Annotated in this window: 90 protein-coding genes, 1 tRNA gene and 2 pseudogenes (2 of these 93 only partly in view); 45 read left to right on the forward strand and 48 right to left on the reverse strand. The window is 58.8% G+C overall.

The features are described 5' to 3' along the window. The 4 genes from IB254_RS09040 to edd all read right to left on the reverse strand — a co-directional run. Positions 1-944, reverse strand: the 5' portion of a protein-coding gene (locus IB254_RS09040; RefSeq protein WP_192229115.1) for an ATP-binding protein. Its footprint begins 526 nt before the window's first position; only the first 944 of its 1,470 coding nucleotides appear in the window; it begins with the start codon at positions 942-944; the stop codon falls past the left edge of the window. After that, entirely contained in the window at positions 934-1,665 is a 732-nt protein-coding gene (locus IB254_RS09045) for a response regulator (protein ID WP_008031015.1), read from the reverse strand. The genes IB254_RS09040 and IB254_RS09045 overlap by 11 nt, the downstream gene beginning before the upstream one ends. A 177-nt stretch (positions 1,666-1,842) precedes the next feature. Beyond that, a complete protein-coding gene (locus IB254_RS09050) occupies positions 1,843-2,802 on the reverse strand; it encodes a glucokinase (RefSeq protein WP_192417073.1) in 960 nt (319 codons plus the stop codon). Then, positions 2,799-4,625 (reverse strand): phosphogluconate dehydratase, encoded by a 1,827-nt coding sequence (edd, locus tag IB254_RS09055; RefSeq protein ID WP_192417074.1) that lies wholly within the window; start codon positions 4,623-4,625, stop codon positions 2,799-2,801. Before edd ends, IB254_RS09050 begins: the two co-directional genes overlap by 4 nt. Positions 4,626-4,845: 220 nt before the next feature. On the opposite strand from edd, the gene gap reads away from it, so the two are divergent. From gap to IB254_RS09100, 10 genes and pseudogenes are all read left to right on the forward strand, one after another. Further along, entirely contained in the window at positions 4,846-5,847 is a 1,002-nt protein-coding gene (gene gap, locus IB254_RS09060; protein ID WP_008031008.1) for a type I glyceraldehyde-3-phosphate dehydrogenase, read from the forward strand. Between the two features lie 228 nt (positions 5,848-6,075). Beyond that, a complete protein-coding gene (locus IB254_RS09065; RefSeq protein ID WP_192417163.1) occupies positions 6,076-6,540 on the forward strand; it encodes a methylglyoxal synthase in 465 nt (154 codons plus the stop codon). A gap of 77 nt (positions 6,541-6,617) precedes the next feature. Continuing rightward, complete coding sequence (locus IB254_RS09070) at positions 6,618-7,136, forward strand: RNA polymerase sigma factor (RefSeq protein ID WP_008038635.1); 519 nt, start codon at positions 6,618-6,620, stop codon at positions 7,134-7,136. 82 nt (positions 7,137-7,218) lie between these two features. Continuing rightward, the gene (locus IB254_RS09075) at positions 7,219-8,184 is read left to right on the forward strand and encodes a FecR family protein (protein ID WP_192417075.1); all 966 of its coding nucleotides are present in this window, start codon (positions 7,219-7,221) and stop codon (positions 8,182-8,184) included. Positions 8,185-8,306: 122 nt separating this feature from the next. Next, positions 8,307-10,898, forward strand: coding sequence for a TonB-dependent receptor (locus IB254_RS09080; RefSeq protein WP_192417076.1), 2,592 nt, complete (start codon positions 8,307-8,309; stop codon positions 10,896-10,898). A gap of 114 nt (positions 10,899-11,012) precedes the next feature. Next, positions 11,013-11,621 (forward strand): biliverdin-producing heme oxygenase, encoded by a 609-nt coding sequence (locus IB254_RS09085; RefSeq protein ID WP_192417077.1) that lies wholly within the window; start codon positions 11,013-11,015, stop codon positions 11,619-11,621. A 95-nt stretch (positions 11,622-11,716) separates the two neighbouring features. Beyond that, positions 11,717-12,109: a YbaN family protein gene (locus IB254_RS09090; protein ID WP_192417078.1), complete on the forward strand. Its 393-nt coding sequence runs from the start codon at positions 11,717-11,719 to the stop codon at positions 12,107-12,109. A gap of 465 nt (positions 12,110-12,574) precedes the next feature. Next, positions 12,575-13,543: pseudogene (locus tag IB254_RS29815) on the forward strand (chemotaxis protein); the annotation flags it as partial. Between the two features lie 378 nt (positions 13,544-13,921). After that, positions 13,922-14,449 (forward strand): annotated as a pseudogene (locus IB254_RS29820) (methyl-accepting chemotaxis protein); the annotation flags it as partial. A gap of 195 nt (positions 14,450-14,644) precedes the next feature. After that, positions 14,645-15,976, forward strand: a complete 1,332-nt coding sequence (locus IB254_RS09100) for a CoA transferase (protein ID WP_192417080.1) — start codon at positions 14,645-14,647, stop codon at positions 15,974-15,976. A 135-nt stretch (positions 15,977-16,111) separates the two neighbouring features. On the opposite strand, the gene IB254_RS09105 is transcribed toward IB254_RS09100, so the two are convergent. After that, a complete protein-coding gene (locus tag IB254_RS09105; protein WP_192417081.1) occupies positions 16,112-16,975 on the reverse strand; it encodes a DNA-3-methyladenine glycosylase family protein in 864 nt (287 codons plus the stop codon). Then, positions 16,972-18,399 (reverse strand): arginine-ornithine antiporter, encoded by a 1,428-nt coding sequence (arcD, locus tag IB254_RS09110; RefSeq protein ID WP_008027826.1) that lies wholly within the window; start codon positions 18,397-18,399, stop codon positions 16,972-16,974. The genes IB254_RS09105 and arcD (IB254_RS09110) overlap by 4 nt, the downstream gene beginning before the upstream one ends. 458 nt (positions 18,400-18,857) lie before the next feature. Between arcD (IB254_RS09110) and arcD (IB254_RS09115) the strand changes: the two genes are divergently transcribed. The 12 genes from arcD (IB254_RS09115) (at position 18,858) to IB254_RS09170 (ending at position 33,445) form a co-directional block, all read left to right on the forward strand. Then, positions 18,858-20,285 carry an arginine-ornithine antiporter gene (gene arcD / locus IB254_RS09115; protein WP_008038651.1) on the forward strand — a complete coding sequence of 476 codons (1,428 nt, stop codon included), beginning with the start codon at positions 18,858-18,860 and terminating at the stop codon, positions 20,283-20,285. 35 nt (positions 20,286-20,320) lie between these two features. Then, positions 20,321-21,577: an arginine deiminase gene (arcA, locus tag IB254_RS09120; RefSeq protein ID WP_008027822.1), complete on the forward strand. Its 1,257-nt coding sequence runs from the start codon at positions 20,321-20,323 to the stop codon at positions 21,575-21,577. 69 nt (positions 21,578-21,646) lie between these two features. Beyond that, positions 21,647-22,657, forward strand: coding sequence for an ornithine carbamoyltransferase (locus tag IB254_RS09125; RefSeq protein ID WP_008027820.1), 1,011 nt, complete (start codon positions 21,647-21,649; stop codon positions 22,655-22,657). Positions 22,658-22,835: 178 nt separating this feature from the next. Then, complete coding sequence (gene arcC / locus IB254_RS09130) at positions 22,836-23,765, forward strand: carbamate kinase (protein WP_192417082.1); 930 nt, start codon at positions 22,836-22,838, stop codon at positions 23,763-23,765. 12 nt (positions 23,766-23,777) lie between these two features. Continuing rightward, a complete protein-coding gene (locus tag IB254_RS09135) occupies positions 23,778-24,140 on the forward strand; it encodes a DUF5064 family protein (protein ID WP_192417083.1) in 363 nt (120 codons plus the stop codon). A gap of 189 nt (positions 24,141-24,329) precedes the next feature. Next, positions 24,330-25,838, forward strand: a complete 1,509-nt coding sequence (locus IB254_RS09140) for a sigma-54-dependent transcriptional regulator (protein WP_192417084.1) — start codon at positions 24,330-24,332, stop codon at positions 25,836-25,838. Positions 25,839-26,271: 433 nt separating this feature from the next. Further along, positions 26,272-26,655 (forward strand): glycine cleavage system protein GcvH, encoded by a 384-nt coding sequence (gene gcvH / locus IB254_RS09145; RefSeq protein ID WP_008027813.1) that lies wholly within the window; start codon positions 26,272-26,274, stop codon positions 26,653-26,655. Positions 26,656-26,666: 11 nt separating this feature from the next. Beyond that, the gene (gcvP, locus tag IB254_RS09150; RefSeq protein WP_192417085.1) at positions 26,667-29,519 is read left to right on the forward strand and encodes an aminomethyl-transferring glycine dehydrogenase; all 2,853 of its coding nucleotides are present in this window, start codon (positions 26,667-26,669) and stop codon (positions 29,517-29,519) included. A 193-nt stretch (positions 29,520-29,712) separates the two neighbouring features. Continuing rightward, positions 29,713-31,089 (forward strand): L-serine ammonia-lyase, encoded by a 1,377-nt coding sequence (locus IB254_RS09155; RefSeq protein WP_084318985.1) that lies wholly within the window; start codon positions 29,713-29,715, stop codon positions 31,087-31,089. A 41-nt stretch (positions 31,090-31,130) separates the two neighbouring features. After that, positions 31,131-32,255, forward strand: coding sequence for a glycine cleavage system aminomethyltransferase GcvT (gene gcvT / locus IB254_RS09160; RefSeq protein ID WP_008038659.1), 1,125 nt, complete (start codon positions 31,131-31,133; stop codon positions 32,253-32,255). A 392-nt stretch (positions 32,256-32,647) separates the two neighbouring features. Next, positions 32,648-32,860: a cold-shock protein gene (locus IB254_RS09165; RefSeq protein WP_007977299.1), complete on the forward strand. Its 213-nt coding sequence runs from the start codon at positions 32,648-32,650 to the stop codon at positions 32,858-32,860. A gap of 96 nt (positions 32,861-32,956) precedes the next feature. Then, a complete protein-coding gene (locus IB254_RS09170) occupies positions 32,957-33,445 on the forward strand; it encodes an RDD family protein (RefSeq protein WP_192417086.1) in 489 nt (162 codons plus the stop codon). Positions 33,446-33,579: 134 nt separating this feature from the next. Here the strand turns inward: IB254_RS09170 and nadA are convergent, their stop codons facing one another. The 21 genes from nadA to IB254_RS09275 form a co-directional block, all read right to left on the reverse strand. Then, on the reverse strand, positions 33,580-34,638 hold the full coding sequence (gene nadA / locus IB254_RS09175; protein ID WP_008027802.1) for a quinolinate synthase NadA: 1,059 nt from the start codon (positions 34,636-34,638) through the stop codon (positions 33,580-33,582). A 285-nt stretch (positions 34,639-34,923) separates the two neighbouring features. Continuing rightward, entirely contained in the window at positions 34,924-36,522 is a 1,599-nt protein-coding gene (locus tag IB254_RS09180; protein ID WP_192417087.1) for a hypothetical protein, read from the reverse strand. Between the two features lie 142 nt (positions 36,523-36,664). After that, a complete protein-coding gene (rffA, locus tag IB254_RS09185; protein ID WP_192417088.1) occupies positions 36,665-37,804 on the reverse strand; it encodes a dTDP-4-amino-4,6-dideoxygalactose transaminase in 1,140 nt (379 codons plus the stop codon). Between the two features lie 358 nt (positions 37,805-38,162). Then, positions 38,163-38,238, reverse strand: a tRNA-Lys gene (locus IB254_RS09190). A gap of 63 nt (positions 38,239-38,301) precedes the next feature. After that, entirely contained in the window at positions 38,302-38,994 is a 693-nt protein-coding gene (queC, locus tag IB254_RS09195; protein ID WP_192417089.1) for a 7-cyano-7-deazaguanine synthase QueC, read from the reverse strand. Position 38,995: 1 nt separating this feature from the next. Further along, complete coding sequence (gene queE, locus IB254_RS09200) at positions 38,996-39,643, reverse strand: 7-carboxy-7-deazaguanine synthase QueE (protein ID WP_192229105.1); 648 nt, start codon at positions 39,641-39,643, stop codon at positions 38,996-38,998. 165 nt (positions 39,644-39,808) lie between these two features. Beyond that, entirely contained in the window at positions 39,809-40,642 is an 834-nt protein-coding gene (gene ybgF, locus IB254_RS09205) for a tol-pal system protein YbgF (protein WP_192417090.1), read from the reverse strand. A gap of 6 nt (positions 40,643-40,648) precedes the next feature. After that, entirely contained in the window at positions 40,649-41,146 is a 498-nt protein-coding gene (pal, locus tag IB254_RS09210; protein ID WP_008027793.1) for a peptidoglycan-associated lipoprotein Pal, read from the reverse strand. 52 nt (positions 41,147-41,198) lie between these two features. Continuing rightward, positions 41,199-42,500, reverse strand: a complete 1,302-nt coding sequence (gene tolB, locus IB254_RS09215; RefSeq protein ID WP_412548220.1) for a Tol-Pal system beta propeller repeat protein TolB — start codon at positions 42,498-42,500, stop codon at positions 41,199-41,201. Next, entirely contained in the window at positions 42,497-43,576 is a 1,080-nt protein-coding gene (gene tolA, locus IB254_RS09220; RefSeq protein WP_008038679.1) for a cell envelope integrity protein TolA, read from the reverse strand. The genes tolB and tolA overlap by 4 nt, the downstream gene beginning before the upstream one ends. Further along, positions 43,576-44,028, reverse strand: coding sequence for a protein TolR (gene tolR, locus IB254_RS09225; RefSeq protein ID WP_161806672.1), 453 nt, complete (start codon positions 44,026-44,028; stop codon positions 43,576-43,578). Before tolR ends, tolA begins: the two co-directional genes overlap by 1 nt. Positions 44,029-44,051: 23 nt before the next feature. Then, the gene (gene tolQ / locus IB254_RS09230; RefSeq protein ID WP_008027789.1) at positions 44,052-44,747 is read right to left on the reverse strand and encodes a protein TolQ; all 696 of its coding nucleotides are present in this window, start codon (positions 44,745-44,747) and stop codon (positions 44,052-44,054) included. Beyond that, entirely contained in the window at positions 44,737-45,204 is a 468-nt protein-coding gene (gene ybgC / locus IB254_RS09235) for a tol-pal system-associated acyl-CoA thioesterase (RefSeq protein WP_008027788.1), read from the reverse strand. Before ybgC ends, tolQ begins: the two co-directional genes overlap by 11 nt. A gap of 127 nt (positions 45,205-45,331) precedes the next feature. Then, positions 45,332-46,393, reverse strand: coding sequence for a Holliday junction branch migration DNA helicase RuvB (gene ruvB, locus IB254_RS09240; RefSeq protein WP_008027785.1), 1,062 nt, complete (start codon positions 46,391-46,393; stop codon positions 45,332-45,334). Then, positions 46,394-47,008: a Holliday junction branch migration protein RuvA gene (ruvA, locus tag IB254_RS09245; protein WP_008027783.1), complete on the reverse strand. Its 615-nt coding sequence runs from the start codon at positions 47,006-47,008 to the stop codon at positions 46,394-46,396. Positions 47,009-47,123: 115 nt separating this feature from the next. Further along, complete coding sequence (ruvC, locus tag IB254_RS09250; RefSeq protein WP_019693260.1) at positions 47,124-47,648, reverse strand: crossover junction endodeoxyribonuclease RuvC; 525 nt, start codon at positions 47,646-47,648, stop codon at positions 47,124-47,126. Between the two features lie 155 nt (positions 47,649-47,803). Next, a complete protein-coding gene (locus IB254_RS09255) occupies positions 47,804-48,550 on the reverse strand; it encodes a YebC/PmpR family DNA-binding transcriptional regulator (protein ID WP_192417091.1) in 747 nt (248 codons plus the stop codon). A gap of 120 nt (positions 48,551-48,670) precedes the next feature. After that, entirely contained in the window at positions 48,671-50,446 is a 1,776-nt protein-coding gene (gene aspS, locus IB254_RS09260) for an aspartate--tRNA ligase (RefSeq protein ID WP_008029229.1), read from the reverse strand. Between the two features lie 100 nt (positions 50,447-50,546). Further along, positions 50,547-50,768 carry an FmdB family zinc ribbon protein gene (locus IB254_RS09265; protein ID WP_010457489.1) on the reverse strand — a complete coding sequence of 74 codons (222 nt, stop codon included), beginning with the start codon at positions 50,766-50,768 and terminating at the stop codon, positions 50,547-50,549. A 136-nt stretch (positions 50,769-50,904) separates the two neighbouring features. Beyond that, entirely contained in the window at positions 50,905-51,243 is a 339-nt protein-coding gene (locus IB254_RS09270; protein WP_008029232.1) for a ribbon-helix-helix domain-containing protein, read from the reverse strand. Between the two features lie 259 nt (positions 51,244-51,502). Then, positions 51,503-51,973, reverse strand: coding sequence for a Dps family protein (locus IB254_RS09275; protein ID WP_008029233.1), 471 nt, complete (start codon positions 51,971-51,973; stop codon positions 51,503-51,505). Between the two features lie 309 nt (positions 51,974-52,282). Here IB254_RS09275 and IB254_RS29735 point away from each other — a divergent pair, with 309 nt between their 5' ends. Continuing rightward, the gene (locus IB254_RS29735) at positions 52,283-52,885 is read left to right on the forward strand and encodes a cold-shock protein (RefSeq protein WP_008029235.1); all 603 of its coding nucleotides are present in this window, start codon (positions 52,283-52,285) and stop codon (positions 52,883-52,885) included. Between the two features lie 61 nt (positions 52,886-52,946). On the opposite strand, the gene IB254_RS09285 is transcribed toward IB254_RS29735, so the two are convergent. After that, positions 52,947-53,153: a SlyX family protein gene (locus IB254_RS09285; protein WP_008029236.1), complete on the reverse strand. Its 207-nt coding sequence runs from the start codon at positions 53,151-53,153 to the stop codon at positions 52,947-52,949. Positions 53,154-53,156: 3 nt separating this feature from the next. Next, on the reverse strand, positions 53,157-53,582 hold the full coding sequence (locus tag IB254_RS09290) for an HIT domain-containing protein (protein WP_192417092.1): 426 nt from the start codon (positions 53,580-53,582) through the stop codon (positions 53,157-53,159). 916 nt (positions 53,583-54,498) lie between these two features. On the opposite strand from IB254_RS09290, the gene IB254_RS09295 reads away from it, so the two are divergent. Further along, positions 54,499-55,845 carry an OprD family porin gene (locus IB254_RS09295; RefSeq protein WP_192417093.1) on the forward strand — a complete coding sequence of 449 codons (1,347 nt, stop codon included), beginning with the start codon at positions 54,499-54,501 and terminating at the stop codon, positions 55,843-55,845. Positions 55,846-55,920: 75 nt separating this feature from the next. Here the strand turns inward: IB254_RS09295 and IB254_RS09300 are convergent, their stop codons facing one another. Together IB254_RS09300 and IB254_RS09305 are read right to left on the reverse strand one after the other, a co-directional pair. Next, positions 55,921-56,763 (reverse strand): mechanosensitive ion channel family protein, encoded by an 843-nt coding sequence (locus IB254_RS09300; protein WP_192417094.1) that lies wholly within the window; start codon positions 56,761-56,763, stop codon positions 55,921-55,923. Between the two features lie 139 nt (positions 56,764-56,902). After that, positions 56,903-57,388 (reverse strand): YajQ family cyclic di-GMP-binding protein, encoded by a 486-nt coding sequence (locus IB254_RS09305; RefSeq protein ID WP_007906601.1) that lies wholly within the window; start codon positions 57,386-57,388, stop codon positions 56,903-56,905. Positions 57,389-57,528: 140 nt separating this feature from the next. Here IB254_RS09305 and IB254_RS09310 point away from each other — a divergent pair, with 140 nt between their 5' ends. From IB254_RS09310 to IB254_RS09320, 3 genes are read left to right on the forward strand one after another with little or no spacing between them, the layout of a single operon-like run. Next, positions 57,529-58,446 carry a putative 2-dehydropantoate 2-reductase gene (locus IB254_RS09310; RefSeq protein WP_192417095.1) on the forward strand — a complete coding sequence of 306 codons (918 nt, stop codon included), beginning with the start codon at positions 57,529-57,531 and terminating at the stop codon, positions 58,444-58,446. 45 nt (positions 58,447-58,491) lie between these two features. Continuing rightward, complete coding sequence (locus IB254_RS09315; RefSeq protein WP_008029248.1) at positions 58,492-60,528, forward strand: sensor histidine kinase; 2,037 nt, start codon at positions 58,492-58,494, stop codon at positions 60,526-60,528. A 2-nt stretch (positions 60,529-60,530) separates the two neighbouring features. Next, entirely contained in the window at positions 60,531-61,112 is a 582-nt protein-coding gene (locus tag IB254_RS09320; RefSeq protein ID WP_008029250.1) for a cob(I)yrinic acid a,c-diamide adenosyltransferase, read from the forward strand. A 96-nt stretch (positions 61,113-61,208) separates the two neighbouring features. Here IB254_RS09320 and IB254_RS09325 read toward each other — a convergent pair whose 3' ends face one another. The 4 genes from IB254_RS09325 to secA form a co-directional block, all read right to left on the reverse strand. Then, positions 61,209-62,159, reverse strand: coding sequence for a Nudix family hydrolase (locus IB254_RS09325; RefSeq protein ID WP_192417096.1), 951 nt, complete (start codon positions 62,157-62,159; stop codon positions 61,209-61,211). After that, the gene (locus IB254_RS09330) at positions 62,156-62,788 is read right to left on the reverse strand and encodes a glutathione S-transferase family protein (RefSeq protein WP_192417097.1); all 633 of its coding nucleotides are present in this window, start codon (positions 62,786-62,788) and stop codon (positions 62,156-62,158) included. Before IB254_RS09330 ends, IB254_RS09325 begins: the two co-directional genes overlap by 4 nt. 221 nt (positions 62,789-63,009) lie before the next feature. Next, positions 63,010-64,227: a bifunctional glutamate N-acetyltransferase/amino-acid acetyltransferase ArgJ gene (gene argJ, locus IB254_RS09335; protein WP_192417098.1), complete on the reverse strand. Its 1,218-nt coding sequence runs from the start codon at positions 64,225-64,227 to the stop codon at positions 63,010-63,012. A gap of 122 nt (positions 64,228-64,349) precedes the next feature. Then, positions 64,350-67,085, reverse strand: coding sequence for a preprotein translocase subunit SecA (gene secA, locus IB254_RS09340; protein WP_032832795.1), 2,736 nt, complete (start codon positions 67,083-67,085; stop codon positions 64,350-64,352). 307 nt (positions 67,086-67,392) lie between these two features. Between secA and IB254_RS09345 the strand changes: the two genes are divergently transcribed. Beyond that, complete coding sequence (locus IB254_RS09345; RefSeq protein ID WP_008029261.1) at positions 67,393-67,848, forward strand: DUF721 domain-containing protein; 456 nt, start codon at positions 67,393-67,395, stop codon at positions 67,846-67,848. Between the two features lie 120 nt (positions 67,849-67,968). Here the strand turns inward: IB254_RS09345 and IB254_RS09350 are convergent, their stop codons facing one another. After that, positions 67,969-69,456, reverse strand: a complete 1,488-nt coding sequence (locus IB254_RS09350; RefSeq protein WP_192417099.1) for a helicase HerA-like domain-containing protein — start codon at positions 69,454-69,456, stop codon at positions 67,969-67,971. A 174-nt stretch (positions 69,457-69,630) separates the two neighbouring features. On the opposite strand from IB254_RS09350, the gene IB254_RS09355 reads away from it, so the two are divergent. From IB254_RS09355 to IB254_RS09370, 4 genes are all read left to right on the forward strand, one after another. Continuing rightward, complete coding sequence (locus IB254_RS09355) at positions 69,631-71,520, forward strand: methyl-accepting chemotaxis protein (RefSeq protein WP_192417100.1); 1,890 nt, start codon at positions 69,631-69,633, stop codon at positions 71,518-71,520. Between the two features lie 176 nt (positions 71,521-71,696). Next, entirely contained in the window at positions 71,697-72,818 is a 1,122-nt protein-coding gene (locus IB254_RS09360) for a glycosyltransferase family 4 protein (protein ID WP_192417101.1), read from the forward strand. Next, positions 72,811-73,587, forward strand: coding sequence for a DUF2334 domain-containing protein (locus IB254_RS09365; protein WP_192417102.1), 777 nt, complete (start codon positions 72,811-72,813; stop codon positions 73,585-73,587). The genes IB254_RS09360 and IB254_RS09365 overlap by 8 nt, the downstream gene beginning before the upstream one ends. Continuing rightward, positions 73,584-74,579 carry a lysylphosphatidylglycerol synthase transmembrane domain-containing protein gene (locus IB254_RS09370; RefSeq protein ID WP_192417103.1) on the forward strand — a complete coding sequence of 332 codons (996 nt, stop codon included), beginning with the start codon at positions 73,584-73,586 and terminating at the stop codon, positions 74,577-74,579. The genes IB254_RS09365 and IB254_RS09370 overlap by 4 nt, the downstream gene beginning before the upstream one ends. An 831-nt stretch (positions 74,580-75,410) precedes the next feature. Here the strand turns inward: IB254_RS09370 and IB254_RS29475 are convergent. After that, positions 75,411-75,602 (reverse strand): hypothetical protein, encoded by a 192-nt coding sequence (locus IB254_RS29475; RefSeq protein WP_225602298.1) that lies wholly within the window; start codon positions 75,600-75,602, stop codon positions 75,411-75,413. Between the two features lie 86 nt (positions 75,603-75,688). Beyond that, complete coding sequence (gene purU / locus IB254_RS09375) at positions 75,689-76,537, reverse strand: formyltetrahydrofolate deformylase (protein ID WP_008031689.1); 849 nt, start codon at positions 76,535-76,537, stop codon at positions 75,689-75,691. Between the two features lie 339 nt (positions 76,538-76,876). On the opposite strand from purU, the gene mvaT reads away from it, so the two are divergent. Then, positions 76,877-77,254: a histone-like nucleoid-structuring protein MvaT gene (gene mvaT, locus IB254_RS09380; RefSeq protein ID WP_007933316.1), complete on the forward strand. Its 378-nt coding sequence runs from the start codon at positions 76,877-76,879 to the stop codon at positions 77,252-77,254. Positions 77,255-77,353: 99 nt separating this feature from the next. Here mvaT and sbcB read toward each other — a convergent pair whose 3' ends face one another. Next, positions 77,354-78,784, reverse strand: coding sequence for an exodeoxyribonuclease I (gene sbcB, locus IB254_RS09385; RefSeq protein WP_192417104.1), 1,431 nt, complete (start codon positions 78,782-78,784; stop codon positions 77,354-77,356). Positions 78,785-78,968: 184 nt separating this feature from the next. Between sbcB and IB254_RS09390 the strand changes: the two genes are divergently transcribed. Genes IB254_RS09390 through IB254_RS09415 form a run of 6 tightly spaced genes read left to right on the forward strand, consistent with a single transcriptional unit; the run spans position 78,969 to position 85,688 of the window. Continuing rightward, a complete protein-coding gene (locus IB254_RS09390; protein ID WP_192417105.1) occupies positions 78,969-79,694 on the forward strand; it encodes an RDD family protein in 726 nt (241 codons plus the stop codon). Continuing rightward, positions 79,691-80,668 carry a stage II sporulation protein M gene (locus IB254_RS09395; protein WP_192417106.1) on the forward strand — a complete coding sequence of 326 codons (978 nt, stop codon included), beginning with the start codon at positions 79,691-79,693 and terminating at the stop codon, positions 80,666-80,668. The genes IB254_RS09390 and IB254_RS09395 overlap by 4 nt, the downstream gene beginning before the upstream one ends. After that, complete coding sequence (locus IB254_RS09400) at positions 80,655-82,202, forward strand: DUF4129 domain-containing protein (RefSeq protein WP_192417107.1); 1,548 nt, start codon at positions 80,655-80,657, stop codon at positions 82,200-82,202. Before IB254_RS09395 ends, IB254_RS09400 begins: the two co-directional genes overlap by 14 nt. Then, positions 82,199-83,362, forward strand: a complete 1,164-nt coding sequence (locus IB254_RS09405; protein WP_192417108.1) for a DUF4350 domain-containing protein — start codon at positions 82,199-82,201, stop codon at positions 83,360-83,362. Before IB254_RS09400 ends, IB254_RS09405 begins: the two co-directional genes overlap by 4 nt. Then, positions 83,359-84,360: an AAA family ATPase gene (locus IB254_RS09410; RefSeq protein WP_008041951.1), complete on the forward strand. Its 1,002-nt coding sequence runs from the start codon at positions 83,359-83,361 to the stop codon at positions 84,358-84,360. Before IB254_RS09405 ends, IB254_RS09410 begins: the two co-directional genes overlap by 4 nt. Further along, positions 84,357-85,688 (forward strand): DUF58 domain-containing protein, encoded by a 1,332-nt coding sequence (locus tag IB254_RS09415; protein WP_192417109.1) that lies wholly within the window; start codon positions 84,357-84,359, stop codon positions 85,686-85,688. Before IB254_RS09410 ends, IB254_RS09415 begins: the two co-directional genes overlap by 4 nt. Here IB254_RS09415 and IB254_RS09420 read toward each other — a convergent pair. The 6 genes from IB254_RS09420 to IB254_RS09445 all read right to left on the reverse strand — a co-directional run bounded on the left by IB254_RS09420 (position 85,683) and on the right by IB254_RS09445 (position 97,956). Next, the gene (locus IB254_RS09420) at positions 85,683-86,255 is read right to left on the reverse strand and encodes a hypothetical protein (RefSeq protein ID WP_192417110.1); all 573 of its coding nucleotides are present in this window, start codon (positions 86,253-86,255) and stop codon (positions 85,683-85,685) included. The genes IB254_RS09415 and IB254_RS09420 overlap by 6 nt on opposite strands. A gap of 41 nt (positions 86,256-86,296) precedes the next feature. Then, entirely contained in the window at positions 86,297-90,925 is a 4,629-nt protein-coding gene (locus tag IB254_RS09425; RefSeq protein ID WP_192417111.1) for a neuraminidase-like domain-containing protein, read from the reverse strand. Positions 90,926-91,030: 105 nt separating this feature from the next. Then, complete coding sequence (locus tag IB254_RS09430) at positions 91,031-96,241, reverse strand: Tc toxin subunit A (protein WP_192417112.1); 5,211 nt, start codon at positions 96,239-96,241, stop codon at positions 91,031-91,033. A 204-nt stretch (positions 96,242-96,445) separates the two neighbouring features. Further along, positions 96,446-96,817, reverse strand: coding sequence for a hypothetical protein (locus IB254_RS09435; RefSeq protein ID WP_192417113.1), 372 nt, complete (start codon positions 96,815-96,817; stop codon positions 96,446-96,448). A gap of 152 nt (positions 96,818-96,969) precedes the next feature. Continuing rightward, a complete protein-coding gene (locus IB254_RS09440; RefSeq protein WP_032828936.1) occupies positions 96,970-97,329 on the reverse strand; it encodes a PilZ domain-containing protein in 360 nt (119 codons plus the stop codon). Between the two features lie 252 nt (positions 97,330-97,581). Then, positions 97,582-97,956 (reverse strand): tetratricopeptide repeat protein, encoded by a 375-nt coding sequence (locus IB254_RS09445; protein WP_008031709.1) that lies wholly within the window; start codon positions 97,954-97,956, stop codon positions 97,582-97,584. Positions 97,957-98,113: 157 nt separating this feature from the next. Here IB254_RS09445 and pyk point away from each other — a divergent pair, with 157 nt between their 5' ends. Beyond that, positions 98,114-99,565, forward strand: a complete 1,452-nt coding sequence (gene pyk / locus IB254_RS09450; protein ID WP_192228617.1) for a pyruvate kinase — start codon at positions 98,114-98,116, stop codon at positions 99,563-99,565. 218 nt (positions 99,566-99,783) lie between these two features. Continuing rightward, complete coding sequence (locus IB254_RS09455; protein WP_192417114.1) at positions 99,784-101,103, forward strand: hypothetical protein; 1,320 nt, start codon at positions 99,784-99,786, stop codon at positions 101,101-101,103. A gap of 56 nt (positions 101,104-101,159) precedes the next feature. Here the strand turns inward: IB254_RS09455 and IB254_RS09460 are convergent, their stop codons facing one another. Genes IB254_RS09460 through IB254_RS09470 form a run of 3 tightly spaced genes read right to left on the reverse strand, consistent with a single transcriptional unit; the run spans position 101,160 to position 103,969 of the window. Then, positions 101,160-101,906, reverse strand: a complete 747-nt coding sequence (locus IB254_RS09460; RefSeq protein WP_192417115.1) for an enoyl-CoA hydratase-related protein — start codon at positions 101,904-101,906, stop codon at positions 101,160-101,162. 28 nt (positions 101,907-101,934) lie between these two features. After that, a complete protein-coding gene (locus tag IB254_RS09465) occupies positions 101,935-102,870 on the reverse strand; it encodes an iron-sulfur-binding ferredoxin reductase (protein ID WP_192417116.1) in 936 nt (311 codons plus the stop codon). Next, positions 102,863-103,969, reverse strand: a complete 1,107-nt coding sequence (locus IB254_RS09470; protein ID WP_192417117.1) for a GGDEF domain-containing protein — start codon at positions 103,967-103,969, stop codon at positions 102,863-102,865. The genes IB254_RS09465 and IB254_RS09470 overlap by 8 nt, the downstream gene beginning before the upstream one ends. 471 nt (positions 103,970-104,440) lie before the next feature. Between IB254_RS09470 and IB254_RS09475 the strand changes: the two genes are divergently transcribed. The 4 genes from IB254_RS09475 to IB254_RS09490 all read left to right on the forward strand — a co-directional run. Next, positions 104,441-105,964 (forward strand): fumarate hydratase, encoded by a 1,524-nt coding sequence (locus IB254_RS09475; protein WP_150633235.1) that lies wholly within the window; start codon positions 104,441-104,443, stop codon positions 105,962-105,964. Positions 105,965-106,149: 185 nt separating this feature from the next. Then, positions 106,150-110,796 (forward strand): SpvB/TcaC N-terminal domain-containing protein, encoded by a 4,647-nt coding sequence (locus IB254_RS09480; protein WP_192417118.1) that lies wholly within the window; start codon positions 106,150-106,152, stop codon positions 110,794-110,796. Continuing rightward, complete coding sequence (locus tag IB254_RS09485; RefSeq protein ID WP_225602299.1) at positions 110,793-113,570, forward strand: RHS repeat domain-containing protein; 2,778 nt, start codon at positions 110,793-110,795, stop codon at positions 113,568-113,570. The genes IB254_RS09480 and IB254_RS09485 overlap by 4 nt, the downstream gene beginning before the upstream one ends. A gap of 75 nt (positions 113,571-113,645) precedes the next feature. Beyond that, on the forward strand, positions 113,646-115,343 hold the 5' portion of the coding sequence (locus IB254_RS09490) for a sensor histidine kinase (RefSeq protein ID WP_192417119.1). The gene runs 69 nt beyond the window's last position; 1,698 of the gene's 1,767 nt are visible here — the first part of the coding sequence; it begins with the start codon at positions 113,646-113,648; its stop codon lies beyond the right edge, outside the window.

Consider the following 115,343-nt stretch of genomic DNA (forward strand, 5'->3'; position numbering starts at 1 on the left):
AGCTTTTCGTCTTCCAGCAGTTCGACACGCAGGCGCAAGCGGGTAATCGGCGTGCGCAAATCGTGGGAAATCGCGCTGAACAACTGGCTGCGTTCAGTCAGGTAACGGCTGATACGTTCGCGCATCGCGTTGAAGGCGCGACCCACTTCGACCACTTCACTGCCGCCGCCTTCGGCCACCGGTTCGACTTCCGCCCCGAGGGACATGTCCCGCGCCGCCCGTGCCAAACGCTTGAGCGGCCGGCTCTGCCAGTGCACCAGCAGGCCGATGAACAACAGCAAAAAGCCGCTGGTGAGGACGATGAACCAGACTTGCTGCGCGGGCAGGCCTTGCTCTTCAAGACTGGTGTACGGCTCGGGCAACAGCGAGGCGATGTACAGCCACTCGCCCGGTGCCATCTGGATTTGCGTAACCAGCACCGGTGGATTCACCGGTTCAAGGGTCAGTGCGTAATGCGCCCAGGAACGCGGCAGCTCATCCAGTTTCAGGCCACCGTTGAAGATCCGCAGGTCTTCGGGGCTGACAAAGGTCACCGAGATATCGGTGTCCTGGCCAAGCGACTGGCGCAGCACTTCGTCCACCGCTTTGAGCACCGCTGCTTTGCGCGGGGTGATCGGCAGCACTTCCATGCCCAGCGGTTTGTCGTTGAGGGTCACCACGAAACGGGTGCCGCCCATGCTGCGCAACTGGTCGAGCACCAGCGGCCTGAACGCCACCGGCAACGAGCGAAAGTAACTGACACTGGCGGTCATCGAATGGGCAAGGCTGCGGGCGCTGGTGACCAGGCCTTCCAACTGCGTGGCGCGCAATTGCGAGACCCAGATCACGCTCGACAACGTCTGCGCGAACAACACCGCCAGCAAGGTCAGCAGCAACATCCGCCCGAGCAGCGAACGCGGGACCGGAACCTTTGCCGCGAGCTTGCGCAACACCTCAGTGACCATTGCTGGCAACCACATTGGCCGCCAACTGATAACCGCTGCCGCGCACGGTGCGAATCAGTCGCGGCGGTTTTTCGGTATCGCGCAGGCGTTGGCGCAAACGGCTGACGGCCATGTCGACGATCCGGTCCAGCGGCATCAGGTCGCGGCCACGGGTGGCGTTGCCGATGGTGTCGCGGTCGAGGATTTCCTGGGGGTGATCGAGGAATAGTTTCAGCAGGGCGAAATCGGCGCCGGAGAGAATCACTTCTTCGCCATCGATGTGGAACAGCCGATGGCTGACCATGTCCAGTCGCCAGTCATCAAAGGCCAGCACTTCACTGCCGGAACGTTCCTGGCCGAATTGCGCACGACGCAACAAGGCTTTGATCCGCGCCTGCAATTCACGGGGGCTGAAGGGTTTGCCAAGGTAGTCGTCGGCGCCCAGTTCCAGGCCGATGACGCGGTCGGCTTCGTCGGAGCTGGCGGTGAGCATGATGATCGGTACTTGCGCCTGACGCGGGTGCTGGCGGATCCAGCGGCAGAGGCTGAAGCCGTCTTCGTCGGGCAGCATCACGTCGAGGATCACCAGATCGCTCGGCGCATCGTTCAACGCCTGGCGAAAACCGGCGCCGTCGGGCGTGGTACGTACCTGGAAACCCGCGCGGGTCAGGTAGGTGTCCAGCAACTCGCGTATCTCTTGATCGTCATCGACCAACAAAATCGACTTGTTGACTGAGCTCACGGGGCGGCGTCCTTGTTGTTTGAATTGGGCGGATTATGCCTTAAGCACCGATTTTACAAACACCACAAAACCACTGTAGGAGTGAGCCTGCTCGCGATTGCGGTTTCACATTCAACATTTCTGTCGATTGATACGCCGTCATCGCGAGCAGGCTCACTCCTACATTTTGATTGCATTTCAAGCGGGGATTGATTGATCGAGCGCCACACCCGCCCCCATCAGCCCGGAATACGGCGCCGTCACCAGCCACACCGGAATCCCCTTGAAGTAATCGCTCATGCAACCCTTGTCGGCGAAGCACCGTGCAAAACCGCTTTCGAGAAAGAAATCGGCAAACCGTGGAATCACCCCACCGACGATAAACACACCACCGCGCGCGCCCGTGGTGAGCACGTTGTTGCCCGCCACGCGACCGAGCCAGCAACAGAACTGTTCCAGCACTTCCAGCGCAATCGGATCACCCGCCAGGCCGGCGGCGGTAATCGCTTCCGGCGTTTCGAGCACAGGCGTGTGCCCGTCCACCGCGCAAATCGCCCGATAGACGCGCGGCAAGCCGCTGCCACTCAACGCCGTTTCCGCGCTGACATGCCCGATCTCGTTGAAGATGTGCTGCCACAACTGAGTTTCACGCGGACTGCTCAACGGCAAATCGACGTGGCCACCCTCGCCCGGCAATGCAGCAAAACGCCCTTCGCCGAGATCGAGCAAAGTACCGACGCCCAACCCCGTGCCCGGACCAATCACCACCGCCGGGCGCAACGGTTCCGGCGTGCCTTCGCAAACCACGCGGAATTCGCCTGGCTGCAAACGGGTCATGCCCAGCGCCATCGCCGAGAAGTCGTTGACCAGCAGCAGTTGCTCCACTTGCAAGGTCTGGCAGAACGCCTTGCGGCTGAGGCGCCAGTGATTGTTGGTGAACTTGAATTCATCACCGCTTACCGGGCCGGCCACTGACAGACACACGGAACCAATCGAGCCCGGCGCCAGCTCCTGCCCGTTCAGATAGACGCTGATCGCCTCTTCCGGGCTGGGAAAATCTGCCGTTGCCAGCACCTGGACCGATTCCAGCTGCTGGTTTTTCCACAACGCGAAACGTGCGTTGGTCCCACCGATGTCACCGACCAAAGCCAGTTTCAATTAAGCGTCTCCAGGGCAGAAGTAAAGGCGCTGGCGCCCTGCTCTGCGGAGCTGAAGGCCATGCGCATGAAACCAAACAGTTCGCGACCGGTGCCAATGTTGTTGCCCAACAGGCCTTTGGCAGGTTCGCGCGCAGCAAATTCGGCGGCGTCCACCTTAAGCTCCAGGGTGCCTTTGACGCCATCGACGCGGATGATATCGCCCTCTTGGACTCGCGCCAAAGCGCCGCCCACATAAGCTTCGGGGCTGACGTGAATCGCCGCCGGGATTTTCCCCGAGGCGCCGGACATGCGTCCGTCGGTGACCAGCGCGACTTTGAAGCCGCGATCCTGCAGCACGCCAAGGAACGGCGTCATCTTGTGCAGTTCCGGCATGCCGTTGGAGCGCGGGCCCTGGAAGCGCATCACCGCGACAAAGTCCTTCTCCAGTAAACCGGCCTTGAACGCATCGGCCAGATCCTGCTGATCCTGGAACACCATCGCCGGTGCTTCGACGATCTGGTTTTCCAAGGCGACTGCCGAGACTTTCATCACGCCACGGCCGAGGTTGCCTTCCATCACGCGCAAGCCGCCCTCGGGCGAGAACGCTCGAGCGACTGGACGCAGGATGGTTTCATCGAGGCTGTCGGTGACGCCTTCGCGCCATACCAGCTCACCGTTATCGAGGAACGGTTCCTTGGTGTAGCGGCTCAGGCCGTGGCCCAGAACCGTGTTGACGTTTTCGTGGAGCAGGCCGGCTTCCAGCAGTTCGCGGATCAGGAACGACATGCCGCCCGCCGCCTGGAAGTGGTTGATGTCGGCTTTGCCGTTCGGGTAGACGTGGCTCAGGGTCGGCACGACTTCGGAGAGGTCGGCCATGTCCTGCCAGGTCAGTTGAATGCCCGCCGCCATGGCAATCGCCGGCATGTGCAACGTGTGGTTGGTCGAACCGCCGGTGGCGTGCAGCGCCACGATGGAGTTGACCAGCGAACGCTCATCGACGATTTCGCCGATCGGCATGAAGTTGCCATTCTGCTTGGTCAGGCGCGTGACCTGATGCGCCGCTTCGCGGGTCAGGGCATCGCGCAACGGCGTGTTCGGGTTGACGAAAGAGGCGCCCGGCAAGTGCAGCCCCATGACTTCCATCAGCAACTGGTTGGTGTTGGCGGTGCCGTAGAAGGTGCAGGTGCCGGGGCTGTGGTAGGAGTTCATTTCCGATTCCAGCAGCTCTTCGCGCGAGGCCTTGCCTTCGGCATAGCGCTGACGCACATCGGCTTTCTGCTTGTTGGAAATGCCCGAGACCATCGGCCCGCCTGGTACGAAAATCATCGGCAGATGACCGAAGCGCAACGCGCCCATCATCAGGCCCGGCACGATCTTGTCGCAGATGCCGAGCATCAGCGCGCCATCGAACATGTTGTGGGAAAGGGCAACAGCGGTGGACAGCGCGATCACTTCACGGCTTGGCAGGCTCAGTTCCATGCCCGGCTCGCCTTGGGTCACGCCATCGCACATCGCCGGGGTGCCGCCGGCGAACTGGCCGACGGAGCCGATTTCGCGCAGGGATTTTTTGATCAGTTCAGGAAAGACTTCGTACGGCTGATGCGCCGAGAGCATGTCGTTATATGACGAAACAATCGCGATGTTCGCGGAGTTCATCATTCGCAGGCTGTTCTTGTCTTCGGTGCCGCAACCGGCCACGCCATGGGCGAAGTTGGCGCATTGCAGCTTGCCGCGCATCGGACCGTCGCTGGCCGCACCGCGAATGAGCGCAAGGTAAGCCTCGCGGGTTGCGCGGCTGCGGGCGATAAGCCGTTCGGTGACCTCAAGGACGCGGGGATGCATGTGTAGAACTCCAGGCTAACGGATGTGGCGACCTGATTGTCTATGCTGATCAAGAGCCGTTGTCGATGGGATGACAAACGGCTTTCTTGATCATTCGGACCAGTTGATTCAGGTCACTCGTTGTAGATTGAACAAAATATTGCCACTAAAAAGGCTTGTTTTCTATTTTTATGCGAATAATCTTGTAATTCCAACAACAAAACGACGGCGGCCCTGTTAAATGACTCTTCGAATCGCAATCAATGGTTTTGGCCGTATCGGCCGCAACGTCCTTCGCGCACTGTATACCCAAGGCTACCGTCAGGATTTGCAGATCGTTGCAATCAATGATCTGGGCGACAGCGCGATGAACGCTCATCTGCTCAAGTACGACACTGTTCACGGCACGTTCGACGCCGATGTCCAGCATGATCAGGAAAGCCTGACCGTCAACGGCGACCGGATTTCCGTCAGCGCCATTCGTAACCCGGCCGAGCTGCCCTGGGCCGCGGAAAAGATTGATGTCGTGTTCGAATGCACCGGTTTGTTCACCGACCGGGCCAAAGCCGCCGCGCATATTACGGCCGGCGCGCGCAAAGTGATCATCTCCGCACCGGCCAAAGGCGCCGACGCCACCGTGGTGTATGGGGTGAACCACGACATTCTGCGCCAATCGCACCAGATTATTTCCAACGCGTCGTGCACCACCAACTGCCTGGCCCCGGTGGCCCAGGTGCTGCACCGCGAGCTGGGCATCGAAAGTGGTTTGATGACCACCATCCACGCCTACACCAACGATCAAAACCTGACCGACGTCTACCACACCGACCCGTACCGCGCCCGTTCGGCCACCCAGAACATGATCCCGAGCAAGACCGGTGCGGCCGAAGCGGTCGGCCTGGTGTTGCCGGAACTGGCGGGCAAGCTGACCGGCATGGCCGTGCGTGTGCCGGTGATCAACGTGTCGCTGGTGGACCTGACCGTGCAACTGAAGCGCGAGGCGTCGGCCGATGAAGTGAATGCGCTGCTCAAGGAAGCCAGCCAGCATTCGAAGATTCTGGGCTACAACACGTTGCCGCTGGTCTCGAGCGACTTCAACCACAACCCGCTGTCGTCGATCTTTGACGCCAACCACACCAAGTCCAGCGGCAAGCTGCTGAAGGTGCTGGCCTGGTACGACAACGAATGGGGCTTCTCCAACCGCATGCTCGATAACTGCCTGGCGCTTTGCAACGCCGAGTAAGTTGGCGTCCGTGACACCGCTATCGCCAGCAAGCCGGCTCCTACAAAGTCGCGTCGCACCCGATCCCTGTAGGAGCCGGCTTGCTGGCGATGGCGGCCTCGAGATCGCTATCGCCGGCAAGCCTGGCTCCTACAAGGTTGCGGCGTACCCGATCCCTGTAGGAGCCGGCTTGCCGGCGATGGCGGCCTCATGAACACCATCGTCGGTAACCTGCCTACGGAATACCCCATGATCGGTATCAGCTTCACGCAAAAAACCGTCGCCGCGCGCAAACGCATCGCCCTGGTCGCCCATGACCACTGCAAGGTGTTCCTGCTGGACTGGGCCGAGCGGCACAAAGACAAGCTCGCGCAACATGAACTGGTCGCCACCGGCACCACGGGTTTGTTATTGCAACAACGCCTCGACCTGCCCGTGGAAAGCATGATCAGCGGCCCATTGGGCGGCGACCAACAACTCGGCGCGCGAATCGCCGAACAGCGCGTCGACATGCTGGTGTTCTTCTGGGACCCGTTCGAACCGCAACCCCATGACCCGGACATCAAGGCATTGCTGCGGGTCGCGGCAGTCTGGAACATTCCCGTCGCCTGCAATGAATGCAGCGCCGACTACCTGCTCAGCAGCCCGTTGATGGATCAGGCACACGCACATCGCATTCCCGATTACGCGACCTATTTGCTGGGCCGCGCATAAACCTTCACAAATCAGGACTTGACCACTGCAGCGGATGATAAGCATTATCATTTGATCGAAATGGATCAGGTCCTCCCGTGAGTCAATCGCGCTTCAATCACGTCTTCATCGCCCAGCGCGTCTCTCTGCTGCGCACGCTGGAGCGGATGGTCAACAATCACAGCACCGCCGAAGACCTCTTGCAGGAGACCTACCTGCGCGTGACCCGTGCGCTCAGCGAACGGGCCATCGACCACCTTGAACCCTTTGTTTTCCAGACCGCACGCAACCTGGCGCTGGACCATTTGCGTGCGCGGCGCATTCAGTCCCGGACGATGCTCGACGACGTGCCGATGGACGTGGTGGAAAGCATTGCCGCGCCGGCCAGCAGTGCCGAGGACGCCGCCCATGCCAAACAATTGCTGGAGCGTTTGAACGTGAGCCTCAGTGAACTCAGCGCCCGTCAGCAGCAGATTTTCATTCTCAGCCGTTTGCATGGGCACAGCTATCTGGAGATTTCCGAGAAGCTCGGCGTGTCATTGAGCACGGTGCAAAAGGAGTTGAAGCTGATCATGGCTATCTGCATCGGTGTCGCCGAACGGTTAAACGGCGACTGAGCAAGCAAGGCTTTGCTACCCTTGCCCACTTTCAAGCTCCACTAAAAAAACAGCCGTGCACAGACACTGCCGAGGAAACACCGTGACGGACACCCACCGCTCCCCTCCGCCCTCCCCGGCGCGGGACTCCGCAAGTGCGATGGACCAGGCCCTGGACTGGCTGATCGTGCTGGGCAGTCCGAGCGAAGAACAGTCTCGCCAGTTCCAGGCTTGGCTGGACGCCGACCCTTTGCATGCGCAAGCGTTCGCCAAGGCCCAGGCCATCTGGGACGGCCCGCAAGTCGTGCAATGCGCGCAACACCTGGCCGCGCTGCCACCCAAAGTCACCGTGTTGTCGCGCCTGCGCCCGCACTGGAAACCGTTGGCCACTGCTGCCGTGTTGATCCTCGGCCTGTTCAGTTTCAGCAACCTGCCCCTGCGTCTCCAGGCTGATCACCTGACGGTGGTCGGTGAGCGTCAGCGCCTGCAACTGGAGGACGGCTCGAAAGTCCTGCTCAATACCAACTCGGCGTTTTCCAGCACCATCAACGATCAGCAGCGCGTCGCCCGGCTTTATCAGGGCGAAGCGTTTTTCGAAGTGCAGGCCCATCGCGGCCAGCCGCTGGAAATCGACGCCGGACCAGTGAAGGCCAGCGTGCACGACACGGCGTTTGCGGTGCGGTACCTCGATGGCGTGACGCAGGTTCAAGTGCAGCGTGGTGATGTCGACTTGCGGGCGACCCGCGACGACGCACGGATTCGCCTGTCTGCCGGCGAAAGCATCCGCATCGGCCCCAACGGTTTCGACCGGCCGGCCAGGCTCGATGCCGCGACTGACCTGGCCTGGGTCCAGGGCCGACTGGTGTTTGAAAACTGCCCGATGAGCCAGGTGCTGGCGGAGCTGCGTCGCTACTATCCAGGCTGGATCATCAACAACAACGAGCGGTTGGCCGACGTCGCCGTGACCGGCAATTACCGTCTCGACCAGCCGCTGGACGTGGTCCGCTCGCTGGCGCACATCACCTCGGCGCGGCTCCAGGAATATCCGGCGCTGGTGATCCTGAACTAAATGAGAATTATTTTTACTCGATAGCTGAAGCTCGTACGTCTCGTTATAGCCAATGCAATTGATTCGCATCTTCATATGCCAATCAGCACCTATAAAGATTCGTGCGACTCGGAGCGCTATCGATGTCCTCTCGCCTTACCCGCCACTCCTCTTCACCGTCCCGCGTGCTCTCGCTGCTGACCGCCGCCATCCTCATGGCTGGTAGCGCGCCGCTGATGGCCGCCACCGCAGCCGAACAATCGACGCGCAACATGGGCGATTACGCGTTTGCGATCCCGCAACAGTCGCTGGTCTCGGCACTCAATGCCTTTACTGCGGTGACGGGCTGGCAGGTCGGCTTGCCGGCAGAACTTGGGCAAGGCGTGGCCTCGCCGGGTGTGCGCGGGTCCTTGTCGCCTGAGAAAGCACTGGATCGCCTGTTGGTGGGGACCAACCTGAGCTATCGCAAGCTGGGCAACAACAACATCGTCCTGGAAAAGCGCCCGAGCAGCGGCGCCCTCAACCTGCAACAGGTGACCATCAGCGCCACCCGCCAGGAACAAACCGTCGAAAGCGTGCCGGGCACCGTCACCGTTCACACCCGCGAAGAGCTGGACCGCAACAACGTCAACACCATCAAGAACCTGGTGCGTTACGAACCGGGCGTTTCGGTCGGTGGTGCCGGCCAGCGTGGCGGGATCAGCGGCTACAACATCCGCGGCATCGACGGCGACCGGATCCTGACCCAGGTCGACGGCGTCGAAGTGCCCAACGATTTCTTCAACGGCCCCTACGCCAAGACCCAGCGAAACTACGTCGACCCGGAGATCATCAAACGCGTCGAGATCCTGCGCGGGCCGGCCTCGGTGCTGTACGGCAGCAACGCCATCGGCGGTGCGGTCAGTTACTTCACCCTCGACCCGGACGACATCATCAAACCCGGCAAAGACGTCGGCGCCCGCCTGAAAACCGGCTACAGCTCCGCCGACGAGAGCTGGCTGAAGTCTGCGACTGTGGCCGGCCGCGCCGATCAGTTCGATGGCTTGCTGCATTACAGCCAGCGCGACGGTCATGAAACCGAATCCTACGGCAGCAACAACGGCACCGGCCTGGCGCGCACTGCGGCCAACCCGGAGGACGTGCGTACCTACAACGTATTGGCCAAGATCGGCTGGAACTACAACGAAGATTCGCGCCTGGGCCTGACGTATGAAAAGTACAAGGACGACCGCGACACCGATCAGAAAAGTGCCTACGGCGGTCCGTTCGACAAAGGCCAGCCGGCGATTCCGGCCAGCGTCCTGCCGGGCGGCATGTACCAATGGCGCACCGGTAACGACACCGTCACCCGCGAGCGTTTCGGCCTGGAACACAGCTTCGCCCTCGACAGTCTGCTGGCAGACAACGTCAAGTGGAGCCTGAACCACCAGGTCGCCAAGACCGACCAGAGCACCGAAGAGTTCTACTACCCGATCTCACGCAAAGTGCTGCGCACCCGCGAAACCCTTTATGAAGAAAAGCAGTGGGTGTTTGACGCGCAACTGGACAAGGCTTTCAGTCTTGCCGACACCGAGCACCTGCTGACCTACGGCACCACGATCAAGCAGCAGAAAGTCACCGGTTCGCGCAGCGGCAACGGCACCTGCCTCGCGGTCTTTGGTTCCTGCCGAACCCTCGGCGCCGTCAGCACCGCAGACGTGCTGAAAAAATCCAGCGACTTCCCCGACCCGACCGTCAACACCTACAGCCTGTTCGCCCAGGATCAGATCAGCTGGGACAAATGGACCTTCCTGCCGGGGCTGCGCTACGACTACACCGAGCTCAAGCCGCACATCACCCAGGAGTTCTTGAACACCGTGGCGGCCGATGGCCGCGGCACTGTCAGCAACGACTCCAAAAACTGGCATCGTGTGTCGCCGAAATTCGGCCTGACCTACGCCCTGACCGACCAGTACACCTGGTATGGCCAGTACGCCGAAGGTTTCCGCACACCGACCGCCAAGGCGTTGTACGGGCGCTTCGAGAACACCACCACCGGTTATCGCGTGGAACCCAACCCGAACCTCGACCCGGAAACCAGCAAAGGTTTTGAAACCGGTCTGCGCGGTCAATTCGAATCGGGCTCCTTCGATGTGGCCGTGTTCTACAACAAGTACCGCGACTTCATCGAAGAGGATGCCATCTCCCCCGGTTACAACGAGCTGACCTTCCAGAGCGCCAACATCAAGCGCGCCACAATCAAGGGCGCAGAGGTCAAGGGACGTCTGAACCTCGACGCGTTCGGCGCGCCACAAGGCCTGTACACCCAGGGCTCGGTGGCCTACGCCTACGGTCGCAACAACGACAACGGCGAACCGATCAACAGCGTCAACCCGCTGACCGGTGTGTTCGGCCTCGGTTACGACCAGGACAACTACGGTGGCTTGCTCAGCTGGACGCTGGTGAAAAAGAAGGATCGTGTCGACGACACCAAATTCAAGTCGCCGGACGGCGTCAGCAGCCAGTTCAAATCGCCGGGCTTCGGCGTACTGGACCTGACCGGTTTCTACAAAGTGACGGACGACGTGACTGTCAGCGCCGGGGTCTACAACCTGACCGACAAAAAGTACTGGCTGTGGGATGACGTGCGCGGTTACGACGGCGTCGGCGAGGCTTCGGTCCTCAGCCCGGCCAACCTTGATCGCCTGACTCAGCCGGGTCGCAACTTCGCGGTCAATCTGGTCTGGGACATCTGATCCTGCACGCTCGCTGCGCGGCTTTTTATAGAGCCGCACAGTGAGGTTTTTTTACTGTCAGGCGTCTTCTTGTTCGTCTCGTTACCAAGCGCCTCTTTTCTTCAAGGATTTCTCATGACTAACCAGGACACGTCCCAACGCCCGGCTTTGCGCTCGCAACGCTTGAACCAGATCACCCATGAGCCCCACACCAAACTCGATGCGCTGGTCAAAGCCCACGCGCCGTTCGAAACCCAGGCCAATTTCGCCCGTTTCGTGGTGGCGCAGTATCTGTTCCAGTCAGAGCTGGTGGCGCTGTACAACGATGCCGAACTGATCACCATCGTTCCCGATCTGGCGGCGCGCTGCCGTGCCGAGGCGGCCAAGGCTGACCTGGCCGATCTGGACACCGAAGTGCCGGCGCCTGTCGCGGGCGCAGTGAACTCCCCGAGCAAAGCCGAAGCGCTGGGTTGGCTGTTTGTGTCCGAAGGCTCGAAGCTCGGTGCAGCGTTCCTGATCAAACGGGCTGTCGGCTTGGGCCTGAGCGAGACCTTCGGTGCCCGTCACCTCGGCGAACCGGCCGGTGGCCGCGCCGAAGGCTGGAAAAGCTTCGTCAAAACGCTGGACGGTCTGGCACTCACTGAGCAGGAAGAAGCGGAGCTGGATAAAGGCGCAATTAATGCGTTCAACCGCTTCACCGTGTTGCTGGAACACGCCTACGCCACCACCCCCGAACTCGCCTGATAACCCTGCCCTTGTAGGAGCCGGCTTGCTGGCGATGGCGATTCCAAAGACGCCATCGCCAGCAAGCCGGCTCCTACAGGTCATAAATCGATCTTATGACTCGCTCCTCCTCCAAACTCGCCCGTTTCCTGTTCGGCGCACTCGCCTACATCAGCCTAGCCATCGGCCTGATCGCCATCGTCGTGCCAGGCCTGCCGACCACCGAGTTCGTCCTGCTCGCCGCCTGGGCCGCGACCAAGAGTTCGCCGCGCCTGAGTGCCTGGCTGGAAAACCATCGGCTGTTCGGTCCGATCCTCTGCAACTGGCGCAACGGCAAAATCGTTGCACGTCGAGCCAAGGTCAGTGCCACCGTGAGCATGCTGCTGTGCGCCGGGTTGATGCTGGTCATGCTCGATCACGGTTGGCCGGTTTACCTCGCCATTGCCGGCATGAGCCTGGGCAATCTGTGGATCTGGTCGAGACCGGAATCACTGCCGCAAACCACCTGACACACTCCGCGATTTATCCCCGTTTTAAAGCGCTTTTCGGCACATTTTTCCGCGCAAACGTTCAACCATGACCGTTCGTCGGAGCCACCATCATGCATCCTCGCCCCACGCCGATGCGCAGAGATTGGCGCTGAATGGATTTGGCGAACCGGGTCGACCTCGACTCGCAGCCAACACTTCATCCCTTCGCGAGTTCGTCCTATGTTCGACTCTCTGTCCATCCGCCTGAAAATCGTTCTGCTCTCCGGTCTATGCCTGCTGGGCGTGGTCGTCCTGATCGTCAGCATGAACTTCTACCAGACCAACCAGAACGATGAGCTGGTCAGCGTCTCCAGCAGCAAAATGCTCACCGACAGCGTGCAAGACCTGCTTCAGGCCAAGGCCGCCGAGCAAGCGGTGCGGGTGCAGAAAACCTTTGGCGAAAGCCTGCTGGTGGTGACCGCCCTGGCGGACCAGATCAAGGACATGCGCACCCTGGCCGCCAAGCGCTCGCTTGAGGCCGGCGCCCTGCGTGAAGAATTGAACCAGAGCCTGAAAACCGCCTTCGAGCGCAACAGCAAAGTGTTGGGGATCTGGCTGGCGTTCGAACCCAACGGGCTGGACGGCAAGGACAGCGAGTTCGCCAATGACGCGGCTCGCCAGTCCAACGAAGCCGGTCGTTTCGCCAGTTACTGGAGCCGCGCCGGTGGCACCGCGCTCAACACGATCATGGTCGAAGACGACATGACCAAAACCACCTTGAGCCTCAGCGGAACGCCTTACAACAGCTGGTACACCTGCCCTCGCGACAACAGGCGCACCTGCTTGCTGGACCCGTACGCCGATACCGTCGGCGGCAAGGAAATGCTGATGACCACCATTTCCGTACCGCTGCTGGTGGACGGCAAATCCATCGGCGTGGTTGGTGTGGACATCGCCCTCGACGCTTTGCAGGCAGCGGCTGTCGATTCCCAGCGTGATCTGTTCAACAGCGCCGGTCACATGCTGATTGTCTCTGGCAGCGGCGTGCTCGCCGCTTATAGCGTCGACGCGAGCAAGGTCGGCAAAAGCATCGGTGAGACCTTGGGTGCAGAAGGCAAGGATGTCCTGCAATTGCTCAGCGGCGGCACCCCGAAAATCCTCGAACAAGGTGATTTGATTCGTGCGGTGTACCCGGTCAGTCCGATCAGCGATTCCAAAGCCTGGGGCGTGGTGATCGACCTGCCCAAGCAAGTACTGCTGGCCGATTCGGTGAAGCTGCAAACGGTGCTCGATGATGCCCAGCAAAGCGGCACGATCAAAGCCGTGCTGGTGGCGGTCGCTGCCGGCCTCGTCGGCCTGCTGCTGATCTGGCTCACCGCGTCGGGTGTGACCCGGCCGATCAACAGCGTCGCCGAGATGCTCAAGGCCATTGCCAGCGGCGACGGCGACCTGACCCAGCGTCTGCATTACAGCAAGCAGGACGAACTGGGTGAACTGGTGAGTTGGTTCAACCGCTTCCTCGACAAGCTGCAACCGACCATCGCGCAGATCAAACAGAGCATCACCGATGCCCGAGGCACCGCCGACCAGTCTTCGGAAATCGCCCGCCAGACCAGCGAAGGCATGCAGGTGCAGTTCCGCGAAATCGACCAGGTCGCCACCGCGTCCAACGAAATGAGCGCCACGGCCCATGACGTCGCCAACAGTGCGTCGAACGCGGCAAACGCGGCCAAGGGCGCTGACCAGTCGGCTCGCGATGGCATGTCGATCATCGAACGCAGCACCCGCGACATCAATCAACTGGCCGACGAAGTCAGCAAGGCGGTGACCGAAGTCGAAGCGCTGGCAGTCAACAGCGAGCAGATCGGTTCGGTGCTGGAAGTCATCCGCAGCATCGCCGAACAAACCAACCTGCTGGCGCTCAACGCAGCGATCGAAGCCGCCCGTGCCGGCGAGAGCGGTCGCGGTTTTGCGGTAGTGGCCGATGAAGTGCGCAACCTGGCCAAACGCACGCAGGATTCGGTGGAAGAGATCCGCATCGTCATAGAACGCATCCAGACCGGCACCCGCGGCGTGGTCGCCACCATGCATTCGAGCCAGACCCAGGCACACAGCAACGCCGGGCAGATTCAACAAGCGGTGCAAGCCTTGAGCAAAATCAGCGACGCGGTCACGGTGATCAGCGACATGAACCTGCAAATCGCCAGCGCCGCCGAACAACAAAGCGCCGTGGCTGAAGAGGTCAACCGCAACGTCTCGGCGATCCGCACCGTCACCGAAACCCTGACCGGCCAGGCCACCGAATCGGCGCAGATCAACAGCCAACTCAACTCCCTGACCACCCACCAGATGAAATTGATGGATCAGTTCCGGGTGTAGAACCACACCGCAAATCCCTGTAGGAGCCGGCTTGCTGGCGATCGCGGAATGTCAGCCGACGTTGATGTCAACTGACACACCGCTATCGCCAGCAAGCCGGCTCCTACAAGTTCGTGTTCGGCGGGCTTCCGGCGTTTTCATCTAACTGCCCCGTGTTTTGATCTATGCTCGGCCTCTCGTTCCGGAGGGCCTTCGATGACTGATTTACTCACGTCCATTCAAGCCGCACTCGGCTTGCCCCACACCCCGATTCCGTTCACCTCGAAGGGCGCCCTGCCCTCGGCGTTCGCCGTCACTGACCTGGCGAGCGCCAGCATTGCCGCTGCCGGCCAGGCGGTCAGCGAGTTACTGCATCAGCACACCGGTCGTTTGCCCAGTCTTAAAGTCGACCGTCGCCTCGCGTCTTTCTGGTTCGCGACGTCGATCCGTCCCGTCGGCTGGAGTGTTCCTCCACTCTGGGACCCGGTGGCCGGAGACTACCCGACCAGCGACGGCTGGATCCGCCTGCACACCAACGCGCCCCATCACCGTGCGGCGGCCGAAAAAGTGCTCGGTGCCTGTGCCGACCGCGCCGCCGTGGCGAGCAAGGTTGCGCAATGGGCGAAAACCGATCTGGAACACGCCGTGGTCGAGGCCGGTGGCTGTGCCGCCGAAATGCGCAGCTGGGCGCAATGGCAGGCGCATCCCCAGGGCCAGGCGGTGAATTCTGAGCCACTGATTCAATTCAGCGCTGGCAACCCTGAACCGTCGCCATCGTGGCAAGGATCGGTGGCGCGACCGCTGGCCGGGATCAAGGTGCTGGATTTGACCCGCGTGCTCGCCGGCCCGGTCGCCAGTCGCTTTCTCGCCGGCCTCGGCGCCGACGTTTTGCGCATCGACCCACCGACCTGGAGCGAGCCCGGTGTGGTGCCGGAAGTCACCTTGGGCAAACGCTGCGCACGCCTGGATTTGCATGACAAAGCAGATCGCATCTTGTTCGAAAGCCTGCTCAAGGACGCCGACATTCTGCTCCACGGCTACCGCGCCGATGCCCTGGAACGGCTGGGTTACGGCGTCGCCGAACGACAGGCTCTCGCGCCCGGCCTGATCGACGTCTGCCTGAACGCCTACGGCTGGAGCGGACCATGGCAGAACCGCCGCGGCTTCGACAGCCTGGTGCAGATGAGCAGCGGGATTGCCGAAGCGGGGATGCAGTGGAAGAAGGCGGACCAGCCGACGCCGTTGCCGGTGCAGGCGCTGGATCATGCCACCGGGTATTTGATGGCGGCTGCGGCGATCACATTGTTGGGACGGGGTGGGTCGGCGCGGTTGTCGCTGGCGCGGACGGCGAAGTTGTTAATTGAACAGGACGCAGGAACAGCCGTGGCGTTGCGGGGTGAAGATGAGGACGATCAGGGCTTGTTGGTTGAGCAGACACCCTGGGGACCGGCGCATCGGTTGCAGGTGCCGTTGAAGATTACGGGGACGCCGTTGCAGTGGGCGATTCCGGCCTCCGAATTGGGTTCACATCGCGCGCAGTGGTGGTGACTGTCAGATAGCTATCGCGAGCAGGCTCACTCCTACAGTTGACCGCGTATATCCGCAACAACTCGGTCAACTGTAGGGGTGAGACCGGCTTGCCGGCGATAGCGTCAGATCAGTCACTAAAAATCCCGGATCAGCTCAGTCAGCCCGACTCAGTGATGTCCACAAAAGCTGCGCCGCATACCCTCGACAAGGTCGCCAACCTTCGGCCCGCGCCAACAACTCCCGAGCCGTCACCCGCTCCCCCTCAAGCGCCGACAACGCATTGATCAATCCCACATCCCCATTCGGAAACGCATCCATCTCGCGCAATTGTCGCAAGGCAATGTACTGCGCCGTCCAGTCGCCAATCCCGTGCAACGCCAGCAACCGCGCCACACCACCCTCACGCCCCGGTTCAAACAACAACGGATCATCAAGCAACGCCTGGGCCACACCCGACAGCGTCCGGCCCCGGCTTTTCGGCATGCCCAGCGCCGCCAGATCCGCCTGCGCCAATACATCAGCCGCCGGGAACACCTGCGTGATACCGGGCAAAACCGACGCCAAAGGCGGCCCATATTGCACCACCAGTTTCCCCGCCAACCTGATCGCCGCAACCACGCTGATCTGCTGCCCCAACACCGCACGAATCGCCAGTTCCAGACCGTCCCACGTCCCCGGAACCCGTAATCCCGGCCGCTCGGCAATCAGCCGCGCCATCAACGGGTCAGCCTTCAGCGACCGATGAATCGCGGCTAAATCCGCATCCAGATCAAACATCCGTCGCAACCGCGCAACGATCTCCGGCACCGCCGCCGGGTCAGGAAAATTCAGCGTCACTTCCAGCGCATCGCCCGCCACCGGCCTTATCGAAAACGTGCCGTGAGCGCCGTCCAGACCGATGCTGCGCGAATACACGCCATCAACCACCGTTTCCATTCCCGCCACGGCCCGCGCCGACAAGAAGCCCAGCATCGCCGGCCAGTCATAGGGCGGCTGATAGGCCAGCCGCAACCTCACAACGACAAAAATCCGCTGTACAAACCGTACGCCGCCAACCCGGCGCCGCTGATGACTGCGGTAAATATCCCTTTCTCGATCGCTGTAAACAGCGGTTCACCCTGCTCGCGTTTGGCCTTGGCGAACAGAATTACCCCCGGCGCATACAACAACGCCGACAGCAGCAAATACTTGACCCCGCCGGCGTACAACAGCCACACCGCATAACTCAGCGCGATGCCGCCGATCAGCAAGTCTTTGGTGCGTTCCGCCGACGCGTGCTCGTACGTTTCGCCGCGTCCGCTCAACAACACCGCATACGCTGCCGACCACAGATACGGCACCAGAATCATCGACGACGCGAGGTAGATCAGGCTGGTGTAAGTCCCGGCAGAAAACAGCGTGATCAGCAGGAAAAGCTGGATCATCACGTTGGTCAGCCACAGCGCATTGACCGGCACATGGTTGGCGTTTTCCTTTTTCAGGAAGGCCGGCATGGTCTTGTCCTTGGCCGTGGCGAAGAGGATTTCGGCGCAAAGCAGCGCCCAGGACAACAACGCGCCGAGCAGCGAAATCGCCAGGCCAATGCTGATCAACAACGCGCCCCAGGGCCCGACGATGTGTTCCAGCACCGCCGCCAGTGACGGGTTCTGCAGGTTGGCCAGTTCCGGCTGGCTCATGATCCCCAGCGACAACACGTTCACCAGCACCAACAGCGCCAGCACGCCAATAAAACCGATGACCGTCGCCCGGCCGACATCCGAACGTTTCTCCGCCCGCGCCGAATACACACTGGCGCCCTCGATGCCGATGAACACAAACACGGTGACCAGCATCATGTTGCGCACCTGATCCATCACGCCGCCGAAATTCGGGTTGCTGCGGCCCCAGATGTCACGGGTAAAGATGTCGGCCTTGAACGCCACGGCGGCGATGACGATGAACATGATCAGCGGCACGATCTTGGCCACGGTGGTCAACTGATTGATGAACGTCGCCTCCTTGATCCCGCGCAGCACCAGAAAATGTACGGCCCACAGCAGGACCGAGGCGCAACCGATGGCGATGGGCGTGTTGCCCTGGCCAAACACCGGAAAGAAGTACCCGAGAGTGCTGAACAGCAGAACGAAGTAACCGACGTTGCCCAGCCAGGCGCTGATCCAGTACCCCCACGCGGACGAGAAACCCATGTAGTCGCCGAAACCTGCCTTCGCGTAGGCGTACACCCCGGAATCCAGCTCGGGTTTGCGATTGGCCAGCGTCTGGAACACGAAGGCCAGCGTCAGCATTCCGACGGCGGTGATGGCCCAACCGATCAATATCGCGCCGGCATCGGCACGGGCGGCCATGTTCTGCGGCAAGGAAAAGATCCCGCCACCAATCATCGATCCAACCACCAGCGCGATCAGTGCGCTCAGGCGAAGTTTTTGCGTCGGTTGCGACATGCCTGCGTCTCCATTTTTCCCGATGTGACCGGGGAATGACCACGGCCGGGAAACCGTCACATGGTTGGTTTTAACTAAATAGGTACAGCGTAATAACGTTTATTAGAAAACGCCAAGTCATGTCCGTTATTTATAGCGGATGATTCTATTAGCGTCTTGGCAAAGAGCGAATATGTGGGTCAATCTTAATTAATCGATTCCATACCTGAAACCGGCGTCAAAAATTTGCGGAAAGCAGAAAACGAACTAGCGTAAAAGTTCCAAGCAATTGGAGTTATTCCTTTTGTATGAATCGAGGCCTCTGGACCGGGCTTTTCCGGAAATACCGTTATGCCCGGAAAAGGTTCATAAGTCTTTCATTAACAATGGAATGTAGCCATGCACTGATCTAAGTCAGCTGATTGAATTGCTAACAGAACTACTCTGTTGTCTCTCTTCTCCTGCATTGGAGTCATGCAATGTCTGAATCCCCCGGAAAACTGAAACTCGGTGCACTTGTTGCGTTGGTTGTCGGCTCTATGATTGGTGGCGGGATCTTTTCTTTGCCCCAGAACATGGCCGCCAGTGCCGACGTCGGCGCGGTGCTGATCGGTTGGGCCATCACCGCTGTCGGCATGCTGACACTCGCCTTCGTGTTCCAGACACTCGCCAATCGCAAACCTGACTTGGACGGCGGGGTCTACGCCTACGCCAAGGCCGGATTCGGCGACTACATGGGTTTCTCCTCCGCGTGGGGTTACTGGATCAGTGCCTGGCTCGGTAACGTCGGTTACTTCGTCCTGCTGTTCAGCACCCTCGGCTACTTCTTTCCGATCTTCGGTGAAGGCAATACCGTTGCCGCTGTGATTGGTGCGTCGCTGCTGCTCTGGGGCGTGCACTTCCTCGTGCTGCGCGGGATCAAGGAAGCGGCGTTCATCAACCTGGTGACCACCGTCGCCAAGGTCGTGCCGCTGCTGCTGTTTGTGCTGATCGCGATCTTCGCCTTCAAGCTCGACATCTTCACCGCTGACATCTGGGGCGTGAAAAACCCCGACCTGGGCAGCGTGATGAACCAGGTGCGCAAAATGATGCTGGTCACCGTCTGGGTGTTCATCGGCATCGAAGGCGCGAGCATCTTCTCGGCGCGGGCGGAAAAGCGCAGCGACGTCGGTAAAGCCACCGTGATCGGCTTCATCACCGTGCTGTTGTTCCTGGTGCTGGTGAACGTGCTGTCGCTGGGCATCATGACCCAACCGGAACTGGCGAAACTGCAGAACCCGTCGATGGCCGCGGTGCTGGAGCACGTGGTCGGTCACTGGGGCGCGGTGCTGATCAGCGTCGGCCTGATCATTTCCCTGCTTGGCGCGTTGCTGTCATGGGTGCTGCTGTGTGCGGAGATCATGTTCGCCGCCGCCAAGGACCACACCATGCCGGAATTCCTGCGCAAGGAGAACGCCAACCATGTGCCGGTCAATGCCTTGTGGCTGACCAACGCGATGGTGCAGCTGTTCCTGATCATCACGTTGTTTTCCGCCAGTACTTACCTGTCGCTGATCTACCTCGCCACTTCAATGATTCTGGTGCCGTATCTGTGGTCCGCGGCTTATGCACTGCTGCTGGCGGTGCGCGGCGAGAGTTATGAAAACGACTCGGGCGAACGCTCGAAGGATTTGCTCATCGGTGCCATCGCGGTGATCTACGCGGTCTGGCTGGTCTACGCAGGGGGCACCAAATACTTGCTGTTGTCTGCCCTGCTCTATGCGCCCGGGGTCATCCTGTTCGCCAAGGCCAAGCGAGAACTCGGCAAACCGATTTTCACCAACGTCGAGAAGCTGATTTTTGCAGCCGTCATCGTGGGCGCCCTGGTGGCAGCTTACGGGCTGTATGACGGCTTCCTGACTCTGTAATACCCGATTGTTTTGTCATCTGGAGGATCACTGTAATGACCACGGAAAAAGTTAAGTACGGCGTACATTCCGAAGCCGGCAAACTGCGCAAAGTCATGGTTTGCTCCCCCGGCCTGGCCCACCAGCGGCTGACCCCGAACAACTGCGACGAACTGCTTTTCGATGATGTGCTGTGGGTCGCCCAGGCCAAGCGTGACCATTTCGATTTCGTCACCAAGATGCGTGAACGCGGGGTCGACGTGCTGGAAATGCACAACCTGCTGACCGACATCGTCGCGATTCCTGAAGCCCTCGACTGGATTCTGGAACGCAAGGTCACCGCCAATTCGGTCGGTTTGGGGTTGATCGATGAAACGAAGTCATGGCTGCGCAGCCTGGAGCCTCGCAAGATCGCTGAATTCCTGATTGGCGGCGTCTCCGCCGATGACCTGCCGGACAGTTTCGGCGGCAAGACCATCCAGATGTTCCGCGATTTCCTCGGCCACTCCAGCTTCATTCTGCCGCCGCTGCCCAACACCCAGTTCACCCGCGACACCACGTGCTGGATCTACGGCGGCGTGACGCTGAACCCGATGTACTGGCCGGCGCGCCGTCAAGAAACCTTGCTGACCACCGCCATCTACAAATTCCACCCGCAGTTCACCAACGCCGACTTCGAAATCTGGTACGGCGATCCGGACCAGGAACACGGCAGTTCCACCCTTGAAGGCGGCGACGTCATGCCGATCGGCAATGGCGTGGTGTTGATCGGCATGGGCGAACGCTCTTCCCGTCAAGCCATCGGCCTGTTGGCCCTGAACCTGTTCAAGAACAAGGCCGTGGAAAAAGTCATCGTCGCCGGTCTGCCGAAGTCCCGTGCGGCCATGCACCTGGACACCGTGTTCAGCTTCTGCGACCGCGACCTGGTGACGATCTTCCCGGAAGTGGTGAACCAGATCGTCGGCTTCACCCTGCGCCCGGATGAAGGCAAACAAGGGGGCATCGACATCCGTCGCGAAGAAGGCAACTTCCTCGATGTGGTGGCCAAGGCATTGAACCTCAAAGCGTTGCGCGTGGTGGAAACCGGCGGCAACAGCTTCGCCGCCGAACGCGAGCAGTGGGACGACGGCAACAACGTGGTGGCCGTGGAACCCGGCGTGGTGATCGGCTATGACCGCAACACCTACACCAACACCCTGCTGCGCAAGGCCGGTGTGGAAGTCATCACCATCAGCGCCGGTGAACTGGGGCGCGGCCGTGGCGGCGGCCACTGCATGACCTGCCCGATCATCCGCGACCCAATCGACTACTAAACGACCATCCCCCCGGCCGCACTGACCCGGTAGCGGCCGGGCCGATTACCGAACTCAAGGAGAATCATCATGGCGTTCAACATCCACAACCGTAACCTGCTCAGCCTGGAGCACCACACGCCCCGTGAGCTGCGTTACCTGCTCGACCTGTCCCGTGACCTCAAACGCGCGAAGTACACCGGCACCGAGCAACAACACCTCAAAGGCAACAACATCGCGCTGATCTTCGAAAAAACCTCGACCCGCACCCGTTGCGCCTTCGAAGTCGCGGCCTATGATCAGGGCGCCAACGTCACCTACATCGACCCGAACTCCTCGCAAATCGGCCACAAGGAAAGCATGAAGGACACCGCCCGAGTACTGGGGCGCATGTACGACGCTATCGAATACCGTGGCTTCAAGCAGGAAATCGTCGAGGAGCTGGCCAAGTTCGCCGGCGTGCCGGTGTTCAACGGGCTGACCGACGAGTACCACCCGACGCAAATGATCGCCGACGTGCTGACCATGCGTGAACACGCGGACAAGCCGATCCACGAAATCAGCTACGCCTACCTGGGCGACGCGCGCAACAACATGGGCAACTCGCTGCTGCTGATCGGCGCCAAGCTGGGCATGGACGTGCGCATCTGCGCGCCGAAAGCCCTGTGGCCCCTTGATGACCTGGTCTCGCGCTGCAAGAAATACGCGGAAGAAAGCGGCGCCCGCATCACCTTGACCGAAGACCCGAAAGCAGCGGTCAAGGGCGTGGACTTCATCCACACCGACGTTTGGGTGTCGATGGGCGAGCCGGTCGAAGCCTGGGCCGAACGCATCCAGCAACTGTTGCCCTACCAGGTCAACGCGGAACTGATGAAAGCCACCGGCAACCCGCGCACCAAGTTCATGCACTGTCTGCCGGCGTTCCATAACAGCGACACCAAGGTCGGTAAACAGATTGCCGAGCAGTATCCGCACCTGTCCAACGGCATCGAGGTCACCGATGACGTGTTCGAGTCGCCAGCGTGCATCGCCTTCGAGCAAGCGGAAAACCGCATGCACACGATCAAGGCGATCCTGGTGTCGACCCTGGCTGACCTGTAACGGCTGACCCGGTTCCTGCGCTACCCCTGTAGGAGCCGGCTTGCTGGCGATGGCATCACCGCGGTGCATCTGACAGACCGAGCAGATGCCATCGTCGGAACGCCGCCCGCAGCAAGCCGGCTCCTACAAGGGTCCGCTCCGGGTCGCTCGCCATTTCTTTGTTTAGAAGGACTGAATCATGCGTATCGTCGTTGCTCTGGGCGGTAACGCCCTGCTCCGCCGTGGTGAACCCATGACCGCGGACAACCAACGCGCCAACATCCGGATCGCCACCGAACAGATCGCCAAGATCCATGCCGGCAACGAACTGGTCATCGCCCACGGCAACGGCCCGCAGGTCGGCCTGCTGTCGTTGCAAGCGGCGGCCTACACCTCGGTGTCGCCTTACCCGCTGGACGTGCTCGGCGCCGAAACCGAAGGCATGATCGGCTACATCATCGAACAGGAACTGGGCAACCTGCTGGACTTCGAAGTGCCCTTCGCCACGCTCCTGACCCAGGTCGAAGTCGACGCCAACGACCCGGCCTTCCAGAACCCGACCAAACCCATCGGCCCGGTGTACGCCAAGGCCGAAGCAGAAAAACTCGCCGCCGAAAAAGGCTGGGCGATTGCCCCGGACGGCGACAAATTCCGTCGCGTGGTGGCCAGCCCGAGACCGAAACGCATCTTCGAAATCCGCCCGATCAAGTGGCTGCTGGAAAAAGGCAGCATTGTGATTTGCGCGGGCGGTGGCGGCATTCCGACCATGTACGGCGCCCATGGCAAGCTGCAAGGCGTGGAAGCGGTGATCGACAAAGACCTGTGCTCGGCGCTGCTGGCCGAACAGCTGGACAGCGATTTGCTGGTGATTGCCACCGACGTCAACGCGGCCTTCATCGACTATGGTAAACCCACACAAAAAGCCATCGGCCAGGCGCACCCGGACGAAATGGAGAAACTCGGCTTCGCCGCCGGCTCCATGGGACCCAAGGTTCAGGCAGCCTGCGAGTTTGCCCGCCATACTGGAAAAGTCGCGGTGATCGGTTCACTCTCGGACATCGAGGCGATCGTCCAGGGCACGGCCGGCACCCGCATCAGCACGGCAAAACCTGGCATTACTTATTTATAAGGAGAACCGTCAATGGCACAGTTCGAGCCCGGTCACCTGCACATTGAGCGCCACGCACTGACACCGGACGATGTCAGCTACAACGTGCACCTCGACTATGAAGTCAGCAAGAATCCCAAGGGGGAGAAAGGGATTCAGTTCACCCTGCATGGCAATATTCAAGGGAAGGACATGTCAGAGCCCTTCTTTCTACGTAAGGAGGAAGCCTACAACTTCGCCAACAACGTAACGAAAATCGCCGAGAAGTACGGGATTCCAAAGACCCACAGCCAGATCGGCTCGGTCCACAAGCATTACGACCTGATGTTCGAAGACATCCGCAAGCAGTTGGATATGAAATCCGGCGACCCGGTGAACATCGAACACTTCGAATAACCCCTCACAAAACCTGTAGGAGCCGGCTTGCTGGCGATGGCATCACCTCGGTGTATCTGACAGACCGCAGAGATGCCATCGCCAGCAAGCCGGCTCCTACAGGTGGCGTGCGCATTACCGGATTTCACCTGAACCCCTCCTCCAAGGCATACTTGCCACCCTCCGCACGTCAGATAAAAAAACCGCCCCATGCGTATCCACGTCAGCTTCATCGACCGCGTCGGCATTACCCAGGAAGTCCTGGCTCTGCTCGGTGGGCGCAATCTCAATCTGGATGCGGTGGAAATGGTTCCGCCCAACGTCTACATCGACGCCCCGACCCTGAGCCCGGACGTGCTCGAAGAGCTGCACGACGCCTTGCTCAGCGTGCGCGGCGTGCAGGCGATGACGGTGGTCGACATCCTTCCCGGCCAACGTCGGCACTTGCAACTCGATGCGCTGCTCGCGGCCATGACCGACCCGGTACTGGCCCTGGACAGCGCCGGCAAGGTGCTGCTGGCCAACCCGGCATTGATTGCCTTGTACGGTCGCGAACCGGCCGGTGAAAGTGTCGCTGACCTGTTTGCCGATCCCGCATTGCTCGACGCCCTGTTGGAGCACGGCTTTCGTCTGCCGCTGAGGGAGATCACCGTCAACGGCCAGACCTTGTTGCTGGACGCCACGCCGATCACCGACGCCGGCGCCCTGCTGACGCTGTATCAACCGAACCGCATCGGCGAACGCCTCTCGGCGCTGCACCACGACCATGCCGAAGGGTTCGATGCGCTGCTCGGCGAATCCCCGGCGATTCGTACGCTCAAGGCGCGCGCGCAGCGGGTTGCAGCCCTCGATGCGCCGTTGTTGATCCAGGGCGAAACCGGCACCGGCAAAGAACTCGTCGCCCGGGCCTGTCACGCCATCAGCGCGCGGCACAGCTCGCCGTTCCTGGCACTGAACTGCGCGGCATTGCCAGAGAACCTCGCCGAAAGCGAACTGTTCGGCTACGCCCCCGGCGCCTTCACCGGCGCGCAACGGGGCGGCAAACCGGGGCTGATGGAATTGGCCAACCAGGGCACGGTGTTTCTCGATGAGATCGGCGAGATGTCGCCGTACTTGCAGGCGAAACTGCTGCGTTTCCTCAACGACGGCAGTTTCCGTCGGGTGGGCGGTGATCGTGAAGTGAAGGTCAACGTGCGGATCCTCAGCGCCACGCACCGCGACCTGGAAAAAATGGTCAGCGAGGGCTCGTTCCGCGAAGACCTGTTCTACCGACTCAACGTGCTCAATGTCGAAGTCCCGCCACTGCGTGAACGCGGCCAGGACATTCTGCTGCTGGCGCGCTATTTCATGCAGCAGGCCTGCGCGCAGATTCAGCGACCGGTGTGTCGCCTGGCACCGGGCACTTACCCGGCGTTGCTGGGCAACCGCTGGCCGGGCAACGTGCGGCAACTGCAGAACGTGATCTTTCGCGCCGCGGCGATTTGCGAAAGCAGCCTGGTGGACATCGGCGACCTCGACATCGCCGGCACCTCCGTGGCGCGCCAGAGCGACACAGACGTCGACAGCCTGGAGCAGGCGATGGAAGAGTTCGAAAAGACCCTGCTGGAAAAACTCTACGTCAGCTACCCCTCGACGCGGCAACTGGCCAGCCGCCTGCAAACCTCCCACACCGCGATTGCCCATCGATTGCGCAAGTACGGGATTCCCAACAAGCCGTAATCGCTGTTGGTTCGAACGTATTCTTTCGATGAACCTCGACCTGTAGGAGCCGGCTTGCTGGCGATGGCGATGCTGAAGACGCCATCGCCAGCAAGCCGGCTCCTACAGGTCGGTGGGCATCCTCAGGAATAGCGTCTGAAAACGACCTCCATCTGTACTGAAAGCGCTACAGCGGAACGATATCGATACACCCGCTTCGGATCACCGTTGCACAAGGCTTTGATCCACCTACACTTTTTTGTTCGCGTTCGACTGTAGCGATTTCGCTACACCGATCAAAAAACCATCCTTGAAACAAACCCCTAACCAATTGATTTATAACAATAAAATTAAATTGGCCGCGATATTGCTTAGTAACCACTCATAAATCAGGGCTTACGCCCAAGCATTCAATCGCGTCCACCAGACGAGTCTGGCCCCCTTAGGAGTTTCCATGAGCGAATTGCGTTTTACTGAAGATCACGAATGGCTGCGTACCGAAGCTGATGGCTCCGTCACCGTCGGCATCACCGCTTTCGCGCAGAACGCCCTGGGCGACGTGGTTTTCGTACAACTGCCTGAGCTGCAGTCCTACGACAAAGGCGCAGAAGCCGCCACCGTGGAATCGGTAAAAGCCGCCAGCGGCGTGTACATGCCACTCGACGGTGAAGTGCTGGAAGTGAACCCGGCGCTGGACAGCAGCCCGGAACTGGTCAACGAAGATCCGCTGGGCGAAGGCTGGTTCTTCCGCTTCCAGCCAACTGACGCCTCGGCTGTCGCCAAACTGCTGGATCAGGACGCCTACGACCGTCTGATCAAAGCCAACGCCGAAGCCTGAGGAGCACGCACATGACTCAAATCAATCTGAGCACTGCCAACGAATTCATCGCGCGCCACATCGGCCCGCGTTCCGGCGATGAGCAAGCGATGCTCAACAGCCTCGGTTTCGACTCGCTGGAAGCCCTGAGCGCCAGCGTCATTCCGGACAGTATCAAAGGCACTAGCGTGCTCGGCCTCGAAGACGGCCTGAGCGAAGCCGACGCTCTGGCGTTGATCAAAGGCATCGCTGCCAAGAACCAGCTGTTCAAAACTTACATCGGCCAGGGCTACTACGGCACCCACACACCGTCGCCGATCCTGCGCAACCTGCTGGAAAACCCGGCCTGGTACACCGCCTACACCCCGTACCAGCCAGAAATTTCCCAGGGCCGTCTCGAAGCGCTGTTGAACTTCCAGACCCTGATCAGCGACCTGACCGGTCTGCCGATCGCCAACGCCTCGCTGCTCGACGAAGCCACTGCCGCCGCCGAAGCCATGACCTTCTGCAAGCGCCTGAGCAAGAACAAAGGCAGCCACGCGTTCTTCGCCTCCGTGCATTGCCACCCGCAAACCCTCGACGTGCTGCGCACCCGTGCCGAGCCATTGGGCATCGACGTGGTTGTCGGCGACGAGCTTGAACTGACTGACGTGACGCCGTTCTTCGGCGCCCTGCTGCAATACCCGGCCAGCAACGGTGACGTCTTCGACTACCGCGCACTGACCGAGCGCTTCCACGCCGCCAACGCACTGGTTGCCGTCGCTGCCGACCTGCTGGCCCTGACCGTGCTGACCCCGCCGGGCGAGTTCGGTGCCGACGTGGCCATCGGCAGCGCACAACGCTTTGGCGTGCCGCTGGGCTTCGGTGGCCCGCACGCGGCTTACTTCTCTACCAAAGATGCGTTCAAGCGCGACATGCCGGGCCGTCTGGTCGGGGTCTCCGTGGACCGTTTCGGCAAGCCGGCCCTGCGCCTGGCCATGCAGACCCGCGAGCAACACATCCGCCGCGAGAAGGCCACCAGCAACATCTGCACCGCGCAGGTTCTGCTGGCCAACATCGCCAGCATGTACGCCGTGTATCACGGCCCGAAAGGCCTGACGCAGATTGCCAACCGCATTCATCACCTGACCGCGATCCTCGCCAAGGGCTTGAGTGCACTGGGCCTGACCGTCGAGCAAGCCAGCTTCTTCGACACCCTGACCCTGAACACCGGCGCCAACACCGCCAAACTGCATGACAAGGCGCGTGCGCAGCAGATCAACCTGCGCGTAGTCGATGGCGAGCGCCTGGGCCTGTCCCTCGACGAAACCACTTCGCAAGCTGACGTCGAAACCCTGTGGGCCTTGTTCGCCGACGGCAAAGCACTGCCGGACTTCGCTGCCATCGCAGCGGCAGTGGTCAGCGCGATTCCGGCTGCGCTGGTTCGCCAATCGCCGATCCTCAGCCACCCGGTGTTCAACCGTTATCACTCGGAAACCGAGCTGATGCGCTACCTGCGCAAGCTCGCCGACAAGGACCTGGCCCTGGATCGCACCATGATCCCGCTGGGTTCGTGCACCATGAAACTCAACGCCGCCAGCGAAATGATCCCGGTGACCTGGGCTGAGTTCGGTGCCCTGCACCCGTTCGCCCCAGCCGAACAAAGCGCCGGTTACCAGCAACTGACCGACGAACTGGAAGCGATGCTCTGCGCCGCCACCGGTTACGACTCGATCTCGCTGCAACCGAACGCCGGTTCACAAGGTGAATACGCCGGTCTGCTGGCCATTCGTGCTTACCACCAGAACCGTGGCGAAGACCGTCGCGACATCTGCCTGATCCCATCGTCTGCCCACGGCACCAACCCCGCTACCGCCAACATGGCTGGCATGCGAGTGGTCGTGACCGCGTGCGACGCCCGTGGCAACGTCGACATCGAAGACCTGCGCGCCAAGGCCATCGAGCACCGCGAACACCTCGCTGCGCTGATGATCACTTACCCGTCGACCCATGGCGTGTTCGAAGAAGGCATCCGCGAAATCTGCGGCATCATTCATGACAACGGCGGCCAGGTGTACATCGACGGCGCCAACATGAACGCGATGGTCGGCCTCTGCGCACCGGGCAAGTTCGGCGGCGACGTGTCCCACCTGAACCTACACAAAACCTTCTGCATCCCTCACGGTGGTGGCGGCCCGGGCGTCGGCCCGATCGGCGTGAAATCGCACCTGACCCCGTTCCTGCCGGGCCACGCTCAGATGGATCGCAAGGAAGGCGCGGTCTGCGCAGCACCGTTCGGCAGCGCAAGCATTCTGCCGATCACCTGGATGTACATTCGGATGATGGGTGGCGCGGGTCTCAAGCGTGCTTCGCAACTGGCGATCCTCAATGCCAACTACATTTCCCGTCGCCTCGAAGAGCACTATCCAGTGCTGTACACCGGCAGCAACGGCCTGGTGGCGCACGAGTGCATCCTTGACCTGCGTCCACTGAAAGACAGCAGCGGCATCAGCGTCGATGACGTTGCCAAGCGCCTGATCGACTTCGGCTTCCACGCCCCGACCATGTCGTTCCCGGTCGCCGGCACGCTGATGATCGAGCCGACCGAAAGCGAATCCAAGGAAGAACTGGACCGCTTCTGCGACGCCATGATCCGCATCCGCGAAGAAATCCGCGCAGTGGAAAACGGCACGCTGGACAAGGAAGACAACCCGCTGAAAAACGCCCCGCACACTGCGGCGGAACTGGTCGGCGAGTGGTCCCATCCGTACAGCCGCGAGCAAGCGGTGTACCCGGTTGCGTCGCTGATTGAAGGCAAATACTGGCCGCCGGTCGGTCGCGTCGACAACGTCTTCGGTGATCGCAACCTGGTTTGCGCCTGCCCGTCGATCGAAAGCTACGCTTGATCTATAGGGGCGGCATGTCCGCCCTCGCAAGAACGCCACAAAACCTGTAGGAGCCGGCTTGCTGGCGATGGCATCACCTCGGTCTAAATGATGCACCGCGTTGATGCCATCGCCAGCAAGCCGGCTCCTACAGGGACCGTGTCTAGCCACAAGACTCTCGCCAATTCCTATAACAAGAAACCGGAGAACAACCATGTCGTTAAGCGTGTTCGACCTGTTCAAGATTGGCATCGGCCCCTCCAGCTCCCATACCGTCGGCCCGATGCGCGCTGCTGCGCGTTTCGCCGAAGGTTTGCGCCGTGAAGGGCTGCTGGCCGCCACCACCTGCGTCAAAGTCGAGCTCTACGGCTCGCTCGGCGCCACCGGCAAGGGCCACGGCAGCGACAAGGCTGTGCTGCTCGGCCTGGAAGGTGAACACCCGGACACCGTGAACACCGAAACCGTCGCCGCCCGTCTGCAAGACATTCGTGGCAACGGTCGCTTGAACCTGCTCGGCGAACACAGCATTGCGTTCAACGAGAAAGAACACCTGGCGATGATCCGCAAACCGCTGGCCTATCACCCCAACGGCATGATCTTTCGCGCGTTCGACGCGGCGGGCCTGCAGATCCGCAGCCGCGAGTACTACTCGGTCGGCGGCGGTTTCGTCGTCGATGAAGACGCCGCCGGCGCCGACCGTATCGTCGAAGACGCCACGCCCCTGACCTTCCCGTTCAAAAGCGCCAAGGACCTGCTCGGTCATTGCACCACTTACGGCCTGTCCATCAGCCAGGTGATGCTGACCAACGAAAGCGCCTGGCGCCCGGAAGCGGAAACCCGCGCCGGCCTGCTGAAAATCTGGCAAGTGATGCAGGATTGCGTCGACGCCGGTTGCCGCAACGAAGGCATCCTGCCCGGCGGTTTGAAGGTCAAGCGGCGCGCGGCAGCGCTGCATCGGCAACTGTGCAAGAACCCCGAATCGTCGCTGCGTGATCCGCTGTCGGTGCTGGACTGGGTCAACCTGTATGCCCTGGCGGTCAACGAAGAAAACGCCAATGGCGGGCGCGTGGTCACCGCGCCGACCAACGGCGCGGCGGGCATCGTCCCGGCGGTTTTGCACTACTACATGCGCTTCATCCCCGGCGCCAACGAAGACGGCGTCGTACGTTTTCTGCTGACGGCTGCCGCCATCGGCATTCTTTATAAAGAAAACGCCTCGATCTCCGGCGCAGAAGTCGGTTGTCAGGGTGAAGTCGGCGTGGCCTGTTCGATGGCGGCCGGCGCGTTGTGCGAAGTGCTTGGCGGCACCGTGCAGCAGGTGGAAAACGCCGCCGAAATCGGCATGGAACACAACCTCGGCCTGACCTGCGACCCGATCGGCGGGCTGGTGCAAGTGCCTTGCATCGAGCGCAATGCCATGGGTTCGGTGAAAGCCATCAATGCCGTGCGCATGGCCCTGCGTGGCGACGGTCAGCACTTCGTCTCCCTCGACAAAGTCATCCGCACCATGCGCCAGACCGGCGCCGACATGAAAAGCAAATACAAGGAAACCGCCCGTGGCGGTTTGGCGGTCAACATTATCGAGTGCTGATGCGCGCTCACTGCATCTGCACACTTTTTCAGGAGCTGGATATGTCCACCGAACAACTGTTGAAAACCCCGTTGCACGCACTGCACATCGAACTCGGCGCCCGCATGGTGCCGTTTGCCGGCTATGACATGCCGGTGCAGTACCCGCTGGGCGTCATGAAGGAACACCAGCACACCCGTGATCAGGCCGGGCTGTTCGATGTTTCGCACATGGGCCAGATCCGCCTGACCGGCGCCAATGCCGCCAAGGCCCTGGAAACCCTGGTGCCGGTGGACATTATCGACCTGCCGGTGGGCATGCAGCGCTATGCCATGTTCACTAACGAGACGGGCGGCATCCTCGATGACCTGATGGTCGCCAACCTCGGTAACGACGAACTGTTCCTGGTGGTCAACGCCGCCTGCAAGGATCAGGACCTCGCGCACCTGCGCAAACACATCGGCGACCAATGCACCATCGAGCCGCTGTTCGAAGAGCGTGCACTGCTGGCTCTGCAAGGTCCGGCCGCCGTCACGGTGCTCGCGCGCCTGGCGCCGGAAGTGGCGAAGATGACGTTCATGCAGTTCGCCCGCGTGAAGTTGCTGGGCGTGGACTGCTTTGTCAGCCGCTCGGGTTACACCGGAGAAGACGGTTTCGAAATCTCCGTGCCGGCTGCCAACGCCGAAGCGTTGGCCCGCGCCCTGCTGGCCGAACCGGAAGTCGCGGCCATTGGCCTGGGCGCTCGTGATTCGCTGCGTCTGGAAGCCGGCCTGTGCCTCTACGGCCACGATATGAACACCGACACCACTCCGATTGAAGCGAGCCTGTTGTGGGCCATCTCCAAGCCTCGACGTGCCGATGGCGCGCGGGCCGGCGGCTTCCCGGGCGCTGAAACCGTGTTCGCCCAGCAGCAAGCCGGTGTCAGCCGCAAGCGTGTAGGCCTGTTACCGCAGGAACGCACACCCGTGCGCGAGGGTGCAGAGATCGTCAACGAAGCAGGCGAGATCATCGGTAGCGTTTGCAGCGGTGGTTTCGGTCCGACCTTGAGCGGTCCTTTGGCCATGGGTTACCTCGACAGCGCATACATCGCCATCGACACACCCGTGTTCGCAATTGTCCGTGGGAAAAAGGTGCCTTTGCTTGTAAGCAAAATGCCATTCGTTGCACAACGCTACTATCGCGGTTGATTGACTGTTTCTATAAGTAACGCGGTTGCGTTAACAGTGCACTAATGTGTAACGCAACCGCCATAAAACAGTGCAAGCTTTCGTTTATGAACGCTGCTTATAACAATCGAAAACAATTGAACCGCCGCATCGAATAAGCCGGAACTAGTGAAACACTAATGGCCAGCAACCTGAGTAAAACCGGGCCTCTCACGGGGCTTGTTTTTTCTCCCGTAGTTGGCGTAGAGTTTGTTCACTGTGTTTGCATGGGTCGCTTGGAATCGTGACCTGGGCAGTAGCCTACAAGTTAGCTACATCCCGTTCGACGTCTTCTTACTCTCCCTGCAACCAGCCCCAGTACTCTTTCATGAGAAGGAGGCTGTCATTAATTTTTGCGTCAAAGGAAATAAGAAATGTCCCAACGTCAGAGCGGTACCGTCAAGTGGTTTAACGACGAGAAAGGTTTTGGTTTTATCACTCCAGAAAGCGGTCCGGATCTGTTCGTGCATTTCCGCGCTATTCAGGGCAACGGCTTCAAGAGCCTGAAAGAAGGCCAGAAAGTGACCTTCATCGCCGTGCAAGGCCAGAAAGGCATGCAGGCTGACGAAGTACAAGCAGAAGCCTAACCTTCTGTTACGAAAAAGCCCCTGATGCTGACATCAGGGGCTTTTTTGTGCGCGTAAATCCGTAAAATGGCTTCTTTTTCCGTCGAGAGCCCTGCCATGTCGAAACACCTGCTCAACCCTCAGGGCGACTTTCCCGCCGCGACCCTGGGCCGTCGCCTGGCAGCGATGTTCTATGACTTTCTGTTGTGCACTGCCCTGCTGATCGTCACCAGCGGCCTCTACAAGATGATCCAGATGGCGATCATCGGCGAAGACAAAATGCGCACCCTGACCGAAGCCGGCGCACTGGACGGTGATCCTTTGCTGTCGACGGTGTTGTTGTTCGTGCTGTTCGGCTTCTTTGCCAAGTTCTGGACCTGGTCCGGGCAGACGCTGGGCATGCAGGTATGGTGCATCCGCGTGCAGAACGCCGATGGCTCATCCATCAGCCTGTGGCAGGCGCTGCTGCGCTTTGTCGTGTCGATCGCATCCTTGCTGTGCGTCGGCCTTGGATTCATCTGGTCGCTGTTCGACAAACAGAAACGCAGCTGGCATGACATGTATTCGGGCACCCAGCTGGTGCGGATTCCGAAGAAAACCAAATAATCGGATCGCGTAAAACCATTGTGGGAGCGAGCCTGCTCGCGATGGCGGAGTGTCAGCCGACATTAATGTTTGCTGACACTCCGCCATCGCGAGCAGGCTCGCTCCCACAGGTTTTTCAATTTGCCTGACAGCTATCAGGCGTTCCCGGCCAGCTTCATCCGCGCCGCTTGCGTGAAGTCCAGCATCCGCTTCAACGGGCGAATCGCCTGAGGAATCAACGCCGGATCGACAAAGATCTCGTTCGCCCCTTCTTTCAAGGCCTTCAGCGTGCGCTCAAGCGTATTCATCGCCATCCACGGGCAGTGTGCGCAACTGCGGCACGCCGCGCCGTTACCCGCTGTTGGCGCCTCGATGAACACCTTGTCCGGGCACAACTGCTGCATCTTGTAGAAGATGCCACGGTCGGTGGCAACGATAAGCGTCTTGTTCGGCAGGCTCTGCGCCGCTGCGATCAACTGACTGGTGGAACCGACAGCGTCCGCCAGCTCGATCACCGACGTCGGTGATTCCGGGTGCACCAGAATCGCTGCGTCCGGATACAGCGCTTTCATGTCTTCGAGCTGCTTGGACTTGAACTCTTCGTGAACGATGCAGGCCCCGTCCCACAGCAACATGTCCGCACCGGTCTGGCGCTGAATGTAGGTGCCCAGGTGCTTGTCCGGGCCCCAGATGATCGTTTCGCCGTTATCCATCAGGCTTTCGACGATTTCCAGAGCGCAGCTTGATGTAACAACCCAGTCCGCCCGGGCCTTGACCGCTGCCGAGGTGTTGGCATACACCACCACGGTACGTTCCGGGTGCTGATCGCAGAACGCCGAGAACTCGTCCACCGGGCAACCCAGGTCCAGCGAACAGGTCGCTTCCAGGGTCGGCATCAGCACACGTTTTTCAGGGTTGAGGATTTTGGCGGTTTCGCCCATGAATTTCACACCGGCGACCACGACGGTCTTGGCCGGGTGAGCATTGCCGAAGCGGGCCATCTCCAGCGAGTCGGAGACACAGCCACCGGTTTCTTCAGCCAGGGCTTGAATAACCGGATCACAATAGAAGTGTGCAACCAGCACCGCGTCCTGAGCCTTGAGCTCGGCAGCAATGGCAGCGCGATAATAGGCCTCTTCCTCGACCGTCAGCGGCTTGGGCTGCTTGGCGTCGAGGTGGGCTTGAACCAGAAGGCGTTCGGAAATCTGCGTCATGTTCGCAAGACCTGCAAGCGCTTACGCGCGAAAGTCGAGTATACACCCGGCTCCGGACCCTTCAGGGGTACCGCCGGGAAAGTGAGTATTCATCAGGCATGGACAGCGTTGAAGCTGCGCAAGGCTACAGAATATCCCCTGGAGACAAAAGACCATTTCAAGCTGATTCCGATACACAACGCCTTGCCGGTCATGATTCTTGAAGCGAGAAATCTGCCAGTACTAACAGATTGAGTGGTGGCGGACGATTAAAAACCCGGCCACCACCGCTTTTCGGTGCACGAATCAAAATAACTTGATGGTGATCCAGCCGTTATCCTTGAATTGAGCATCTAGCACTTTGACATCCCCATCCATGGGCAGTTTTTTGCAAATCACGTTCGCGGGGAAATCCCTTTGCTTTTCAAGCGGCACATACTTCTGTCCCGAAAACGCTTTGATCGAAGCGTCAAAATAGTCAACTTTCAACGATGAATCGCCTTGTGAACGGCTCTTCAAAGTAACGGCAACGGTTTCCATTCGTTCAAGAACAGCACGGCATCCGTTAGCAACCAAAGGAAAGTTGTACTGATAGGAGAATAGTGGCACCGCCATCATCGAAACCGAGTAAGGCAGCTTGGCAGACAAATCACTGTCTTGAATAACGATCGACATTGGATCGCTTGAGGCCGCCTTATATTCTTCAACCGATTTGAACTGCAAACCACGGAAATACGTGTACTCCAGCTCACTGAAGTTGAACCCATAAGCCTTGAACGTAAGATATAAAATAATCGAGGCGACAGCAAAACAAGCAAGCCTCGCACCTTTGATCGCATGACACCTTAGAAAATCAAGAAAAATAATTATTGCCACCCCAGCCACAAGACTGGTGGAGTAATCAATATAATTCTTATACGACAGCATAACCCCAGAGACAACGTGCACATTACAAACAAGGAACAACGAAAGAGCAATAAAAAACTGGCTATATACATGCCAAGTGTCTTTTATAGCGTATCGGCGGGAAAGAGCAATCTGAACCAAGAAAAAACCAAGCGCTACAAGACCGGAAACTGGCAACATCGGCACATGGCTTTTTATATAACCATCCGACATCGCGGAAATAAATGGATCTTTTGACAAAAACAGAAAATCAAAAAACATAAAACCGAAAGACATAGCCAAATAAGACGCCACGCAGGCGATACCTATTCGCAAATAGCTCAGGCTCTTATTAAAGAACCATGAATGCAGCAAGATAAAACCACAGACGAGGAAGTACGCATAAGGTACCCCCACATAGAAATACAACAACGGCAACAGCACAAATAAACAAAGCAAGCGCCCGGTTTTTAAAAAAGCCGAAACCGCCAGCACAACAAAAAAATATGACAACTGTGGCTCCGGCGTTCTCAACGCCGATTGGTAATATTCCCAGCCGTAACCGAATACACCATAATCCCTGGTCAGATGCGCTATAAGCGGATTACCGAAATTAAAAATAATGGGCGAAAACAAAACTATCGCTGCGTATATCAACGCCCGCCCATAGTTGACATTCAACCGACGAAGAATAAATACAAGCAAGAAAAATGTGGCTGGCGTCAAGAGACAATCAAACAGAATATTGATTTCTCCCCCACTCAACCCGAGATTTTGTAGGGTATAAACGATCGCCCCGGACGCCCAATACCCAGGCACTGTCAAAGAACCCAATGCACCTTGATAGCTTAGATAAGTCTCCTCATCCCAGGCGTTTACATAGATGAAATTGACAGATTCAAAGTAGGCGTAAATCATGGGAAAGGCGTAAGACAAATATGCCAGCACCACAAAAACTATCTTCAGAGCCAAACTGGCCGAAATTCTTTCAGATACCTGCTTTAGCACCGCAAAAAACATAATGTCTAAATCTCTGTTATGAAAACGAACTTCAATATGCCTGTTCCGGAGATATCAACCTCACGCACCATAGGCACGGATGCCACGAATGGCACCCTGTTCGCCATTGAATCTCACTGCAACTCTTCACCAAACACGTAGATTAACTAATGGCCCGCGCCAAGACGTCCACGACTTGATCTTGCTGCTCTGGTGCCAAGCCGACCCAAAGAGGGAGTCGCAATAAAGACTCTGAAAGTGCATCAGTATTGTCCATGGAACCATGAACTCGTCCGTAGCGCAGGCCGCCTGGTGACGAATGAAGAGGAACATAATGGAATACTGCGGATATATCGTTTTGCTTCAACGCTTCCAGGACAGCCTGTCGATCAACGCCTGGCGCCAGCAACACGTAGTACATATGCGCATTGTGCTGACAGTCTTCCGGCACAATTGGACGACGCAACAAGCCCTTTTGCTCCAAAGGAGCAAGGGCAGCATGATAGTAGTCCCAGACTGCCAATCGTCGATCGGTGATACTTTTGGCCTCTTCCAGTTGAGCCCAAAGAAATGCGGCAATCAACTCTCCTGGCAAAAATGAAGAACCTACTTCCTGCCAGGTATATTTATCTACCAGCCCACGAAAGAAGCGACTGCGATCAGTGCCTTTCTCACGAATAATTTCAGCGCGTAACGAAAGCTGTGGTTCGTTAACTAAAAGCGCACCGCCCTCACCCGAAATCACATTCTTTGTTTCGTGAAAGCTGAATGCACCGAGATCACCAATACTCCCAAGTGCACGCCCCTTATAGCTGGACATTACACCCTGGGCAGCATCCTCCACTACTTTGAGACCATGCTTACGAGCAATATGCATGATCGTATCCATCTCACAGGACACGCCCGCATAATGAACAGGAACAATAGCTCTGGTCCGGGGAGTAATGGCTGCTTCAATCAGCTTCTCATCCAGATTCAATGTATCTTTACGAATATCCACAAATACAGGGATCGCACCGCGCAGTACAAAGGCATTGGCGGTTGAAACGAACGTATAGGACGGCAAGATCACTTCATCGCCAGGCTGTATATCCAGCAACAATGCAGCCATTTCAAGTGCGGCGGTGCACGAATGAGTGAGGAGCGCGGTATTACAGCCCGTGCTTTGTTCAATCCATTGATGACAACGCTTGGTGAAGGAGCCATCACCCGCCAGCATATTCCCAAACTTGGCTTCTGCGATGTAGTACAGCTCTTTACCCGTCATGTATGGACGATTGAAGAGTATTTTTTCAGTGCTCATGCCTGCTCCGACTGGGTAAGTTTTGGCCTTGGCTCATTAGGTTTTCGGAGTTTCAATGAAAACCACGGTGAGAAAAAGTTGAAACCCTATTGCCTGGACGGCAGAAGGAGAGCCCCGATCCGGGCTTTCATCTCTTTATGTCTCTGCCAATTCCACTTTGTCACAGTATGTCAGATGAGCCTGTCATTCTGAACATCCATGTCGAAAATGGCGCCTGTCATGGCCCTTACGAAGACACGCGCCTACGAAAGCCATACACCACTGCCCCGTCCGCGCCGCGCACTTTCTTCCAGGCAAAAAAAAATCCGGAAATCCTCACTTTCGTGGGCCTTCCAGACTTTTAAAACTGCTACAAAAATGGTGGGTCGTGTGGGATTCGAACCTACGACCAATTGGTTAAAAGCCAACTGCTCTACCAACTGAGCTAACGACCCGCTGTGTGGTGGCGCGTATAATACTGATTTTTAAGGACTATTCAACACCTAATTTGAAATAAATCAAAAATAAGGTGTTGGATCGCTGATTCCGGCTGCTGCGAAGCCTTCCGCACGCAGTCGGCAGCTGTCGCATTTGCCGCACGCGTAGCCTTTATCGTCCGCCTGATAGCAGGAAACGGTCAGACCATAGTCGACGCCGAGCTTCACGCCCGCCTGGACGATCTGCGCCTTGCTCAGGTTTTGCAGGGGCGCCTGAATGCGGAAGCCATTGCCTTCGACACCGGCCTTGGTCGCCAGATTGGCCATGCGCTCGAAGGACTCGATGAACTCAGGACGGCAATCCGGATAGCCGGAGTAATCGACAGCGTTAACGCCAATGAAGATGTCGCGCGCCCCGAGCACTTCGGCCCAGCCTAGTGCCAGGGACAGAAACACGGTGTTGCGAGCAGGCACGTAAGTCACCGGAATGCCCTCGCCTGCCTCTTCCGGCACATCGATACTGCTGTCGGTCAGTGCCGAGCCACCAATGCCGTTCAGGTTCAAACCGATGACCTTGTGCTCGACCACACCCAAGTCCCGGGCAACACGTTCAGCGGCGTGTAATTCGGCGTGAGACCGCTGACCGTAATCGAAGCTCATCGTGTAGCAGCTGTAGCCTTCAGCGCGAGCCATGGCCACGACCGTTGCCGAGTCGAGCCCGCCGGACAGGAGGATGACCGCACGTTTTTCAGCAGTATTCGATTGTTCAGTCATATCAGCGCCCCGGCTCGTCATTCCAAAGATATTTATGCAGCTGCAGTTGCAGACGTACTGGCAGGTTGTCCGCCACCACCCAGTCAGCCAGATCCCGAGCATTCAGGTCATGGTGGCTTGGCGAGAACAGCACTTCACCGGCTCGGCGATCCAGACCGTACTGAATCAGCTTCGACACGGCCCAGTCGTAGTCTTCCCGCGAGCAGATGACAAACTTCACCTGGTCGTTGGGGGTGAGCAGCTCGATGTTCTCATAGCGGTTGCGGTGCGCTTCCTTCGAACCCGGGGTTTTCAGGTCGACAACGCGACTCACGCGTGAATCTACCGCCGAGATATCAAGTGCACCACTGGTTTCCAGTGACACTTCGTAACCGGCGTCGCACAACTGCTTGAGCAATGGGATGGCATTGGGTTGCGCCAGCGGCTCTCCGCCGGTGACACACACATAACGCGGGCGGAAACCGGCCACTTGCTCGAGGATGTCGTCGAGCGTTCGGACAGTACCGCCAGTGAACGCATAGGCGCTGTCGCAGTATTGGCAACGCAATGGGCAACCGGTCAGGCGCACAAATACTGTGGGCAGCCCGGCAGTCCGCGTTTCCCCCTGCAACGAGTAGAAAACTTCGGTGATTCTCAATGTGTCTTGCATAGTCGCCACGGGCGTAACAGCTAAACAGGCTGTCCGCCTCCGTCAGCACTTCAAGGAACCTCGCCAACGCGCAGGTCCCAAAAAGCGTATTTCATAAAAAGGGCGTGAATTCTAACGAAAAAACCCGCGACAAGCGCGGGTTTCTTCGAAATGGGTCAAGCAAGCTTACATACGCTGCAGATCGCGTTGGGCCAGCTGAGCGGCGGAAGTGCCCGGATATTGGGACACAACCTGTTGCAGAATGCCTTTTACCTTGTCGGGATGACCGAGGCGGCGTTCTACATCAGCCAACTTGTACAGCGAATCAGGCACTTTGTTGTGCTTTGGGTACAGCTGCGAAACCTTGGCAAACGCCTGACCTGCACCTTGCAGATCGCCTTTGGCCAGGTTCACTTCGCCCAACCAGTACTGGGCATTGCCCGCGTATTGGCTGTTCGGGTATTTGCGCAGGAAAGCGGAGAAAGCCTGACTGGCTTTGTCGAAATCCTTGGCCTTGATCAAGTCGAAGGCTGCATCGTAATACAGTTTTTCCTTCGCTGGATCCGCCGGTTCGCTACCCGCGGCGGGAGCCTGAGCGGCTGCCGCCCCTGCACCCGCTGCTGCACCGGGGGCGTTCAAATTGCCACCGGAGGAAGAATTCTCAGGAGTTGCGGCTGGTGCAACGCCGGTTCCTATGCGCCGATCAAGATCCTGGTATCGCTCCAGGTTTTCCTGCTTCATGCGCGCTACATCATTTTGCAGAACTTCAATCACACCTTGTTGGCGCGAGATCTGCTCCTGCATCGATTGCAGTTGGTTGAACAGCTCGCCCTGTGCCGAGACAGGGGCCGAAACCCCTCCCCCGGCATAGGCGCCGTTCGTACCGTAACCCGCAGGCGGATAACTACTCCCGCTATTGTTATAGCCGGAGTTGTCCTCGACCACAGGAACCGCAGCCCACACCGCAAGCGGTGCGAGGCTGAGAGCCAAAACAGTTACAGCACGACGGCACGTTCGCATGACGAATTACTTACGCAGTTCGACGCGACGGTTTTGAGCCCAGGACTGCTCGTCGTTGCCGGTAGCAACTGGACGCTCTTCGCCGTAGGAAACCAGTTCCAGCTGAGCTGGGGAAACACCTTGCAGTACCAGGTAGCGTTGAACGGCTTTCGCACGACGCTCGCCCAGTGCCAGGTTGTACTCACGAGTACCACGTTCGTCGGTGTTGCCTTCCAGAACAACGCGAGCGCCGTTTGCTTTCAGGTCTTTGGCGTGAACGTCCAGAGCGCGCATGGCTTCTGGCTTCAGGTCCGAGCTATCGTATTCGAAGTAGAAGGTGGTGATTGCGCGCAGAGCAGCTTCTTCGCTCAGGGAGCCATCAACGGCACCAGTGTTAGCGCCGTAACCAGCGTTTGGATCAACAGCGCCTTCACCGGCGTTGTCGCCGCCTTTGGACGAGCAACCTACAGCTACAGCCATGGCCAGAGCCAGCGCAGCAAATTTACCAAACTTCAGCATTTCCATCGTGAAACTCCTAATGAACCCCAGTGTGTTAAGTACAACGTGTAGCGCCGCGTCAGTTCAGGAAAGGGGACCAGGAAGGTTCTCTGACTTCGCCTTGTGCGGTAGGAAGCGGGAGCCTTACGCGTCCATTAATGGACACGAGCATCAAGACTCCCCGGCCCTGCTGGCGGGTGGCGTAGATTACCATGGTGCCGTTGGGCGCAACAGTAGGCGACTCGTCCAGAGTGCTATCAGTGAGGATTTTTACGCTTCCGCGCTGCAAATCCTGGGCCGCCACCTTGAAATTAGTGAAGCCATCCTGGCGGTGAATCATCACCAGGGTCTTTTCATCAGCCGAAAGCTTCGGATTGGCGTTGTAGTTGCCGATGAAAGTCACACGCTCCGCACCACCGCCACTGGCGCTGGTTTTGTAGATTTGTGGCTTGCCGCCACGGTCGGAGGTGAAGTAAAGGGTATTACCATCCTTGCCCCAGAACGGTTCGGTGTTGATGCCAGGACCGTTGGTGACACGGGTCAGCTGACGCGAACCCAGGTTCATCACATAGATATCCGGGTTACCGTCTTTTGACAGAACCAACGCCAGGCGATTGCCATCCGGCGACCAGGCTGGTGCGCCATTCAGGCCTTCGAAGTTGGTGATCTGCTCACGGCGACCGGTGTCGATGTTCTGCATGAAGATGCGCGGACGCTTCTGCTCGAACGACACATAAGCGATGCGCTTGCCATCCGGTGCAAAACGCGGCGACAGGATCGGCTCGCGCGATTGCAGCAGGGTCACGGCGCGGGCACCGTCATAGTCAGAACGTTGCAGCGTGTAGCGCGTGTTCTTCTCGGAGAAACGCTCTGCAGTCACATACAACAGACGTGTCGAGAACGCACCTTTGATACCGGTGAGTTTTTCGAACGACTGGTCCGCAATGTAGTGCGACATGTCGCGCAGTTGATCAACGCTGCCCGACACGCTGCCGGTCAGCACTTGCTGTTCGGTGGCGACGTTGAACAGAGCGTATTGAACCTGCAGGCGACCGCCCGCCGGAGCAATGCTGCCGACCATGACGTACTGGGCGCCGAGCGCCTTGAAGTCACGGTAGATGATTTCGCTGGCCTGGCTCGGCTGGCTGATCATGTTCTGCTTTGGAATCGGCGAGTAGTAACCCGAGTTGCGCAGGTCGTTACCGATGATTTCGGCCATGTCGTCCGGCAACACGCTGCCGCCCTGGTTGCCAAACGGTACGACGGCGATCGGAGTAGCCCGATCGCTGCCGCTGGTGACCAGAATGTTTTTTTCATCTGCCGTCGCAATCCCTGCCAGGCAGCAGATCACGACAAGCATTCCTCGAAGAAGGTTTCTCACAAGGCTAGATCCTCAGGTGTGAATGTCATCTTGAATGAACGATACGGAGCGAAATCACTCGGCTTCATTCCCTGCATTTCTGTCAAACGTCCAATATTCTTGACCGCAGCAACTGCCGACGCGTCAAACGGACCGTCACCACTGGACTTGGACACGCTGACCGAAGTCACCGTACCGTCCGGCAACATGCCGATTTGCAACACGACCGTCATGCCTTTGCGTGCCGAAGGTGGACGAGCCCAGCCTTCCGCTGCACGAGCACGAATCAGGTCATCGAAACTGCCGGCGACTTCGTCACCCTGCTCATCCGCCAAGGCCTGCTGACGCTGAGGCGTGTCGGAAAGCAAATCTGCCAGGGCCTGAGCCTTTTTCTCTTCGGCGGATTTACGTGCCGCTTCCTGCGATTTCTTTTTCGCAGCATCGGCAGCAGCTTTCTTCTTCGCATCTTCGGCGACTTTCTTCTTCGCCTCTTCAGCTTCAGATTTCTTCTTGGCGTCTTCCGCGGCTTTCTTCTTCGCGTCTTCGACGATCTTCTTCTTGGCTTCTTCCGCGGCCGCTTTCTTGGCCTCTTCTTCAGCCGCTTTCTTGGCTTCTTCTTCAGACTTCTTCTTGGCTATATCAGCCAATTGTTTCTCTTCAGCCTTTTTGGCCTCGGCGGTCTTCTTCGCTTCATCGGCTTTTTTGGCTTCATCAGCCTTTTTAGCCTCTTCCGCTTTCTTGGTCTCGTCGGCCTTCTTGGATTCTTCGGCTTTTTGAGCCGCGTCTTCCTTCTTTTGTTCCGCAGCCTTGATCGCTTCCTGCTCGATCAATTTCTGTTCCATCTGCTCGACTTCGGTCTGGCGCGCGGCGGATTTCTTCGCCTCTCCTGCAATCTTCTGATTGGTCTGGGTGGTCGCCTGGCTTTTCGACTTCAGTTGGTACAGGGTCGCCTGGACAATCGGCTTGGCCGGCGGCAGCTCCGGTGTGAAGGCAAAACTGACGAACAGCATGCCGAAAACCAGCACGTGCAAGACAATCGCCAGGACACTAGGCCAGAAGTAGCTTTCCGAGGCGGATGGCTCTCGCATTTGCTGCATCAGGGTGCCTCGGTAATCAAGCCAACATTACCGACCCCGGCCTTCTGCAATCCGCCCATGGCACCCATGACGGAACCGTAATCGACGGTTTTGTCGCCGCGGATGAACACTTGGGTACGTTTGCCGCCTTCAGTCCCGGCGCGAATGATCTTGGTCACCGCATCAGTCATCTGAGGCAAGGTCATTGCCCTGTCCTGCTGCTTTTCAGTGTCGACTTCGCTGCCAAGGTTCCAGTAGTAGGTCTTGTCAGCCTTGATCGAAATGGTCAGGACCTGGGTGTTGTTGTCCTGCGGCAAGGCTTCGCTGGAAACCTTGGGCAGATCAACTTTCACGCCCTGATTGAGCATCGGCGCGGTCACCATGAAGATGACCAGCAGTACCAACATCACGTCGATGTAAGGCACTACGTTCATCTCGGCAACCGGCTTGCGCTTTTTGCGAGCTCGAGCGATTAAAGCCATTGGAAATTACCTGCTTATTCTTCGCTGGTGTGCACTTTGCGGTGCAGGATCGCCTGGAATTCATCGGCGAAGGTGTAGTAACGGCCGATCAGCGTTTCGCTGCGAGCGGCAAAACGGTTGTAAGCGATAACGGCAGGGATGGCGGCGAACAGGCCGATCGCAGTTGCAATCAGTGCCTCGGCGATACCTGGAGCCACAGTGGCCAGGGTCGCTTGCTGGGCAGTTGCCAGGCCACGGAAGGAGTTCATGATGCCCCAGACCGTACCGAACAGACCGATGTAAGGGCTGACGGAACCGACAGTGGCGAGGAACGGCAGGCTCTGCTCGAGCTTTTCTTCTTCGCGGGAGATGGCGACGCGCATGGCGCGGGCCACGCCTTCCATGACCGCTTCCGGGTCAACGCCTGGCTGCTGACGCAGACGGGAGAATTCCTTGAAGCCGGCACGGAAGATCTGCTCGACGCCCGAATCCGGATCCGGGTTGCTGCCGGCCTGACGGTACAGTTTGGACAGGTCGATACCCGACCAGAAGCGCTCTTCGAAGCTCTCCAGGGCGCGTCGACCGGCGCGCAGCAAGTTGCTGCGCTGAAAGATCATGATCCATGAGGTCACCGATGCGGCTACCAGGATCAGCATTACCAGTTGCACCACGATACTGGCATTGCTGACCAAGCTCCACATGGAGGAATGGTCGACGACGTTAGCTTCCACGCTTTATCTCCTGCTTTGAGTGTGTACCCGCGCCGCTCACGTCGGCAAAGGCCGCACGTAGAGCTTCGGGAATGGCCCGGGGTTTTAAACTTTCAGTGCGCACACAGGCCACCAAAAACTGCCCTTCACAGAGCAGCGCATTATCCGTGGCTCGCCTGACCTGCTGTTTAAAGCGCAGGCTGACACGGTTCAATTCGATTACTTCAGCGCTTACCAGTAGCTCGTCGTCCAGTCGCGCCGGCGCGTGGTAACGCGCTTCGCTGGAATGCACGACAAACAACAGGTCCTCCCCTGCCAGCTGGGATTGGGCAAAGCCCAGCTCCCGGAGCCGCTCGGTTCGAGCCCGTTCCATAAACTTGAGGTAATTAACGTAATACACGATGCCGCCCGCATCGGTGTCCTCGTAATAAACGCGACAACGATGTGCGAAAGGCTCAAGCCCGTTTTGCGCGCGCATACTCTAGTGCTTACTCCTCAGGTTGCCAATCCGGCCAGGCAACTGTTTTTCATTGATCTGCGGCTTTCTCGCGAAAGTACGGTCCTGGGACAGCACAATGCCCGAAAAATAAGCACGCAAAGATTAATTAATCGTCCACTGCATCAAGGAACTCGTCTACCACGGGCATCTCGCCCAATCGTGACGGAATGTTTAAACCAAAGTGCAGGTACGCATGCCGGGTGACCACCCGCCCCCGCGGCGTGCGCATGATGTAGCCCTGCTGGATCAGATACGGTTCCAGCACGTCTTCAATGGTGTGACGTTCTTCGCTGATCGCGGCGGCCAGACTGTCGACGCCCACCGGTCCACCGTCGAACTTCTCGATCATGGTCAGCAGCAGACGGCGGTCCTGGTGATCGAAGCCACGCTCGTCGACATCCAGCAGATTCAAGGCGAGATCGGCAATCGGTTTGGTGATGTGACCCTTGGCCCGGACTTCGGCGAAATCACGCACCCGGCGCAACAGTCGGTTGGCGATCCGCGGAGTGCCACGAGCCCGGCGGGCGATTTCGAATGCGCCTTCGGGATCCAGTGGCAAGCCAAGAATGTTCGCCGAGCGGCTGACAATCGTCGCCAGGTCGGCAGTGCTGTAAAACTCGAGACGCTGGACGATGCCGAAGCGGTCGCGCAACGGGTTGGTCAGCATGCCGGCGCGCGTCGTCGCCCCCACCAGCGTGAACGGCGGCAGATCCAGCTTGATCGAACGGGCAGCCGGGCCTTCGCCGATCATGATGTCGAGCTGGAAATCTTCCATGGCCGGGTACAGCACTTCTTCGACAATCGGCGACAACCGATGGATTTCGTCGATAAACAGCACGTCGTGCGGCTCAAGGTTGGTCAGCAGCGCAGCCAGGTCACCCGGACGCTCCAGAACCGGGCCCGAGGTGCTTTTGATCGACACACCCATTTCCTGGGCGATGATGTTGGCCAGGGTGGTTTTACCCAGGCCTGGCGGGCCGAAGATCAAAGTGTGGTCCAGGGATTCGTTACGCCCACGGGCAGCCTGGATGAACAGCTCCATTTGCTCGCGAACGGTCGGCTGGCCAATGTATTCGGCCAGACTGACAGGACGAATCGCCCGATCCTGGACTTCCTCGCGGTCGCGCGGGCCCGGCGTGGCGGCTATCAGACGATCAGCTTCAATCACTTAGATCATTCCCTTCAGGGCACGGCGAATCATGTCTTCACTGCTCAAACCTTTCTCCTTGATCGCGGAAATCGCCTTGCTGGCTTCCTGCGGCTTGTAGCCCAGGGAAATCAGCGCGCTGACGGCGTCATTTTCCGCGGTGGCGACCGGCGCAATATCCGGCCCGCCTGGCTGGTTTGGCACCAGGGCAAACATCGCAGGCACAGTTTCCCACGCCTTGAAGCGATCCTTGAGTTCCACCAGCAAACGCTCGGCGGTCTTCTTGCCCACGCCCGGCACCTTGGTCAGGGCCGAGGTGTCCTGGGACTGCACGCAACGTACCAGTTCATCGACTTCCAGACTCGACATCAACGCCAGGGCCAATTTCGGCCCTACACCATTGAGACGAATCAACTCGCGAAAAAAGTCTCGCTCACGCTTGCTGGCGAAACCATAGAGTAACTGCGCGTCTTCGCGTACGACCAAATGGGTGTGCAACGTCAGCGGTTCACCGACCGACGGCAAGCGATACAGCGTGGTCATGGGCACTTCAAGCTCATACCCCAGACCGTTTACATCCAGAATCAGGTGCGGCGGCTGTTTCTCAGCCAGTGTGCCGCGCAAGCGTCCAATCACGTTTCAGATCCTTGAGCGTTGGCCAGTTCGGTGGCTGGCGACTGACAGAACAAGGGTGTTGCGCCGACAACACAGGCACAAAACCCTCATTCCGTAAAAATGACTGCTGATGCTATCAGAGACGCAGGCGCCCGCCACGACTGCGTGCCGTGCCCAGACCATGAGGCAACAGGCTGGAACGGGTGTGAGCATGGCAAATGGCAATGGCCAGGGCGTCCGAGGCATCGATTTGCGGTTTGCTGGTGAGTTTCAACATGTGCATCACCATCATTTGCACCTGCTCTTTATTCGCTGCGCCGGTCCCGGTCACTGCCTGCTTGACCTGGGTGGCCGTGTATTCGGCGATTTCCAGATTCTCTTCGGCGCCGGCAACGATTGCCGCGCCTCGGGCCTGACCGAGTTTCAGCGCGGAATCGGCGTTGCGCGCCATGAACACCTTTTCGATGCCCATGGTCACCGGGCCGTAGGTCTGAATGACTTCACGTACGCCGCGATAGACGATTTGCAGACGCTCGTGCAACTCGCCGGAACCGGTACGAATACAACCCGACGCCACATACACGCAGCCGCGCCCGGTATCGCGTACCACGCCATAACCGGTGATGCGCGAACCAGGGTCGATACCAAGAATTAAAGTCATAACGCCTGCGGGTTGTAATGAATGTGCGTGGCGAACCCACAACACTGTAGGAGCGAGCCTGCTCGCGATGGACGTTAACGATAACGCGCCACACCTGAATTAGCGCGGCGCTCTCAGGTTTTTCGCGAGCAGGCTCGCTCCTACAGGGGACACCTTCAGCCGAGCTGCGCGGCCACCGACTCGGGGATATCCGCGTTGGAATAGACGTTCTGCACGTCATCCAGGTCTTCGAGCATGTCGATCAGCTTGAGGACTTTCTCGGCGCCTTCCAGGTCCAGTTCGGCACTGGTGGTCGGCAACATGACGATTTCCGCGTCATCACCTTTGAAACCGGCGGCTTCCAGAGCGTTACGCACGGAGTAGAAACCGGCGAACGAGGTGAACACGTCAATGGAGCCGTCTTCGTTCGTGACCACGTCATCGGCGTCGGCTTCCATCGCCGCTTCCATCAAGGCGTCTTCATCCACGCCCGGCGCGAAGGAAATCTGCCCTTTGCGCTCGAACAGATAGGCCACGGAACCGTCGGTACCCAAGTTACCGCCGCACTTGCTGAACGCATGGCGAACAGCCGCTGCGGTGCGGTTGCGGTTGTCGGTCATGCACTCGACCATCACCGCCACTCCACCCGGGCCGTAGCCTTCGTAGGTCAGCTCGACCATGTCATCAGTGTCGGCAGCACCGGCGCCGCGAGCCACCGCGCGATCGATGATGTCGCGGCTCATGTTCGCGCCCAGCGCCTTGTCCAGGGCCAGTCGCAGACGCGGGTTGGAGCCCGGATCACCGCCGCCCTGACGGGCAGCAACGGTCAGTTCACGAATCCACTTGGTGAAAATCTTGCCCTTCTTGGCATCCTGACGTTCTTTGCGGTGCTTGATGTTCGCCCACTTGGAATGACCCGCCATAACTCGCTCCGAATTCTCTTTGAAACATTGCCCGCCGCACACGAAGTGCCGGCCAGCAAACAAAAAATCTCGACCTGAAGAAAAGGCGCATCCCATGAGGATGCGCCTTCAGGGTCAGCCTTACTCAGCCTTTGGCGTTTCGCGCAGACGAATGTGCAGTTCGCGCAACGCCTTGGCATCGACCACACCCGGTGCTTGCGTCATCACGTCAGCAGCACTCTGGGTTTTCGGGAAGGCGATCACTTCACGGATCGACTGGGCGCCGGTCATCAGCATCACCAGACGGTCCAGACCGAAGGCCAGACCACCGTGCGGCGGCGCGCCGTATTTCAGGGCGTCGAGCAGGAAGCCGAATTTCTCTTCCTGTTCCGCTTCATTGATACCCAGCAGGCGGAATACTGTCTGTTGCATTTCCTTGCGGTGGATACGGATCGAACCGCCACCCAGCTCGGTACCGTTCAGAACCATGTCGTAGGCACGGGACAGGGCGGTCGCCGGGTTGGCTTCCAGCTCTTCCGGGGTGCATTTCGGCGCGGTGAACGGGTGGTGCAAGGCAGTGAAGCTGCCGTCGTCGTTTTCTTCGAACATCGGGAAGTCGACGACCCACATTGGCGCCCACTTGCAGGTCAGCAGGTCCAGGTCGTTACCGACCTTGATCCGCAGTGCACCCAGGGCTTCGCTGACGATCTTGGCTTTGTCGGCACCGAAGAACACGATGTCGCCATCCACTGCGCCAACGCGATCGAGGATCACGTTGAGGTTGGCTTCAGGGATGTTCTTGACGATTGGCGACTGCAGGCCTTCAACGCCTTTGGCGCGTTCGTTGACCTTGATGTACGCCAGGCCCTTGGCACCGTAGATGCCGACGAACTTGGTGTAGTCGTCGATCTGCTTGCGCGGCATGCTCGCTGCGCCAGGAACACGCAGGGCAGCGATACGGCATTTCGGATCGTTGGCCGGGCCACTGAAGACCTTGAAGTCGACTTCTTTGAGCTGGTCGGCAACGTCCACCAGTTCCAGCGGGTTACGCAGGTCAGGCTTGTCGGAACCGTAACGACGCATGGCCTCTTCGAAGGTCATGTGCGGGAATTCACCGAATTCCAGATCCAGCACTTCCTTGAACAGGTTGCGGATCATGCCTTCGGTGAGGCCCATGATGTCTTTTTCATCGAGGAAGCTGGTTTCGATGTCGATCTGGGTGAATTCAGGCTGACGGTCGGCACGCAGGTCTTCGTCGCGGAAGCACTTGGCGATCTGGTAGTAACGGTCGAAGCCGGCCACCATCAGCAGCTGCTTGAACAGCTGTGGCGATTGCGGCAAGGCGAAGAACGAGCCAGCGTGAGTACGGCTCGGCACCAGATAGTCACGCGCGCCTTCAGGGGTGGCACGGGTCAGGATCGGCGTCTCGACGTCGAGGAAACCGTTTTCGTCGAGGTAACGACGGATGCTGGTGGTCATGCGCGAACGCAGACGCAGCTTCTCGGCCATTTCCGGGCGACGCAGGTCAAGGAAGCGATAGCGCAGACGGGTTTCTTCGCCCACTTCGGAATATTCGTTGAGCGGGAACGGCGGGGTTTCCGATTCGTTCAGTACTTCCAGCTCGTAGCCCAGCACTTCGATCATGCCCGACGCCATGTTGGCGTTGCCGGCACCGGCCGGACGCAGGCGGACCTTGCCGGTCACTTTAACCACGTATTCACTGCGCACGCGGTCGGCGGCGGCGAAGGTTTCAGCGCGGTCCGGGTCGAACACCACCTGGGCCAGACCGTCACGATCACGGATATCGAGGAAAATCACCCCACCGTGGTCACGGCGACGGTGAACCCATCCGCAAAGGGTAATTTCCTGGCCTTCCAGGCTTTCGTTCAGTTGGCCGCAATAATGGCTGCGCATCATGGTAGTGGTTTCACTTCTCGTAATTCGAAATTCGGTTAGAGGCCTTGCACACGGGATGGTGCAAGAACTCGCACGTGTCGTTCAACTCAGGTTCCAGACCCTAGTCGGCTTTATCGCCGCCGGCCAGGTTCTTCTTGGAACCGGTCTTGAAATCGGTTTCGTACCAGCCGGTGCCGCTAAGGCGGAAGCCCGGCATGGACAGCATCTTCTTGAGCTCTGGCGCCTGGCAGGCAGGGCAGTCGACCAGCGGTGCTGCGCTGATCTTTTGAATGGCTTCCAACTGATGACCACAGGAAGCACATTGATAGTCGTACATCGGCATGGGGGTTGTCTCGGCGATCAGATTGCTACCGCACACGCTGGGTTTTGCGGCAAAGAGCGGGATTATATCCATTAAATGCAGCCTGTGCAGCCGTAAGACTGCACAGACTGACACGCGATGCATTCCGCCATCACGGCTAGGCCATGACGACGCAACTCCCTTCCTTCAGGCTGTGCACAACGCAGACAACCCGCACCAGCCCGCTGAAATTCTTCACCCCGCCGTGACGCAAATGCACTTCTCGATCCACGTGAGACAACAACGCACTGACCGAACAGCAATTGATCCTGGCCATTTCCCCCAAAATATCCCAATACACCTGCTCAAGCCGCAAGCAGGTGGCAAAGCCATTCAAGCGTACGGATCGGGATAATGGCTGGGCCAGGCCCATATCGAACTCACTGACAAACGGATCGATCCTTACATCCTTGAATGAACCGTTCCTCCCCTCGCTTCGCCTGTCTTCATAAACCATACCGTTGACACTCCTTTGCCATCCCTGGTTCTTATAAGAGTCATGCTGTGATTCTTATAAAAGCGCAGGCGCAAAGTTATATCCAGATGACTTTTTGACCATCCACGTAGGATAAGCCAACAACTGAAGGCGGATCATGGAGACCGTCCTAGTCCGGACAATTTCCTACATCTACTGGCGCAAGATCATTCAACGAAGAGAGGCCGATACGACAGCGCGCGGATAACACCTGCAAGGCACCATCCGCGCACTGAACGCGTTACTCATCCAGCAAAGCGCGCAACATCCATGCAGTTTTCTCGTGAACCTGCATGCGCTGGGTCAGCAAATCCGCCGTGGGCTCGTCGCTGACTTTGTCGAGCAGGGGGAAGATCCCCCGCGCCGTACGCGTGACGGCCTCCTGCCCTTCGACCAATTGCTTGATCATGCCTTCTGCGCTGGGCACGCCCGGCTCCTCTTTAATAGAAGAAAGGCGAGCATAAATGGAATAGGCACCCGGAGCAGGAAAGCCCAGCGCGCGAATGCGCTCGGCAATCGAATCGACCGCCAGGGCCAACTCGTTATATTGCTCCTCGAACATCAGGTGCAGGGTCCGAAACATGGGACCGGTGACATTCCAGTGGAAATTATGGGTTTTCAAATAAAGTACATAAGTGTCCGACAGCAGACGCGAAAGTCCGTCGACGATGGACTTGCGATCCTCTTCACTGATACCGATATCGATTGCCATGCTTTTCCCCTAAAGGTGATCAAATTCATCCGACAGGTGCAGGACCACTCTAGCAAGCCTGTCGCCACACCGCAGGCGAGAATGCCCCCCGCTCCCTGCGACATATCGCCCCCGATGCACCGCTGGACTCCCTGATTTGAGTAGCCGCAAGCTTTGCTGTTAAATAGGCAGTGTGTCGCAAAGCCCTATTTTTCCGGGCGTTGCGCATAGGCTGATAACGAGTACGTGCCCAACGCCTCTTATTGTTCTGAAGCGAACCGTACTCCATCAGCTCTTCCTTGTGATCCGTCTTAACGTGAGTTAATCAAAATGTTGAAAATCGTCCACCTGCTAATGGGCGCAGCGGCCCTGCTGCTGTCCTTCATCCCTAGCCTGCGATCCGAAGCTGTTCCTTACCTGCAACAACCCGATGCGCTTTACCTGGCCTTTTTCGGCCTGCTCAACCTTACCCTCGCACCTGTAATCCCTTACTGGAACAAAGGCCCGCGTCATCAACTGCAAAACCTGGTCAGCGCCCTGCTGGTTCTGACCGTCGTATTGCAAACCCTGACGCTGCTCGCGCCGATGCCTGTCATCGCCGGTCAACCTGCCGTACTGTTCAGCCTGGTGGCGGCCCTGATCGCCGTGCTTCTTCATCTGGCCATCAGCTTCTACAAATCTTCACCGGCCACCGCGTCGCCAAGCTATGACATGACCAACCGCGATACCGGCACCGTGAAGTGGTTCAACACTTCCAAAGGCTTCGGGTTTATTTCCCGTGATTCCGGCGATGATATTTTCGTGCATTTCCGGGCCATTCGTGGCGAAGGTCATCGCGTCCTGGTCGAAGGCCAGCGCGTGGAGTTCTCCGTCATGAATCGCGACAAGGGCCTGCAAGCCGAAGACGTGATCGCCGCTCTTCCGCGACGCTGATTCAAGGCTAAAAAAAACCGCGAACAGCCAGGCTGCTCGCGGTTTTTTTACGCCTGCATGTTCAGTAATGCGGCGGTGGCGCTTCTTCTTCGAACGTTTCGAACTGGCCGGCCATTTCCTCCTGGCGCTTGAGCAAGGCCGCCATTTGCAGTTGCAGACGCTCAACGGCACGCTGCTGCGTCGCCAGCACATCGCTCAATGCCTGGATGGTGTCATCCTGAAAGGCCAGTTGGCTCTCCAGATCGGTAACGCGTTCTTCCAGGCTCATGATTCAACCCTCCAGAAACGTAAAATCATCGGTCAACACCAGACGCAGCCGCTCGCGAATCACCGCGATCTGCTCTGCACTGTAAGGCTTCGCCGGGTGCTTGCCCCAGACCGGGGCCGGCCAGGCGGCATCCTCACGCTTGCGCACAATCACATGCATGTGCAACTGACTGACGACGTTACCCAGGGCCGCGACGTTCAATTTGTCCGCGTCGAACGAGTCCTTGAGCATTTCCGCCAGCGCGGTCGTTTCCTGCCACAGCTGCCGCTGATCAGCGACATCCAACTGAAATATCTCGCTGATATCGTCGCGACGAGGTACCAGGATGAACCACGGGTAGTTCGAATCATTGGACAACAGCAACCGGCTGAGCGGGAAATCCCCGATCGGTAACGTGTCTTGTTGAAGTCGTGGATCTAAAGCGAACACTGCGCGCACTCCCGTCTAGTCATCATTTTCAGCTTAGCGCCCCTCCACGCAGGACGACGCACCAAGCGACAGGACGGCAGCATACCTGTGAACACCACCGCCTTCACGACGAACCACGGTCGAAGGCCCATCGAAATTCGAGCGACCTGCGGAATGCGCGCCCCGACATGAGACATTTTTCGCAAGGGCGCACCATTACAGAACCGATGATCATGCAAAAAACGCTGAAATGACTGACAGACAACGACCTGTTCGCAATCACTCAGCAGTCATGCTGTATGAATTCAGTACAGCGATTAAAATTTTTTGCACCAAAACCGCACAGTGCGTCTACGCTGAGTGCGTCGGGTATCCGCCAATTACCCACTGGCGGGGTGAACCGGTAACGTTTTTGTTTGTCACGCAGTCGGCCAGGAGGGCGCAACACGATGCAAACCGTGGCGTCAAGCCCCATTAAAAGGTGCTTGTAACCCCCGGTTTTATGAGGTTTTTACGGTAACACGCAGGCGTTCAGAAAAAAAAACAGCAGTTTTCTGATTTGTGCACGCTTGTTGCATTCACACTCACATCGCCTGCAATGCAACCACTGGAAGTGGAAGCCTTCAGGCAAATAAAAACAGTGGCAGGGTTGCCCGATGGAGATTCAAACGTTTCACCAGGGACTCTTTTTACCGATGCTCACGCCTTGGAAAACAGCGATGACGTTGTCATTCCGGTTGCATTGGGGCTGTAAATTTGCGACATCTACCAAGCTGTTTGCGACGGGGTCGTAAAGAAGCTGAAAGGTTAGATACGCAAGTATCGCCAACATGGTCGGCGTGATATAAGTTTGCGCCGACACAAAAAGAAAGAGCCGCCCAGATAATAAAACAGGTGGGACGGCAGTACTCTTCTAAAACCAAAGGAGCAAATCACGATGCGCGTGATGAAGTGGAGCATGATCGCACTGGCAGTTGCAGCAGCAGCCAGTACTCAAGTGGCTACGGCCGCACCTTTCGTAAGTGACCAGGCTGAAGCCAAAGGTTTTGTTGAAGACAGCTCGCTGAACTTGCTGGTTCGCAACTACTACTTCAACCGTGACAACAAAGACGGCGCCCGCGACGTCAAAGACTGGACCCAAGGTATCTGGGGCACCTACAACTCCGGTTACACCCAGGGTACTGTTGGCGTTGGTGTTGATGCATTCGGTTACCTGGCCATCAAACTGGATGGCGGCGATGGCACTTCCGGTTCGGGCAACATGAGCCGTAGCGATACCGTTAACGCCAACGGTGGCCGCAACGTCAACGACAGCCAGGGTAAAGCAGGCGCGGCCATTAAATTCCGCGTTTCCAAAACCGAGCTGAAAATCGGCGACATGTCGCCAAGCACTGCTCCAGTGTTTGCTGTTGGCGGTTCCCGTATCCTTCCTCAAGTTGCCAGCGGTTTCCAACTGCAGAGCAGCGAAGTCAAAGACCTTGACCTCGAAGCCGGCCACTTCTACTCGGGTTCCAGCCAGGACAAAAACTCCCGTGACGGCGACCTGTGGGCAAACTATGCTGGCGTGAAAGCTGACAGCATGGACTACTTCGGTGGCAAGTACGGCATTACCGAAAACCTGTCCGCATCGCTGTATGGCGCCCAGCTGGAAGACATCTGGAACCAGTACTACGCCAACGTGAACCTCACCACTCCATTTGGTGGTGACACGTCGCTGAACACTGACTTCAACATCTATCGCACCACCGACACCGGTGATTCGAAAGCTGGTGACATCAGCAACACCGCATTCTCGCTGGCAACTGCTCTCTCGTTCCTGAAAGCGCACACCATCACCCTGGCCTTCCAAAAGGTTAATGGCGATACCCCGTTCGACTACGTCGGTATTGGCAAGAACAACCGCGGCGGCGACTCGATCTTCCTCGCCAACTCCATCCAGTACTCTGACTTCAACGCCCCTGGCGAGAAGTCTGCCCAGGTTCGTTACGACCTGAAAATGGCTGAGTACGGCGTTCCAGGTCTGAGCTTCATGACCCGTTACGTGAAAGGTTGGGACATCGACGGTACCCACACCCCAGCAGGCAGCGCTTACACCGGCCTGTACGGTGAAGATGGCAAGCACAACGAAACCAACTTCGAAGCCAAGTACGTTGTTCAGTCTGGCCCGGCAAAAGATCTGTCCGTTCGCTTCCGTCAAGCTTGGCACTTTGCTAACGCCGACGAAGGTGAAGGCGACGTGAAAGAGTTCCGTGTGATCGTCGACTACCCACTGTCGATTTTGTAATCGCATCCAGTTAGTTTGCGGTAACAAATAAAAAGGCCCATCTTCGGATGGGCCTTTTTGCTGCCTGCTTGTTACTTACTGCACCGCAGATTCCTGCACCACTCGAATCATCCGCTGTGGAAACGGGATATCGATGCCGGCCGTTTTCAACCGGTCACGGGACTGTTCATTAAACATGAACATCACATCCCAATAATCCGCCGTCTTCACCCACACTCGCAAAGAAACAGTGATCGAACTGTCGCCCAGGGTAGAAATGACAGCTTGCGGAGCCGGCTCAGCCAGGATGCGTTCATCCTTGGCCAGGTCCAGCAATACTTCACGGGCCTTCTGCAAGTCCGCTTCGTAATCCACGCCCACATCAAACACAACCTTGCGGGTGGGTTGACGGTTAGTGTTGGTGATAATGCCGTTCGACAAGTTGCCGTTCGGGACGATGATGGTCTTGTTATCGCCAGTGCGCAGTACGGTGTGGAAAATCTGAATGCTGTCGACCGTACCGGCAACACCTTGAGCTTCGATCCAGTCGCCAATACGGAACGGACGGAACAACAGAATCAGCACGCCACCGGCGAAGTTCGCCAGGCTGCCCTGCAACGCCAGACCGATGGCCAGACCGGCCGCACCGATTGCAGCTACGAAGGAGGTGGTTTCGACACCGATCATCGACGCCACGCTGACGATCAGCAAAATCTTCAGAATAATGTTCGCCAGGCTGCTGATGAAGCCTTGCAGCGCCAGGTCAGCGTTACGCAACGCGATCAGGCCGCCCAGTTTCTGCGTCACTTTGTTGATCAACCACCAGCCGATGGCCAGAGTGATGATCGCCAGCAGCACCCGGCTGCCGTATTCCATAATCATCGGAACCCAGGCTTGGGACGCCTTGACCAGGTTGTCCACTTCAGCATTCAAGTCCATCTACATTCTCCTGATTTCCGGCCACACGGCACGCGAAAAAAATAAGCGGCAGAAAGGCTGCTCCCGTTCGGGGGCAGCCGTTCTGCCGCTGCTTGGGCCTCGGACGCCGAAAACGCCGAGAGGTTCCCGCCTGAAAAAATCAGTCGCGGAAGTTGTTGAACTGCAACGGCATGTCGAATGTCTTGGCGCGCAGGGCTGCGATGGCTTCCTGCAAATCGTCACGTTTCTTGCCGGTAATGCGCACTTGCTCGCCCTGAATGGCGGCCTGCACCTTGAGCTTGGCGTCCTTGACGTGAGCGACGATTTTCTTCGCCAGCTCTTTGTCGATGCCTTCCTTGAGAACGGCTTCCTGTTTCATCAGCTTGCCCGACGCATAGGCATCCTTGACTTCAAGGCACTGCACATCGATCTTGCGCTTGACCAGCGCCAGCTTGAGGATCTCAATCATTGCTTCGAGCTGGAAATCGGCTTCAGCGGTCAGGTTGACGGTCAGGTCCTTTTCCTTGAACTCGAAGGTGCCCTTGCCTTTCAGGTCATAACGACGATCGAGTTCCTTGACGGCGTTCTCGACCGCGTTGGTGACTTCGTGTTTGTCCAGTTCGGATACCACGTCGAACGACGGCATGTAATCTCTCCAATAAAGGGCGCGCTCGATCAAGATGGAGCACGCCTGGCTTGCGGTTAAAATCCGCGCTGATTATAACGGGTCTTTCCCATCATTCACTGCGAGCGTCCGATGCGCGCCTCAAACAGAGCAAAAAGCTGATGTCCACCACCTGGCATGTTCTGGGCGCCGGCAGCCTCGGCACCTTATGGGCCACGCGTCTGGCGCGGGCCGGAGTGCCGGTCCGGCTGATCGTGCGGGATGCGCCGCGCTTGCAGGCTTATCAGGCTGCGGGCGGCTTGACGCTGGTGGAGCACGGCGAAGCAACAACGTATGCCATCCCCGGCGAAACTACCGACAGCGATGAGCCGATCAACCGCCTGCTGGTGGCCTGCAAAGCCTACGATGCCGAGCAGGCCGTGGCCCGGTTGGCGCCGCGCCTCGCGCCCGGTGCCGAATTGATCCTGTTGCAGAACGGCCTTGGCAGTCAGGACGCCGTCGCCGCGCAGGTGCCGCAAGCGCGCTGCATTTTTGCTTCGAGCACTGAAGGCGCGTTTCGCGACGGTGACTGGCGCGTGGTATTCGCCGGTCACGGTTACACCTGGCTGGGGGATGCCGGTCATCCTGTGGCACCGATCTGGCTGGATGACGTGAGCGCCGCCGGGATTCCACACGAATGGAGCACCGACATTCTCACAAGGCTATGGCGAAAACTCGCACTCAACTGTGCGATCAACCCACTGACAGTGATACACAATTGCCGCAATGGCGGATTGCAGAACCATCACTGTGAAGTCGCCACCCTCTGCGGCGAACTGACCGAATTGCTTGAACGCTGCGGCCAACCGGCAGCGGCCGAAGACCTCCAGCAAGAAGTGGAGCGGGTCATTCACGCCACTGCAGCCAATTTCTCGTCGATGTACCAGGACGTTGCGAATCAGCGCCGGACCGAAATCAGCTATCTGTTGGGCTATGTGTGCAAAGTGGCTTCGCGACACCGACTGAACCTGCCGCACCTCAATCAACTTGAAGCACGGTTGATCGCCCATCTGCACAGCCTTGGATTGCCCAGCGACTGAGCAGCGGCTACGCTGGCCACTTGTTCCTTTTCAGCGATAAACCTGATGCCATTGCGCCAGCGCCTTGAAAACCTTCCCGTCGGCCAGAAACTGCTGGCCGCCCTGCTGGTGCTGTTGACCACCGTTTTGCTGGTCGCCAACCTGACCTTTATCAGCGCCGCGTACTACATTTCCCAGGAAAGCATGGCGCCCCAGGCCTTGCAGACCATCGGCCGACTGGTGTCCAACCCGAGCCTGGTGGCTGAAGCGCTGCAGTCACCACAAAATGCCGAGCGGCTGCTCAATGAGCTCAACAGTTATTCACCGCTGCGCGCGGCAGCCCTGTATGACGGCAAGGGCGAAAGGCTGGCGCAGTTGCAACGTGGCGATCATTTGGGCCTGCCCGAGCGTTACCGCCACATCGAATCCTGGCAAGCCACCGAATTTCGCAGCAACCAAGTGATCACCCTGCCCCGTCCCGGCACCGCGCCCGGCCATCTGCTGCTGGTCGCCAGCAGCGAATTGCCGATGGCCTTCTACACCGGGACCCTGACTGCCAGCCTCGGCATTCTGATCTTCAGCGTGCTGTTATGGCTGGTGATCGCCCGGCAGATCAAACGCCTGATTACCCGGCCGATCCACCAACTCGAAGAGCTGTCCCGGCAAGTGACCCGGGAGGAGAACTACGCCCTGCGCGCCTCACGCGGCAACCATGACGAAATCGGCAGCCTGGCCGAGGCGTTCAACACCATGCTCTCGCGTATCGAGGCACGGGAGCAGCAACTCAAACGGGCACGGGACGAATCCCAGGCCGCTTACGATCAGGCCCAAGGCCTGGCCGAAGAAACCCGCCACACCAACCGCAAACTGGAGCTCGAGGTCCAGGTGCGCAGCAAGATCGAGAAGAAACTCACCGGGTTCCAGAATTACCTCAACAGCATCATCGACTCCATGCCATCGGCGCTGATCGCCCTCGACGAGCAGCTCTACGTGACGCAGTGGAATCAGGAGGCCAGCGCCCTCTCCGGCACACGCCTGGATGAAGCGCTGAATCAGCCGATCTTTCTCGCCTTCGAACCACTCAAGCCGTTTCTGCCGCAGCTCAAGCAAACCGTCGAGCAGCACACGGTGGCGAAGATCGAACGCGTGACCTGGCTCAAGGACGATGAGCCCAAGCATTACGCCCTGACCTTTTACCCGCTGATGGGCGGTGCCGGTCGTGGTGTGGTGATCCGCATCGACGACATCACCCAGCGCCTGTCGTTGGAGGAAATGATGGTGCAGTCGGAAAAAATGCTCTCGGTGGGCGGCCTCGCCGCCGGCATGGCCCACGAAATCAACAACCCGCTTGGCGCGATCCTGCACAACGTGCAGAACATTCGTCGACGCCTGTCCCCGGACTTGCCAAAAAACCTCGAACAGGCCGAACAAGTCGGCGTTGAGCTGGATACGGTCAACGAGTACCTGAAAGTACGTGAGGTGCCGCAGCTGCTCGACGGCATTCAACAGGCGGGCGCCCGGGCGGCGAAAATCGTCACCCACATGCTTAGCTTCAGCCGCCGCAGCACCCGGCAAATGGCGCCGTGCGATTTGCCGGCGCTGATCGATCAAGCCGTGGAAATCGCCGGCAACGACTTTGACCTGGCGATTGGCTTTGACTTCAAGGGTCAGGCGATCATTCGTCAGTTCGACCCCGCTCTGGGCCCCGTGCCCGGCACCGCCAACGAACTTGAGCAGGTGCTGCTCAACCTGCTGAAAAACGCCGCGCAAGCCATTCACCAGCGCGAGGACGGCTGCGAGCCGGGACGGATCATCCTGCGGACCAGACTCAATCCGCCGTGGGCGGAAATCCAGGTCGAGGACAATGGCATCGGCATGAGCGAGAGCGTGCGCAAACGCACCTTCGAACCCTTCTTCACCACCAAGGAAATCGGTCAGGGCACCGGGCTCGGCTTGTCGGTTTCGTATTTCATCATCACCAACAACCACAAGGGTCAGATGGAAGTGCAATCGACCCTGGGCCAGGGCACGTGTTTCACCTTGCGCCTGCCGTTGACGAGCACCCCGCTCGTTTCTCAAGAACTCAATCAGCTTTCGAGGTAACCATGGGCTTTCGCTTGTCGAAGATCTACACCCGCACCGGCGACAAAGGCGAAACCGGGCTGGGCGACGGCCGCCGCGTGCCCAAGGACCACCCGCGGATCGAGGCCATTGGCGAAGTCGATTCATTGAACAGCCAGGTCGGCGTGCTGTTGGCCGGGCTCGAAGCGGAACGTGGAAAGTTTCCCGGATTAAACGAAGTGATCGAGGTTTTGGCGCCTTGCCAGCATCGGTTGTTCGATCTCGGTGGCGAACTGGCCATGCCGGAATATCAGGCGTTGAATGCGGCAGAAATCGAACGCCTGGAAGCAGCGATCGATGTGTGGAATGAAGAGCTGGGGCCGCTGGAGAACTTCATTCTGCCGGGTGGTTCGGCGCTGATTGCGCAAGCGCATGTGTGCCGAAGCCTGGCGCGCAGTGCCGAGCGCCGGTGTCAGCATTTGAATGCGCTTGAACCGTTGGCCGGGGTTGGCCTGGCGTACATCAATCGGTTGTCGGATCTGTTGTTTGTGGTGGCGCGGGTGATTGCCAGGCGTCAGGGGATTGCGGAGATTTTGTGGCAGCCTGCTGCGAAACCTGGAGTTTAATTGGCGCCCTTAAGGACGCCATCGCCGGCAAGCCGGCTCCTACAGAAGGATCGCGTAACCCTGTAGGAGCCGGCTTGCCGGCGATGAGGCCGCCCGCTACACCAAAGAATCCGGCCAGAACGCCCGAATCCCCGCCACACCCTGGGCGCCTGCCGCCCAAGCCTGATCAACTTGCGCCGGCCCGACACCGCCGAGCAAGAACACCGGCTTGCTGAAACCTTCGATCAACGTTGCAGCCTGCTCCCAACCCAGCGGCTGAGCCCCCGGATGCGTCAGGGTCGGCTGCACCGGTGACAGGGTCACAAAGTCCACGCCCATCTGCTCGGCCAGCGCCAGTTCCTCGGCGTTATGGCAGGACGCCGCCAACCAGCGCGATGCCGGTAGCGGACGACCGGCCGCTGCGTATTTGCGCAGCTGTGCCGAGGTGATGTGCCAACCGGCCGACGGGAAATCGCCCAACCATTCGAACGGTCCCTTGATCATCAACTGCGCCTTGCCGGCACACAGCCCGGCCGCGTCCACCGCCAGATCACGGTATTTCGGGTCGTAGCCGTTGGGCGCCCGCAGCTGGATCAACTTGATGCCGTTGGCGATGGCTTTCTGAATACCGCGCAGCAGCGCTGGGGTTTCCAGATCTTCAGGCGTAATCAGGTAAGCCGCAGGCAATCGCGCCGCCGCAACGATTGGCTGGTTGGCGGCCGGAAACTCATAGCCTGGCAGATCACGCGGTGCCACCCATTCCAAAGGCTGGCCTTCGGCACCGTGAGGTTCGCCGGAAAAATCCGAGACCTCCCAGACATCCAGCAACACTTGTTTGTCCGGATAGTCATGACGGACCTTGATCAGCGGTCGAGCGGCATTGACCACAATCCCCAGTTCTTCATGAAGCTCACGGGCCAGCGCAGTTTCCACGGACTCGTCGGCCTCGACCTTGCCACCCGGGAATTCCCAAAGACCGCCCTGATGCTGAGTGTCGGCGCGCCGGGCAATAAGGATCTTGCCGCTGCTCTCGCGGATAACCGCCGCGGCTACGTGTACTCGTTTCACTGCCCGACCTCCTCCAGACCCGCCTTTTGCCAGGCCTTGAAGGCTGGCCATTGGTAGATCGTTTCGACGTAGGCCTCGTCCGCCACCGGCAACTTCACCTGGTAGGTGCGAAGGCGCACGGCAATCGGTGCGAAGAAGGCATCAGCCAGGGTCGCGCGGCCAAACAGGTATGGACCGGTTTCGGTCGCGGCTGCGCGGCACTCGGCCCACAACGCCAGCATGCGTTCGATGTCCGCCTGGACGTCGGCCGGGACTGGCGACAAAGGTGCGTCGCGGCTCAGGTCAAACGGCATGTTGCCGCGCATGGCGAAGAAGCCGGCGTGCATTTGTGCACAGGCCGAACGTGCCTGGGCGCGGGCCGCGACGTCTTTGGGCCAGAGGCCGGCGTCAGGGAATTGTTCGGCCAGGTACTCGGCAATCGCCAGGGAATCGGCGATGGTGCCGTGCTCGGTTTTCAGCAACGGGACTTTGGCGGTCGGCGAATGCTTGAGCAACTGCTCGCGAGTGTCCGGCTGGTTCAGTTTGATCAATTCTTCGGTGTACGGGGCGCCAGCCAGGTCAAGGGCCAGGGCGCCGCGCAGGGACCAGGAGGAATGCAATTTGTCGCCGATGATCAGGTGCAAGGACATGCTAGGTGCCTTCTTGTCAGAGGGGACGAGCCAGAATCTCTGGAGTCCGGTCGGCCGTCATCGCGGGCAAGCCCGCTCCACAGGGATCTTCGTCAGCCGCCAATCTTGCGACCGACCGGGTCAACTGTAGGAGCTGGCTTGCCAGCGATAGCGGTAGCGGCCTCAACACATCAATCGCAGATGAAGACGCCTTCGCCGGCAAACCGGCTCCTACAGAGTAATCAGGTACGGTACTCGGCGTTGATCTTCACGTATTCGTGGGACAGGTCCGTAGTCCAGATGGTTTCGCTGCAATCGCCGCGACCCAGTTCGATACGGATGGTGATTTCTTCCTGCTGCATCACCGCTGCGCCCTGGGCTTCGGTGTAGGTCGATGCGCGGGCGCCACGGCTGGCGATGCAGACTTCGCCGAGGAACACGTCGATCTTGCTCACGTCCAGGTTCGGTACGCCGGCACGGCCAACGGCAGCCAGGATGCGGCCCCAGTTAGGGTCGGATGCGAACAGTGCGGTCTTGATCAGCGGCGAGTGCGCCACTGTGTAGCCGACGTCCAGGCATTCCTGGTGATTGCCGCCGCCGTTGACTTCGACGGTGACGAATTTGGTCGCGCCTTCGCCGTCACGCACGATGGCCTGGGCCACGTCCATGCACACTTCGAACACAGCCTGTTTCAGCTTGGCGAACAGTTCACCACTGGCGGAGGTGATTTCCGGCAGTGCCGCCTGACCGGTAGCGATCAGCATGCAGCAGTCGTTGGTCGAGGTGTCGCCGTCGATGGTGATGCGGTTGAACGACTTGTTGGCGCCGTCCAGCAACAGGTTTTGCAACACGTCGCGGGAGACTTTGGCGTCGGTGGCGATGTAGCCGAGCATGGTCGCCATGTTCGGGCGGATCATGCCCGCACCTTTGCTGATGCCGGTAACGGTGATGGTCACGCCGTCATGCTGGAACTGGCGGCTGGCGCCCTTCGGCAGGGTATCGGTGGTCATGATGCCGGTGGCGGCAGCTTCCCAGTTGTTCACCGACAGGTCGTCGAGAGCGGCTTGCAGCGAGCCTTCGATTTTCTCGACCGGCAGCGGCTCGCCGATCACACCGGTGGAGTATGGCAGCACCAGGCTGGCATCGACGCCAGTCAGCTCAGCCAGTTTCGCGCAGGTGCGCTCGGCGGCGGCCAGACCCGGTTCGCCGGTGCCGGCGTTGGCGTTGCCAGTGTTGGTCAGCAGGTAACGCACCGGACCTTGCACACGCTGCTTGGCCAGGATCACCGGAGCGGCGCAAAAGGCGTTCAGGGTAAACACGCCTGCCACGGTGGAACCTTCGGCGCAGCGCATGACCACGACATCCTTGCGTCCAGGACGCTTGATGCCGGCCGAGGCAATACCGAGTTCAAAACCGGCAACCGGGTGCAACGTTGGCAAAGGACCAAGACCAACAGCCATGAATGCGCTCCTTAATAAATGATGTCTGCACCGCTTTCAGGAAGAACGGTGGTGTAAATGGCAAAACGCCGCGACGGCTGATGCCGGTCGCGGCGCGGGTATTTCAGCGTATGAAACGGGTTTTACTGGATCTGCCCGTGGCAATGCTTGAACTTCTTGCCCGAACCGCAGTAGCACAGTTCGTTACGGCCCAGCTTCTGTTCGTTGCGAACCGGTGCGGTGGCGAGGGCTACATCGAGCTCTTCACCCAGCTGTTCCGGTTGATCGAGACCAGGTGCTTCAGCGTGCTCGAACTGCATGCGCGCCGCCAGTGCTTCGGCTTCCTGGCGCAGGCGTTGCTCTTCTTCGATCGGATCTTCGCGGCGGACCTGAACGTGCGACAGCACACGGATCGAGTCGCGCTTGATCGAATCCAGCAGCTCGGAGAACAGCGTGAACGACTCGCGCTTGTACTCTTGCTTCGGGTTCTTCTGCGCATAGCCACGCAAGTGGATACCGTGACGCAGGTGGTCCATGGTCGACAGGTGGTCTTTCCACAGGTCGTCCAGCACGCGCAGAACGATTTGCTTCTCGAAGGTGCGCAGCGCGTCGGCGCCCGCCTGGTCTTCTTTCTCGTTGTACGCCGCGATGAGCTCCTGCATCAGCTTCTCGCGCAGGGTTTCTTCGTACAGGTGATCGTCTTCGTCGAGCCATTGCTGGATCGGCAGCGCCACACCGAAGTCGCTCTGCAATGCCGCTTCCAGACCCGCCACGTCCCACTGCTCAGGCAGCGATTGCGGTGGAATGTGGGCGCTGACAGTCGCGTTGAGTACGTCCTGACGGAAATCGGCGATGGTTTCACCGATGTTGTCGGCGGCCAGCAACGTGTTGCGCATGTGATAGATCACTTTACGCTGTTCGTTGTTGACGTCATCGAACTCGAGCAGTTGTTTACGAATGTCGAAGTTGCGGCCTTCAACCTTGCGCTGAGCCTTCTCGATGGCGTTGGTCACCATGCGGTGCTCGATCGCTTCACCGGACTGCATGCCCAATGCTTTCATGAAGTTCTTCACCCGGTCAGAGGCGAAGATGCGCATCAGGCTGTCTTCCAGCGACAGGTAGAAACGGCTGGAACCGGCGTCACCCTGACGACCTGCACGACCACGCAACTGGTTGTCGATACGGCGCGATTCGTGACGTTCGGACGCAATCACCTGCAAGCCACCCGACTCCAGCACTTGCTGGTGACGCTTCTGCCAGTCGGCCTTGATCTGGGCGATCTGCTCCGGCGTCGGGTCTTCCAGGGACGCGACTTCCACTTCCCAGTTGCCGCCCAACAGAATGTCGGTACCACGACCGGCCATGTTGGTGGCGATGGTCAGTGCGCCTGGACGACCGGCCTGGGCAATGATTTCGGCTTCTTTTTCGTGGAACTTGGCGTTCAGGACCTTGTGCTCGATCCCTTCCTTCTGCAGCAGCGCAGACATGTGTTCGGAAGTTTCGATGGTTGCAGTACCCACCAGCACCGGACGGCCGTGAGTCATGCATTCCTTGATGTCGTTGATGATCGCCGCGTATTTCTCTTCGGCGGTCAGGAACACCAGGTCGTTGTAGTCTTTACGCGCCAAAGGCTTGTTCGGCGGGATCACCATGACCTGCAGGCCGTAGATCTGGTGGAATTCGAATGCTTCGGTGTCTGCGGTACCGGTCATGCCGGACAACTTGTTGTACAGACGGAAGTAGTTCTGGAACGTGGTCGACGCCAACGTCTGGCTTTCGGCCTGGATGTTCAGGTTTTCCTTGGCTTCGATGGCCTGGTGCAGGCCTTCGGACAAACGGCGACCCGGCATGGTACGACCGGTGTGTTCGTCGACCAGGACAACCTGACCGTCCTGCACGATGTATTCAACGTTGCGGTTGAACAGTTTGTGCGCACGCAGGCCGGCATAGACGTGGGTCAGCAGGCCCAGGTTATGCGCCGAATACAGGCTCTCGCCTTCAGCCAGCAGGCCGACGCGGGTCAGCATGTCTTCGATGAACTGGTGACCGGCTTCGTTGAGTTCGACCTGACGGGTCTTCTCGTCGACGGTGTAATGGCCAGCCTTGGTGACTTCGCCTTCGACTTCTTCGACGTGCAATTGCAGCTGCGGGATCAGTTTGTTGATCTCGATGTACAGCTTCGAGCTGTCCTCGGCCTGACCGGAAATGATCAGCGGGGTACGGGCTTCGTCGATGAGGATGGAGTCGACTTCGTCGATCACGGCAAAGTTGAGTTCGCGCTGGAATTTTTCTTCCATGCTGAACGCCATGTTGTCGCGCAGGTAGTCGAAACCGAATTCGTTGTTGGTGCCGTAGGTGATGTCGGCGGCGTAGGCCTGACGTTTCTCTTCCGGCGGCTGGAAAGGTGTAACCACACCGACCGTCATGCCGAGGAATTCGTAGAGCGGACGCATCCAGTTGGCGTCACGACGGGCCAGGTAGTCGTTCACGGTAACAACGTGCACGCCTTTGCCGGACAGCGCGTTGAGGTAAACGCCCAGTGTGGCCACCAGGGTCTTGCCTTCACCGGTACGCATTTCCGCGATCATGCCTTCATGCAAGGTCATGCCGCCGATCAGCTGGACATCGAAGTGGCGCATACCCATGACGCGCTTGCCGGCTTCACGGGCGACCGCAAAGGCTTCTGGCAGCAGCTTGTCGAGGGTTTCCCCTTTGGCGATGCGGGCCTTGAACTCATCCGTCTTGGCACGCAATTGATCGTCCGAAAGGGCCACCATTTGCTCTTCGAAGGCATTGACGAGTTGCACCGTCTTGAGCATGCGTTTGACTTCACGCTCGTTCTTGCTTCCAAAAAGTTTCTTTAACAAAGGCGCAAACATATCGGCAGGATCTTCCACACTAAAGGGATGGAGGGCGGCCCCGTGAGTCGCCCGTGCAGCCCTCATGGCCGCATGCGAACGAGCATTCTACCCGGAAACGATGGTGAGGAAAGTGGCGTTGTTCCACGATGCATGCACTGCGCTGTTACGGGGCTCACTTAAAATAAGGGCTTTTTGCTGAACTTCAAGCCAGCGACGGCAGAAGTTACTTGTTGATTTAATGGGTAAAGCGCGCGCAAAGCAATGGGTCGGGCGCATCCAGTGCTTTCTGCTACCATGGCGGCTCTGTTACTTCAGGTGTCTGATCATGGCATTTCGCCCTCTTACGGCCAGAGCACCCGCCGTTCTGCTTCGCGAAGCCAAACCGCTGAAAGCCATTTTCGGCCATGCTCAACGCCTGGGTCATTTACAACGTCTGCTCGAAAGCCAATTGCAGCCTGCTGCGCGTGAACATTGCCATGTGGCGTCGTGGCGCGAAGGCAGCTTGTTGCTGATTGTCACCGACGGTCATTGGGCAACGCGTCTGCGCTATCAACAGAAGCGTCTGCAACGGCAGTTGCAGATGTTTGATGAGTTCGCCAGCCTGACGCGGATTCTGTTCAAGGTGCAGCCGCCGACCGTTCAGCAAGGAGCGGCCGGGCATACCATCAGTTTGTCGACGGATGCGGGGGCGACGATTCAGGCTACGGCTGAGGGGATCAGCGATCCGAACCTGCGGGCGGCGCTGGAACGATTGGCGGCTCACGCCAAACCCAAGGACTGACATAGAACCCCTGTGGGAGCGAGCCTGCTCGCGATAGCGGTCTGACATTCAACGCATTGGTTGACTGACACACTGCTATCGCGAGCAGGCTCGCTCCCACATTTAGATTGTGCCCGCTTGCTATCGGCGTTTGCTGCCTCCCAGCAGTGAGCCCATCAACCCGCGCACCAACTGCCGACCAAGCTGATTGGCCGCCTGTCGCATCGCCGATTTCAGTGCCTGCCCTGCCGCCGTGCCGAGGAACTCCCCGGCCTTGTCAGTGAAGCTCGGCTCCTCTGGTGCCGGTTTGCCGGGCACCGCTTCTGCCTCCGGCGCCAGCCCTTTACGGCCCATCAATATTTCATACGCGGATTCCCGATCAACCGGCTTGTCATACCGGCCCTTGAACGGCGAACCGGCGATCAGCACCGTGCGCTCAGTCTCGGTTAGCGGCCCGATCCGCGATTGCGGCGGCGCGACCAATACGCGCTGGACCATCTCCGGCGTGCCCTTGTCCTGCAACGTGCCGACCAGCGCCTCGCCAATCCCCAGTTCAGTCAACACCGACAAGGCATCAAACGCCGGGTTCGGCCGGAAGCCCTCGGCCACGGCCCGAAGGGACTTTTGTTCCTTGGCAGTGAACGCACGCAAACCATGCTGGATACGCAGACCGAGCTGCGCCAGCACGTCATCCGGCAGGTCGCCCGGCGATTGGGTGACGAAATACACGCCCACGCCTTTCGAGCGAATCAACCGCACCACTTGCTCAAGTCGCTCCTGCAACGCCTTGGGCGTATCGGCAAACAATAAATGAGCCTCGTCGAAAAACAGCGCCAGCAGCGGTTTGTCAGCATCGCCGCGCTCCGGCAGTTGCTCGAACAGTTCAGCCAGCAGCCACAACAGGAACGTCGCGTAGACCTTCGGCGCTTCGTGCACCAGACGACTGGCATCGAGCAAGTGAATGCGCCCGCGCCCCTCGGCGGTCGGTTGCAGAATGTCTTCGAGTTGCAGCGCCGGCTCGCCGAACAAGGCTTCAGCACCTTGTTGCTCCAGGGTCGCCAATCGGCGCAACAGGGCCTGACTGGAACCGGTGGTCATCAATGCGGCGTCATCGCCCAGCAATTCGGGGTGGTCGCGCAGGTGATTGAGCAGTGCCTTCAGGTCCTTCAAGTCCAGCAGCAACAGGCCTTCGCGGTCCGCCACCTTGAACGCGGCGTACAACGCCGATTGCTGACTGTCGGTCAACTCCAGCAGGGCACCAATCAACAGCGGGCCCATTTCGCTCAAGGTTGTGCGCAAGGGATGACCGGACTGGCCGTGTATGTCCCACAAAGTGACCGGGTACGCCTGCGGCGTGTGATTCAGCCAGGGCATCCCGGCGATTCGCTCGGCGATCTTGCCCTGCGGGTTGCCGGCGGCACCGAGGCCGCACAGATCACCTTTGATGTCCGCCGCAAACACCGCCACGCCGGCATCGCTGAACGCTTCGGCCAGTCGTTGCAAGGTGACGGTCTTGCCGGTCCCGGTAGCGCCCGCGACCAGACCGTGACGGTTCGCCAGGCGCATGGCCTGGGCGATCGGTTGCCCCGCGAGATCGGCACCGATAACGAGTTGCGATGAATCAGGCATTTGGTCACCCATGGTTAATCTTTAATTCTGCACGGCCGATATAAAAGACTGAAAAGCTTCGGTAATCCCCCCAAGGAGAGGACGGAAATATCAGCTTGTTTTCATGACCGCCCACTGCGCGCTTCCTTATAAAAGCACGCCTTGGGCATTAAGACCTTAGCGGAACCCCAAGCCATGAACAAAAATCTGCGCTTCAGCCATAAAATCCTGCTTGCCGCCGCTCTCATCGTCATTGCCGCGTTCGCCTCGTTCACCCTGTACAACGACTATCTACAGCGCAACGCCATTCGTGAGGACCTGGACAAGAATCTGCAAAAAATGGGCAGCGTGACTGCCAACAATATCCAGACCTGGCTGACCGGGCGCAGTCTGCTGATCGAAAACCTCGCACAAAACGCCGCGCTGAACCCGGACATCGGCAACGTCGCCAAGCTGCTGGAGCAGAAGGCGGTGACGTCGACCTTCATGGGTGCTTACATTGGCAACAAGGATGGCACCTTCATCATCCGCCCGGACAGCAAAATGCCGGATGGCTATGACCCGCGCGCCCGCCCTTGGTACAAAAGTGCCCAAAGCACCAGCGGCTCGGCGCTGACCGAACCCTATATCGATCTGGCCTCTGGCCAACTGGTCATTTCCATCGTCAACAGTGTGCTCAAGGACGGTCAAAACATTGGTGTGGTCGGTGGTGACCTGAGCCTGCAAGTTATCGCCGACAGCCTGAATGCGCTGGACTTCGATGGCATGGGTTATGCGTTCCTGATCAGCGCCGACGGCAAGATCCTGGTGCACCCGGACAAAGCGCTGGTGATGAAATCCCTGGCTGAGGCGTACCCGAAAAACACACCGCGCATCAGCAGCGATTTCAGTGAAGTGGAAGTCGATGGCAAAACCCGCATCGTCACGTTCACCCCGATCAAAGGCCTGTCTTCCGTCAACTGGTACATCGGTCTGTCGGTGGATAAGGACAAAGCCTTCGCGAAACTCAGCGATTTCCGCGCCTCGGCGGTCGTTGCGACCGTCATCGCAGTTGCGATCATCATTGCCTTGCTGGGCATGCTGATCCGCATCCTGATCCAGCCGCTGCACGTCATGACCCGCGCCATGGCCGACATTGCCGACGGCGAGGGCGACCTGACCAAACGTCTCACTATCCAGAACAACGATGAATTCGGCCTCCTGGGCACCGCGTTCAACCGTTTCGTGGAGCGCATTCACGGTTCGATCCGCGAAGTGTCCTCGGCCACCGGCCAGGTCAACGAAGTGGCGCTGCGTGTAGTCGCGGCTTCCAACTCGTCGATGTACAACTCCGACCAGCAAGCTTCGCGCACCAGCAGCGTCGCCGCCGCGATCAATCAGCTCGGTGCCGCTGCCCAGGAAATCGCGCGCAATGCAGCCCAGGCGTCGAGCCAGGCCAGCGATGCCCGCAGCCTCGCAGAAGACGGCCAACAGGTGGTGGATCGCAGCATTGTCGCGATGAACCAACTGTCGAGCATGCTCAGCGCTTCGAGCACCAACATCGAATCGCTGAACAGCAAAACCGTGAACATCGGGCAGATTCTCGAAGTGATCACCAGCATTTCCCAGCAAACCAACCTGCTGGCGCTGAACGCCGCGATCGAAGCGGCCCGTGCCGGTGAAGCCGGGCGTGGTTTTGCCGTGGTGGCCGATGAAGTGCGCAACCTGGCACACCGCACGCAGGAATCGGCGCAGCAGGTGCAGACCATGATCGAGGAGCTGCAAGTCGGCGCCCGCGAATCCGTCAGCACCATGAGCGACAGCCAGCGCCACAGTCAGGACAGCGTGGAAATCGCCAACCTGGCGGGCGAACGCCTGAACAGCGTGACGTTGCGCATTGGTGAGATCGACGGGATGAACCAGTCCGTGGCGACGGCGACCGAGGAACAGACGGCGGTGGTGGAATCGATCAACGTCGACATTACCGAGATCAATACGTTGAACCAGGAAGGGGTGGAAAACCTGCAATCGACGTTGCGGGCGTGTTCGGACCTGGAACAGCAGGCGGCGCGTCTGAAGCAGTTGGTCGGTAGTTTCCGGATCTGATGCGCTTCTGAGGGCCTCATCGCTGGCAAGCCAGCTCCTACAGGGTTCAGTGTCGCCCTTGTAGGAGCTGGCTTGCCGGCGATGGCGTCGTCCGCACCGCCACAAACCTCACGGACAGCCAACCGAACATCTATTCTTCATTAAGGTCAACCAAGGGAGTACAACGGACCGGAGGGATGTTCATCGTGCACATCGCGGACATAACCATGTTCTACGCCCCTGCCAGCGGTGGCGTGCGCACGTATCTGGATGCAAAACACCGTCGTCTGGGCGTCAAGCCCGGCATTCGCCACAGCCTGCTGATCCCCGGCTCACATCTCAGCGAACAGGACGGCGTTTACACGGTTCCGGCTCCTGCCCTGCCGTTCGGCAAGGGTTATCGTTTCCCCCTCCGTCTAGCCCCTTGGCGAAATGTCCTGAAGGATTTGCAGCCCGATCTGATCGAAGTCGGTGACCCGTACCTCACGGCCTGGGCGGCGCTCGATGCCCGCCGCCAACTTGATGTGCCGGTGATCGGCTTCTATCACTCGGACTTGCCGCTGCTGGTCAGCAATCGCATGGGCAATTGGGTCACAACCAACGTCGAAGCCTATGTCAAAAAGCTCTACGGCAACTTCGACCGGGTCTTGGCGCCGAGCCGGATCATGGCCGACAAACTGACCAACCTGGGCGTGAACAACGTTTTCGTCCAAACGCTGGGCGTCGACCTGCAAACCTTTCATCCCGATGCCCGGGATCCAGGCCTGCGGACGCAACTGGGCATCAATGAAAACACGCACCTGCTGATTTTTGCCGGGCGAGGCTCCAAGGAAAAAAACCTGCCGGTGCTGCTCGAATGCATGCGACGCCTGGGTCGGCGTTATCACCTGTTGCTGGTGGGGTCATCGATGCCGGCCGTGGTCCCGGACAACGTCACCGTCATCGATGAATTCTGCCCGGCGACACAGGTGGCAAGGCTGATGGCCAGCGCCGATGCGCTGCTGCATGCCGGTGATCAGGAAACGTTTGGCCTGGTGATCCTCGAAGCCATGGCCAGCGGCATTCCGGTGGTGGCGGTGGCGGCTGGGGCCTTCGAAGAAATCATCAGCGCAGAATGCGGGCTGCTTTGCACGCCGAACGACCCGGCGGCGATGGCCAATGCGGTACAGGAGCTGTTCAGTTCTGGCAGTGCCGCGCTCGGCCAACAGGCGCGCCTCCATGTCGAACGGCATTACTCGTGGGATGCGGTGGTCAACAGCCTGTTGGGCCACTATCACGCCGTCCTCGGCAGCCAATGGCCGCTGGCCGCCAATGGTTGAGCCCATGACTGAGCCCTGCCTGTTACTCGTGCTGCATGACGTCGCGCCGCACACCTGGGCCGATTACCAACCTTTTGTCGAAGCCGTCGACGCCTTGGGCGAGGTGCCGATGACCTGGCTGGTGGTGCCGGATTTCCACAGACACAACGATCTGGAGGCGCACCCGGGGTTGCGCCGCCTGCTGACCGGTCGTGTCGCCCGAGGTGACGAACTGGCGCTGCACGGCTATTTTCATTGTGATGATGAGTCGCCGCCCAACACGCCACGAGACTGGTTCATGCGCCGCATTTATACCCGTGAAGGCGAGTTCTACACGCTGTCTCAGGACGCGGCCCTCGCGCGTCTGCGCGCAGGTATCGAGCTGTTTCATCGCTATCACTGGCCGCTCGAAGGGTTCGTCGCTCCGGCCTGGTTGATGAGCGAAGGTACGCGCCAGGCCTTGCGCCAGTTACCCCTGAGTTACACCAGCGATCCACAGCATCTGTTTCGCCTACCGGATTTCACCCCGGTCGATGCCCCGGGACTGGTCTGGAGTGCGCGCAGCGCATGGCGGCGAGGTTTGTCGAAGCTCGTCAGCGATCAGCGCGAACAACGCTGGCGCGAGGCGCCGGTGATTCGTCTGGGCCTGCACCCGGTGGACATGCGTCATCGGTTCGCGCGCGATTACTGGCTGCACACCCTCAAGCGATTACTCGACCAAGGCCGCATGCCGATGACCAAGGCTCGCTGGCTGGCGCTGCACAGCGACCGTGTCGGTCGCGCCGCATGAGCCGGGGGATTCTGCTGTTTGTCGCGCTGCTCGCGGCGGTGCTGATTCCGCTGCTGCTGGGTGGCAACCAGACCTGGTCACGATTGCAAAGCTTTCCACTGAGTTGGTTGCTGATCATGTTCGGCATGATCCTGCTCTGCTGGGGAGTGAACACGATGCGCTTGCGCCTGTTGCTGGGTGATGAGCGCGACAAGGTCAGCCCGGTCAAAAGCCTCGGCGTGGTGATGGCTGCCGAGTTCGCCTATTGCGCCACACCGGGCGGCAGCGGCGGACCGCTGACCATCATGGCGCTGCTGGCCCGCAACGGGGTGCGCCCGGCACGGGGCAGCGCGGTTTTCGCTATGGACCAACTCAGCGATCTGCTGTTCTTTCTCTGTGCGTTAAGCGGGATTCTGATTTATGCGCTGTTCCAGCACCTCAGCGAACGCATGGAGTGGCTACTGACCGTCAGTGCGATATCGATGTTCGGCGGGCTGCTCAGTTGTGTGGTGATCGCGCGCTACCATCGGCTGCTGATTCGCCTGAGCGGGCGGCTGCTCGCACGCCTCAATGTCAAAGGCACCACGCGTATGCGCTGGGCGCGAAAACTCCTGCACTTTCTTGCGGCGTTCACTGACACGCTGAAGTTGCCCTTTCGGACATTGATCAAGGTGTTTGCCCTGACCTGTGTGCATTGGGTGCTGCGCTACAGCGTGTTGTACCTGGCGTTGCGCGGGCTCGGCGCGGATTTGCAGTGGGCCTGGAGTTTTTTGATTCAGATGCTTTCGCTGAGTGCGGGGCAGTTCAGCCTGTTGCCGGGGGGCGCCGGGGCGGCGGAATTGACCTCGGCGGCATTGCTGGCGCCCATGGTGGGGAAATCTACTGCGGCGGCGGCGATTTTGATTTGGCGGGCGGTGACTTATTACTTTTATCTGGTGGTGGGGGGGCCGGTGTTTTTGTTGATGGTTGGGCGGCCGTTGTTGAAGAAGTTGATGAGGTTTAAGCAGGCTTAGTTTTTTGATTGTGTGTATATCCGTTGATGCGGTAACGGCGGCTTATGGTTTCGCTTTTACAGCGAGTCACTTTCGAAAAGCGCGAAAGTAACCAAAGCGCTTCTGCCCCTTTCGTTCGGTGCCTCGCCTAGGCTCGGCATCCCCTCGCTCCGGTCCTGCTCCGTGGGCCCGCCGCCATCGGCCATCCATGGCCGGGGGCGGCTAACCCGGCATCCATGCCGGGTTGCCCACTGCGCAGAACCTCCACTCGGCCTCTCGAGGGGGCGACTACCGCCACAGCCGCCGAGGCGGCCTGAAAGCCGACCTGGCTCTTCAGTTGTCCGCGTTGTTCTTCACTGCTGCGGCTACTCATTCCAGATGTGTACACCGATCCCCTGTAGGAGCCAGCCTGCTGGCGATGGACGTCAACGATGACGCGGGCTGTCTGAATGAACGCGTTGTCCGGACGTTTTTCGCGGGCAAGCCTCGCTCCTACAGGGAATCGCGTTTGCTTTCGCTTTTCACCACTCATCAGGCCGAGCGTTAGCTCGCCTTCAGCTTTTGATCTGAGCGCCCCCTCGAGAGGCCGAGCGCAGGTTCTGCGCAGTGGGCAACCCGGCATGGATGCCGGGTTAGCCGCGCACGGCCAAGGATGGCCGATCGCGGCGGGCCCACGGAGCAGGACCGGAGCGAGGGCATGGCGAGCCTTAGCGAGCCACCGAACGAAAGGGGCAAGAGCGCTTTGGTTACTTTCGCGCTTTTCGAAAGTGACTCGCCGTAAGGGCGAAACCAATAGCCGCCGTTACCAAAGAAACGGATATGTACACAATCAAAACGAGCAAACGCCAGACCTCAAGACCGCTTCGCCGGCAAGCCAGCTCCTACAGGCTCAGGCTCAGAATTCAACTGCTCCCACAACTCCGCCGCACCGGGAAATTCCGTGCCGTCTTCGGCACTCATCTCATCCGGATCATAACGACTCAAACACCCCTCCCCCAATGTCGCGGGAGCCTTGGAAGTAGCTTTGTCCAGTGGATCAGCCATGGTCATGTCCTCAGTGCAGAAACGGCGAAGGGCCTGAAACGATTGAACGCCCAGGCCCTTCGAATTTCAACCGCGTCGTGTGGCGGTCAGAACACTACAGTCTTATTACCGTGCACCAGCACCCGGTCTTCCAAGTGATAACGCAGACCGCGAGCCAACACCATTTTCTCGACATCACGACCGAAACGCACCATGTCTTCGATGCTGTCGCTGTGGCTGACACGCACAACGTCTTGCTCGATGATCGGACCAGCGTCCAGCTCTTCGGTCACGTAGTGACACGTCGCACCGATCAACTTCACCCCGCGCATGGAAGCCTGGTGATACGGCTTGGCGCCGACGAACGACGGCAGGAAGCTGTGGTGAATGTTGATGACCTTGTGCGCATACTCGCTGCACAACTCGGGTGGCAGGATTTGCATGTAGCGGGCAAGTACCACCACTTCGGCATCGTGCTGTTTGACCAGGCGCGAGACTTCGGCAAACGCCGGCTCTTTATCCTGCGGATTGACCGGTACGTGGTAGTAAGGAATGCCGTGCCACTCAACCATGCTGCGCAAATCATCATGGTTGGAAATCACGCAGGAGATTTCGCAATCCAGTTCATCGCTGTGCCAGCGGTGCAGCAAGTCGGCCAGGCAATGAGATTCACGGCTTGCCATCAACACCACGCGCTTCTTCTGCGCGGTATCGGTAATGCGCCAGTTCATCGAGAACTCTTCGGCAATCGGCGCGAACGCCTCGCGGAAAGCCTCGATACCAAAAGGCAGCGAGTCGGCACGAATTTCGTGACGCATGAAAAACCAGCCACTGAGATTGTCCGAGTGATGGCTCGCTTCAGTGATCCAGCCGTTATGTGACGCCAGAAAGTTACTGACTTTAGCAACGATGCCGACGCGGTCCGGGCAAGCAATCACCAGCCGAAAAGTGCGCATGAGGGGGAAACTCCAGAACTTCGCAAAGGCCGCCATTCTAACGATTGCGCAAAAAAACTGCAGTATAGATGACACCTCGCGTTGCGTGAGGGCCGCCGGCACAAGCGTTGAGGGCTGTCGGTTACCTGCGCGATGGTGATCCTGTCAGCATTCTTCAAGCATTCAATTGTGAATATCTGTGATACCTGCGTCACACTATTTAACTGTACATCCAATTTGCGCCCTATTCATCGCAACTAATTTAAATAAACCCCGGTTAAATGTTTACTTGATGAAACACCCTGACTATTATTGCCGCACTGTCACCTGCCATCCAGCGCACAACATAAGGTAGTCCCCATGTCCTTGATCAACGAATATCGTGCCACCGAAGAAGCTATCAAAGAGCTGCAAGCCCGTTTGAAGAACCTGTCCCAAGACGACAAACTGCAAACCGAGCTGGAATTCGAAGGCAAACTGCGCACCCTGATGGGCGAATACTCCAAGTCCCTGCGTGACATCATTGCGCTGTTGGATCCAGAATCCAAAACCAAAGCACCACGCGGCGGCGCAGTAAAAACTACTGGCACCAAGCGTGCTCGCAAAGTTAAACAATACAAAAACCCGCACAACGGCGAAGTCATCGAAACCAAAGGTGGCAACCACAAAACTCTGAAAGAGTGGAAAGCCAAGTGGGGCGGCGACGTGGTTGAAGGCTGGGCTACCCTGCTGGGCTAAGCCGCGAAGCTTGTCGCAGACCCATCCGCGACAAAAAAGAACGCCAGCAATCGCTGGCGTTTTTTTATGCCCGAGATTCAGGCCCGTGCATTTTCATTTTCAAAGATTCAAACGTTTGCGCAATGCCTGGACATAATTGTTCCACTCATTGAGCACCTCTTGCTGGAATGGCGTCGCAGTAATGTTCAATTGGGCTGCAGCTTCTACAAATGCTTCCAGGGTATTGGGCGCCCCGCACTCGGGCGCTGACAAACGTTGCTGACAGAATACTCGCCAGCGTTCTTGCTCTTCGAAACTCAACGTTTCGGGAAAGTTACGTGCGCGATATCGAAACAATAATTCAGGCAAACGTTCATCATCGAAAGGCCATTGCTCTTGCGCTAATTGCGCCGGGTCAGCCGCCCGGACTTGCTCACAAAGACGCCGGTCCCGATCACCGATAAAACCATCGTATAACTGTTGTTCAGGGTCTTGGCTCTGAGCGAAATCATCTCGGGCATAAATGGCCTGAACTTTATCTCGCCAAATTGTTTGTGCGGCACTTAGTCGCAGCGTGCGCTCCTGATAAAGCGCCATATCCAGCCCCAGTCGTTGCTGATCATCGGGACGAAGCACCGACAACGGCGCCACCACCGGGCATTTGTTGATGTGGATGAGTTTGAGCGGCACCGGCAGTTCGCCTTCGGCCAGTTCATCGCGACGGGTATACAAACGCTGGCGCAAGGTCTCGGCATCCAGGTCGAGCAACCCCTGGGGATCCAGGTGCAGGTCACAGACAATCAGCGCGTTCTTGTTGCGCGGATGCCAGGCCAGCGGCAACACCACACCGACATAACTGCGTGCCGCCGAAAAACGCCCGGAAATGTGCACCATCGGCTGCAACAGCCGAATCTGATCCATCACCTTTTGTTTGCTGCGCAACTGAAAAAGCCAGTCGTAGAGCTTCGGCTGTTTTTCCCGGATCAGCCGTGCCAGTGCGATGGTTGCGCGAACGTCCGACAGCGCTTCGTGAGCATTGCCGTGATCGATGCCGTTGGCGGCGGTCAGGCGTTCGAGCTTGAGCGTCACCCGTCCTTCGTCGTCCGTCGGCCAAACCAGGCCATCGGGCCGCAAGGCATACGCCGCACGCACCACATCGATCAGGTCCCAGCGACTGTTACCGCCCTGCCACTCGCGGGCATAGGGGTCGAAGAAATTTCGGTACAGGCTGTAACGAGTCATCTCGTCGTCGAAACGCAAGGTGTTGTAACCCGCGCCACAAGTGCCCGGTGCCGCCAGTTGCGCATGTACCCGAGTCATGAAATCGGCTTCGCTCAAACCGTGTTCGGTCAGTTGACCCGGCGTGATGCCGGTGATCGCGCAGGCCGCCGGATGCGGCAGGATGTCTTCACTGGGCTGGCAATAAAGATTGACCGGCTCGTCTATGACATTGAGATCAAAGTCAGTGCGCAGCCCCGCCACTTGCAGTGGACGGTCGCAACGCGGGTTGATGCCGGTGGTTTCATAGTCGTACCAGAAGATCGAGGTCACGGGCTATTCCTGAACTGAAGATCGGCGAAGTCTAGGCGTTCACATCCCGCCCCGGCCAGTAATCTTGCATTCAATCACCTCTGACCACGCACCGTGCAATACATAGTTATGTCGTTTCCCCCCGTGAGGCTGCTAGCATCGGACGCACAGAGAATCCCGATCAGGCCACATCATCAGGTTGCCCATGCTCGAGACCACAGCACTGCAAAGGAAAGCGACGCTGTCCCCGCCACTGGATACGCGGTATCAGGTTGAAACGCCGGAAGGCATCGACTTGCCACTGCGCCCGGCCGGGTTGATGGTCCGTGCGCTGGCGTTCTCCATCGACCTCGGGCTGCGCGGGCTGATTCTGGGTCTGCTGTTTATCGTCCTCGCGTTTCTGGGGAAACTCGGCGCAGGGCTGGGCTCGATCCTGCTGTTCGCAGTGAGCTGGTGGTACATGGTGTTGTTCGAAGTGCTCAATCAGGGGCGCTCGCCGGGCAAGCAATGGATGGGCCTGCGGGTGGTGCAGGATGACGGCACGCCGATCGGCTGGTCCGCTTCGCTGTTGCGCAACCTGCTGCGATTTGTCGACCTGTTGCCGTTCGGCTATTTCCTCGGCGCCATCAGTTGCCTGCAGCACCCCAGCTTCAAACGCCTCGGCGACGTGGCCGCCGGCACGCTGGTCATCTACCGCGAACAGCCGCTCACCCGACCGCAAGTGCCCGACGCCGAACCGCGACGTCCGGCCTTCGCCATGACGCTGACCGAGCAACGCGCCATCCTCGGGTTTGCCGAACGCCAGGGTGAACTCTCCGAAGCGCGGGTCAATGAACTCGCTTCTATCCTCGCCCAACCGTTGAACGTCCCTGCGCCACGGGCGGTGGCGGAACTCAACGGCATCGCCCGCGGCTTGTTGGGTCCCGCATGAAGCAAAGTCTTTTCGAGAATCGCCACAAGGCTGAATGGGCGCAGTTTTCCCTCATGCTCGACAGGCTGGAGCGCAATAAAGACACCTCACGTGTCGCCAGTTTTGCGAAAGACTATCGCCGGCTCTGCCAGCACCTGGCGCTGGCTCAGGAACGTGGATACAGCAGTTTCCTGATCGACTCGTTGCAGCAACAGGTCCTGCGCGGGCATCAACAACTTTATCGACATCGCAGCCGCCTGGGTGCCAATGTGCTCGGCTTCATCCTCGCGGATTTTCCGCGGCTGGTACGCGAACAGTGGCGCTTCGTGCTGGCCGCCAGCCTGATGTTTTTCGGCAGCCTGATCGGCTTCGCGCTGCTGGTGTATCTGTTCCCGGACCTGGTCTACAACCTGATTCCGGCACAACAGGTCAGCGACATGCAAAGCATGTACGACCCCGACGCCGGACACCTGGGGCGCTCGGCGGAACGGGCGGCCAGTGAAGACTGGGTGATGTTCGGCTTCTACATCATGCACAACATCGGCATCGCTTTTCAGACGTTCGCCAGCGGTTTGCTGTTTGGCCTGGGCAGCGCGTTTTTCCTGTTCTTCAATGGCTTGATGATCGGCGCGGTGGCCGGGCACCTGACGCAGATCGGCTACGGGCAAACCTTCTGGTCGTTCGTGATCGGCCACGGTGCTTTCGAACTCAGCGCCATTGCCCTGGCGGGTGCCGCCGGCCTGCAACTGGGCTGGGCATTGATCGCACCGGGGCGCCTGCCACGCGCCGAAGCGTTGCGAGTCGCGGCGCGCAAAAGCGTATTACTGATTTGCGGGGTCATGCTGTTTCTGTTGATCGCTGCATTCATCGAAGCCTACTGGTCATCCATGACCGGGCCGGCGCCGATGACCAAGTATCTGGTCGGCGCGACGCTGTGGTTTTTGGTAGCAATGTATCTGCTGTTTGCCGGACGGACTCGTCATGCGCCTGAGTGACGCGACCGTGGTGATCCGCCCTCGAACAACCTGGGAAGCCATGGACCTCGGTGTCCTGCTGAGTCAGCGGCACCGACGCCTGTTGATGACCAGTTGGGCCATCGTGACCTTGCCGGTTTTCGCCTTGCTCTCCTTGTTGCTGTGGGATTCACCGTCCCTCGCCGCCTTCATTTTCTGGTGGCTGAAACCGGCGTTCGAACGCCTGCCGCTATACATCCTGTCCAAAGCCATGTTCGGTGAAACGCCCACCTTGAAACAGGCGCTACGCCAATGGCCGCGACTGCTCAAGCCACAATTGCTCGCCAGCCTGACGTGGCGACGCTTGAGTCTGAGTCGCAGTTTCCTGATGCCGGTGGTGCAACTCGAAGGCCTGAGTGGGCAAGCGCGGCAACAGCGTTTGCAGGTGCTGTTGCAACGCGACGGCGGCGCGGCGCGCTGGCTGACAATCATCGGCGTACATCTGGAAAGTGCACTGTGGGTCGGCCTGATGGTGCTGTTTTATCTGTTCCTGCCGCAACAGGTTGAATTGGACTGGAGCTGGCAGACGCTGCTGTCAGCCGCCACACAAGACTGGCGCTGGCTGGAACACCTGACCAACGTGTTTTACGTGTTGGTGCTCGTAGTGTGGGAACCGATTTACGTGGCCTGCGGCTTCAGCCTTTATCTGAACCGGCGCACGGTGCTGGAGGCCTGGGATATCGAGCTGGTGTTCCGTCGCCTGCGCCAACGCTTGAGCAGTACCGCCGTCACTCTGCTGCTGGCGGCTTTTTTGCTGATGCCAGCGGCGCAAACCGTGTGGGCCGCCGAGCCCGCGATCTCACCGGACAGCCCGCGTCTGCTGGACCAGCCACTGACCAGCCAGGCGTCCCGGGACAGCATCAAGGCGATCCTCGATCAGCCGCCGTTCAAGAACAAGGAAACGGTCACCCGCTATCGTTTTGGCGGCGAAGACAAACCGGTCGCCGAAACCCCGGACGATGGCAAGGCCCCCGAGTGGCTGAAGGCGCTGCTCAAGTTGCTGGATAACCAGCGTTTCGGTGCATTGGCCGCCCTGATTGAAGTGCTGCTGTGGGGTACGGTGATCGGGGTCATCAGTTTGTTGATCTGGCGTTACCGCGACTGGTTGCAGGCGTTCGTCAGTCGCCGACCGAGGTTGCCGCGCAAAATTGCACGGCCGCTGCCACAGCAAGCATTCGGCCTGGACCTCAACCGTGAAACCCTGCCTGCCGACATCGCCGCCAGCGCTGAAAGCCTCTGGCAAACCAACCCGCGTGAAGCACTCGGATTGCTTTATCGCGCCCTGCTCAGTCACTTGCTGCACGACTACAACATGGCGCTGAAACCGGCCGACACCGAAGGCGAAGTGCTGGCGCGCGTTGAACACCTGCAGCAACCCGCGCTGCTGACTTTCAGCAAAAAACTGACGGGGCACTGGCAGAACATGGCCTACGGGCATCGCCTGCCCCCCGCGCAGGTGCAACAGGAACTCTGTGACGGCTGGCGGGCGTTGTTCGGCTCGGGAGCGGCGCATTGAACCGGCGTCTCTGGCTGGCGGTCGGCGTGTTCATCGCCGTGCTGTTGGCTGCGCTGAGTGTTTATCTGTTCTTCAAGGCAACGCCCTATCAGGCAGACATCGATCACGGCCCTTCGCCCGAAGCCCAGGCCAACCCTTATCTGGCCGCCGAACACTTCCTGCGCAAACAGGGCCTGACCGTCGGCCATGCCAACAGCCTCGACGTGCTGCCGACGCTGGACCCGCGCCAGCACAGCCTGTTGTTGCTCGGCGACCGGTACAACATGACGCCACGGCAGATTGACCAAGTGATGAACTGGACCCGCGCCGGTGGGCGTCTGTTGTTCATCGCCGAATCACTGTGGGATGAAAAAACCGGCCAAAGCAATGACCTGCTGCTCGACCGGGTGCAGGTGCACCAGTCACTGAGCAAAGACCTCAAGGACCCGCCACCCGCTACCGGTGAGGATCCTTCCCCCAACCTGACCAAACTGTATCTTGAGGATGAAGACGCCCCGGCCTACGCCACCTTCGATACCGCGTTCCATCTCGAAGACCCGAACAATCTCGCGCAAGCCTGGGCCAACAGCGGCAAGGCCACGCACATGATGCAGCTCAACCAAGGGCTCGGCTCGATCATCGTGGTCACCGACGCCGACCTGTGGAAAACCCCGGCCATCGACCAGTACGACAATGCCTGGCTGCTCTGGTACCTGACCGCGGACACCCAGGTGACGCTGCTGTTCAACACCGATCACGATAGCCTGCTGACCTTGTTGCTGCGCTATTTCCCCCAGGCATTGGTCGCGCTCATCGCCCTCATCGGCCTTGGTCTCTGGCATGTCGGCGTGCGCCACGGCCCATTGATTGAACCGGCGCCGAGAGCCCGTCGACAACTTCAGGAACACCTGCGTGCCAGCGCCGATTTCATCTTGCGCCGCAGCGGCCAGGAAAGTCTGCTGCAAGCCTTGCAGCAAGACATCCTGCGTCGGGTGCGGCGCCGTCATCCCGGTTTTGATCAACTCGGCGTCGCCGAACAATGGCTGGTGCTCGCACGCCTGACCGGCCAACCCACACGCGCTATCAGCCAGGCCATGAGCCCGCGACCGAAGCAACGGCTGTCCAGCGTTGAATTCAGCCGTCAGGTCGCCCACCTGCAAACCTTGAGGAACGCCTTATGAGTGAACAGATCGAGCCCGGCGCGCCTAGCCATGCCGAGCAACAACGCCAGCGCGCCAGTTACCTGGCCCAAGCGATAAGAGTTGAATTGCAAAAAGCCGTGATCGGCCAGAACACAGTGATCGATGACGTACTCACCGCGTTGATTGCCGGCGGTCATGTGCTGCTCGAAGGCGTGCCGGGGCTGGGCAAGACCTTGTTGGTGCGCGCCCTCGCCCGCTGCTTCGGTGGCGAATTTGCGCGCATTCAGTTCACCCCGGACCTGATGCCCAGCGATGTCACCGGCCATGCGGTGTACGACCTGCAAACCGAGCAATTCAAATTGCGCAAAGGGCCGTTGTTCACCAACTTGCTGCTCGCCGACGAAATCAACCGCGCCCCGGCAAAAACCCAGGCGGCGTTGCTCGAAGCCATGCAGGAACGGCAAGTCACCCTCGAAGGCCGCGCCCTGCCCATCGCGCAACCGTTCATGGTGCTCGCCACGCAAAACCCCATCGAACAGGAAGGCACTTACCCGCTGCCGGAAGCCGAGCTCGACCGTTTCATGCTCAAGGTACGCATGGACTACCCCGACGCCGAACAAGAGTTGAACATGGTGCGTCAGGTCAGCCGTTCGACCCGGGCCGACATGCTCGATGTGCAACCCCTGCGCACCGTGTTGCAAGCCAAGGACGTGCTGGCCTTGCAACGTATCGCCAGTGATTTGCCCCTGGACGATCAGGTCCTCGACTACGCCGTGCGCCTGGCCCGCACCACCCGCAGTTGGCCCGGCCTGACCCTCGGCGCCGGGCCTCGGGCGTCCATTGCGCTGGTGCGCTGCGCACGAGCACGCGCCTTGTTGCGCGGCGGCGAATTCGTGATTCCGGATGACATCAAGGGCTGCGCGCTGGCGGTGTTGCGCCATCGCGTACGCATCGCACCGGAGCTGGATATCGAAGGGCTGGAGGTCGATCACGTGCTGCGGCAACTGCTCGATCAAGTGCCGGCGCCACGTCTATGAAACCCTCGCGCCTGCTGCTGATCTGGCTCGCAATCCTGCTGGCCATCGGCATCGTGCTGGGCACCTTGCGCGCACTGGACATTGCGCTGCCCTCAAGCCTGTTGTCGATCCAATGGGGTTTATTGCTGGCGCTACTGGCCCTGGCAATACTCGATGGTTTGCGCCTCACGCGCCTGCACTCGCCCCGGATAATACGACAAATGCCCGGCAGCCTGGCCCTCGGTCGCTGGAGCGAAGTGCGACTGGAGGTTGAGCACAACTTTTCCCAACCACTGACGATCCAGATTTTCGACCACGTCCCCGACGGCCTGAACTTCGAAAACCTCCCCCTGTCAGTCGAACTTCAGCCCGGTCAGCACAGCCAGGTCGGCTATCGCCTGCGCCCGCTCAAACGTGGTCACTTCAGCTTCGATCACTGCGAAATCAACCTGCCCAGCCCATTGGGCTTGTGGTCCGGCAAACGGCTTCTGAGCGTCACCGACCACACCCGCGTCTACCCCGACTTCGCTCGCCTCTACGGCGGCCAACTGCTGGCGGTGGACAACTGGCTCAGCCAGCTCGGCGTACGCCAACGACAACGACGTGGCCTGGGTATGGAGTTTCATCAGTTACGGGAATTTCGCGAAGGCGACAGCCTGCGCCAGATCGACTGGAAAGCCACCGCCCGGCAACGCACACCGATTGCCCGGGAGTATCAGGACGAGCGCGATCAGCAGATTATCTTCATGCTCGATTGCGGAAGGCACATGCGCAGTCACGACGGCGAACTGGCGCATTTCGATCATGCGCTGAATGCGTGCCTGCTGTTGAGTTACGTGGCGTTGCGCCAGGGTGATGCGGTGGGCCTGAGCACCTTTGCCAGCGATCAACCGCGCTATCTCGCACCGGTGAAAGGTGCCGGTCAGCTCAATGTATTGCTCAACACGGTCTACGACCTGAACAGCACTCAACGCAGCGCTGACTATCAGGCCGCTGCAACCCAATTGCTGGCCCGGCAGAAGCGCCGGTCTCTGGTAGTGGTAGTGACCAACCTGCGGGACGAAGACGACGAAGAATTGCTCACCGCAGTCAATCGCCTGGGCAAGCAGCATCGAGTGCTGGTCGCCAGCCTCAGGGAAGACGTACTCGACACGCTGCGCCAGTCACCGGTGCAAACGTTGAACGAAGCGCTGACGTATTGCGGGACTGTGGATTACTTGAATGCGCGGGCCGAACTCCATGAGCGGTTGGACGCTCATGGAGTGCCGGTGGTAGATGCGCGCGCCAACACGCTAGGCGCACAACTGGTGACGCACTATTTGAGCTGGAAGCGGGCTGGAAAACTATGACACTGCCGACGTGGAAAAAACGGCAAGCGGAATCTGGCGACCATCCAGCAACAACTGACTCAACTCCAAAGGAACCAGTCGCAGATCAAACTTGAAGTCCGTGACGTTGATACCTTCACGAGTCCCTCCCGTTGCGGCGGTCACCACCAGCTCGATCTTTTTATCCGTCAATGAAAGCCCCTCAAGTTCTATTGGCGGATAAGGTCTAAGTTCAGCCAACGGTGCGGGATCTGTCGCCCCTGAGTTGACTTGTGGTTTCCTGCTAATGAAAGACTCGTCAAAAATGACCACTCCGCCCGCCGTTCTTATCGTGACGTTGCTGGGCTTAACGCCCAACCCCTCATAGCTGAACGAAAACCAGTAGATAGCCTTCTCATGGGGATGAATTGGCAGATCAACACTGCAACGGGCAGTCGCGCCATTGTTGAGTTGTAGATAAGACTTGCCCGTCACGCTGTCCTCACGCACCAGATGCGCCCCCTCGGCAGTCCAGGTCGCTTGCCACCCGGAGGTGAAGCCGCCGTGCTCAATCAGATTCCTTCCTTCGATCAACTCATTATTAGTCATGATGACCTCTCCTCTGTTGTCGTTAGTAACGACTTCCACGTTCAAGCATTTATCGACGATGAAACGGCCTGGCCCTGCGATGTGAGCAATCCTGCATTCACCCGGCTGGCTTTGAGCTTCTCGATCACTGCCTGGGTGTATGCCGTGTTACCGGCAAACGCCAGATAGCGAACACGAATGATGATGTCCATCAGACTATTAGTGAGTGTCTGCTGCGTATGCTCTTTACCCATTGGCAACTCAAGCCTCCACTTCGATACCGCGCCGGTCCCTTCAAAAGGCAGGTAGCGTTCATCCTGTTGCATAGTGCCGCCGAGATCGTCAATGGCATGGGACACGGCTATTTGTTGGCTGTTACGCAGGTTGAGTTTGATGTCCAACGGCGTACGCGCGGCATCGGGGGCGTACAGGTAGTCCAGCGAAGTCACGACCGGCTTTACCGCCGTGGTGCTGGAAAGTTGGGTAAGAATGGCGCAGGTATCCTGGTAAGGGCCCAACACTGCCGGGAATGTCACTTCGACAGTCATGATCTGCCGGCAGTAGTGACCGGGATAATCCAGGTCAAACATCTTCTGGGTAAATTCAAAGTCGAGCACCCCGTCGTCGCCAAATTTTTTCAGGACTTTTGCCCAGTTATCGTCACTCCCCTCTTCCACAGCCTTGGCATCGAACAACTGACGCAAGGAAATGGTTTTGGTCATTTCCAGACGCCGTTCGTGCCGGTGGAGAAAGGCGGATTCCATGCGCAACAGATCAAGGGCGATCGACTCGCCGGCCATCAACCCGTGATGCTTGTCCATCCAGACATTGGGGCGAACGAAGGTGGTGTCGTAATCGCCCATTTCATACTGCCAGGAAGCCTGAGTGCTCAGGCACATGCCGACCACGGCGTCGTGGGCCTGGTAGTAATGAGTCGCCATCTGGCTCACCAGCCAACGGTACAACTCGACGTTGGTGGTTCGGGTCTTGTGGAACGAGTAAATGGCCTGGGCTTGTTCGGCGCTCTTCTTGGCTTGGCGCAAACTGACTTCAGCAGCATGAATCGCACATTCCTGCGCGATGATTTGCTGATCGATTACTTCAGTTTCTGCTTGGGCTTGTTGCTCCTGAAATCGCCATTCAGCTTCGCGGCGATCATTGAAAGCCGTAATTCGTAAACCTTCAGATACCCCATAACTAATAGCCCCTGTACCGGCCAGAATTGAGGCCGAGTGCGAACTAGGTGCCCCCTTATCACCTGTTTCATTTGTGGGAGAAATGATGGGGAAACCAGCAATCGTCCCAGCCAGCGCACCAATCTTCTGAGTAACCCTGCCGACCCCGGCAGCAACCTCAGGAATAAAGGCTGCTGCACTTGTTATCCGACTAGCGACAGCCGTGCCGTCCGCTGCCTTTTCCCTAGCTATCAGCCCGTCCTTTTGCAAGTCCTTGTAGTAAGTAGCCCGCTGCTCGATCACCTCTTTACTTTTATCCAACCCGTCTTTCGCCGCTTTCAACTGATCAATCGTCGCCTGTTGAATTTCCGTGGCGAATTTACTCAACTCCATGACATGCACCTGGTGCAATTCCTCCAGTTGCCTGCTGTCACGCTGCTCCATGAACTGCAGTACCTGCTGACCGAAACGCATCAAGGTCTGTACCGCATTTTGTGTCGAGGACAGCATCGGGCGAAAACGGTAGTGCGGGATGTTCAACCAGCCACCGGCACTGCGCGACGCACCGGAGGATCCCCCCGCCTGAGCCCGTAGCAAATCCAACGGGTTGGTCGGTGGTGCAAACAATGGCAAGAACATAGGCTTACCATCGATGGTCAAGTTGTTTGCCATGTTGCTCAGGCATTGCTCAATGTGCATCCACAAAGCCAGCAGCATCTCGTTTGACGGCGGACGGAATTCATCCAGTTCAAGACCGGCCAGTTGCGGAGTGCCAACAACCCGTTCGGGCAATGTCGCGACATTGACCTCAATCCTTTGTGCAAACAGTTCCAGCTTCGAAGGCCCGCGAGATGTGGGGGGCTTGAGAATGTCCGTGACCGATTTCGACACCCAATGGCTCATGGGGGCGGCATCAGGTTTGGGCCCGAGCAGCGCCAGTGCCCGCTCATAGAGAAGTTTCGCAGCCACCAGATCATCGCGCGTCAGGCGACGGTAAAGGTCATCGGCATTGGCCAGGATGCAACGCACATAGTTCGTGAAGATGGTTTTGCGATAGATGACCGGACAGGCATAGGCCATGGCATCCGGGTCTACCAGATTGTTCGCTTCGGCACCGGCATAGCCGGGCTCCAGCAACGGCCGGCAGCGCCAGTACTGATCAATTTCGGTCAACGCTTCGTCGCGCTTGTTTTGCGGATCGAACAGATAGTGGTACCAGCGCTGGGACTCCAGATAGTTGCGCTCTTCACACAAACGATGGGCAATCAGGAATGGCAGGTGGAAGAACAACTCCCAGTAGAAAACACCGTGAGCGCTTTTGAAATCCATGGGAACCGAAGTATAACCACCGACGACCTCGACTGGCGCAGGCTCCTCAGAGTGCTGGGTTTTCCAGGAAAACAACTCATTGAGTGACAGGGCCACTTTCGATTTCAGCACCGGACCAAACGGCGAGTTGAGTCGAACCCAACGCAGTTTACTCAAATTCAGCGCCTGCAAATCCAGAAACTGTGCACCCGAGGCCTGCGTGTCGAGCAGTGGCAGGCTGCTGGCTGTGGGCGCCTGGTTGATGGTGACCTGATACTTGTCACGTCCACGCGCGCCCTTGTCATCGCCCCAGCTCACACTCAGTATTTTGCCGGCCGGGTCCCCTGGCCATTTGTATTCAAGCCAGCCAGAGGCGTACCAGTTCACCAGATCTAACGTGAAGTCCCGCCCCTCGACCTTGGTTGTGCCATCGAACAGGTTCAAACCGAAGGTCAATTTTTGAGGCTGTGCATTGACGCTGATTTTATTAACCGATGCGTTGAATCTGACCTTCCCCTGTGGCGTGCGAATCCACATTCCGGCGCCACTGAACGCTTCGTCCGGCCGTTTGAGCGCCAGTTGCTCCAGCGTTTGCTGCGACAATTGAATCTCTTTCGTTGCGCGCCACCACCCTTTCCCTACCGCAGTGAACTCCTCGGCCGGGATATTACCCAGCACACTTTCCTGCTCGGCCATATCGTTGAACAGCAACTCGATTTGCATCGCAGTAGTTGTCTGAAAATGACATGTCAACAGAACAGCCCGGGGGCCTGCGTATGAAATTTCGAAGTAAGCCAACGCCCCGTCAAATGTGTGTTGAGAGAGCAGCACGATTTCCTTCAAGTCGAAATCGAGCCTCGATGCCTGACATAGACCTTGGACCTGCAGTGTGTTCTGAATGACGCCCTGCGCATCCAGCCGACTGTCGAAGTTAAGACTGATCCCCAGCGTGCCACTGAGATCCCCCTCGACGGTTCCACCAGCGGTCGGCGGCGTGAGGACCCGATTCAGCGCAGTGTATTCATCGCGCGTGACTTTGTGCTGCAACAAACGCTGATCCTTGAACCGCCCACTGGACCAGCTCTGCAACGTCGCAACCTTGATCGCCTGTGGCTGGAACAAAGCATCGACACAGGCAAACAGCCAACCCGGAGCGGTGTCATCACGCCAGGCTTGCACACCCGGTGCTGCGTCGAGGGAGGTAAAACTGACGGCCAGCCAGTCATCAATATCTTTACGCGGGCCTGCGACTGTGACCGCCACCAAACGCATCGTTTCTTTTTTCAGAATCGCGAACTGCTCTTTGCGCAAGCTGACCGGCGTGGACCAGATGCCGTTCAATCCCAGCCAGGAAAGCCTGGCTTCTACCGTCCACGCGCCAGGCTTGGTGACATTACCGTCCTTGTCCTTCGTATCCGGGGCTTGCTCACCCTCGATGTACACCACGCTCAAACGACCACCGAACACCACCAGGCGAACCGCCAACACCTCTAAACCTGCGGGCAACTGCAGCTCTTCCAAGTCGGTCCATTCTGCCGGGTTGAGGTAATCCTTTTCCTCGTTCGCCTCATTGATGTGCACCCGAACCTTGCGCCAGTAATATGCGTAAGGCTGCTCTGTCTGCCGACCGATCATGTAATAGTGGGTGTTCTTGAAAGTGGGTTCATCAGGCTGCTCGGCGGGTGCAGGTTTGTCAGTGCTGTCGATATATCCGGAAATCAGCTGCAAGTTGCACACTTTTTCAAACTTGCCCAAGTGCTCATACAGCGCAGTCTGCACCGACGCATCAGTGATGCGGGCTTGTGACAGGTTATTTTCAAGGTCAATGAATGACTTGGTTTTTTTTAACCGCAGACCCGGTGAAATATAATTCTGCGGGTCATTCTGCAGCATCATGTAGCCCGACCAATCGCTGATATTGCACAAGCGCTTGTACCAGTACTCCAGATCGTCGTCAGAGAACTTCTTGCTGTAGCCGGGCTCCATCCGGTTGTAGATTCTGCCCAGGTAACGCTGCAGACAGGCAATTGCTTCCGCCAAGGGTGACGTGTCGACTTTGTCGGTCACCTGGGTGTCCATCAGCAGATACTGTTCGATATCGGCAATGGTTGTCAGCCCCAGTATCTCGTCGGCGACATGCCCGCGATAGTAATCCACCAGCGCATCACGACGGCGCTCTTCCAATGCCCCGATAACGGACTTTTTCATTATCTCTCTCCATTGATACCGTAATGCCTGTGAATTACGCCGCAGGGCGCTTTGCCTGTTCTTACGTCAATGCAAACTCAATAGGTCGATGACCTCTGGGAAGCATCAGGGGTACTTTTTATTGGTGGCAGAGGCGACGACCTCGACGTAATAATCACTTGGCAAATAGGGAGATGTGCCGCCACCAACAGACAGATTCGCATTGAGCAAGTAGTTTTGTGGCACCTCCATTTTTGAGGAGTGCAGTTCCCACCCTCCATTTTGGCCAACGACTGCATCGCCATAAACCAAAGAGGCTTCGTGTCCCTTGACCAGCGTCACTGTGGCTCCAGGGCGTCCGAATCCGGAAAATACGGGGTTGGCAGCAACCTTGGCGCCGGTGCAGGGCGAATGGATATGGGGAGGTGCAAAGTAGTCCTCTTTCACAGTCACCGTGACATCCGGCGCCCAATACTCGGCACCCGCGGCAGCCAGTAACTTGATGGACAACGTGCACGGTCCCTCCGCTTGGGGTTGCGATAGCTGGACACTCCATCGGCCTTGATCATCGACTTGAGTCTGTGCCCGATAAGGCAAACCCTTGCCGATAAAAATCTGAACGACGCTGCCTTTCGCGCCAGTGCCACCCACCACCATCCGCGGCTCCACCTGCGTAGCAGGCAGCGGATGCTGGACCACGGGCGCGCCGGGGGACAGATACCCCTTCAACACCAGCGTCTGATCGATCCGGTTGCACAACCAGGTCAATTCGAAGCTGCCATCGCGCAAGTTGGCGCAATCGATGGACCAGCTCATGGTGCCGCCCGAAACGATGGTGTACTCCCCCGTCAACGGTGCAAACGTCATCCCCATGGCTTTCGCGGAGAAAGGCGCGCTCCAGCCCAACACAGCACGTGCACCTGTAAGGTCATGCGTGGTCTCAGGAGCAAGTTCGAGCCGGTATTTGCGGTTGCGCGAAAGGTTAAGGAAGCCACCCGGTTCGATGATGTGCTCGACAGGAGCTGTTTCGTCGGTCAGGTCGATGAGCTTGATGAGCCACTGCAGCGGCTCAACCACTTCCAGGTCGAACACCCGCTTGTCAGTGCCCCCCTGCATAAGGGCCGTGACCTTATAGAGCCCTGCTTTGGCAGCAAGGAACGGGAATGTCGAGCGACCGTCGCTATTAGTAAGCACTACTGTTTTTTCAGGTGGTTCATCGTCCGGAGACTCAACAGTCCACTCAATTGCATATCGGGCAATCGGCGAAGCGTCGTTGTCCGTCGCCTCCCTGACCTCAATCCACAATTGGCTGGGACGGTCAGAACCTGCAACCGGCAAGAGATAATCGGCCGATTGCCCATGCAGCACAGCGGCGCTGGCAACCTCGAGCTCAAGGGATTTACTGCCGTGGGTTACAGAGGCCCTCACTGTCAGCGGTCCTGCAACAACGGATGGCACGGTGAGCGTCGCTTCACCATTCTCGTCACTGTCGTCGGTGCCAAGCGAGGTTTCACCCTGGTAGAAAGTGACCGTGGCCCCCTCGAAAGGCCTGCCATCCAGTCCAATCACTAGACAACTCAACTCCAGCGGCAGTCCCACCACAGCAGGTGACAACACCTCCAGCACCGCAATGCGAGGCCGATCAACAAAACTGATTTTTTCGAATTTCAGAACATCCTTGCCTTCGTACCGCGCGGTTGCTGTGAGATCGGCCACAGCTTCCCTACAGCGCAAGCGGGTTCGGGCAAAGCCGTCCTTGTCGGTATAAGACACAACCGGGTCCAGATTTCCGCCTGTACATCCCCACTGAACAGGGCGATCCGCAGCAAAATTACCAAACTTGTCATCCAGCCTTACCTGAAGCTCAAGGTATTCGAGATTCCCGGCCAGTTTCGGTTCGAAAGGCGGAACACTGGTGTCGGCAATTACGTAGTCGATAGAATCCTCGTCACAATCAATCAAAACAGGTTCGGCATAAACCCGCTGCCCCAAACCATAGCGGGCAACGACTTTGGCCAGCCCCATCCAGTTCCCCGCCTTGAAGCGCACGCTCGCTCTCCCTGCGTGATCGGTTACCGACGTCAGATCCTGCAAGCCGCAGCGCTCACACTCCCAGGTCACCGTAATGTTGGCCAGAGGCTCGCCCTGGAAGTCTCGCAGCGTGACTTCTATCCGCGCGTACTCTCCGGGAGCGCTGGCGATCAGTCGGTTGGTCGAAACCGTTGTAGTGCCCGTCACACTTTGTCCGACTTCACCAAACTCCAGCGCTTTGCTCTGGATGGCCGATTCAGACAAACACTGCACAGCGTGCTCTGCCGCCTGGCGGCAGCTCTGGACATCGCTTTCCGGGCTCAGCATGCCCAAGTCCAAAATGGCCTTCGCATCCAGGCCAGTGGTCGCGGCACAGCCTCGCGCCCGGATCACAAAGTCAATCTGCGACATCTCACGAATCAGCGGCAGATCGGGTGCGAGATAAGTTGCACACTCCAGTACTTCCTTGATGCCCCATTTGACGGCCTGCGCCAGTGCGCTCGCAGCACCATCACGAATAAGCCGAATGTCCTCCGGAGTCAGTTGGGGCGGAAGCTCATTGACCAGTTTCAAGTACGCCAGCAGCTTCTCGGCCGGCTCCTCGGTGTGAATGACCGCGCGACCGTAAATGGTCAACAGGTAGAAGGTATCGAGGGTCAGTTCCTCGATTTGCCGAAGCCCGAACCAGCGCCAATGCTCCTGGGTCGTCAGCGTGGCCAGCATCGCGGAACTCAATGCGAGTTTTTTCACCACTGCAGTACGGCGAACCAGATGGGCCAGCATTTTAAGAATATCGTCGCCGACCGCGATGGTTTGTTCCGTTTGTGTCACATCGCCCAACACCCGCATCGTTTCATTGAGCAGCAGATAGACACCGTCCGACTCTACCCACCGCAGCACGACCAGGGCCTGGTCCTGTTCCACATTGAGATAAACCGCCAGACTCTCTTGCACGACGGCGCTCTGCGCAGCCCGGGTCTGCAGCACGATCGCCAGAATGGTCGCCCGTACTCGCTCAGCTTGAGTTTCATCAACCTCCGCCATCTCCACCGCACCATTGATTTCATCTTTGGCCCAGCTTTCGTACGACGCGTCGTCTACCGCACGGCCTTTGACGATCAGCCCCTTTTCTTCAACGATCTCGCTCAGCAAAGTCAGCCAATCCGTGCCGAGGGCTGCGCGAACGGGTGGAATGCCTGCGCCCAACAGCGCGTCCTCGGTCAAGCGGGTCGGTTCCAGACGCTTGCGCAACTCTTGCAACAGCGTCAACTCGGCCTCTGAAGCCGCTGTCGGCACTTCCACTGGCGACACGTGCTGCACCAGCCAGATCACCTCAAGGTTGTTTTCCCGACACCATTTCACGCAGGATTGAACGGCGTGCAGCACATCCAGCACGTCGGCCCTGCCGATCGTTCTATAGCTGCCAATGTGGGGGTGGCCCAATAACTCGCGGAGCCAATCGCTGCCCATGGGGCTCATGGTTTCCAGCAACGCCGCCAGTTCTATAGAGGTCACACCACAAAAAGACGCCAGCCTGACCAGTCGATAAAAGCTTGAAACGACCCTAACGCTGCGCTCCAGTTCATTGCGCATGCCGTAGCATTCGGCGACCACCCGGGCCAGATAACGCCAGGTTTCCAGGTTAATGCCCAAGCCGCTGCAGATCTGGTCTACCGTGCGACGATCACTGTCGGTTTGCGGGTGAATGGCAAACTTGTCGCCGTCGAGACGAAGCGGTGTGTCGAACAACGATTGGCTGTTGAATACACGGTCAAACTGAGATTGCTCCTCGCCGCGAGCACAGACGCTCATCTCGTCGATCAACGCGGCAAAATCCTCGGCCGAGCATCTGAACTCCCGACGAAAATCCTGAAAGAGCCCAATGGCTCGCAGGGTACTGTCGGTGATTTTGTAGGATGGAGACGCTGACGCTTTTGCCAGTGGCTCGTTCGCCGATTTTCGCGTTTGGGCACGGGCGGCGGCCACCAACAGAAGATCGCATTGGTCGTACGGCAGATTGATCTGCCGAGCCAGGCGAAGCATGCGGTTGATCAGGTCGAAGTGCCGTTTGGTCGCGTTTTCCAGTTTCCTGTCTGTCTGAGCGCCCTTTGGTTGGGCCACGCTGATTGCTGGTCCGGTGCCTTCAGCGTTGATAAACACAGAGCCGAATGTTTTCGCGTCAACTGTGGGGGGCGGGATAACGTTTGGGGAAACGTGGGGGGCATAACGTTCGATCGACAACAGGCTGGCCAGTTGGTCCGAATTGATCGAGGCCTGAATACAGAACTTCACCACATCAAGCAAATCGTCGTAAGTGGCACCGAAATTCACTTTGAAAAAATCGTCGTTGGTGGCCTGCGGATCAGGGTCGATACGGCCAGTGCGGTAATCCACGCGCGGGGTTTTCGCCTCCTCGATCCCCACGGTACTCATGACGTAACGCTCTTCCAACAGTAACGCCTGCATGGCCGGCCCCAGGCCACTGGCCTGGCGCATGGCAATACTCGAGCGGCCTCCGTGAGCCCCTGTTTCCTTCCAGTACGGGAATTTCGGATCGGCGATCCGCACCACATCCCCCAGGCTCAAACCCTGTTGCTGCAACACATGGTTCCATTGCTCCCGGTACCACTCGAACGGCAACGTGGTCATGGGATACCGCGCCTGGAGCAGCCGGTCATCAACAACCTCATCATTGGCCCGAGGAGGGGCAAAAGGCTGACTTTCGATGATTTGACCCAGTACCTCGTTGACCAACACCACCGTCGGTGTCATCTGGTAAGCCATTTGCGGATCGATGACACGGGTTGCCAGATCAGGCCGCCGGTCCTTCATTGCTAGTTTTTTTGAAGCATCGGCATCTGTGCGTGCTTCGAGCTCAAGGGCCTTGGTGTACAGCTCCACGAAGTACGCGGCCGGCGAATCGTTGGCATCCAGGCTACCCACAGGCGTGGTCTCACCCCAGGCGGGATTGAACAGTTTTTCATAATCGGGGCCATCGACCAGCGCGTTGATGCCGGTGTAGTGCAAAGCGTTGCGCGGTGTATGGCGGGTCAATCGGTGATTGCGAAACTGCCGTGCAACGTGCACCAGCACGCTGTTGGCCTTGTCTTGCACCAGCCGGGCTTCATGGCTGGACAAGCCGAACGTGTCGATCAATCCTTGCTGCCCCATCCGCACCAGTTGCAAGACCGAGCCGTCTTCTTCGAGGAGGTGTTGGCCTTGCGTCAGGATTTCCATCCGCTCCCGGCCTATTGTCGAATCGAATAGCTGCGAGAGGAGTGAGTTGCTGCGGGTGTCCTTGGTCATGGGAGCTTTCCTGAAATCGACGTGGAGACTTCGTGCTGAAGTTTTAAGCGATTTAGAAAAGGGTCGTAACCTGCGATAAGTGACAGTAGCGACGAACGGTCGATACGCTTATGCCGATGGAGAATGGCGTATGAGGATGGAGTGAACAACGAGTACGGGGAACATCGAGAGGACATCACGTCCTCTCGATGGATTGCTGGTTAGCTATTCAGCTGCAGGTGGGATGTTCCGAGGCGGGGTCAATACATAAAAATTGCCCACACCCAGGAAGTCAGTTTCATCTCCTGAGCCACCGCTCGACCACCACCATTTATGCCGAACACCCAACCACCAAGGACCAGGCTCTAACGTTTGAGTATAAGAAAACGATCCGTCACCGCTAGCGTATTGATGAGTTTCCTGTTGCATGGCAGCAAACTGGTGGAAATCAAGCACCGTTCGACCGTTTTTCAACCCGCCGGAACTGTACGGAGAAGTGCCAGCAACGACAAATGGCGATCTGTAATGACCGCCCTCGATGGGAGTTTTCATACCGTGCCCTGTGAGAATCGAGGGGCCATCACTTACTTCAGTCATAATGATTCGCCTTTGTCAGGAAGTTTCAGGCCGTTTTATCTCAGGCACGACGGCTCTACTAGCTGTTAGAAATAACAGTGCCGACGAATGGTTCGCAATGGTCTTTCAGCCGGTGCTTTTGGGTTGCCTGTCGCTCGCGATGACGATTCAACTCATGCCGAAGCCGGCAACGGCTGAAAACTGAAGTACTGCTTCAACGCCTCCACCAATTGCCCAAACTCCGGCGGTGCCCATTGCAGGCTGAACCCGGCGTCATAGTGGTGAGGGGTTGCGTCTTCGTGGCACCACAGACAGCAGGCCTTGAGGTCGATGACCTGCTGGCAGCCATCGGCCATGGGGATTTTCAAGCGCAGATCAAAATCGGCGCCGATCATCATCGGCAGCTGACTGATGAGCATCAGCCCGTCTTCAGAGACGTTGCCCAGGAAACCAATCGGTTTGTCGGTGACGCTGTTGAACACTTTCAGAAAATACGGCAGTTGATGCCGCTCGATCCGGCGGTCAGTGAACATGCTGATTTCGCTACGCAAGGCCCTTAAGCAGGGCCGCACTAATGCTTCGGAACGGGCCTGCCTGCCGTTATCAAACAAGGGCCCGGCAATGAGCGCGCTCTCCCCGATCCCGGTGCGGCAGTCCATGAAACCGCTGCCACTTACGCCTGCCGATCACAGGTGTTACGTCGATTTAGAAACAAGGCTCTAAACCGGTTTATTCGACTATAGCTCACCACCGCCGGTGAGCCAGTGGTTGAATGACCGCTGCAATCAGAACCGCGTAGGGCGCACCGCCGCCGCACTGCGCAGCGGGTAGTGACCCAGCGACTGCAAGGTTTCCAGCCGGGCGCGGGCGCGGTAGGCGTACTCGCTTTGCGGGTACGACGCCTGGATGAACTGGTAGGTTTGCGCCGCATCCACGAACATTTTCTGCCGTTCCAGGCACAAGCCGCGCAGCATCGACACTTCTGGCCACACATAAGGCCGCGCGCGGCTGGCGCGTTCGACTTTGGACAGTTCGAGCGTAACCTGCTCGCAATTGCCACGGTCATAAGCGCTGTAGGCATTATTCAAATGATGGTTCATCGAAAAACGGGTGCAGCCCACGACACTGAGGGCAAGGGCGGCTATGAGCACGAATCGCATGGGGGTTCTCCTGTCTTGAGCTCTGTATCGACCCTTGGGCGAAAATCTTCAGGAATGTTCATTTAAAGATAAAAACGAATAAGTAGTGCAAACGAACAATGACTACACCCCAAGAGCATAGTAGCCTCACTCAGCGCTTGAACTCAGGAGTCTTTGCATGTCCGTCCGTCGTACCAAAATCGTCGCTACCCTTGGCCCGGCCAGTAACTCGCCGGAAGTTCTCGAACAGCTGATTCTGGCTGGCCTGGACGTCGCCCGCCTGAACTTCTCCCACGGCACCCCCGACGAGCACAAGGCTCGTGCGAAGCTGGTGCGTGACCTCGCTGCCAAGCACGGCCGCTTCGTTGCCCTGCTGGGTGACCTGCAAGGCCCGAAAATCCGTATCGCCAAATTTGCCAACAAGAAGATCGAGCTGAAGATCGGTGATCAATTCACCTTCTCCACCAGCCATCCTCTGACCGAAGGCAACCAGCAAGTGGTCGGCATCGACTACCCGGACCTGGTCAAAGACTGCGGCGTGGGCGACGAGCTGCTGCTCGACGACGGCCGCGTGGTAATGCGCGTCGATACCGCCACCGCCACCGAACTGAACTGCACCGTGACCATCGGCGGCCCGCTGTCCGACCATAAAGGCATCAACCGTCGCGGCGGCGGCTTGACCGCTCCAGCCCTGACCGAGAAAGACAAGGCCGACATCAAGCTCGCTGCCGAGATGGAAGTCGACTACCTCGCCGTGTCCTTCCCGCGTGACGCCGCCGACATGGAATACGCCCGTAAGCTGCGCGACGAGGCTGGCGGTACTGCCTGGCTGGTGGCGAAGATCGAACGCGCCGAAGCCGTGGCCGACGACGAAACCCTCGATGGCCTGATCAATGCGTCCGACGCCGTGATGGTGGCCCGTGGTGACCTGGGCGTGGAAATCGGCGATGCCGAGCTGGTGGGCATTCAGAAGAAGATCATTCTGCATGCACGCCGCCACAACAAGGCCGTGATCGTGGCGACCCAGATGATGGAGTCGATGATCCAGAACCCGATGCCGACCCGCGCCGAAGTGTCCGACGTAGCCAACGCCGTACTCGACTACACCGACGCCGTGATGCTGTCTGCCGAAAGTGCTGCCGGCCTGTACCCGCTGGAAGCGGTGCAAGCGATGGCGCGCATTTGCGTCGGCGCTGAAAAGCACCCGACCAGCAAGACCTCCAGCCACCGCATCGGCAAAGAGTTCCAGCGCTGTGACGAGAGCATTGCGCTGGCAACCATGTACACCGCCAACCACTTCCCGGGCGTGAAGGCCATCATCGCGTTGACCGAAAGCGGCTACACCCCGCTGATCATGTCGCGTATCCGTTCCTCGGTGCCGATCTACGCGTTCACCCCACACCGTGAAGCTCAGGCGCGCGCCGCAATGTTCCGTGGCGTGTACACCATTCCGTTCGACCCGGCTTCGCTGGCTCCAAATGAAGTCAGCCAGGCGGCAATCGACGAACTGGTCAAGCGTGGCGTCGTGCAGAAAGGCGACTGGGTCATCCTGACCAAGGGCGACAGCTACCACACCACTGGCGGCACCAACGGGATGAAAATCCTGCACGTTGGCGATCCGATGGTTTGAGTGACCGGTTGTTGAAAACAAAAAGCCCCGCTATGTGAATGGCGGGGCTTTTTTTGTTATGAAAACAGACAATTACACTTTTCCAACGTCACTACCTGTCAGATATGACAGTAGACAGCTTTCTGCACGCCTCGCTAAATGCGATTGAGCTTCGGGAATATGGATGATCGATAGCCACCCTGAAGTTAAATCATTATTTATTCAAGGAGCAGAAAAAAATGACTGAATCACAGCTTAGCCCAGGTGAACTCGACCCGAGCTTTGGGCCATCCACAACTCCCGGATACGTGGTGCTGAAATACGCCGATTTCATGACGACTAACGGCCAGATTGTTTCTGAAGCACCCAACGGCAAAATCTATATCGGGGGAAGCAGTTGGTCACCTGATACGGTGCTAGGTGAGCATTTTTCCCTGACTCGGGTTTTGAGCGATGGCACGCCCGATCATGGTTTCGGCAAAGCGGGTACCACACACGTCAGGCTCCCACGGCCTGGCAGCGACGGCTTAGGCACATCACCCTTTCAAATCTTCTATCTGGGCAGTGGCGCAGAAGACAAAATTCTTGTAGCCGTAGGCCGAAGCGCTGTGGGAGAAGGCGCGTCGACGCAAGCAAGCTACCTGGTTCGCTTGACCGATAAAGGAGAGCTGGACAAAAGTTTCGGTAGCGACGGCATTTTGCTCCTCGACCCATCTTTTGAAACCAACTCTGATCAGTCGTTGAGCTCAGATATCATGCAGTCCGGTAATACCTCGTCAAGCCGCAGCGTCCAAGTGGCAGACGGCAAGATTTATGTTATTTCCTCAGCGTTTGAACCAGCGATAGGGCTTATCGCCAGGGTAATGTGTTTCGATTACGACGGTAGGCCAGAGCTGTCATTTAATAACGGAAAAGGTTACGTATCCCTGTCTGAAGTACTCCACGTGCGCAGCTCGTTTGACGACATCGTCGTGCAGGATGGCAAAATCACAGTATGCGGATGGGCCGGCTCAGGTGCCCTTCTGGCTCGCCTCAATATCGATGGACGTTTTGACAAAAGCTTTGCTGGCACCGGATACCGACTTTTGGAAGGACCCAGTTTTGTATTTAAAGCCCTTGCAGTACTGCCTGATGGGCGGACCGTCGCCACAGGTTATGGCTTCCCCGACCGTCATGGCTTGCTTGCGGCTTATACACCTGAAGGGCAGATCGACAGGACGTTTAATCAAGGTGCTCCCGTTTACGAGAATTTTGACAATTCTGCTGCGGTCCTGTTTTTGGGCATGGGGTTTAAAGACGGAAAAATTATTGCCTCGGGAAGATATATCCGTGGCGCTCAGAGTTTAAATTTTGTCACCGCGCGATACCTGAGCAATGGTAAACGCGACACAACCTTTGGAAACGCCAAGGGCTGGGTGACTCCCGAGCTTAGCGGCTACCGCCCTCTCGCTCATGGAATGGGCATGCAATCCGACGGAAAAATACTGGTGGTAGGAAATGACTATGATGGCTTTTATGGCAAAGCGGTCATCGTCACACGGCTTTTGAACGGTGTCTGAAGAGTGGTGGTTTTTTCGAAAGGCAACGCCTGGCCTGTCGAGCCGCTGCCTTTTGTCTACCGATTGATAAACCCCGACAACGCCGCAATCGCTTCCGGCGAGCGCAGCCGCTGCGTGAACAACGCGCCCTCTTCTTCTATCACTTTGCGCAGTTGCTCACGGTCCGGGGCTTTCATCAATTGTTTGCTGATGCGCACCGCTTCCGGCGGCAGGGACTCAAACCGCAACGCCATCTCCCGCGCTTTGGCCAACGCCGCTTCGCCACTGCCCAACGCTTCGGTCGCAATGCCCCACTCGGCCGCTTGTTCACCGCTGAAACCTTCACCGAGCAATAACAATTGCGCCGCTTTGGCATGCCCGAGCAATCGAGGTAAAAGCAGGCTGGAACCGAATTCCGGGCATAAGCCGAGGTTGACGAAGGGCATGCGCAAGCGCGCATCACGGCTGACATACACCAGATCGCAATGCAGCAGCAGCGTCGTGCCGATTCCCACGGCGGCGCCAGCCACGGCGGCGACCACCGGTTTGCGACATTCGAGCAGGTTGAGCATGAAGTGGAACACCGGGCTGTCGAGGTTGCTCGGCGGTTGTTGAATGAAGTCGGCGATGTCGTTGCCGGCGGTGAAGCACTCGGCGCTGCCGGTGATCAGCACGGCGTTGATTTCGGGGTCGGTGTCAGCTTGTTTCAACGCCTCGGCCAAGTGGCTGTACATCGCACGGGTCAGGGCGTTTTTCTTGTCGGGACGATTGAGGCGCAAGGTCAGCAGGCCGCGTTCGCGTTCAATCTGGATGGCATCGGTCATGGTCGGTCTCGCGTCTGGAAATCAGCGCTCAACCGCGGGGCAGGAAGACGTCGGCCAGCAGTTGATTGCGCGGCAGTCCCGCCAGGTACAGGCGCCGTGCGAAGGCGTCGACGCTGTCGGGGGACCCGCAGAGTAAGGCCAGGGTTTGCCGGGAAACAAGCCGCAGTTGCGCCAAAGCCGCGGGCAACTCGGTCGGCGTCCACAGCTCGATGCTGAGGTTCGGGCGGCTGGCGGCCATGGCTTGCAGGGGTTTGGCCAGATAATGCTCATCGGCATCATGGGCCAGGTGAATGACGCGGATGGTGCCCTGGTGATCCTGACGCAGGGCTTCGCGCAAAACGCCAAACAACGGACCCAGCCCGGTGCCGGCGGCCATCAGCCACAACGGTCGGGTGTGCCAGTCGGCGTCGTAATGCAGTGCGCCGCCACGCAGTTCGCCGAGACGCAGCGAGTCGCCGATCTGCAACTGACGCGCAGCATCACTGAATGCACCGGGCTGACGACAATCAAGGTGAAACTCCAGAAAGCGATCTTCTCCCGGCAGGCTGGCGAGGGAATATGGCCGCGCCACGTGACCGGCCCACAACACCAGATGCTGCCCGGCGCTGTAGCGCAACGGACGCAGAGGGGTCAGGCGCAAACGCAATACGCTGCTGCTCAACCAATCGACGGCGGCGACCTCGGCCGGGCTGCCGTCCTGTAGCGGGTCGAAGGCATGCACCTGCAAATCCTCGATCACCTGACACTGGCACGCCAGGCGCCAGCCTTGCTGACGCTGTTCTGCACTCAAGGCATCGGGGCGGCTATCACTCGGCAATCCTTGCGTGCATTGCACCAGGCACGCATGGCAACTGCCGGCGCGGCAACTGTAGGGAACGGACACGCCGTTTTGATTCAACGCGTCGAGCAGATTGCTGCCCACTGCCACCGACCATTGACGATCGCCGACCCGCAACTCAGGCATCGACGTTCTCCCACGCTGCCGCGCAACGATTGCGGCCGTCGCGTTTGGCGCGATAGAGCGCCTGATCGGCACGTTGCAAGGCATCGTCGAGATCGTCGCCCGGCTCCAGCAGCGTCATGCCCGCCGACAGGCTGAGATTGCCGACCTTCAGGCCGATCAACTCGACATCGGTGAAGGCAATACGCAGTCGTTCGCAGCAGGAGGTCAGGCGTTCGCCGCTGCAATCGGGCAGCAACACCACGAACTCTTCGCCGCCATAGCGGGCCAATACATCGCCCTCGCGCAGGCAGGCGCTGGCCACACCGGCGAAGGCTTGCAGCACTTGATCGCCAGCAGCGTGGCCGTGCATGTCGTTGATGCGTTTGAAGTGATCGAGGTCGATCAGCGCCAGGCCATGCAGCACGCCGGGTTCCATGGCGTTGAGCTCGCGGGAGGCCAGGCGCAGGAAATGCCGGCGATTGAACAGCCCGGTCAATTCGTCGGTGGCCACCAGGTCTTCGAGCTGGCGCATCATTCCGCGCAGGGTGTCCTGATGCGCCTGCAAGGCAAATCGACGCTGCCGCATCCGCAGGCGTGAGGCCTGGACGTAACGGGCGTAAAGCTCCAGCCAGACCAGCACGATAAACAGCACGCACACCTGTAACGCGGCCAGCGCCGGATCGGCCAACTGGAAGTGGTAACCCTCCCACAGCGTGATCGTGCTGAAACTGAAAAACACCAACAGCGCGCACCGCAAAAAGGCCCGACGCGACAGGTGAAACAGCCCGAACAACAGAATCAGCACGTAGAACACCAGGAACGCGCCGCGTGCCTCATCCAGATTGGCGATCAGCCAGGTTTGCCAGCCCAGCCCCAGCAACACTTGTGCTTCGGTCAGGCTGGGATCGGAAAAACGCAGGTTGCAACCGCTGTAAAACACCGCGAACAGTGCCGCCTGACTGATGACCACCAGTGCGCTGCCGACGGCGACATTCGCCAGGGGTTCATCGTAATGACCAGTGAAAAACGCCAGCCACAGCAGCAGTAGAGCCAGGGCGTAGGTGCCGGCCGCAAGGGCAAAACGTTTGAGCAAAAGGCGCTGGATAGCGTTATGGGTCAATCGTTGACTCACCGTGCGAAAGGAGGCTGACCGAGTGTCCTACTCTACAGACCGAATGCCACTTTAGTGGCGTGTCTGACAAATGACCATTCAATTTTCAGGCCGGAAAACCGGCGTCAAGGGCATGACTTTAGACCCTCCCTGAATTTGCGCAAAAACATCACCACTGTGTAGGAGCCGGCTTGCTGCGGGCGGCGCTCCGACGATGGCGGTCTGACATTCAACATTAATGTCGACTGTTACACCGCTATCGCCAGCAAGCCGGCTCCTACAGGTAATGCGCGTGAATCTGTACGACCAACGATTGACTGCCGGCGCGTGTGCCCGCCTGCGAGGCGCGTTATACTGCCGCGCCTTTTTAGCGTCGCGCCAGCATGCCCGGCGTGCCTTGAAAGGTGCTTGCAACCGACCGATGCACCCAAGCTGCAAGCACCTTATTGAATGTTCCCGTCTTTTAGAGGAGCGCGACTCATGACCGTGATCAAGCAAGACGACCTGATTCAGAGCGTTGCCGACGCCCTGCAATTCATTTCCTATTACCACCCCGTGGATTTCATCCAGGCGATGCACGAAGCCTACCTGCGCGAAGAATCGCCAGCGGCCCGTGACTCGATGGCGCAAATCCTGATCAACTCGCGCATGTGCGCCACCGGCCACCGCCCGATCTGCCAGGACACCGGCATCGTCACCGTGTTCGTTCGCGTGGGCATGGACGTACGTTGGGATGGCGCCACCATGGGCCTGGACGACATGATCAACGAAGGCGTGCGCCGGGCTTACAACCTGCCGGAAAACGTCCTGCGTGCCTCGATCCTCGCCGACCCGGCGGGCGCTCGTAAAAACACCAAGGACAACACCCCGGCCGTTATCCACTACTCCATCGTTCCGGGTAACACCGTGGAAGTGGACGTGGCGGCCAAGGGCGGCGGTTCCGAGAACAAGTCGAAAATGGCCATGCTCAACCCGTCCGACTCGATCGTCGACTGGGTACTGAAGACCGTTCCGGAAATGGGCGCCGGCTGGTGCCCACCGGGCATGCTCGGCATCGGCATCGGCGGCACCGCCGAGAAAGCCGCGGTGATGGCCAAGGAAGTGTTGATGGAATCCATCGACATTCACGAGCTGAAAAAGCGCGGCCCGTCCAACCGTATCGAAGAGATGCGTCTGGAGCTGTTCGAGAAGGTCAACCAACTGGGCATCGGTGCTCAAGGCCTCGGTGGCCTGACCACCGTGCTCGACGTGAAGATCATGGACTACCCGACCCACGCCGCTTCGTTGCCGGTGTGCATGATCCCGAACTGCGCCGCCACCCGTCACGCGCACTTCGTGCTCGACGGTTCCGGCCCGGCTTCGCTGGAAGCGCCACCGCTGGACGCCTACCCGGAAATCGTCTGGGAAGCCGGCCCGTCGGCCCGTCGCGTCAACCTCGACACCCTGACCCCGGAAGACGTGCAGAGCTGGAAGCCGGGCGAAACCGTCCTGCTCAACGGCAAGATGCTCACCGGTCGCGACGCTGCGCACAAGCGCATGGTCGAGATGCTGAACAAGGGTGAAACCCTGCCGGTGGACCTCAAAGGTCGCTTCATCTACTACGTCGGCCCGGTTGATCCGGTGCGCGAAGAAGTGGTGGGCCCTGCCGGTCCGACCACCGCGACGCGGATGGACAAGTTCACCCGTCAGATCCTCGAGCAAACCGGCCTGTTGGGCATGATCGGCAAATCCGAACGCGGCCCGACCGCAATCGACGCGATCAAGGACCACAAGGCCGTTTACCTGATGGCGGTTGGCGGCGCGGCTTATCTGGTGGCACAAGCCATCAAGAAATCCCGCGTGGTGGCCTTCGCTGAACTGGGGATGGAAGCCATCTACGAGTTCGACGTGAAGGACATGCCGGTGACTGTTGCAGTGGACAGCAAAGGTGAATCGGTACACATCACCGGTCCTGCCATCTGGCAGAAAAAGATCAGTGAGAGTCTGGCGGTGGAAGTGCAGTAAGTTGCGCTGAAACGCCCCTGAAAAAACCGGCCTGTCGGTGACGACAGACCGGTTTTTTTTCGCCTGGAGTAATCCCGGAATTTCCCCGGCCAACAGGGCTGACCTGTCAGATATGACAGGTCACAGCCGCCGCTGCCCCTGATAAGTTGAAGGCACTTGTGCGTCCTTGTCAGGTGGAAACGGAAATGGCCACGGAAGAACAAAAAGGCACTATCAATATTTCGGCCCCTGCCCAACCGAAAATCGGCGGCGCCATTGCCAGTTTTGGCGGCTGGGGAGCAGTGGGGACTACAGGTTCGGCCTCGTTGGCCATACCGGTGCCCATTTCCCAGGCTCCCAATCGGGAAATGGTGCCGGCTCTTTCGCTGAGCTACAGCAGCCACGTGGGCAACAGTATTTTCGGTATCGGCTGGCATTTGACCGTGAATGCGATAACGGTGCGCACGAGCAAGGGCGTTCCACTGTACGACAAGCGCAAGGATCTGATGGTCGGCGCCGATGGCGAAACCTGGATGCCGGAGCTGGATGCCCAAGGCGAGATCGTTGACAGAACCGTCACTCTCGGGACGACAAGCTATCGAGCCATTCGCTATCAGCCACGCATCGAGGGCGGTTTTGCCAAAATCGAACGGCTGGTCAGTGACGACGATGCGGCCGGTTTCTGGTTGATTCATAGCGCCGACGGCAATCGCCATGTCTATGGCAAGACGCTGGCCTCGCGCCGGGCGGAACCCAGGGACGAGAACAAGCCTCAGGAGCCCGAACGCGTCGGGGTCTGGCTGCTGGACGAAACCGTCACGCCTCGGGGCGAGCACATCGTCTATGAATACAAGGCCGAAACGCAGAACCCGGTCGCGCCCGATTTTCGCGACTACCGTGCCCAGCGGTATTTGCAGCGAGTGCTGTACGGCAATGCGGTGGCGGACTCAGAGCTGTATTCGTTGAAAGACGGTGGCTGGAAAGACGTCGATTTCCACTTTCATCTGCTGTTCGATTACGGCGAACGCAGCCACGACCTGACGCAAATACCGGTCTATGGCCCCGAGTACCTGCAAGGAGGCGATCAGCACGACAAATGGCTCGAGCGCAGCGACCCGTTCTGGAATCACGATTACGGATTCGAACTGGGCACGCGGCGCCTCTGCAGGCAGGTGCTGATGTTTCACCATTTCCGCAACGAACTGGGTGACTCACCAAAGCTGGTTCAACGGCTTTTTCTGCAGCACCGCCAGGGTGCGCTGGAATACAACCACCTGATTGCCGCTCATCTTCAGGCCTACGATCGACACGGCAAAGTAGAGAGCCGGCCGCCGTTCGAATTCAGCTACGCGCCCTTCGATCTGAAAAAAGCCGATCAACCCGGCTGGAAAGCGTTCCCGCAGATGCCAGGCCTCAATGACGGTCAGCGTTACCAGTTGGTGGATTTGTACGGCAAAGGCATGCCCGGCATTTTATGTCGCTACGACAAAGCCTGGTTCTACCGCGAACCATTGCGCGATAACTACCCCAGCGATGACGTTCGCTACGGCGACTTGACTCAACTGCCGTACATTCCGCTGGCCGACAGCAGTAAATCGCTGCGTCAGACGCTCACCGACCTGAACGGTGACGGCAAGCTCGAATGGGGGGTGCACGCCCCGGCCATGAATGGCTGTTTCACCATGAACCCCGACCGCCAGTGGTCAGGATTTGTCCCCTACAAAGCCTTCCCGCTGGAGTATTTCCATCGTCAGGCGCAGATGGCCGATCTGGTAGGCGACGGTCGCACTCACGTGGCCCTGATCGGCAGCAACAGCGTGCGTTTGTACACCAATCTGGGCGATGACAAGGGGTTCAGTACCGGCCGGGATGTTGAACACGACGAAGACGATGCCCTGCCACTGCCGAGCAATTCTGAAACCGAAGTAGTGGGTTTCAGTGATGTACTGGGCAGCGGCAAACAGCACCTGTTCCGTCTCCGTCACAACAGCCTGGAGTGCTGGCCCAACCTCGGTCATGGGCGCTTCGGGAAAAGAATCGTGCTCAGCACCCCGACGTTTCCTTACGAGTCATTCAATGCTTCGCAAGTCTTGCTGGCGGACCTGGATGGTTCGGGTGCAACTGACCTGATCTATCTGCAATCCGATGGATTTCTGATCTTCATGAACCACTGCGGCAAGGGCTTCGCCACCGAACATGTTGAAGTGCCGTGGCCCGAAGGCGTGCGCTACGACCGATTGTGCCAGGTCACCACGGCGGACCTGCTGGGGATGGGTTGCACCAGTCTGGTCCTGACCGTACCGCACATGTCGCCCCGGCACTGGCGCTACGACTTCGTCAAAGCCAAACCGTATCTGGTTAACCGCAGCAACAACAACATGGGCACGCTCAGCCTCATCGACTATCGCAGTTCGGCACAGGAGTTCCTTGACGAGGAATACGAGCACCATCAGATCGATAAAGACAAAGTCGTCGAGTCCGGTGTGCCGTTCGCCATGCATCTGGTCAAGCGCCAGACTCAGGTCGATGAAATCACCGGTAATAAACTGACCCAGCTCATGAGTTACCTCCAGGGTTACTACGACAACATCGAACGGGAGTTCCGCGGTTTTGGCCTGTTATTGCAGACCGATACAGAAGCTACCGAGGCGGAACGCGCAAGCCAGGGCTTCACCGCGCCGATCTTGAGTAAAACCTGGTTTCACACGGGCAAGACCATTGATCAGCCAAGGGACGGGTATTACAGCGGCGATGCGCAGGCTGTTGCGCTGAAAGACACTGAACTGGAACGTTTTCACGTGCGCGACAATGCCGGCGAACCGCTGGAGCCTGACGAAGAAACGGCCCGCCAGATCGCACGTGCGCTCAGTGGCTCGACACTGCGCTCTGAAATCTTCGCTTGGGATAACCCGGTTGTGCCATATGCGGTGACGGAAGCTCGCTTTCTGGTACGCCTGCTGCGGGAAAAAAACGAGCATTACTCCTATGCCGTGCTGCAACCCATGGCGCTGGAATCGATCCGCTATCAGTACGAACCTGAACTGGCGGACGACCCGCGTTGCGAACACAGCCTGAGCCTGAAATGGGACGAGTTCGGCAGCGTGCTCCACGCGATGGTCGTCTACTACGCCCGACGCAAAACCAATGGGGTGCCACCCTTTGATGACGAGCATAAAAACCGGTATTGGAAAGACGCCCACGATGATGCGCAGCAGTGCTGGTATTTAACCGAGTCCAAGGCCGAATTCATTGACGTGGACCACAAAGAGGACTGGAAATCGGGCATGCCTTTCCGTCTGGGGTTGCCGTATCAGGAACGCAGTAATGCGCTGGTACTGGAAAAGGCGCAGTTGAATATCAAAGACATCAACCACAAGAACTTTCTGGAGTGGAGCAAGGATGAGGGTGAATGGGCGAAGCAGTCGGTACTCGCCGGTATGTCGATGCAGCTCTACACCGATCCTCTCAACGGTCAGACCCTGGAACAAGGCACGGCGACTGTCCATGCGCTGCCGGCCCATGTGGTGATTGCCGAACTGGATGCCACGGCCTTGAGCGCTTACGACAAGCTCAAGGACAAAGACGGCAACATGCCCTTCAATCTCAAGGAGAAGCTTGAATCACCCGAGGTGGGTTACCACATCATGGAGTGGTTCTTGCCTAAGGTGAAATCGACCGAAATCGATGATCCGACCGATGCGAAAAACTACCTGTGGGCGGTTCACCGCGGGTTCCCCAGCTATCACGGGCCAGAAGGCTTTTACAACGTCCGGCACTTCCAGCAAACCCGAAGCCACGGCATCACCAAAGTCACCCACGACCCTTACTGGTGTCTACACACGGCCATCGAATTGCCGGACGGTTGCATCACTCAAACCCTCGATACTGATTACTGCACATTTCTGCCCGCAGCGATCAAAGACCCCAATCAGAACACTCAGGAAGCGCGCTACAACGCTTTTGGCGAAGTGCTGGTCACCAGTTTTTATGGCACCGAACTGGGTGAGGCGGTCGGCTTCGACCCCCTGAGCGACTACGTGCGCCCCGACGACCGCAGTCCGTCCCACGCCATCGAATCGCCCTTTGTCGCCATCGGCAATTACGCCATGGCTATGTTCAGCGACGCGTTCAGCTGGATGGGCCGTCTGCCGACAACCGAGCCGCCCACCGAGGAATGGCTGACCTGGGCGCTGGCAGAAGGGTTTGTGCTACCCAGCGGCCATCTTTGCGATCACGCTCGCGAGCATCTGCACGAGCTTGAAGCCCCTACGCCCTTCGAGCTGCTTCTCCAGCAATACATCGATGCCGCCCATCGTGAGCCGGTGCACATCGCGATCCTGCAAGCAGACCGTTACCCCGGCGATCCGGAGTTACAGATTCGCATCGCCATCAGCCATCAGGACGGTTTCAGCCGGGTGCTGCAAACCAAACAGGAGGTCGAACCGGGCAAGGCTTGGGTGGTGCTGGACGACGGCACCTTGAAACTCAAGGACGATGGCATCCCGCAGGAAGCCGAAGCCGTGCGGCGCTGGCGGGTCAGCGAGCCGGTCGAGTACAACAACAAGGGTGAAAAAGTGCGGATCTACCGGCCGTACTTTGCGGATTGGTGGGGATACATCAAGGACCACTCAATGCGTGAACACGCCTATCACGACAAGCAGTTCTACGATGCCGCAGGGCGTCCGACCGAAACCGTGCTGGCGAAAAAAATGCTGCAAGGTGATCCACCGGAGCTGAAACCGTTGCGCCGGGAAATGTGGTACTGGATCTGGTGCACCGTGGCGTTTGACGAGAATGACCTGTTTGAGCCGCCGCCACCCGAAAAGCGCCGAACCAACAGAACGCTCCATTGAACAAGAGCATCCATTCGCATACGCCACAACTGGCGGTCATCGACAACCGTGGCCTGCCAGTCCGTCAGGTCGCGTACTGGCGGCGAGTCGCCAGTGAACTCAGGCCCGAAGCGCTGGCGACGGCTCAGGAGCATGACGGCGCCGGTCGCCTGGTGGCGCAACGGGATCCGCGCTTCCTCGCGCCTGCGTCCCGCCCGAACATGGCCACGGTTTACAGCCTGTCTGGCACGGCGTTGTGCACTGAAAGTCGCGACGCCGGATGGCGTCTGGGCTTACCGGACAAGACCGGGAACATGTGCGAGCACTGGGATGGTCGAGGCAGTCATTGGCAGAATGAGTACGACGCACAGCGACGGCTGACGGCAGTCCTTGAACAAACCCGAGGCTCGACGTTACGCACCGTTGAACGCCTGACCTACGCCGACAACACGGGTGAATTCGCCGAGCGCAATCAGTGCGGACAACTGATCCGCCACGATGATCGGGCCGGCGTGGTCTGGCTCGACCAGCAAGCGCTCAATGGCGGCGTTATCCGCCAACGCCGGCGGTTTCTGCCGGATCAGTCTGACGTCCATCCCCACTGGCCCGTCGTCGAAGCGGAACGCGACGCCCTGCTGCAACCCGGCGCGGGGTACATCACCGCGAGCCGTTTCGGGCCGGCGGGGCAAGTGCTTGAACAGACCGATGCCGGTGGTCATCGACAACACTTCAGTGTTGATCGCGCCGGGCAATTGCAACGCATTGACCTGAGTCTCGAATCTCAAGGCCGGCAACCGCTGTTGAAATCGGCGAGCTACAACGCCGAAGGTCAACTGCTGACCCAGGTAACCGGCAACGACGTCACCAGCAGCGCGACCTATGAGGCGGCGAGCGGCCGGTTGAAGCGCTCGACCGCCACCACGTCGGCATGTGCTCGCTTGCAGGACCTGCGTTATGAGTACGACCCGGTCGGCAACATTCTGCGGATAGTGGACCACACCCAACCCGTCACGTTTTTCGCCAACCAGCGTGTAGCGGCAGAAAACACTTACACCTACGACACGCGTTACCAACTGACCTGCGCCACGGGTCGTGAGACTGCCAATGCCGGTCAGAACCCCGGCTTGCCGGAACTGATCACACCCAGTCCCATCGACCCCGGGCGGCTGCTCAACTACACCGAATTCTATGTGTACGACGCCAGCGGCAACCGCACCGAACTGCGTCATGTCAGCGATGGAAATCCGTTCAGGCAACAGCTGCGCGTCGATCCGCAAAGCAACCGCGCCCTGCCCTGGAACGAGGGAGAAGACGAGCCGGACTTCCCGGGCAATTTCGACGCAAACGGCAACCAGCAATACCTGGCCCCCGGTGCACAGCCGATGACCTGGGACGCGTTGAATCAGTTGCAAAGCGTGACCACCGTCGGCCGCCCGACCGAGGCCGATGACGCTGAAGGGTATCGCTACAACGCGGCCGGTGAACGGGTGGCCAAGTTCAGCACCCAACAGGCTCATGCCGTGGCTCATCGACGTGTCGTTCATTACCTCCCGGGACTGGAAGTGCGCACCACCGATGACGACGAAGAACTTCACGTCATCTGCGTTCCACTGGCCCGTGGCAGCGTGCGGTGCCTGCATTGGATCAAGGGCAAGCCCGGCGATATCGAGGCTGATCAGTTGCGTTACAGCGTCGACGATCATCTGGGGTCTTGCAGCCTGGAACTGGATAAACACGCGGGCGTCATCAGCCATGAGGGTTACTACCCCTATGGCGGTACGGCGTGGTGGGCGGCGCGTTCGAAGGTCGATGCGGATTACAAGACCATTCGGTATTCGGGCAAGGAAAGGGATGCCTGTGGGCTTTATTACTATGGGTTTCGGTATTTTGCGCCGTGGTTGGGGCGGTGGGTGAATCCGGATCCAGCGGGGCATGTGGATGGGGTGAATGTTTATCGGATGGTCAGGAACAATCCACTGCGATACGTCGACACGCTAGGACAAATGGCCGAAGAACCACCACTGCCAGCAAATTTAGACTTTGAAGGTATGAGTGATGAACAAAGGCGCAATCTGCGCCGATTTCTTAATGCTAAACACGACCTTGAAAATTTAGCAGACACAAATCCCAATAGCCTATTGAACGACTCAAAACACTGGATGCAGAGATTCCTCGCAACCAGTGCAAAAACAAAGTTGACCTCGGGAGGCGGGGCACTCGGGGGGACGCTGGGCGGTTTGATTGGAGGCTTGTTAAACGAAACAACCGACCCGGATGGAGGCTCTGCAGGAGGCGGCGTTACAGCGGCAGCCGTTGGCACAGCAGTCGGTGGAATAATTGGGGGAGTTATTGGCAACATGGCGGCTCGATTTATTCTGCGCACATACAACCTCACCATCATGGGTCGGGTTAATAAGGATCTAGAGAGCAATACTGCTACCTCTCAAGAAAACATCGAACTTTCCACGATCAATAGAAATACAGAGCAGCTTCAGAGGCTTGAAGTCGAAATCAGTCGCATCAGGGAACTATTGGAAGGTCCCGATGATGAATTTCAAGATGCAACGCAAGATTCGGAACTGCCAGAAAGTATAATAAATGCGATCACCCAGGCCGTTAATTCTCCGGCACTCATCCTCGCCATCGATGAAAACCTTACTGACGTTGAGCCACATGAAACGCTGGATTATCAAGAACCCGAGCGACAAAATCAGCCTGTAAGCGAAAATAGTGAACAAGCAACCTACTGGAGCGGTTTCATGAATTTCTTTCGCAGAACACCTGCAACCAGCTAATGAAAGGCTTGTCTCTGACAGCGGGTCCAGCATGCTATGGTGCCGGCCCGACTTCTATCTGTTTGCCCCCAAAGCATGCTGCCAACCTCCCGCACCCTGCGCCTGACGCTATACACCTTTGTTATCCTTGCTGGCGCGGTTATCGCCGCCACCCTGGCCATGCGTCACGCCGAGCGCCAGGCCCTGGTGGAGGACGCCGCACGCGCCAATCTGCAACTGGGCTTGTACGCCACTTCCCTGCACACCCTGATCGAACGCTACCGCGCCCTGCCCGCCGTGCTGGCGCTGGACCCGGAGCTGCGTTCGGCGCTAAACGCTCCGGTGACGCCGGAACAGCAGGACGCGCTGAACCGCAAACTGGAAAAGATCAACGGCGCCGCCGAGTCCTCGACCCTGGAACTGCTCGATCACACCGGCCTCGCCGTGGCGGCGAGCAACTGGCGTTTGCCCAGCAGTTACGTCGGTCACAACTACGGTTTTCGCCCCTATTTCAGCCAGACTCGTACCCAAGGCACCGGACGTTTTTATGCGGTGGGCGTGACCAGCGGGATTCCTGGTTACTTCCTGTCCAGCGCCGTGACCGATGACGCTGGGAAGTTTCTCGGCGCCATGGTGGTGAAGCTCGAATTTCCCGAACTGGAGCGCGAATGGCGTCAGGGCAGCGACACGCTGCTGGTCAGCGATGCACGCGGGATCATCTTTATCGCCAATCAACCGGGCTGGCGCTATCGCCAGTTGAAACCGCTGAGTGAAAGCGACCACGCCGAGCTCAAGGCCACCCGCCAATACGACAAGCAGCCGCTGACGCTGCTCGGCTATCAATCATTGCGGCGCTTCGATGACAACAGCGAACTGGCGCGGGTCGATGGCCCGGACGGCAAAGCGGATTACCTGTGGGAATCCCTGCCACTGACCGCCGAGGGCTGGACGCTGCACTTGCTGCGTCGTCCGCAAGTGGCGTTCGAAGACAGTCGCAACGCCGCCCTCGCCGCTGCCGGGTTGTGGCTGACGCTGGTGTTTCTGTTGCTGTTCCTCAATCAGCGCTGGCGCCTGGCGAAGATGCGCCAGCGCAGTCGCGAAGAACTCGAACAGTTAGTGGAAGAACGCACCCGCGACCTGCGCACGGCGCAGGACGGTCTGGTGCAATCGGCCAAACTGGCCGCCCTCGGCCAGATGTCGGCGGCGCTGGCCCATGAAATCAATCAACCGTTGACTGCCCAGCGCATGCAATTGGCGACGCTGCGGTTGCTGCTCGATCACGGCCGGGTCGACGACGCCTACAAGGCACTGAAACCGGTGGATGAGATGCTGACGCGCATGGCCGCCCTCACCGGCCACTTGAAAACCTTCGCCCGCAAAAGCCCCAGCGGCTTGCGCGAACGCCTGGACCTGGCTTCAGTGGTGGACCAATCGCTGCATCTGCTCGACACGCGTCTGCGCGATGAACAGGTCAGCACCGTGTTGCACCTGACACGCCCGGCGTGGGTGCGCGGCGATGCGATTCGTCTGGAACAGGTGCTGATCAATCTGCTGCGCAACGCCCTGGATGCGATGCAGGACAAACCCTGCAAACGCCTGGAAATCCGCCTCGAAGCCGACGAACAACTGTGGCGCCTGAGCGTCATCGACAACGGTGGCGGCATCGCCGAAGAAAATCTGTCGAAGGTCTTCGATCCGTTTTTCACCACCAAACCGGTGGGCGATGGCCTGGGCATCGGTCTGGCCGTATCCTTTGCCATCGTTCACGAATCGGGCGGACGCCTGAGCGCCGAT

Origin of the sequence: Pseudomonas sp. PDM03 (assembly GCF_014852385.1) — a bacterium.
Taxonomy (GTDB): domain Bacteria; phylum Pseudomonadota; class Gammaproteobacteria; order Pseudomonadales; family Pseudomonadaceae; genus Aquipseudomonas; species Aquipseudomonas migulae.

Bases quoted from the DNA above. Each gene is read 5' to 3' on its own strand.
- edd (WP_192417074.1), bottom strand. From the start codon at position 4,625: ATGCATCCCCGCGTCCTTGAGGTCACCGAACGGCTTATCGCCCGCAGC.
- gap (WP_008031008.1), top strand. From the start codon at position 4,846: ATGACTCTTCGAATCGCAATCAATGGTTTTGGCCGTATCGGCCGCAAC.
- IB254_RS09065 (WP_192417163.1), top strand. From the start codon at position 6,076: ATGATCGGTATCAGCTTCACGCAAAAAACCGTCGCCGCGCGCAAACGC.
- IB254_RS09080 (WP_192417076.1), top strand. From the start codon at position 8,307: ATGTCCTCTCGCCTTACCCGCCACTCCTCTTCACCGTCCCGCGTGCTC.
- IB254_RS09085 (WP_192417077.1), top strand. From the start codon at position 11,013: ATGACTAACCAGGACACGTCCCAACGCCCGGCTTTGCGCTCGCAACGC.
- IB254_RS09090 (WP_192417078.1), top strand. From the start codon at position 11,717: ATGACTCGCTCCTCCTCCAAACTCGCCCGTTTCCTGTTCGGCGCACTC.
- IB254_RS09100 (WP_192417080.1), top strand. From the start codon at position 14,645: ATGACTGATTTACTCACGTCCATTCAAGCCGCACTCGGCTTGCCCCAC.
- arcD (WP_008027826.1), bottom strand. From the start codon at position 18,399: ATGTCGCAACCGACGCAAAAACTTCGCCTGAGCGCACTGATCGCGCTG.
- arcD (WP_008038651.1), top strand. From the start codon at position 18,858: ATGTCTGAATCCCCCGGAAAACTGAAACTCGGTGCACTTGTTGCGTTG.
- arcA (WP_008027822.1), top strand. From the start codon at position 20,321: ATGACCACGGAAAAAGTTAAGTACGGCGTACATTCCGAAGCCGGCAAA.
- IB254_RS09125 (WP_008027820.1), top strand. From the start codon at position 21,647: ATGGCGTTCAACATCCACAACCGTAACCTGCTCAGCCTGGAGCACCAC.
- arcC (WP_192417082.1), top strand. From the start codon at position 22,836: ATGCGTATCGTCGTTGCTCTGGGCGGTAACGCCCTGCTCCGCCGTGGT.
- IB254_RS09135 (WP_192417083.1), top strand. From the start codon at position 23,778: ATGGCACAGTTCGAGCCCGGTCACCTGCACATTGAGCGCCACGCACTG.
- IB254_RS09140 (WP_192417084.1), top strand. From the start codon at position 24,330: ATGCGTATCCACGTCAGCTTCATCGACCGCGTCGGCATTACCCAGGAA.
- gcvH (WP_008027813.1), top strand. From the start codon at position 26,272: ATGAGCGAATTGCGTTTTACTGAAGATCACGAATGGCTGCGTACCGAA.
- gcvP (WP_192417085.1), top strand. From the start codon at position 26,667: ATGACTCAAATCAATCTGAGCACTGCCAACGAATTCATCGCGCGCCAC.
- IB254_RS09155 (WP_084318985.1), top strand. From the start codon at position 29,713: ATGTCGTTAAGCGTGTTCGACCTGTTCAAGATTGGCATCGGCCCCTCC.
- gcvT (WP_008038659.1), top strand. From the start codon at position 31,131: ATGTCCACCGAACAACTGTTGAAAACCCCGTTGCACGCACTGCACATC.
- IB254_RS09165 (WP_007977299.1), top strand. From the start codon at position 32,648: ATGTCCCAACGTCAGAGCGGTACCGTCAAGTGGTTTAACGACGAGAAA.
- IB254_RS09170 (WP_192417086.1), top strand. From the start codon at position 32,957: ATGTCGAAACACCTGCTCAACCCTCAGGGCGACTTTCCCGCCGCGACC.
- nadA (WP_008027802.1), bottom strand. From the start codon at position 34,638: ATGACGCAGATTTCCGAACGCCTTCTGGTTCAAGCCCACCTCGACGCC.
- IB254_RS09180 (WP_192417087.1), bottom strand. From the start codon at position 36,522: ATGTTTTTTGCGGTGCTAAAGCAGGTATCTGAAAGAATTTCGGCCAGT.
- rffA (WP_192417088.1), bottom strand. From the start codon at position 37,804: ATGAGCACTGAAAAAATACTCTTCAATCGTCCATACATGACGGGTAAA.
- queC (WP_192417089.1), bottom strand. From the start codon at position 38,994: ATGACTGAACAATCGAATACTGCTGAAAAACGTGCGGTCATCCTCCTG.
- queE (WP_192229105.1), bottom strand. From the start codon at position 39,643: ATGCAAGACACATTGAGAATCACCGAAGTTTTCTACTCGTTGCAGGGG.
- ybgF (WP_192417090.1), bottom strand. From the start codon at position 40,642: ATGCGAACGTGCCGTCGTGCTGTAACTGTTTTGGCTCTCAGCCTCGCA.
- pal (WP_008027793.1), bottom strand. From the start codon at position 41,146: ATGGAAATGCTGAAGTTTGGTAAATTTGCTGCGCTGGCTCTGGCCATG.
- tolA (WP_008038679.1), bottom strand. From the start codon at position 43,576: ATGCAGCAAATGCGAGAGCCATCCGCCTCGGAAAGCTACTTCTGGCCT.
- ybgC (WP_008027788.1), bottom strand. From the start codon at position 45,204: ATGCGCGCGCAAAACGGGCTTGAGCCTTTCGCACATCGTTGTCGCGTT.
- ruvC (WP_019693260.1), bottom strand. From the start codon at position 47,648: ATGACTTTAATTCTTGGTATCGACCCTGGTTCGCGCATCACCGGTTAT.
- IB254_RS09255 (WP_192417091.1), bottom strand. From the start codon at position 48,550: ATGGCGGGTCATTCCAAGTGGGCGAACATCAAGCACCGCAAAGAACGT.
- aspS (WP_008029229.1), bottom strand. From the start codon at position 50,446: ATGATGCGCAGCCATTATTGCGGCCAACTGAACGAAAGCCTGGAAGGC.
- IB254_RS09265 (WP_010457489.1), bottom strand. From the start codon at position 50,768: ATGCCGATGTACGACTATCAATGTGCTTCCTGTGGTCATCAGTTGGAA.
- IB254_RS09270 (WP_008029232.1), bottom strand. From the start codon at position 51,243: ATGGTTTATGAAGACAGGCGAAGCGAGGGGAGGAACGGTTCATTCAAG.
- IB254_RS09275 (WP_008029233.1), bottom strand. From the start codon at position 51,973: ATGGCAATCGATATCGGTATCAGTGAAGAGGATCGCAAGTCCATCGTC.
- IB254_RS29735 (WP_008029235.1), top strand. From the start codon at position 52,283: ATGTTGAAAATCGTCCACCTGCTAATGGGCGCAGCGGCCCTGCTGCTG.
- IB254_RS09285 (WP_008029236.1), bottom strand. From the start codon at position 53,153: ATGAGCCTGGAAGAACGCGTTACCGATCTGGAGAGCCAACTGGCCTTT.
- IB254_RS09295 (WP_192417093.1), top strand. From the start codon at position 54,499: ATGCGCGTGATGAAGTGGAGCATGATCGCACTGGCAGTTGCAGCAGCA.
- IB254_RS09300 (WP_192417094.1), bottom strand. From the start codon at position 56,763: ATGGACTTGAATGCTGAAGTGGACAACCTGGTCAAGGCGTCCCAAGCC.
- IB254_RS09305 (WP_007906601.1), bottom strand. From the start codon at position 57,388: ATGCCGTCGTTCGACGTGGTATCCGAACTGGACAAACACGAAGTCACC.
- IB254_RS09310 (WP_192417095.1), top strand. From the start codon at position 57,529: ATGTCCACCACCTGGCATGTTCTGGGCGCCGGCAGCCTCGGCACCTTA.
- IB254_RS09315 (WP_008029248.1), top strand. From the start codon at position 58,492: ATGCCATTGCGCCAGCGCCTTGAAAACCTTCCCGTCGGCCAGAAACTG.
- IB254_RS09320 (WP_008029250.1), top strand. From the start codon at position 60,531: ATGGGCTTTCGCTTGTCGAAGATCTACACCCGCACCGGCGACAAAGGC.
- IB254_RS09330 (WP_192417097.1), bottom strand. From the start codon at position 62,788: ATGTCCTTGCACCTGATCATCGGCGACAAATTGCATTCCTCCTGGTCC.
- argJ (WP_192417098.1), bottom strand. From the start codon at position 64,227: ATGGCTGTTGGTCTTGGTCCTTTGCCAACGTTGCACCCGGTTGCCGGT.
- secA (WP_032832795.1), bottom strand. From the start codon at position 67,085: ATGTTTGCGCCTTTGTTAAAGAAACTTTTTGGAAGCAAGAACGAGCGT.
- IB254_RS09345 (WP_008029261.1), top strand. From the start codon at position 67,393: ATGGCATTTCGCCCTCTTACGGCCAGAGCACCCGCCGTTCTGCTTCGC.
- IB254_RS09350 (WP_192417099.1), bottom strand. From the start codon at position 69,456: ATGCCTGATTCATCGCAACTCGTTATCGGTGCCGATCTCGCGGGGCAA.
- IB254_RS09355 (WP_192417100.1), top strand. From the start codon at position 69,631: ATGAACAAAAATCTGCGCTTCAGCCATAAAATCCTGCTTGCCGCCGCT.
- IB254_RS09360 (WP_192417101.1), top strand. From the start codon at position 71,697: ATGTTCATCGTGCACATCGCGGACATAACCATGTTCTACGCCCCTGCC.
- IB254_RS09365 (WP_192417102.1), top strand. From the start codon at position 72,811: ATGGTTGAGCCCATGACTGAGCCCTGCCTGTTACTCGTGCTGCATGAC.
- IB254_RS09370 (WP_192417103.1), top strand. From the start codon at position 73,584: ATGAGCCGGGGGATTCTGCTGTTTGTCGCGCTGCTCGCGGCGGTGCTG.
- IB254_RS29475 (WP_225602298.1), bottom strand. From the start codon at position 75,602: ATGGCTGATCCACTGGACAAAGCTACTTCCAAGGCTCCCGCGACATTG.
- purU (WP_008031689.1), bottom strand. From the start codon at position 76,537: ATGCGCACTTTTCGGCTGGTGATTGCTTGCCCGGACCGCGTCGGCATC.
- mvaT (WP_007933316.1), top strand. From the start codon at position 76,877: ATGTCCTTGATCAACGAATATCGTGCCACCGAAGAAGCTATCAAAGAG.
- IB254_RS09390 (WP_192417105.1), top strand. From the start codon at position 78,969: ATGCTCGAGACCACAGCACTGCAAAGGAAAGCGACGCTGTCCCCGCCA.
- IB254_RS09395 (WP_192417106.1), top strand. From the start codon at position 79,691: ATGAAGCAAAGTCTTTTCGAGAATCGCCACAAGGCTGAATGGGCGCAG.
- IB254_RS09400 (WP_192417107.1), top strand. From the start codon at position 80,655: ATGCGCCTGAGTGACGCGACCGTGGTGATCCGCCCTCGAACAACCTGG.
- IB254_RS09410 (WP_008041951.1), top strand. From the start codon at position 83,359: ATGAGTGAACAGATCGAGCCCGGCGCGCCTAGCCATGCCGAGCAACAA.
- IB254_RS09415 (WP_192417109.1), top strand. From the start codon at position 84,357: ATGAAACCCTCGCGCCTGCTGCTGATCTGGCTCGCAATCCTGCTGGCC.
- IB254_RS09420 (WP_192417110.1), bottom strand. From the start codon at position 86,255: ATGACTAATAATGAGTTGATCGAAGGAAGGAATCTGATTGAGCACGGC.
- IB254_RS09425 (WP_192417111.1), bottom strand. From the start codon at position 90,925: ATGAAAAAGTCCGTTATCGGGGCATTGGAAGAGCGCCGTCGTGATGCG.
- IB254_RS09430 (WP_192417112.1), bottom strand. From the start codon at position 96,241: ATGACCAAGGACACCCGCAGCAACTCACTCCTCTCGCAGCTATTCGAT.
- IB254_RS09435 (WP_192417113.1), bottom strand. From the start codon at position 96,817: ATGACTGAAGTAAGTGATGGCCCCTCGATTCTCACAGGGCACGGTATG.
- IB254_RS09440 (WP_032828936.1), bottom strand. From the start codon at position 97,329: ATGTTCACTGACCGCCGGATCGAGCGGCATCAACTGCCGTATTTTCTG.
- IB254_RS09445 (WP_008031709.1), bottom strand. From the start codon at position 97,956: ATGCGATTCGTGCTCATAGCCGCCCTTGCCCTCAGTGTCGTGGGCTGC.
- pyk (WP_192228617.1), top strand. From the start codon at position 98,114: ATGTCCGTCCGTCGTACCAAAATCGTCGCTACCCTTGGCCCGGCCAGT.
- IB254_RS09455 (WP_192417114.1), top strand. From the start codon at position 99,784: ATGACTGAATCACAGCTTAGCCCAGGTGAACTCGACCCGAGCTTTGGG.
- IB254_RS09460 (WP_192417115.1), bottom strand. From the start codon at position 101,906: ATGACCGATGCCATCCAGATTGAACGCGAACGCGGCCTGCTGACCTTG.
- IB254_RS09465 (WP_192417116.1), bottom strand. From the start codon at position 102,870: ATGCCTGAGTTGCGGGTCGGCGATCGTCAATGGTCGGTGGCAGTGGGC.
- IB254_RS09475 (WP_150633235.1), top strand. From the start codon at position 104,441: ATGACCGTGATCAAGCAAGACGACCTGATTCAGAGCGTTGCCGACGCC.
- IB254_RS09480 (WP_192417118.1), top strand. From the start codon at position 106,150: ATGGCCACGGAAGAACAAAAAGGCACTATCAATATTTCGGCCCCTGCC.